Origin of the sequence: Bacillus sp. RC240 (assembly GCF_044907945.1) — a bacterium.
In the GTDB taxonomy this organism is placed as follows: domain Bacteria; phylum Bacillota; class Bacilli; order Bacillales; family Bacillaceae_G; genus Bacillus_A; species Bacillus_A mycoides.
The window spans coordinates 173,015-288,357 of record NZ_JBIYCT010000001.1; the positions used below are offsets into that span (position 1 = coordinate 173,015).

109 protein-coding genes, 4 pseudogenes and 1 riboswitch (2 of these 114 running past the window's edge) are annotated in these 115,343 nt (G+C 35.2%); of the genes and pseudogenes, 81 read left to right on the plus strand and 32 right to left on the minus strand.

What is annotated here, in order from left to right:
* Positions 1-3,795, plus strand: the 3' portion of a protein-coding gene (locus ABH955_RS00845; RefSeq protein ID WP_404490803.1) for a DUF7507 domain-containing protein. Its footprint begins 3,678 nt before the window's first position; the window shows 3,795 of its 7,473 coding nt (coding positions 3,679-7,473); the start codon falls outside the window, past its left edge; it ends in the stop codon at positions 3,793-3,795.
* Positions 3,796-3,842: 47 nt separating this feature from the next.
* Here the strand turns inward: ABH955_RS00845 and ABH955_RS00850 are convergent, their stop codons facing one another.
* A complete protein-coding gene (locus ABH955_RS00850; RefSeq protein WP_002185210.1) occupies positions 3,843-4,400 on the minus strand; it encodes a CatB-related O-acetyltransferase in 558 nt (185 codons plus the stop codon).
* Positions 4,401-4,539: 139 nt separating this feature from the next.
* Here ABH955_RS00850 and ABH955_RS00855 point away from each other — a divergent pair, with 139 nt between their 5' ends.
* The 3 genes from ABH955_RS00855 to ABH955_RS00865 all read left to right on the plus strand — a co-directional run bounded on the left by ABH955_RS00855 (position 4,540) and on the right by ABH955_RS00865 (position 5,980).
* Positions 4,540-4,881 carry an ASCH domain-containing protein gene (locus ABH955_RS00855; RefSeq protein WP_002128458.1) on the plus strand — a complete coding sequence of 114 codons (342 nt, stop codon included), beginning with the start codon at positions 4,540-4,542 and terminating at the stop codon, positions 4,879-4,881.
* Positions 4,878-5,273, plus strand: a complete 396-nt coding sequence (locus ABH955_RS00860) for an NUDIX hydrolase (RefSeq protein WP_404456616.1) — start codon at positions 4,878-4,880, stop codon at positions 5,271-5,273. The genes ABH955_RS00855 and ABH955_RS00860 overlap by 4 nt, the downstream gene beginning before the upstream one ends.
* Before the next feature lie 86 nt (positions 5,274-5,359).
* Positions 5,360-5,980 (plus strand): acetate uptake transporter, encoded by a 621-nt coding sequence (locus ABH955_RS00865; protein ID WP_000070943.1) that lies wholly within the window; start codon positions 5,360-5,362, stop codon positions 5,978-5,980.
* Between the two features lie 43 nt (positions 5,981-6,023).
* Here ABH955_RS00865 and ABH955_RS00870 read toward each other — a convergent pair whose 3' ends face one another.
* The gene (locus ABH955_RS00870) at positions 6,024-7,121 is read right to left on the minus strand and encodes a phosphodiester glycosidase family protein (protein ID WP_219303272.1); all 1,098 of its coding nucleotides are present in this window, start codon (positions 7,119-7,121) and stop codon (positions 6,024-6,026) included.
* Between the two features lie 315 nt (positions 7,122-7,436).
* On the opposite strand from ABH955_RS00870, the gene ABH955_RS00875 reads away from it, so the two are divergent.
* The 5 genes from ABH955_RS00875 (at position 7,437) to ABH955_RS00895 (ending at position 10,940) form a co-directional block, all read left to right on the plus strand.
* On the plus strand, positions 7,437-7,880 hold the full coding sequence (locus tag ABH955_RS00875) for a flavodoxin (protein ID WP_001062757.1): 444 nt from the start codon (positions 7,437-7,439) through the stop codon (positions 7,878-7,880).
* 16 nt (positions 7,881-7,896) lie between these two features.
* Positions 7,897-8,796 (plus strand): WD40/YVTN/BNR-like repeat-containing protein, encoded by a 900-nt coding sequence (locus ABH955_RS00880; protein WP_404456618.1) that lies wholly within the window; start codon positions 7,897-7,899, stop codon positions 8,794-8,796.
* Between the two features lie 218 nt (positions 8,797-9,014).
* Positions 9,015-9,215, plus strand: coding sequence for a cold shock-like protein CspB (gene cspB, locus ABH955_RS00885; RefSeq protein ID WP_001179147.1), 201 nt, complete (start codon positions 9,015-9,017; stop codon positions 9,213-9,215).
* Positions 9,216-9,405: 190 nt separating this feature from the next.
* Entirely contained in the window at positions 9,406-10,251 is an 846-nt protein-coding gene (locus tag ABH955_RS00890) for an exonuclease (protein WP_002167856.1), read from the plus strand.
* 341 nt (positions 10,252-10,592) lie between these two features.
* Entirely contained in the window at positions 10,593-10,940 is a 348-nt protein-coding gene (locus ABH955_RS00895; RefSeq protein WP_002087722.1) for a hypothetical protein, read from the plus strand.
* 289 nt (positions 10,941-11,229) lie between these two features.
* On the opposite strand, the gene ABH955_RS00900 is transcribed toward ABH955_RS00895, so the two are convergent.
* Together ABH955_RS00900 and ABH955_RS00905 are read right to left on the minus strand one after the other, a co-directional pair.
* The gene (locus ABH955_RS00900) at positions 11,230-12,321 is read right to left on the minus strand and encodes a DUF3900 domain-containing protein (RefSeq protein ID WP_002014380.1); all 1,092 of its coding nucleotides are present in this window, start codon (positions 12,319-12,321) and stop codon (positions 11,230-11,232) included.
* A 115-nt stretch (positions 12,322-12,436) separates the two neighbouring features.
* Positions 12,437-12,763 (minus strand): hypothetical protein, encoded by a 327-nt coding sequence (locus ABH955_RS00905; protein ID WP_404456621.1) that lies wholly within the window; start codon positions 12,761-12,763, stop codon positions 12,437-12,439.
* A 466-nt stretch (positions 12,764-13,229) separates the two neighbouring features.
* Here ABH955_RS00905 and ABH955_RS00910 point away from each other — a divergent pair, with 466 nt between their 5' ends.
* The 5 genes from ABH955_RS00910 to ABH955_RS00930 all read left to right on the plus strand — a co-directional run bounded on the left by ABH955_RS00910 (position 13,230) and on the right by ABH955_RS00930 (position 17,793).
* Complete coding sequence (locus ABH955_RS00910; protein ID WP_404456623.1) at positions 13,230-14,141, plus strand: VanW family protein; 912 nt, start codon at positions 13,230-13,232, stop codon at positions 14,139-14,141.
* A 237-nt stretch (positions 14,142-14,378) separates the two neighbouring features.
* A riboswitch (SAM riboswitch) is annotated at positions 14,379-14,485 on the plus strand.
* A 71-nt stretch (positions 14,486-14,556) separates the two neighbouring features.
* A complete protein-coding gene (locus tag ABH955_RS00915) occupies positions 14,557-15,225 on the plus strand; it encodes an amino acid ABC transporter permease (protein WP_002066492.1) in 669 nt (222 codons plus the stop codon).
* Positions 15,226-15,244: 19 nt separating this feature from the next.
* Positions 15,245-16,006: an amino acid ABC transporter ATP-binding protein gene (locus ABH955_RS00920; RefSeq protein ID WP_033708422.1), complete on the plus strand. Its 762-nt coding sequence runs from the start codon at positions 15,245-15,247 to the stop codon at positions 16,004-16,006.
* Between the two features lie 11 nt (positions 16,007-16,017).
* A complete protein-coding gene (locus tag ABH955_RS00925) occupies positions 16,018-16,809 on the plus strand; it encodes an amino acid ABC transporter substrate-binding protein (RefSeq protein WP_002066495.1) in 792 nt (263 codons plus the stop codon).
* Between the two features lie 75 nt (positions 16,810-16,884).
* Positions 16,885-17,793 carry a VOC family protein gene (locus tag ABH955_RS00930; protein WP_404490804.1) on the plus strand — a complete coding sequence of 303 codons (909 nt, stop codon included), beginning with the start codon at positions 16,885-16,887 and terminating at the stop codon, positions 17,791-17,793.
* A 200-nt stretch (positions 17,794-17,993) separates the two neighbouring features.
* Here the strand turns inward: ABH955_RS00930 and ABH955_RS00935 are convergent, their stop codons facing one another.
* Positions 17,994-18,512, minus strand: a complete 519-nt coding sequence (locus ABH955_RS00935; RefSeq protein ID WP_113936050.1) for a GNAT family N-acetyltransferase — start codon at positions 18,510-18,512, stop codon at positions 17,994-17,996.
* A 312-nt stretch (positions 18,513-18,824) separates the two neighbouring features.
* On the opposite strand from ABH955_RS00935, the gene ABH955_RS00940 reads away from it, so the two are divergent.
* Together ABH955_RS00940 and colA are read left to right on the plus strand one after the other, a co-directional pair.
* Entirely contained in the window at positions 18,825-19,502 is a 678-nt protein-coding gene (locus ABH955_RS00940; protein ID WP_113936049.1) for an MgtC/SapB family protein, read from the plus strand.
* A gap of 203 nt (positions 19,503-19,705) precedes the next feature.
* Positions 19,706-22,621, plus strand: coding sequence for a collagenase ColA (gene colA / locus ABH955_RS00945; protein ID WP_113936048.1), 2,916 nt, complete (start codon positions 19,706-19,708; stop codon positions 22,619-22,621).
* A gap of 35 nt (positions 22,622-22,656) precedes the next feature.
* On the opposite strand, the gene ABH955_RS00950 is transcribed toward colA, so the two are convergent.
* Positions 22,657-23,160 carry a GNAT family N-acetyltransferase gene (locus ABH955_RS00950; RefSeq protein ID WP_113936047.1) on the minus strand — a complete coding sequence of 168 codons (504 nt, stop codon included), beginning with the start codon at positions 23,158-23,160 and terminating at the stop codon, positions 22,657-22,659.
* Positions 23,161-23,412: 252 nt separating this feature from the next.
* On the opposite strand from ABH955_RS00950, the gene ABH955_RS00955 reads away from it, so the two are divergent.
* From ABH955_RS00955 to ABH955_RS00970, 4 genes are all read left to right on the plus strand, one after another.
* The gene (locus ABH955_RS00955) at positions 23,413-23,811 is read left to right on the plus strand and encodes a DUF2871 family protein (protein WP_002033617.1); all 399 of its coding nucleotides are present in this window, start codon (positions 23,413-23,415) and stop codon (positions 23,809-23,811) included.
* A gap of 138 nt (positions 23,812-23,949) precedes the next feature.
* The gene (locus ABH955_RS00960) at positions 23,950-25,341 is read left to right on the plus strand and encodes an FAD-binding oxidoreductase (protein WP_113936046.1); all 1,392 of its coding nucleotides are present in this window, start codon (positions 23,950-23,952) and stop codon (positions 25,339-25,341) included.
* 6 nt (positions 25,342-25,347) lie between these two features.
* The gene (locus ABH955_RS00965; protein ID WP_113936045.1) at positions 25,348-25,695 is read left to right on the plus strand and encodes a DUF4260 domain-containing protein; all 348 of its coding nucleotides are present in this window, start codon (positions 25,348-25,350) and stop codon (positions 25,693-25,695) included.
* 245 nt (positions 25,696-25,940) lie between these two features.
* Positions 25,941-26,546, plus strand: a complete 606-nt coding sequence (locus ABH955_RS00970) for an FMN-binding negative transcriptional regulator (protein WP_113936044.1) — start codon at positions 25,941-25,943, stop codon at positions 26,544-26,546.
* A gap of 346 nt (positions 26,547-26,892) precedes the next feature.
* Here ABH955_RS00970 and ABH955_RS00975 read toward each other — a convergent pair whose 3' ends face one another.
* The 5 genes from ABH955_RS00975 to ABH955_RS00995 form a co-directional block, all read right to left on the minus strand.
* Entirely contained in the window at positions 26,893-27,081 is a 189-nt protein-coding gene (locus tag ABH955_RS00975) for a Phr family secreted Rap phosphatase inhibitor (protein ID WP_002137631.1), read from the minus strand.
* Positions 27,078-28,172 carry a response regulator aspartate phosphatase gene (locus tag ABH955_RS00980; protein WP_404490805.1) on the minus strand — a complete coding sequence of 365 codons (1,095 nt, stop codon included), beginning with the start codon at positions 28,170-28,172 and terminating at the stop codon, positions 27,078-27,080. The genes ABH955_RS00975 and ABH955_RS00980 overlap by 4 nt, the downstream gene beginning before the upstream one ends.
* 278 nt (positions 28,173-28,450) lie before the next feature.
* Positions 28,451-29,917 (minus strand): protein adenylyltransferase SelO, encoded by a 1,467-nt coding sequence (locus ABH955_RS00985; protein WP_404490806.1) that lies wholly within the window; start codon positions 29,915-29,917, stop codon positions 28,451-28,453.
* Positions 29,918-30,094: 177 nt separating this feature from the next.
* Positions 30,095-31,093, minus strand: coding sequence for an NADP-dependent oxidoreductase (locus ABH955_RS00990; RefSeq protein ID WP_002167866.1), 999 nt, complete (start codon positions 31,091-31,093; stop codon positions 30,095-30,097).
* Between the two features lie 18 nt (positions 31,094-31,111).
* Positions 31,112-31,456, minus strand: coding sequence for an ArsR/SmtB family transcription factor (locus ABH955_RS00995; RefSeq protein ID WP_002167867.1), 345 nt, complete (start codon positions 31,454-31,456; stop codon positions 31,112-31,114).
* Between the two features lie 533 nt (positions 31,457-31,989).
* Here ABH955_RS00995 and ABH955_RS01000 point away from each other — a divergent pair.
* Positions 31,990-33,606, plus strand: a complete 1,617-nt coding sequence (locus ABH955_RS01000) for an FAD-dependent oxidoreductase (protein ID WP_404467699.1) — start codon at positions 31,990-31,992, stop codon at positions 33,604-33,606.
* A gap of 120 nt (positions 33,607-33,726) precedes the next feature.
* Here ABH955_RS01000 and ABH955_RS01005 read toward each other — a convergent pair whose 3' ends face one another.
* Entirely contained in the window at positions 33,727-34,239 is a 513-nt protein-coding gene (locus ABH955_RS01005; RefSeq protein ID WP_016127385.1) for a DUF3916 domain-containing protein, read from the minus strand.
* A complete protein-coding gene (locus ABH955_RS01010; protein ID WP_404490807.1) occupies positions 34,232-35,083 on the minus strand; it encodes a LysR family transcriptional regulator in 852 nt (283 codons plus the stop codon). Before ABH955_RS01010 ends, ABH955_RS01005 begins: the two co-directional genes overlap by 8 nt.
* Positions 35,084-35,180: 97 nt before the next feature.
* On the opposite strand from ABH955_RS01010, the pseudogene ABH955_RS01015 reads away from it, so the two are divergent.
* Positions 35,181-36,423: pseudogene (locus ABH955_RS01015) on the plus strand (MFS transporter).
* 94 nt (positions 36,424-36,517) lie between these two features.
* On the opposite strand, the gene ABH955_RS01020 reads toward ABH955_RS01015, so the two are convergent.
* Positions 36,518-36,745 carry a hypothetical protein gene (locus ABH955_RS01020; RefSeq protein WP_404456646.1) on the minus strand — a complete coding sequence of 76 codons (228 nt, stop codon included), beginning with the start codon at positions 36,743-36,745 and terminating at the stop codon, positions 36,518-36,520.
* Between the two features lie 261 nt (positions 36,746-37,006).
* Between ABH955_RS01020 and ABH955_RS01025 the strand changes: the two genes are divergently transcribed.
* The 8 genes from ABH955_RS01025 (at position 37,007) to ABH955_RS01060 (ending at position 46,330) form a co-directional block, all read left to right on the plus strand.
* Positions 37,007-38,134 (plus strand): serine hydrolase domain-containing protein, encoded by a 1,128-nt coding sequence (locus tag ABH955_RS01025; RefSeq protein ID WP_002128430.1) that lies wholly within the window; start codon positions 37,007-37,009, stop codon positions 38,132-38,134.
* Between the two features lie 285 nt (positions 38,135-38,419).
* A complete protein-coding gene (locus ABH955_RS01030) occupies positions 38,420-39,583 on the plus strand; it encodes an agmatine deiminase family protein (protein WP_002167874.1) in 1,164 nt (387 codons plus the stop codon).
* A 176-nt stretch (positions 39,584-39,759) separates the two neighbouring features.
* On the plus strand, positions 39,760-40,179 hold the full coding sequence (gene psiE, locus ABH955_RS01035) for a phosphate-starvation-inducible protein PsiE (RefSeq protein WP_404456650.1): 420 nt from the start codon (positions 39,760-39,762) through the stop codon (positions 40,177-40,179).
* Positions 40,180-40,357: 178 nt separating this feature from the next.
* Entirely contained in the window at positions 40,358-41,290 is a 933-nt protein-coding gene (locus ABH955_RS01040; protein WP_404456653.1) for a bestrophin family protein, read from the plus strand.
* A 229-nt stretch (positions 41,291-41,519) separates the two neighbouring features.
* Positions 41,520-42,497, plus strand: a complete 978-nt coding sequence (locus tag ABH955_RS01045; RefSeq protein WP_002128426.1) for an agmatine deiminase family protein — start codon at positions 41,520-41,522, stop codon at positions 42,495-42,497.
* 44 nt (positions 42,498-42,541) lie between these two features.
* Entirely contained in the window at positions 42,542-43,363 is an 822-nt protein-coding gene (locus ABH955_RS01050) for a MerR family transcriptional regulator (RefSeq protein WP_404456656.1), read from the plus strand.
* A gap of 81 nt (positions 43,364-43,444) precedes the next feature.
* Positions 43,445-45,187: an amidohydrolase gene (locus ABH955_RS01055; RefSeq protein WP_404456659.1), complete on the plus strand. Its 1,743-nt coding sequence runs from the start codon at positions 43,445-43,447 to the stop codon at positions 45,185-45,187.
* A 96-nt stretch (positions 45,188-45,283) separates the two neighbouring features.
* Positions 45,284-46,330 carry an agmatine deiminase family protein gene (locus ABH955_RS01060; RefSeq protein ID WP_404456662.1) on the plus strand — a complete coding sequence of 349 codons (1,047 nt, stop codon included), beginning with the start codon at positions 45,284-45,286 and terminating at the stop codon, positions 46,328-46,330.
* Between the two features lie 48 nt (positions 46,331-46,378).
* On the opposite strand, the gene pepF is transcribed toward ABH955_RS01060, so the two are convergent.
* A complete protein-coding gene (gene pepF, locus ABH955_RS01065) occupies positions 46,379-48,166 on the minus strand; it encodes an oligoendopeptidase F (protein WP_404490808.1) in 1,788 nt (595 codons plus the stop codon).
* Between the two features lie 118 nt (positions 48,167-48,284).
* The gene (locus ABH955_RS01070; RefSeq protein WP_404456669.1) at positions 48,285-49,076 is read right to left on the minus strand and encodes an arylamine N-acetyltransferase family protein; all 792 of its coding nucleotides are present in this window, start codon (positions 49,074-49,076) and stop codon (positions 48,285-48,287) included.
* A 213-nt stretch (positions 49,077-49,289) separates the two neighbouring features.
* Between ABH955_RS01070 and amyS the strand changes: the two genes are divergently transcribed.
* The 5 genes from amyS to ABH955_RS01095 all read left to right on the plus strand — a co-directional run bounded on the left by amyS (position 49,290) and on the right by ABH955_RS01095 (position 55,429).
* Positions 49,290-50,831, plus strand: coding sequence for an alpha-amylase (amyS, locus tag ABH955_RS01075; protein ID WP_404456672.1), 1,542 nt, complete (start codon positions 49,290-49,292; stop codon positions 50,829-50,831).
* Positions 50,832-51,363: 532 nt separating this feature from the next.
* Positions 51,364-53,265 (plus strand): endonuclease MutS2, encoded by a 1,902-nt coding sequence (locus ABH955_RS01080; RefSeq protein WP_404444161.1) that lies wholly within the window; start codon positions 51,364-51,366, stop codon positions 53,263-53,265.
* Between the two features lie 6 nt (positions 53,266-53,271).
* Positions 53,272-53,796 (plus strand): GNAT family N-acetyltransferase, encoded by a 525-nt coding sequence (locus ABH955_RS01085; protein WP_002137597.1) that lies wholly within the window; start codon positions 53,272-53,274, stop codon positions 53,794-53,796.
* A gap of 160 nt (positions 53,797-53,956) precedes the next feature.
* Complete coding sequence (locus tag ABH955_RS01090; RefSeq protein WP_404444165.1) at positions 53,957-54,667, plus strand: histidine phosphatase family protein; 711 nt, start codon at positions 53,957-53,959, stop codon at positions 54,665-54,667.
* A 309-nt stretch (positions 54,668-54,976) separates the two neighbouring features.
* Positions 54,977-55,429 (plus strand): hypothetical protein, encoded by a 453-nt coding sequence (locus ABH955_RS01095; RefSeq protein WP_404444168.1) that lies wholly within the window; start codon positions 54,977-54,979, stop codon positions 55,427-55,429.
* Between the two features lie 76 nt (positions 55,430-55,505).
* Here ABH955_RS01095 and ABH955_RS01100 read toward each other — a convergent pair whose 3' ends face one another.
* Positions 55,506-56,471 (minus strand): quinone oxidoreductase family protein, encoded by a 966-nt coding sequence (locus ABH955_RS01100; RefSeq protein ID WP_404490809.1) that lies wholly within the window; start codon positions 56,469-56,471, stop codon positions 55,506-55,508.
* A 123-nt stretch (positions 56,472-56,594) separates the two neighbouring features.
* Here ABH955_RS01100 and ABH955_RS01105 point away from each other — a divergent pair, with 123 nt between their 5' ends.
* Positions 56,595-57,488 (plus strand): LysR family transcriptional regulator, encoded by an 894-nt coding sequence (locus tag ABH955_RS01105; protein ID WP_404456681.1) that lies wholly within the window; start codon positions 56,595-56,597, stop codon positions 57,486-57,488.
* Between the two features lie 87 nt (positions 57,489-57,575).
* Here the strand turns inward: ABH955_RS01105 and ABH955_RS01110 are convergent, their stop codons facing one another.
* Complete coding sequence (locus ABH955_RS01110) at positions 57,576-58,109, minus strand: GNAT family N-acetyltransferase (RefSeq protein WP_404456684.1); 534 nt, start codon at positions 58,107-58,109, stop codon at positions 57,576-57,578.
* 573 nt (positions 58,110-58,682) lie between these two features.
* Between ABH955_RS01110 and ABH955_RS01115 the strand changes: the two genes are divergently transcribed.
* A complete protein-coding gene (locus ABH955_RS01115) occupies positions 58,683-59,444 on the plus strand; it encodes a CPBP family intramembrane glutamic endopeptidase (RefSeq protein ID WP_404490810.1) in 762 nt (253 codons plus the stop codon).
* 215 nt (positions 59,445-59,659) lie between these two features.
* Here ABH955_RS01115 and ABH955_RS01120 read toward each other — a convergent pair.
* Positions 59,660-60,147: pseudogene (locus tag ABH955_RS01120) on the minus strand (DinB family protein).
* A gap of 204 nt (positions 60,148-60,351) precedes the next feature.
* Between ABH955_RS01120 and ABH955_RS01125 the strand changes: the two are divergent.
* Both ABH955_RS01125 and ABH955_RS01130 read left to right on the plus strand, forming a co-directional pair.
* Positions 60,352-60,807, plus strand: coding sequence for a DinB family protein (locus tag ABH955_RS01125; protein ID WP_404444184.1), 456 nt, complete (start codon positions 60,352-60,354; stop codon positions 60,805-60,807).
* Between the two features lie 372 nt (positions 60,808-61,179).
* Positions 61,180-62,216: pseudogene (locus ABH955_RS01130) on the plus strand (DUF4003 domain-containing protein).
* A gap of 190 nt (positions 62,217-62,406) precedes the next feature.
* Here ABH955_RS01130 and ABH955_RS01135 read toward each other — a convergent pair.
* Positions 62,407-63,171 (minus strand): DUF817 domain-containing protein, encoded by a 765-nt coding sequence (locus ABH955_RS01135; protein ID WP_033708377.1) that lies wholly within the window; start codon positions 63,169-63,171, stop codon positions 62,407-62,409.
* A 276-nt stretch (positions 63,172-63,447) separates the two neighbouring features.
* Here ABH955_RS01135 and ABH955_RS01140 point away from each other — a divergent pair, with 276 nt between their 5' ends.
* The 5 genes from ABH955_RS01140 to ABH955_RS01160 all read left to right on the plus strand — a co-directional run bounded on the left by ABH955_RS01140 (position 63,448) and on the right by ABH955_RS01160 (position 67,837).
* Complete coding sequence (locus ABH955_RS01140) at positions 63,448-64,482, plus strand: FecCD family ABC transporter permease (RefSeq protein ID WP_404444188.1); 1,035 nt, start codon at positions 63,448-63,450, stop codon at positions 64,480-64,482.
* Entirely contained in the window at positions 64,483-65,499 is a 1,017-nt protein-coding gene (locus ABH955_RS01145; protein ID WP_404444191.1) for a FecCD family ABC transporter permease, read from the plus strand.
* Positions 65,500-65,520: 21 nt separating this feature from the next.
* Positions 65,521-66,429 carry an iron-hydroxamate ABC transporter substrate-binding protein gene (locus ABH955_RS01150; RefSeq protein ID WP_390187993.1) on the plus strand — a complete coding sequence of 303 codons (909 nt, stop codon included), beginning with the start codon at positions 65,521-65,523 and terminating at the stop codon, positions 66,427-66,429.
* 378 nt (positions 66,430-66,807) lie between these two features.
* The gene (locus ABH955_RS01155; RefSeq protein ID WP_404456692.1) at positions 66,808-67,359 is read left to right on the plus strand and encodes a GNAT family N-acetyltransferase; all 552 of its coding nucleotides are present in this window, start codon (positions 66,808-66,810) and stop codon (positions 67,357-67,359) included.
* A gap of 250 nt (positions 67,360-67,609) precedes the next feature.
* Positions 67,610-67,837, plus strand: coding sequence for a coiled-coil domain-containing protein (locus ABH955_RS01160; RefSeq protein ID WP_002033458.1), 228 nt, complete (start codon positions 67,610-67,612; stop codon positions 67,835-67,837).
* Between the two features lie 71 nt (positions 67,838-67,908).
* Here the strand turns inward: ABH955_RS01160 and ABH955_RS01165 are convergent, their stop codons facing one another.
* Positions 67,909-69,234 (minus strand): ArsB/NhaD family transporter, encoded by a 1,326-nt coding sequence (locus tag ABH955_RS01165; protein ID WP_002142598.1) that lies wholly within the window; start codon positions 69,232-69,234, stop codon positions 67,909-67,911.
* 251 nt (positions 69,235-69,485) lie between these two features.
* On the opposite strand from ABH955_RS01165, the gene ABH955_RS01170 reads away from it, so the two are divergent.
* A complete protein-coding gene (locus ABH955_RS01170; RefSeq protein WP_000407045.1) occupies positions 69,486-69,836 on the plus strand; it encodes a YojF family protein in 351 nt (116 codons plus the stop codon).
* 15 nt (positions 69,837-69,851) lie between these two features.
* Positions 69,852-70,514: a bacillithiol biosynthesis deacetylase BshB2 gene (gene bshB2, locus ABH955_RS01175; protein WP_404444204.1), complete on the plus strand. Its 663-nt coding sequence runs from the start codon at positions 69,852-69,854 to the stop codon at positions 70,512-70,514.
* A gap of 85 nt (positions 70,515-70,599) precedes the next feature.
* Here the strand turns inward: bshB2 and ABH955_RS01180 are convergent, their stop codons facing one another.
* Positions 70,600-71,832, minus strand: coding sequence for a MerR family transcriptional regulator (locus ABH955_RS01180; protein WP_404444207.1), 1,233 nt, complete (start codon positions 71,830-71,832; stop codon positions 70,600-70,602).
* A 188-nt stretch (positions 71,833-72,020) separates the two neighbouring features.
* Here ABH955_RS01180 and ABH955_RS01185 point away from each other — a divergent pair, with 188 nt between their 5' ends.
* The 10 genes from ABH955_RS01185 (at position 72,021) to ABH955_RS01230 (ending at position 85,975) form a co-directional block, all read left to right on the plus strand.
* A complete protein-coding gene (locus tag ABH955_RS01185) occupies positions 72,021-73,307 on the plus strand; it encodes an NAD(P)/FAD-dependent oxidoreductase (RefSeq protein WP_404444210.1) in 1,287 nt (428 codons plus the stop codon).
* Positions 73,308-73,320: 13 nt separating this feature from the next.
* Positions 73,321-74,793 carry an aldehyde dehydrogenase family protein gene (locus ABH955_RS01190; RefSeq protein WP_404456695.1) on the plus strand — a complete coding sequence of 491 codons (1,473 nt, stop codon included), beginning with the start codon at positions 73,321-73,323 and terminating at the stop codon, positions 74,791-74,793.
* A gap of 45 nt (positions 74,794-74,838) precedes the next feature.
* Positions 74,839-76,257 carry an MATE family efflux transporter gene (locus ABH955_RS01195; RefSeq protein ID WP_404444216.1) on the plus strand — a complete coding sequence of 473 codons (1,419 nt, stop codon included), beginning with the start codon at positions 74,839-74,841 and terminating at the stop codon, positions 76,255-76,257.
* Between the two features lie 44 nt (positions 76,258-76,301).
* Positions 76,302-76,583, plus strand: a complete 282-nt coding sequence (locus tag ABH955_RS01200) for a cupin domain-containing protein (protein ID WP_404444219.1) — start codon at positions 76,302-76,304, stop codon at positions 76,581-76,583.
* A gap of 185 nt (positions 76,584-76,768) precedes the next feature.
* Entirely contained in the window at positions 76,769-78,229 is a 1,461-nt protein-coding gene (locus ABH955_RS01205) for a CoA-acylating methylmalonate-semialdehyde dehydrogenase (RefSeq protein WP_404444222.1), read from the plus strand.
* Between the two features lie 30 nt (positions 78,230-78,259).
* Complete coding sequence (locus ABH955_RS01210) at positions 78,260-79,615, plus strand: aspartate aminotransferase family protein (RefSeq protein ID WP_404444225.1); 1,356 nt, start codon at positions 78,260-78,262, stop codon at positions 79,613-79,615.
* 107 nt (positions 79,616-79,722) lie between these two features.
* Entirely contained in the window at positions 79,723-81,342 is a 1,620-nt protein-coding gene (locus ABH955_RS01215; protein ID WP_404444228.1) for an amidohydrolase, read from the plus strand.
* Between the two features lie 357 nt (positions 81,343-81,699).
* Positions 81,700-82,899, plus strand: coding sequence for a multidrug effflux MFS transporter (locus ABH955_RS01220; RefSeq protein ID WP_404444231.1), 1,200 nt, complete (start codon positions 81,700-81,702; stop codon positions 82,897-82,899).
* Positions 82,900-83,013: 114 nt separating this feature from the next.
* Complete coding sequence (locus ABH955_RS01225) at positions 83,014-83,949, plus strand: GNAT family N-acetyltransferase (RefSeq protein WP_404444234.1); 936 nt, start codon at positions 83,014-83,016, stop codon at positions 83,947-83,949.
* A gap of 634 nt (positions 83,950-84,583) precedes the next feature.
* Positions 84,584-85,975, plus strand: coding sequence for an amino acid permease (locus ABH955_RS01230; protein WP_404444237.1), 1,392 nt, complete (start codon positions 84,584-84,586; stop codon positions 85,973-85,975).
* A gap of 47 nt (positions 85,976-86,022) precedes the next feature.
* Here ABH955_RS01230 and ABH955_RS01235 read toward each other — a convergent pair whose 3' ends face one another.
* Complete coding sequence (locus ABH955_RS01235; protein WP_404456698.1) at positions 86,023-87,042, minus strand: zinc-binding alcohol dehydrogenase family protein; 1,020 nt, start codon at positions 87,040-87,042, stop codon at positions 86,023-86,025.
* Positions 87,043-87,347: 305 nt separating this feature from the next.
* On the opposite strand from ABH955_RS01235, the gene ABH955_RS01240 reads away from it, so the two are divergent.
* From ABH955_RS01240 to aiiA, 4 genes are all read left to right on the plus strand, one after another.
* Positions 87,348-87,677, plus strand: a complete 330-nt coding sequence (locus ABH955_RS01240) for a PadR family transcriptional regulator (protein WP_002137567.1) — start codon at positions 87,348-87,350, stop codon at positions 87,675-87,677.
* Positions 87,664-88,227, plus strand: coding sequence for an HAAS signaling domain-containing protein (locus ABH955_RS01245; RefSeq protein WP_404444243.1), 564 nt, complete (start codon positions 87,664-87,666; stop codon positions 88,225-88,227). Before ABH955_RS01240 ends, ABH955_RS01245 begins: the two co-directional genes overlap by 14 nt.
* Positions 88,217-89,077, plus strand: coding sequence for a DUF4097 family beta strand repeat-containing protein (locus ABH955_RS01250; protein WP_404456701.1), 861 nt, complete (start codon positions 88,217-88,219; stop codon positions 89,075-89,077). Before ABH955_RS01245 ends, ABH955_RS01250 begins: the two co-directional genes overlap by 11 nt.
* Positions 89,078-89,327: 250 nt before the next feature.
* Positions 89,328-90,080, plus strand: a complete 753-nt coding sequence (gene aiiA / locus ABH955_RS01255; RefSeq protein WP_404444249.1) for a quorum-quenching N-acyl homoserine lactonase AiiA — start codon at positions 89,328-89,330, stop codon at positions 90,078-90,080.
* A gap of 41 nt (positions 90,081-90,121) precedes the next feature.
* Here aiiA and ABH955_RS01260 read toward each other — a convergent pair whose 3' ends face one another.
* From ABH955_RS01260 to ABH955_RS01270, 3 genes are all read right to left on the minus strand, one after another.
* Positions 90,122-90,616 (minus strand): hypothetical protein, encoded by a 495-nt coding sequence (locus ABH955_RS01260; protein WP_404444333.1) that lies wholly within the window; start codon positions 90,614-90,616, stop codon positions 90,122-90,124.
* A gap of 89 nt (positions 90,617-90,705) precedes the next feature.
* Positions 90,706-91,170, minus strand: coding sequence for a DMT family transporter (locus ABH955_RS01265; protein ID WP_404444252.1), 465 nt, complete (start codon positions 91,168-91,170; stop codon positions 90,706-90,708).
* A 13-nt stretch (positions 91,171-91,183) separates the two neighbouring features.
* Positions 91,184-91,630 carry a DMT family transporter gene (locus ABH955_RS01270; protein ID WP_404444255.1) on the minus strand — a complete coding sequence of 149 codons (447 nt, stop codon included), beginning with the start codon at positions 91,628-91,630 and terminating at the stop codon, positions 91,184-91,186.
* Between the two features lie 107 nt (positions 91,631-91,737).
* Between ABH955_RS01270 and yeiL the strand changes: the two genes are divergently transcribed.
* From yeiL to ABH955_RS01290, 4 genes are all read left to right on the plus strand, one after another.
* Entirely contained in the window at positions 91,738-92,430 is a 693-nt protein-coding gene (yeiL, locus tag ABH955_RS01275; RefSeq protein ID WP_404444258.1) for a transcriptional regulator YeiL, read from the plus strand.
* Positions 92,431-92,466: 36 nt separating this feature from the next.
* A complete protein-coding gene (locus tag ABH955_RS01280) occupies positions 92,467-93,198 on the plus strand; it encodes a metallophosphoesterase family protein (protein WP_404456704.1) in 732 nt (243 codons plus the stop codon).
* 137 nt (positions 93,199-93,335) lie between these two features.
* Positions 93,336-94,370, plus strand: a complete 1,035-nt coding sequence (locus ABH955_RS01285; RefSeq protein ID WP_404490811.1) for a flavin-containing monooxygenase — start codon at positions 93,336-93,338, stop codon at positions 94,368-94,370.
* Positions 94,371-94,814: 444 nt separating this feature from the next.
* A complete protein-coding gene (locus ABH955_RS01290; protein ID WP_002087603.1) occupies positions 94,815-95,063 on the plus strand; it encodes a hypothetical protein in 249 nt (82 codons plus the stop codon).
* Between the two features lie 48 nt (positions 95,064-95,111).
* Here the strand turns inward: ABH955_RS01290 and ABH955_RS01295 are convergent, their stop codons facing one another.
* Together ABH955_RS01295 and ABH955_RS01300 are read right to left on the minus strand one after the other, a co-directional pair.
* Entirely contained in the window at positions 95,112-96,149 is a 1,038-nt protein-coding gene (locus tag ABH955_RS01295; RefSeq protein WP_404490812.1) for a serine hydrolase domain-containing protein, read from the minus strand.
* A gap of 110 nt (positions 96,150-96,259) precedes the next feature.
* A complete protein-coding gene (locus ABH955_RS01300) occupies positions 96,260-96,454 on the minus strand; it encodes a hypothetical protein (protein WP_002087600.1) in 195 nt (64 codons plus the stop codon).
* Positions 96,455-96,636: 182 nt separating this feature from the next.
* Between ABH955_RS01300 and ABH955_RS01305 the strand changes: the two genes are divergently transcribed.
* Entirely contained in the window at positions 96,637-96,918 is a 282-nt protein-coding gene (locus ABH955_RS01305; RefSeq protein ID WP_404444270.1) for a hypothetical protein, read from the plus strand.
* A gap of 28 nt (positions 96,919-96,946) precedes the next feature.
* Here ABH955_RS01305 and ABH955_RS01310 read toward each other — a convergent pair whose 3' ends face one another.
* Complete coding sequence (locus tag ABH955_RS01310; protein ID WP_012261330.1) at positions 96,947-97,237, minus strand: DUF3784 domain-containing protein; 291 nt, start codon at positions 97,235-97,237, stop codon at positions 96,947-96,949.
* 122 nt (positions 97,238-97,359) lie between these two features.
* Here ABH955_RS01310 and ABH955_RS01315 point away from each other — a divergent pair, with 122 nt between their 5' ends.
* From ABH955_RS01315 to hcp, 3 genes are all read left to right on the plus strand, one after another.
* The gene (locus ABH955_RS01315; RefSeq protein ID WP_219303217.1) at positions 97,360-97,641 is read left to right on the plus strand and encodes a MazG nucleotide pyrophosphohydrolase domain-containing protein; all 282 of its coding nucleotides are present in this window, start codon (positions 97,360-97,362) and stop codon (positions 97,639-97,641) included.
* Positions 97,642-97,784: 143 nt separating this feature from the next.
* Positions 97,785-98,558: a BcII family subclass B1 metallo-beta-lactamase gene (gene bla2, locus ABH955_RS01320; RefSeq protein ID WP_404444273.1), complete on the plus strand. Its 774-nt coding sequence runs from the start codon at positions 97,785-97,787 to the stop codon at positions 98,556-98,558.
* Between the two features lie 679 nt (positions 98,559-99,237).
* A complete protein-coding gene (hcp, locus tag ABH955_RS01325) occupies positions 99,238-100,524 on the plus strand; it encodes a hydroxylamine reductase (RefSeq protein WP_404444276.1) in 1,287 nt (428 codons plus the stop codon).
* A gap of 290 nt (positions 100,525-100,814) precedes the next feature.
* Here the strand turns inward: hcp and ABH955_RS01330 are convergent, their stop codons facing one another.
* Entirely contained in the window at positions 100,815-101,261 is a 447-nt protein-coding gene (locus tag ABH955_RS01330) for an NUDIX hydrolase (protein ID WP_404444279.1), read from the minus strand.
* 969 nt (positions 101,262-102,230) lie between these two features.
* Between ABH955_RS01330 and ABH955_RS01335 the strand changes: the two genes are divergently transcribed.
* From ABH955_RS01335 to ABH955_RS01355, 5 genes are all read left to right on the plus strand, one after another.
* A complete protein-coding gene (locus tag ABH955_RS01335; RefSeq protein ID WP_002128372.1) occupies positions 102,231-102,551 on the plus strand; it encodes a PadR family transcriptional regulator in 321 nt (106 codons plus the stop codon).
* A gap of 75 nt (positions 102,552-102,626) precedes the next feature.
* On the plus strand, positions 102,627-102,968 hold the full coding sequence (locus ABH955_RS01340) for a DUF1048 domain-containing protein (protein WP_002014108.1): 342 nt from the start codon (positions 102,627-102,629) through the stop codon (positions 102,966-102,968).
* 168 nt (positions 102,969-103,136) lie between these two features.
* A complete protein-coding gene (locus tag ABH955_RS01345) occupies positions 103,137-103,898 on the plus strand; it encodes an ABC transporter ATP-binding protein (protein ID WP_404444283.1) in 762 nt (253 codons plus the stop codon).
* The gene (locus ABH955_RS01350) at positions 103,899-104,648 is read left to right on the plus strand and encodes an ABC transporter permease (RefSeq protein WP_404444286.1); all 750 of its coding nucleotides are present in this window, start codon (positions 103,899-103,901) and stop codon (positions 104,646-104,648) included.
* A gap of 1,156 nt (positions 104,649-105,804) precedes the next feature.
* Positions 105,805-107,124, plus strand: a complete 1,320-nt coding sequence (locus tag ABH955_RS01355; RefSeq protein WP_282914951.1) for an aromatic amino acid transport family protein — start codon at positions 105,805-105,807, stop codon at positions 107,122-107,124.
* Between the two features lie 294 nt (positions 107,125-107,418).
* Here the strand turns inward: ABH955_RS01355 and ABH955_RS01360 are convergent, their stop codons facing one another.
* On the minus strand, positions 107,419-108,381 hold the full coding sequence (locus ABH955_RS01360) for a helix-turn-helix transcriptional regulator (protein ID WP_215551947.1): 963 nt from the start codon (positions 108,379-108,381) through the stop codon (positions 107,419-107,421).
* Between the two features lie 110 nt (positions 108,382-108,491).
* Here ABH955_RS01360 and ABH955_RS01365 point away from each other — a divergent pair, with 110 nt between their 5' ends.
* The 6 genes from ABH955_RS01365 to ABH955_RS01390 all read left to right on the plus strand — a co-directional run bounded on the left by ABH955_RS01365 (position 108,492) and on the right by ABH955_RS01390 (position 112,161).
* Complete coding sequence (locus ABH955_RS01365; RefSeq protein ID WP_002033380.1) at positions 108,492-108,971, plus strand: GyrI-like domain-containing protein; 480 nt, start codon at positions 108,492-108,494, stop codon at positions 108,969-108,971.
* The gene (locus tag ABH955_RS01370) at positions 108,958-109,467 is read left to right on the plus strand and encodes a phage tail protein (protein ID WP_078178994.1); all 510 of its coding nucleotides are present in this window, start codon (positions 108,958-108,960) and stop codon (positions 109,465-109,467) included. Before ABH955_RS01365 ends, ABH955_RS01370 begins: the two co-directional genes overlap by 14 nt.
* Positions 109,468-109,632: 165 nt before the next feature.
* On the plus strand, positions 109,633-109,890 hold the full coding sequence (locus ABH955_RS01375) for a DUF3963 domain-containing protein (RefSeq protein WP_033709324.1): 258 nt from the start codon (positions 109,633-109,635) through the stop codon (positions 109,888-109,890).
* Between the two features lie 192 nt (positions 109,891-110,082).
* Positions 110,083-110,715 (plus strand): LysE family translocator, encoded by a 633-nt coding sequence (locus tag ABH955_RS01380; RefSeq protein ID WP_002066409.1) that lies wholly within the window; start codon positions 110,083-110,085, stop codon positions 110,713-110,715.
* 296 nt (positions 110,716-111,011) lie between these two features.
* Positions 111,012-111,611, plus strand: coding sequence for a TetR/AcrR family transcriptional regulator (locus ABH955_RS01385; RefSeq protein ID WP_404444291.1), 600 nt, complete (start codon positions 111,012-111,014; stop codon positions 111,609-111,611).
* A gap of 4 nt (positions 111,612-111,615) precedes the next feature.
* Positions 111,616-112,161 (plus strand): hypothetical protein, encoded by a 546-nt coding sequence (locus ABH955_RS01390; RefSeq protein WP_404444294.1) that lies wholly within the window; start codon positions 111,616-111,618, stop codon positions 112,159-112,161.
* A 268-nt stretch (positions 112,162-112,429) separates the two neighbouring features.
* On the opposite strand, the pseudogene ABH955_RS01395 reads toward ABH955_RS01390, so the two are convergent.
* Positions 112,430-112,968: pseudogene (locus ABH955_RS01395) on the minus strand (Tn3 family transposase); the annotation flags it as partial.
* Between the two features lie 947 nt (positions 112,969-113,915).
* Between ABH955_RS01395 and ABH955_RS01400 the strand changes: the two are divergent.
* A complete protein-coding gene (locus tag ABH955_RS01400; RefSeq protein WP_404444300.1) occupies positions 113,916-114,422 on the plus strand; it encodes a hypothetical protein in 507 nt (168 codons plus the stop codon).
* Between the two features lie 246 nt (positions 114,423-114,668).
* Positions 114,669-115,343: the 5' portion of a sensor histidine kinase gene (locus ABH955_RS01405; RefSeq protein ID WP_404444303.1), read on the plus strand. The gene runs 483 nt beyond the window's last position; the window shows 675 of its 1,158 coding nt (coding positions 1-675); the start codon lies at positions 114,669-114,671; its stop codon lies off the right edge, out of view.

Consider the following 115,343-nt stretch of genomic DNA (forward strand, 5'->3'; position numbering starts at 1 on the left):
GGAGGGAATATAAGAAATCAATCGAACGTTACTGCAAGCTTCCTTATAAATCCGGCAGGACCTCCTATAACGACTGCTACGAATAGTAATTTTGTAGTGACACAGGTAAATACGGCACAGTTAAATATACAAAAATCTTCATCTGTACAACAAGCAGCACTTGGAGAGACTTACACGTATTCTGTTGTCATTCGAAATAATGGCACAGTACTAGCGACGAATGTTTCTTTCATTGATCCGATTGCAACAGAAACAACATTTGTCGCAAATAGTGTAACGATAAATGGAACGCCTCAACCTGGCTTTGACCCAAATGTTGGTTTCCCGCTCCCTAATATCGCAGCTGGAACATCATTGACAGTAACGTTCCAAGTTACGGTAGTTGCACCGTCTACACGTGGAGCAGTACTAAACACAGCATCTGCTACAGCCACTTTTTTATTAAATCCTTTACAACCGCCTGTAACAACGACAAATTCAAGTAATACGACAGTAGTTACAATACCGTTACCTCCTCCTGGTGAAGTAACAGCAACAAAAACTGTAAATGTTGCTGCTGGAGCTGTTGGAGATGTATTAACGTATACCGTTCTAATAACGAATGTAGGAATTATACCTGTTACAGATGTACTCTTCCAAGATGTCATTCCAGAAGGAACAACATTTGTCGCAAATAGTGTAACGATAGGTGGAATACAGCAACTTGGTGTAAATCCTGGAATAGGATTTACAGTTACTCCGTCATTAAATGCTGGTGGAAGTATTACGGTAACATTCCAAGTGACGATTACAGAGATTCCAGATAATGAAGTCATATTAAACGATGCTGACGTTACATTTACTTCACAACCAAATCCGCAGGAACCACCGATTACGCAAACGATATTAACAAATTTAGTCGTTACGACGATTAATATAGCGTCTATTTTCCCATTAAAACTAGTAGATAAAGAGGCAGCAACGGTTGGAGAAATATTAACTTACGATGTACTAATTTTTAACTTTGGAACAGTGCCGGCAACAAATGTTCAATTTCTTGATTCTAGTACGAGTGGTGTAGCATTTGTTCCAGGAAGTGTGAGTATAAACGGAATACCAGAGCCTGGATTAGATCCGTTCATAGGCTTTACAGTTCCAGATATACCTGTAGGTGATTTTGTACTTGTCACATACCAAGAGATGGTAACGAGCATACCTCAAGGTGGAACAGTAGTTAACTTTGTGGATGTTACGGCTACATTTGCTGTAAGTGGAACAGAGCCGCCTATTACTGAAACAACGACAAGTAACACGACATTAACGAAAATAAATGAATCTGGTTTGAATGTTTTAAAATCAGTAAGTCAGCCGGTTGTTGCAGTAGGAGATACAATCACATATACAACAGTAGTTCAAAATACGGGAACAGTGACAGCGACGAATGTTCAATATAGTGATGTATTACCTTCCTCTATAACATTCATACCGAACAGTGTAACGATAGACGGTGTGTTACAACCTGGATTCAATCCTAATAATGGATTCCCGCTTCCAGATATAAATCCAGGTGAAAGTGTAGAAGTAACCTTCCAAGTAACCGTCGTCAGTGTGCCATCAAACGGAACGATTGCCAATACGGCTAACGTGACTGGAAGCTTTATATTAGTACCAGGAGAACCACCAGTTATAGTAAACCAACCAAGCAATACAACACTCACAACTGTAAATAGAGGACGATTTAATGTTATAAAACAGGTGAACAGGGCTGCGACTCTCGTTGGCGATGTATTAACGTATACAGTGCAAATAACGAATACGGGAACAGTAACAGCTAACAATGTTCAGTTTATTGATACGATTTCAGCAGGAGCGTCATTTGTCCCAAATAGTGTAACGGTAAATGGAACTCCGCAACCTGGTTTAAATCCGATTACTGGGTTTGGAATTGGCGATATACTTGTTGGCAATACGACTATAGTGACGTTCCAAGCGACAGTGACAAATATTCCATCTTCAGGAACGATAACGAATGTTGCAAATATAACAGGAAGTTTTACTTTAGTACCAGGAGAACCACCAGTTGTAGTAACAGAGCCGAGTAATACGACAATAACAAGGGTAAATAGAGGGCGATTCAATGTTATAAAAACTGTCAACAAACAGGCGACACGATTAGGAGATACGTTAACGTATAGTGTGCAAGTTACAAATACAGGAACGGTAACAGCGACAAATGTGCAATTTATTGACGTTCCATCACCTAGTTTAGAATTCGTTCCAGGGAGTGTACAGATAAATGGGATTCCGCAAGTAGGTTTAGATCCTTTTGTAGGCTTTTCATTACCGGATCTCCCAGTAGGAGATAGTGTACTCATAACGTTTGAAGTAACTGTAATCTCAATCCCGCCTTCTAATAGCATTATGAATTCGGCGAGTGTAACGGGTAGTTTTGAACTTATTCCAGGAGAACCACCGTTTACAATTACGAGTTCGAGTAATACGACAGTAACTCCAGTAAATAGAGGCAGTTTAGATATGCTAAAAGAAGTAGATCATCCAATTGTTGGAGTAGGAGAAACGGTAACGTATACTGTTCGTATATTAAATACTGGTACGGCTGATGCGATGAATGTTCAATTTATAGACGTGTTATCTCAGGAAGCTGATTTTGTCCCAAATAGTGTAACGATAAATGGAATACCACAGCCGGGGTTAAATCCACAGATTGGATTTACGATACCAGATATCCCAGTCGGTGAAACGGTGATTGTAACATATGAAGCTACGATTACAAGTTTTCCTGATGGTGGTACGGTAGTGAACGTTGCTGGGGCATTAGCAGAGTATATTTTAGTACCAGGAGAGCCACCAGTTACAGTGATGGACACAAGTAATACAGTTATTGTAACGGTAAATACTGCAATTTTATTTGTTGCAAAAGGAGCGGATTTTGAAGTAGCAATGGTAGGAGATGTTGTCACTTACGGAATTGCTGTTATAAATGATAGTACAGTTCCTGTGACGAATATTATTTTAACAGACATCATTGACCCAAATACGTTATTTATAAATGGCACGGTAACAGTAAATGATGTACCTTTTCCATTTGCCAATCCGAATACTGGTATCCCTTTAGGTAATTTTCAGCCAAATGATGCAGCGATTATTAATTTCCAAGTTGTAATAACAGGAGGGCAAATAAATAATTTAGTTACAAATACAGCTACAGCGAATGGGCTTGCAACTGTAAATCCTAATGAGCCGCCAGTAGTAGTTGAAGGCGATAGTAATACAGTTGTTATCCCGTTTATTCCTCAAAATGTTTCAACAACAGTCGTAAAAACGGCAGATCTTCAATCAGCAACGATAGGCGATGTTATTACGTTTACGACAGTTATTACGAATACGGGGGATACAGCGATACAAAATATTCGTTTTCAAGATATGTTAGATAGTAGTTTTCGATTTGTTCCTGGAAGTGTAACTGTTGATAATACGCCAGTGCCAAATGTAAGCCCAGTATTAGGGTTTCTTATAGGAAGTTTAAATCCAGGTGAAGCACGGACAGTTTCGTTCCAAGTAACAGTTCAGAGTGCACCAAGCGGTTCAGGAAATTATATTAATCAAGCGAGTATTCGCTTCGAACATCAAGTAGGCACAGTATTGCCACCTGTTACACAAATAATAGATAGTAACATAGTTGTCATTCCATTTGTTCCAACGATAGAACAAATTTGTGAAACAAACTTTAATTGTTTAGACAAAATTCCATTTCACTGTTCCCCGTGTAATCAGTTGCGAATAAATAAAAAATAAACACAAAAAGAGCATCCTGAAAGAATAGGATGCTCTTTTTGTTTAGATCAAGTAGCTTCTTCTTCGGGAGAAGTGAAAAATTCGTTGATTTTGTTGGAGAGTAGAAATGGAATAGCTCCTTTTATAACGGAAATGTCCCAGTCCCACCATGCAAGGTTTTCTAGTTTTTCAATGATTTCTTGCGGGAAACGATATCGAACTAGTTTGGCAGGATTACCAGCGACGATTGCATATGGAGGTACGTCTTTTGTAACAACACTCTTGGCCCCGATAATGGCCCCGTTACCAATTGTAACACCAGATAAAATGCAGGATTGATAACCAATCCATACATCATTGCCGACTACGATATCACCTTTTGAAGAAGGATGCCCAGTAATGTGTGCTCCTTCTTCGAAGAGGACATTAAATGGATAAGTTGTTATCCAATCAGCACGATGTTCACCGCCAAGTACGAAAACGACTTCTTCTCCTAATGAACAAAACTTACCTATTTTTAATTTTGTTTCATCATTCCAAGAAAAAATAATAGGGCCTACTTTACTGTAAGTATAATCACCGATATCATATTTATTATATTCAGGTTTTTGATTTAAATATAACATACCAATTTTAGCATCCTCTCTAAAGAAAGTAATGGATATGGAACATTATATGCAAGGTGAAGTAAGGCGAACTATGTTGTATGAAATAGTAATGTGCAAAAATGTTAGTAGGCAAGATGAATAAAAGGGAGTGAAATGTATGAGATACGAAATGGGATTATATAATAAACCTTTTCAGTCGATTCAATTAGGAAAAAAAGTATATGAAGTACGCTTATACGATAAAAAACGTCAACTTATAAAACAAGACGATGAAATTGTATTTACGAACCTTACGACAGCAGAAACGATGGCTGTAAAAGTAACGGAGATAAAACGATACGAAAGCTTTAAAGCAATGTACGAACAAATTGATAAAAAATTATTTGATTGTGAAGAACTTAGTATAAAAGAAATGTTAGAAAGTACATACGGAATATATACGAAAGAACAAGAAAAAGAATGGGGAACAGTTGCGATTGGTGTTGAGGTAATAAAGTGAGAAGAAACCGCGGTGTAGCTATAATTATACAAGGTGGTAAAATCGCTCTTATAAAACGTGTTCGAGAAGGTGAAATGTATTTTGTTTTTCCAGGCGGGGGAATTGAAGAAGGAGAAACACCTGAAGAAGCAACGAAGCGAGAGGTTTATGAAGAATTAGGGGTACATATACAAGTGGAGCATCTGATTGCAAAGGTGGAGTATAAAGGTACGGAGTATTATTATAATGCCCATATTATAGGTGGAGTTTTCGGAAGTGGTAAAGGCGAGGAGTTCGAGCTGAAAGATAGAGGGAGCTATATTCCTTTATGGATGCCGGTAAATGAGTTGCCAAATTTAAATGTAAAACCTTATGATATGGCCAAATGTGTATTTGATTATTATGGAATATAAGGTCTGACAACATACAAAAAAAACCATTGACATAGCCTTCTGATTTAAGTATTGTATTCGAGTATGTTTATAATCAGGAGGTTTATATGAGCAATCAAACTACTACACATCATGTGAAAATGACAACAGCAGATCCATCTGGAATTGGTCTATTTGGATTAGCGATGGTAACACTTGTAGCATCATCTCAAAAGTTAGGCTTAACAGATGGCGTTTCACTTGTATTACCATGGGCAATCTTTTTAGGAGGATTTGCACAAATCTTTGCATGCATTCACGATGCAAAGCATAACAATACGTTCGGTACAACAGCATTTGGTGCGTACGGCCTATTTTGGTTAGGTGTTGGAATGACTTGGTTAATTCAACTCGGAGTATTTGGCGAAAAATTAGCCCAAACTGCAGATTCAAAACAGCTTGGTGTAGCCTTTATCGGATACTTGATTTTCACGATCTTTATGACAATTGGTGCAATGGAAACACATAAAGTATTATTTATGATTTTCGTCCTTATTGATTTCTTATTTATTGGTCTTTCATTAAGTACTTTAGGTGTTATGCCGCACGCAATGCATAATTTAGCAGCGTATTCTGAACTATGTATTTCATTATTATCTTTCTATGGTTCAGCAGCAGCCGTGTTAAATACACACTTCGGAAAAGTTGTATTACCAGTTGGAAAACCATTTGGTATTTTTAAAAAGTAATAAAAAAGAACAGATGATTGTATAGTCATCTGTTCTTTTTTATTTATTTATTTATTGCTACAGCAGTAGATCCTGTCATTTCGGAAATCTTTTGAGAGCTTGCTGGGCTACCATCTATCGTTACATGAACTTGTTGCTTAGGGTTCGAGGTAACAACCCAGGCGTTTGGTAAATAGCGTGATTTATGAGATAAGGTTGAAGGGATGTTTAAAATGTCTCCCATTGCGTACAATGTTGCTGACGAGCCCCCGTCCATTGCCATTGCATTTATGGCCCCTTTTTCATAAAGAATATCTTGGCAGTCTCTTAAAGAAGCTCCGATACTATGAGGTTGTCTTCCATCAATGATGAAAAACATAATTGATCCATCTTTTTTCTGAGCCATAATACTTCGGGGACCATAGCCCCATCCGCCATCATTTGTAATCATTTTTTCGCCATTTACAATTAGTTGAGGCATAAAGCCAGCAGCGGAAACGACATTCTTATTTAACAGTTGATTAGCAGAAAACTCTCCTGAAACCATTTGTCCGTATTTTGTAAGTCCACTGACGAGAGTAGGGGTATTAATGTCTTGCGGTGTGTTTATAACTTTCCCGTTTTCAATAACAATACCGATGCCTGTTTTACCACCACCATGCCCCGTTTCATCCCAGAACCCACTAGCATTTACAGCAGCAAGTGCATGGTTTCGTTTTGCCATGACATATATTTTTTCTCCAACGTCTTTCCCTTCTGAACCTTGTTGTGTAACGAGCTTTACATTTAATGGATTACTAATAGTCATTAATTTACCTTCAAAAAAATGATCATTGTATTTTTTCTTTATCGTTTCAATCGAAACGTTTAATGGTGCATTTTTCTTTCGCTCTAATTCTTGTTTTGAAAGTTTAGTATTGGCAAAATCGCTGTTTTTCCATTTTGGATTTGTAATGGATTGAGAAATATCATTTAACTCGTTATCAGACAGTAATGTAATTTTTGCGTATTGCGGATGTTGAGACGTTAAAATACTTTCCGCTGCGATGACACGTAAATTATGGCCGTATGAAGTGCCAAATAGAATAATGGCACCCACTGTTAATAATAGTGCTGTCAAAAGGGATGATATTTTTAAAAGTCTAATAAAAAATTTTTTCATTAGAAAGACTCCTCTTTTTGTAAGATCGAAATTGTTTGTTACCTAAAAATAATGAAATGTGTAAATGGCCTTTCGCATTATATATGCAACATATTAAATGTGAAAGGATGTATATACAATAAGTTGAGAAACTAGATTTGGCAATAGATGAATATGAATGTTAATACTCAAAATGAAAAGGGAATAGTCAGATGTACCATTTCTTTTAACATAAATGAAAAGGATATAAATTGAATGAAAATAATAATTGAAATTGATTCTCATTATTAATATAATGAGAATGAGAATCAATTATTGTAAGAGGGGGATGCCAAAGTGGCGAAAATTTTAATAGCGTATGCAAGTATGTCAGGGAATACAGAGAGTATTGCTGACTTAATTAAAGTAAGTTTAGATGCCTTTGATCACGAAGTAGTATTGCAAGAGATGGAAGGTATGGATGCTGAAGAATTATTAGCTTATGATGGAATCATTTTAGGATCTTATACGTGGGGTGATGGTGAATTACCATTTGAAGCGGAAGATTTCCATGATGAGTTAGAAAATATAGATTTAACGGGTAAAAAAGTGGCTGTTTTTGGATCAGGTGATACGGCGTATGAGCTGTTTTGTGAAGCGGTAACGATATTTGAAGAACGTCTTGTAAAATGCGGGGCAGAACTTGTACAAGAAGGATTGAAAATTGAATTAGCTCCAGAAGATAAAGAAGACGTTGAAAAATGCAGTGATTTTGCAATTGCTTTTGCCGAGAAGTTCTAGGAACGGGAGTGTCAACGTGGAAACAATGTTAAGTGCAACTGCTATTACAAAGTTAAGAGATGGAAAGCTTTTGTTAGCTACTACATATAATGGTTTATTCATTGAAAAAGATGGAGAATGGAAACAGGCTTTAACTGGTTTCCGAAAACGAATTCGAGATTTACATAGTGAAGGTAACGTAGTTTACGGAGTAGGGGACGAAGGAGTTTTTATTCGTAGTATGAATGGTGGAGAAACGTGGACGATCCAGCGCTTTCCAACGAAAGCAACGAGCTGGAATGTATGTAGTAATGAGAATGGAACAGTAATTGCTCATGGAGATAAAACACTGTATCATTCTAATAATTTTGGTTCCACATGGGAGACTATTCAGCCATTTCTTAATTACGGTAGTGAGGCACCATCTATTCGATCATTATTTTTATATAAACATTACTTATTTATCGGTACGAAAATACATACTAAATATGGTGGTGTTTGGCTTTTTGATTTAGAGACACGTAAATTAAAAAGGATTAAAATAGCGATGAATCAGATGATTTCTGCGTTGACTATACATAATTCCTATTTAGTAGCGGCAAGTGGATCGTGCAAGGGAATTAGCGGAAATATTTCTTTTTGCAGAATAGATGAGAGTATCGAAAGTGATAAAATAGGTTGGCATACATGTCAAAGTGAACAAAAAGCGAGTAGTTATTTAGATTTAAGTGTGGATCAACATGTGTTATATACAACGTCAACGCAAAATAAGGCGGGAATTAGCACTGTTTGCCGTGTGCTTCTTGAAGAAGGAATTGTTACAGTATGTGATTCGGTTAAAGGGCATGGTTGGCGCATTGTTAATGAAAAAGAAGGCTATGTTGTAGCTGGATCAGGTGAATTAAAAGCGATGCAGTGGAAAAAAAAAGCTGTATAACTTTAAAAAAACTTTACTTTTATTATATTGGTATGATATAGTTACTTTAAACCATTTTACTTTTAATAATATAGAGATTTAAATGAGCTGTAACTTCCGAGGAGGATAGCAATGTTAAATCTCCTCTGGGGTTGCAGTTTTTTAATATATGATGTATTATTGTAAAGTGGTTGAAAATGAATATGTACATATAGGTACATTGTAGGAGGATTTTTTAAATGCAAAACGGTAAAGTAAAATGGTTTAACGCAGAAAAAGGTTTCGGTTTCATCGAGGTTGAAGGCGGAGAAGACGTATTCGTTCATTTCTCAGCTATCCAAGGCGACGGCTTCAAATCTTTAGAAGAAGGTCAAGAAGTTACTTTCGAAGTAGAACAAGGTAACCGTGGACCTCAAGCTACAAACGTAAACAAGAAGTAATTATGAAAAAAAGAAGGGCTTGCCCTTCTTTTTTTTTTGCGTTTTTATTGAATATCCTCCTATGTACATGTAATAATAAGACTGAATTTTTGATTTTTATGCGAAGTTTTTCATGCATAAAGTGCATTAATAAATAAATACTGAAAATAAAGTATGTGTGTGAAAAGGAATTTAGAAAGAGGTAAATAAATTGAAAAACGCTACACACTTCATTGTGTTTGATATTGAAAGGAATTTTAGGCCGTATAAATCAGAAGATCCGTCAGAAATAGTTGATATTGGAGCTGTAAAAATAGATGTGAGTACAATGAAGGTTATTGGAGAATTTTCAGAGTTAGTAAAACCAAGTGCCCCATTAACTCGTCATACAACAAAATTAACTGGAATTACAAAGAAAGATTTAATAGGTGTAGGGAATTTCCCTCAAATTATAGAGAAATTTATTCAGTTCATCGGAGAAGATTCAATATTTGTTTCATGGGGAAAAGAAGATTACCGTTTTCTATCTCAAGATTGTACATTATACGGTGTAGAATGCCCATGTATGGAAAAAGAGAGTAGATTTGATGTGCAAAAATTTGTTTTTCAGGCGTATGAAGAATTATTTGAGCATACACCAAGTTTACAATTAGCAGTGGATCAGCTCGGCTTAACGTGGGAAGGGAAGCAGCACCGGGCTTTAGCAGATGCTGAGAATACAGCAAATATCTTTCTGAAAGTATATGGCGAGAGAGATATTAACAAGCGATACAAGAGACATGGTGAGCTTGAACTTGTAAAGAACGGAAAACTAACAGAAAAAGCGAAAAAAAGGATGCGGAAATGGGTGTTTAAAGAACTGAGAAAAAATACAGAGCGTCCTTTTGTATGGAGTGCATTTGAAAGTAGTGACACGTGGGAAGGTATAACGGAAAGATATTATATAAGTGAATCAGCAGTAGAACTTCTGAAAAAACACTTTCCTACTGCGGTGAGAAAAGCGGAGCGGCAGCTTAGGTATTTGGCTGAGATGGAGAAAGTAGTAGAAGAAAGTTAGTAATAAAATTTATTTTATTCATATGTACAACTAGACTTCAGGATTAAGTTGCTGAAGTTTAGTTGGAAAATTCACGGCTTGTCCTGTATTGTTAATGGAATATTTTGTTGTTTTTAGTACGGATATACATAGAAAAGAGTGTAGTTTAATGGAAGCAATCTTTAACATTTTAACCGTTTTAGTTTTTTTGATAATATTTACCACACTATTTGCACTAATTACACTTCCTTTCATAGCAAAGAAGAAGAATTGGAAAAAGCTTAATATATCTTTAGCTCGTGGTGTATTAAAGATTAAAATCGAAGAGTAAGGTAAGAGTCTTATATAAGGGAGGTGTGATAGTGATAGACTTGGAAATCAAAGATGTCACCGTACAGATGGAATTAAATGGTGTCTTTTGGAATGAGGATGGAATTGCTGAAATGATGGTGACTACAAAAGCGGAGCATTCTCTTATTCTTCGTCTAGTAGTTGACTTAGAAAGTAAAACGATTCGTGCGATGAATGCCGAGATAGTGGGTGGGTTCTGTCCTCTATGTAAACAGAAAAGGAACGAATGTAGTGAACTTAATGACGTGCAAAATAAAATGGATATTTTAGAAGAAGCCTACGATTGGGTGAGAGAGCATCCGGAATATCGTTTTCAATTATCTTTTTACGAGTACAATAAATTTGAGGTAGTAAAGTGAAATTTTCATTTTAACAACATACATAATGACTAAAAGGAAAAACACCAAAAACTTATAGAAGGACTTGGTCAACTAGAAATATTGAAGTAGATGTCTCTCATGGAAATATGCTTGATTCTACAAGAAATGTCATCTTGGAGCAAAAATATTTTTTAAAAATAAGCATATTTGTTATAAAGAAGAAAAACCGATTCTTAGTAGAATCGGTTTTTAATATAAATGTCAACTATGTCCCAAATAAAAGAGCGCTTGTTAATAGAGCTCAGTAAAAATAGGTATATGGAAGCATTTATTCAATCCCATTCGGATCATAAGAATACTGCTGTTTATTCTCAATCCGCTCAATTACGTCTTGTAATTCATCCGGCTTCAAAAACTCAATTGGAGAGAAGCCTTTCTCAAACGTAAGTGTATCAGCCTCAATCATTAATACATATCGGTCGTTTACCTTTGCAATATGTATTAGGTCTCCGAAATCAGCAAGCAAAGCCTTCACAGAGATATGATCTGCTTTTAGCTTTAATTCCACTTCAGGGGCGTGCTCGACGATTTGAGCAGTAGCTTCCATTACTTCTTCGGTTGAAAATTGTTCCATAATTTCGCGTTTCGGACTGGCAGCCCATACTTCCATCGCTTGGTCGAATTGTTCGCGTTCTTCAGTACCTTCTTCAAATACATCTTCAATTTGGTCGTATACCATGTCCATTACTTGTGTTTTCATAATTTCAGGCATAGAGCGTTCGTATTCGACGAATTTTAAGAAGTCTTCAAAGTAGCGGGCGTGTGATGCTTGGTGTATTTTTAGTTCGCCAGGCTCCACCATACCTTCTTCAGGCATGTATGGGTACTGAATAGATTTCATATTCTTTGTTGTGATGGCCATTTCAACGTTACGAATAAGTGTTGATTCATCAGAAATGGAAGCAACCTTTGGTTCGAAGTCACATTTCATTACGAATACGAATGGATCATCAAAGTATTTGCGTAGTTTTGCTTGAGCGATTAAAAACACACCACCACGTACAGCGCTTGTGTCAAGGTATGTATAAACGAGAGGTTCGCTCATATCTTTGAAGTTTTCTTTTGTTTCTGCAAAGCGAATACGATTAAATAAGTTGTAATGAGGGTTTGAATCGAGTTCATGCCCTTCTTCTACAATAAAGCGACCGATCTTCGTTGGGGCTTGTTCTGTTTTTGCGTGACGTTCTACTTTTCGCTTTGAAATTTTTAATAATTCACCATTCAAAAATTCTTTTAAAGAGCTATCTTCATACTCTTCAGCGTCTAATGTTTGAAAATGTTTATAGCGCTTATCAACTGCTTCACCTTTTCCTTCTACTTGTACTACATAAAAGGAAAGAAAATTTATTTCAAAATCCATATTTATCACCTTGTTTCATTTCATTAACTCTTATCAGTATAGAGATGGAAAAAACTTTCGTCAATTTATATAAGGAAGGGGGAGTCCCTTCCTTATATATTTGTTATTTTCGAAATTAAAATCCGTCTTCTAATGCTGAAAATGGAATGTTTAGCCTGTTTTCTACTGTACGTAAACGCTGATTTAAGCGATTTAATCTACGTGTATGACGCTCAACTGTGTTTTCTAGTTGACGTACTCTTTGCTCGAGATCATTTACTCGTCTTTCTAATTGACGGTTTCCAGTGCCAGGGAAAGAGATTGGAAGTTGAAATTGGCGATTTGGATCATATGGATCAATTTGCTCTGTTTGATCTATATATTGTTGGTATTGTGCCTGTAAATCATACTGAGGTTGGTAACCATATTGGTTATATGAATCATAAGGGTTGTAGGGATACATAAAAAAATCCTCCATTTCTTTATAATAGGTTAAATTCACCATAATGTATGTGCAAAAGCGGAGTAGTGGCACGGCAAATACCTATATACACTGAAGCGAATGATTGTTTTTACCTATAAAATCTCGGTTTAAGTTGTTTAATAATGATCACATATGAAAAATCGGTATTACGGTTTCTAAAGCATGCAGGTGAATAAAGAGGTGAAATGAAAGGGTTTTACATTTGTATTTTATCTGTTAAATGGTATATACTGGATGGGGATAAGTTACATAAAAGTTACAATCTTATCAAACTCGAAAATTTATATAAATATGTATAGACATTTACAAAAGAAAAGAGTAATTTTAATAGAGTAAAAAACAACTTGTAACATTTTCTAAATATATTGTAAAATGATTGTAACAAAAGATACATAAAAATGAAATAATACATAAGAAATAATGTTGGGGAAAAGGAGAGAGTATATTGTTCCGAAAAATAAAGGGTATATTAGTAGGGGTGCTATGTGTAGCTGTAGTAAGTGGTTGTGGCACAAAAGTAAGTGATGTGGCATTAGTAAGTGATTTTGGTGGGAACGTTGTAGAGGCTAAGGCTGATGTACAGGATTCAATTAGCTTAGTGGATGCGCGTACTGGTACTGAGGTGAAAAAAATAGACTTATCGAGCTTAGGTTATTTTGAAGATGAGGCGAAATTCAAAAAATCGGTAACGAAGGTTGCAGGTGAAGTTGGGAAAAGCGTTGACAAAAAGATGGTTCCTTCACGTATAGCTCCTGATGGATCATGGCAAGAAGGAAAGCCTTCTTTTGAATTAATGGAAAAAGAATTAGTAGATAAATTATTAAACGTTGGTATGTGGGATTCTTCATATCAGTTACCTATCGTTGAGAAAAAGCCTACCGCAACATTAAGTGATGCGCAAGGAAGTGGCACGGTAATTGGTAGATATGAAACGAATTTAGGTGGATCAGCAGGTGGCCGTATTGAGAATATTCGTTTGTCGGCAGCGAGCATAAATGGAGTTGTATTAGCAAAAGGAGACAGTTTCTCTTTCAATGCATTAATCGGTGATACAACGCCAGATAAAGGATATCAATTAGGTAAAGAAATTGTAGATGGTAAATTAGTAGATGGTTATGGTGGTGGCGTTTGTCAAACATCATCAACGCTATACAATGCAGCAGATCAAGCTGGTTTGAAAATGGTAGAGAGAACTACACATTCTAAAACAGTAGGTTATGTCCCTCAGGGAAGAGATGCTACAATTGCTTATCCATATTTAGACTTAGTATTTGAAAATACGAATGATGCTCCTGTTAAGCTTTATATGGGCATTCAAGGCGGAAAGTTAGTTGCTGAAGTACATAAGATGAAATAAATATGTAGTTAAAGGATAATAAAGTAAAATATTTATAGTTTCTATAATTGAAGCCATCTCTTCTGAATTTCAGAGGAGATGGCTTTTGTGTACAGTTTATTAAGAATAGTAAATTGATGTATTACTAGTATGTTTGAACAAGGGTTGAGTTTAATTCTTAGTTTTCCTATTGACATTGTTTAATTTTAACTGTATTCTTCATAATAACAACTAAATAAATGGAAAAATTTATTGGTTTTCTTATCAAGAGAGATGGAGGGACTGGCCCGGTGAAATCTCAGCAACAGGCTAAAAAAGCACTGTGCTAATTCCAGCAAACGTATGAGGCGTTTGGAAGATGGGGGGAAATGGATTAACATTCAACTCTTCTTATATGTGTAAGAAGAGTTTTTTTGTTTAGAGAGGGGGGGAGAAAATGAAATTTGATGTAGCGTATTTTTTAGAAAGTTTTCCGCAATTATTTAAGTATGTATACATAACTTTAGGGATTACTGTAGTTTCCATGATTATTTCTTTCTTTATAGGGATTGGCTTGGCGATCATTACAAAAAACAAAACGAAATTTTTATATCCAATTGCAAGGGTGTATATCTCTTTCTTTAGAGGGACACCGTTATTAGTTCAATTGTTTGTGTTATATTTCGGATTGCCACAAATATCTCCGGCTTTTACAGTACTTACAGCTATGCAAGCAACTTTAATTGGCCTCAGTTTAAATAATGCTGCTTATTTGTCAGAAATCATTCGAGGTTCATTAAATGCTGTGGAATCAGGGCAAATGGATGCTTGTTTATCAGTTGGAATGACAAAAGCACAAGCGATGCGACAAATTATCTTTCCGCAGGCTATTCGTGTAGCAGTGCCGTCACTTGGAAATAATTTTGTTGGATTGTTAAAAGAATCTTCGTTATCTTTTGCACTTGGAGTGGCTGAAATATTGGCACAAGCGAAAATGCTGGCGGCACAATCGTATCGTTATATGGAAAGCTATTTAGCGGTAGCGATTGTGTATTGGATTATTACAATCGTAATCAGCTGGGGACAGAAAAGGTTGGAGAAGAAACTTGATGCACCGTATTTATAAGAGAAATGAGGTGATATATGTGATTGAGTTGAAAAATTTGTATAAATCTTACAAACATAATGAAGTGCTGAAAGGAATCTCACTTACTGTAAAAAAAGGGGAAGTGGTAGTAATTATTGGACCTTCTGGTTCAGGGAAATCGACATTACTACGATGTTTAAATTTATTAGAACAACCGGATGATGGCAGTATTAGAATTGAAGATTTAGAGATTCATACGAAGAAACTTTATCAAAAAGAAATCATAAAATTACGTCAAAAAACAGCTATGGTTTTTCAAAACTATAATTTATTTAAAAATAAAACAGCATTGCAAAATATTACAACAGCATTAACGGTTGTACAGAAAAAAAGTGAAGAAGAGGCAAATGGAATAGCGAGAGAAATATTAAAACAAGTAGGCTTAGCTGATAAAGAAGATTTTTATCCGGCAATGTTATCAGGTGGACAACAGCAAAGGGTAGGGATTGCTAGGGCAATGGCTTTAAATCCAGCTGTATTATTGTTTGATGAACCGACTTCAGCACTTGATCCAGAATTAGTTAATGAGGTATTGCAAGTTATTAAAGACTTGGCAAGACAACATATAACGATGGTTATTGTTACACATGAAATGAATTTTGCAAAAGAGGTGGCTGATCGCGTTATTTTTATGGCTGATGGAATTATCGTAGAGCAGGGAACGCCAGAAGAGATTTTTCGAAACCCACAAAATGAACGTACGAAAAAGTTTTTACGGCAATTAAATGCATCTGAAGAAGGAAATCATTTCGTTATTTAGGAGGAAGAGTTATGAGAAAATCGTCATTATTACTAACATTAGCATTAACACTATCAGTTGGAGCTTTGTCTGCATGTGGTTCTAATGCAGCAAGTAAAAAGACAGATGAAAAAGTAGTGAAAGTTGGGACTTCTGCAGGTCGTAGCCCATTTATATTTAAAGAAGGTGAGAAAGTAAAAGGTTTTGATGCTGAAATTATTGAAGCGGCTGCTAAAAAAGCTGGATATAAAGTAGAATGGAATGTTTCTGATTTTGAAGGATTATTCGGTTTATTAGATTCTGGTCGTATTGATACGATTGCAAATGAATTATCCGTTTCTCCGGAAAGAAAAAAGAAATATGACTTTTCGATTCCGTATGTGTATTCAGGTTCTGTTTTTGCGGTGAAGAAAAATAATAATACAATTAAATCGCTAGAGGATCTAAAAGGAAAGACTGTAGGTGTTGGACTTGGTACAGCAGGAGAGCAAGAGTTAAAAGCTTTAAATAAAAATAATGCTTTTACGATTAAAACGTACTCAGAGGACCCAACGGCGGAATTGAACGAAGTAGGATTCGGACGCGTCGATGCTTATTATAATGATAAAGTTCAAGTGGAAACAACAATAACAAAGGCGAAACTAGATAATGTCAAAGTTGGATTTGGCCCACTTGAATGGGGAGAGATTGCATTTCCATTTGCAAAAAAGAGTGAAAAGTTAGAAGATATAAATAAGGCGTTAAAAGAATTAGAGCAAGATGGAACATTAAGTGACATATCGAAAAAATGGCTAAAAGTTGATGCTACAAAAAAACAAAATTAAGGTGTATTCGTTGAATGGGCCTATTGCCTATCAACTTACATAAAAAACTAAAGGGAACTGGAGAGGAAGTTATTCATGGTACAAATTCATCCGAAAACACGTATTGGTCATGTTGCATTTAAAGTAAAAGATCTAGAGCGTCAAATTGCCTTCTATGAAAATGTAGTAGGATTAGAAGTAATTAAACAAGAGGAGAACAAAGCACACTTAGCTGGAAAGGGTGGTAAGAATACGTTACTTGTTCTTGAGCAGTTGGAAGATGCAGCGCTACAAGAACCGCGTACGACGGGTATATATCACGTTGCCTTTTTAGTTCCGACTCGTGAAGCTTTTGCTTCGGCACTATTTGGTGTTATCCGCAATAAAAAGGTAATTGATAGTCCGGCTGAGCAAGAAGGGCGTTATACATATTCAAATGAAATTTTACCAATTTCAAGGTTTAATAGCGCAAGTGATCATACGTATAGTGAGGCATTTTATTTACAAGACTTAGAGGGTAATGGTATCGAAATATATGCAGACCGTCCGCGTGATCAGTGGGGAGAAGGGCCAGGAGGAAGTACGCCACTTGATTTAAAAGAACTAGCAGTGCTCGTTGATTATGAGTTTGATGGCTTACCAGCCGAAACGGTGGTTGGACACGTACATTTACGAATAGCTGATGTGGAGAAGTCACATGAGTTTTATGTAGATACAGTAGGTTTTGAAGTACAACAGCGTGAAGATGATTGCTTATTCATTTCGGCAGGAGGCTATCATCACCATATTGGTGCAAATACGTGGAACGGGGTAAATAATCCACATCCACCAGCACATGCAACGGGACTAAAAGTGTATACGATAGTACTACAGCATAAAGAAGCGTTAGATGAAGTGAAAGAAAGATTAATAGAAAAACAACATGAAATAAATGAAACTACACTTGGATTTACTGTAGTAGATCCAAGTGGTATTACAGTGCAGTTTGAAATAGAAGCAGTATAAAGTGAAACTTTAATTAGTGGGGGTTTTGTTCATCCCCCACTGATTATTAGCCTTCACCAATCGGGTGTTTATGAGCAGTTAATCTCCCACCTAACTTCTTTGTTCCAGCTGAATTTTGAGTTGGGAGTTGTACTGCCCGTTAACGCGGGATAAAACAAGCCAGAAAGTGTTTAATCACTTTCTGGCTTGTTTTTGATTATTTAGAGCTCAATCCAATACCTTCTCACAACATTCCCATCTTCTTCAGTGTAATCTTCATCCCGGAGACCGCCGTTATGTAAAATCGTTTTCTCAGAAGCCGTATTCACTTCGTCACAAACGACAAGTGCTTTCGTGATGTTTAATTCTTTCGTTTTTTCTAATGATAACTCTAGTAACTTTGTAGCATAACCTTTTCTTCTTTCAGAAGGGCGAATACCATAACCGATATGGCCTCCAGCATTAAATAGATGATCAGTTAAACTATGACGTATATTAACAACTCCTACAATTTTATTTTCATCTGTCACGAGCCAATAAGTAGAATCTGGTACCCAAGTTTCAGGAATATTTATTCCGTTATGTGCGTCGTGTAATTCTTGAATCATTGTCGTGAAATTAGAAGGATTTTTTGAAATAACCCATGGAATCATCGCTTCACCGCTATCTTTCCATTCGTTATAAAAATCTAAGTATTCTTCTTGTAAATCGGTAGTAGGTGTAAGTAAAGAGATGTTCATTGTTAGTAAGCTCCTTTTATTTATGTTTTTTTCACAAAAATTATGATATGAAATGAAAGCGTTTCCTGACTTTCTCAACCTCATTTCACGCAACTCATATGCCATTTTTAACTGAAAATAAGTTAGACGTTGAACTTTAAAGGTTTTTTGTATGAGAAGTAGGATGTTTTATTTATGTTAATATTTAAAATATTAACATAAAATCACTGGGATATTAAATGTATTTTAATAAAATGCTTTTATATCGATGGGTAGATGCATGTGATAATTTTTGTTTTATCTCTCTATAATGAATAAAAGGGGGAAGTGCTTGTGAGCTTACATATTGATTTTATTATACGAATCGGTGTTGCTGGTTTGTTAGGGGCGATAATCGGTATTGAAAGGGAAATTCGCTCAAAAGAAGCTGGATTAAAAACACATTTCCTAGTAGCCGTAGGGAGTGCTTTAATAATGGTCGTTTCGAAATATGCTTTTTCGGATATTGTGTTTGAAGAACATATGGCTCTTGATCCGAGCCGGATTGCAGCGCAAGTTGTTAGTGGAGTTGGATTTTTAGGTGCAGGTACAATCATTATTCAAAAGCAGGCAGTGAAAGGATTAACGACAGCGGCTGGTTTATGGGCTACAGCAGGAATAGGGTTAGCAATTGGAGCAGGTATGTATGTTGTAGGGATTGGAGCGATGATTCTCGTTTTGATTGGTTTAGAGATTGTAAGCCGTATTTTTAAGGTGCAATTTTTATTTCCGCAAAATATAACAGTGCAAATGTGTATAAATAAACACGAAGCGGTACAACAAATAGTAGAGACGCTACGAGTGAAAGGTATTCCAATACTTTCATATGAAGTGGAAGCTTTACAGCAAGATACAGAAATAGTTTATAAGGTAGGAATGCAATTGAAAAATATATCGTCAGAAGAAAAGAATGCATTTATTCAGCATATACAAGCATTACCGGAAATTACGTTTATAAAGTTAAAATCATAGTGTTGAAATAGAGGATAAATGTAGCAGGAATTTCGCTATTATCTATCCTTTTTTGACATAAATCACATGTGAAGTCAAGTGTTAATTTCACTTTGGATGGATACATGTGTGAACGTTCCCTTCTTTTTTCTCAATACAGAATAAATAGTCAGAATAGTAAAATAATGGAGCGGGACACTAAAAAATGTAAGGTAGGGGAGAGCATGAAAGGCTATTCAAAAAAAGTTTTAGTAGGGGTAAGTTTTGCTAGTTTAATGTTAGGGAGTTTTCAAGGAAGCATATTGGCGGAAGATACTAAGGGAGAGCAAGTTTCATATCGAAATGTGCTAAAAATGGAGCCGGTTGGTGTACAACTGCCCGTGGAAGAATTAGCTCATTCATCGAAAGTATTAGAAAGCAAGTCTTTTGAGAAAAGGCTACAATTTGCTGATTTATCGCAAAGACCACCGGAAGTAAAAAAGGAAAGTAAGCAATTAGCTGTAGCGAAAACTTATACAATTGCTGAATTAAATCAATTAAGCAATCAACAATTAGTAGATTTACTTGTAACAATCGATTGGGAGCAAATTACGGGGCTATTTCAGTTTAATAAGGACAGTCTTGCATTCTATCAAAATGATAGTAGGATGCAGGCAATTATTGATAAATTGAAGCAGCAAGGACAAGCTTATACGAAGGATGATTCAAAAGGGGTTGAGACATTAGTAGAGGTATTGCGCTCTGGATTTTATTTAGGTTTTTATAATGCAGAATTAAGTAAACTTAATGAGCGGAGCTATCATGACAAGTGCTTGCCGGCGTTAAAAACGATTGCGAACAATCCAAATTTCAAGCTCGGTACATTGGAACAAAATAGAGTTGTATCATCATACGGAAAATTAATAGGAAATGCTTCGAGTGATGTGGAAACGGTAACATCGGCTGCAAAGATTTTTAAGCAATATAATGATGATTTTTCTACATTGGTAGATAATCTTTCAGCTGGAAATGCGATTTACGATATTATGCAAGGTGTCGATTATGATATTCAATCGTATTTGTACGATACGAGAAAAGTACCGAAAGATACAGTATGGTACCAAAAAATAGATAGTTATATTAATGAGTTAAGTAGATTTGCGTTAATGGGAACGATTACAGAGAAAAACGGATGGCTTATTAATAATGGCATTTATTATACAGGGAGACTCGGCACATTCCATAGTACAGGGACGAAAGGATTACAAGTTGTAACAGATGCGATGAAAATCTATCCTTATTTAGGTGAGCAATATTTCGTAGCAGCTGAGCAAATTACGACGAATTATGGCGGGAAAGATGCAAACGGTAACGTTGTTAATTTAGATCAAATACGAGAAGATGGGAAGAAAAAGTATTTGCCGAAAACGTATACGTTTGATGATGGTGCAATTGTTTTAAAAGCCGGAGATAAAGTGACTGAGGAGAAAGTTAAACGTTTATATTGGGCAGCAAAAGAAGTGAAGGCACAATTCCATCGTACGGTTGAAAGTGACCAACCGTTAGAAAAAGGAAATCCAGATGATGTATTAACGATGGTTATTTATAATAGCCCAGCTGAATACCAATTTAACCGTCAATTGTACGGATATGAAACGAATAACGGCGGTCTTTATATAGAAGGAACAGGTACGTTCTTTACTTATGAACGTACGCCACAAGAAAGTATTTATAGTTTAGAAGAATTGTTCCGACATGAGTTCACGCATTATTTACAAGGTAGATATGAAGTGCCAGGACTTTGGGGGCAAGGTAAGATGTATGAGAATGAGAGATTATCTTGGTTTGAAGAAGGGAATGCTGAGTTTTTTGCAGGTGCAACGAGAACGGACAACGTCGTTCCAAGAAAGAGTATTATAGGAGGACTATCTTCGAATCCAGCAGAACGTTATACGGCAGAGCGAACGTTAAATGCAAAGTATGGAACGTGGGATTTCTATAATTATTCCTTTGCTTTACAATCGTATATGTACAATAAGAGATACGATATGTTTGATAAAGTTCATGATCTTATTAGGAAAAATGATGTAACAGCATATGATGCATATCGCTCTGCTTTAAGTAAAGATGCGAATTTAAATAAAGAGTATCAAGACTATATGCAAATGTTAGTAGACAACCGTGAGAAATATAATGTTCCGTTAGTGTCAGATGATTATTTAGCAACTCATGCACCGAAACCAGTTTCAGATATTGCCGCAGAAATTACAGCGGAAGCAAAATTAAGTAATGTATCAGTAAAGAAAAATAAATCACAATTCTTTAATACATTTACACTGCAAGGAACATATACAGGAACTTCTGCAAAAGGAGAATATGAAGACTGGAAAACAATTACGCAAAACGTTAATGATACGTTAAAACGTTTAAGTGCAAAAGAATGGACAGGCTATAAAACAGTAACAGCTTACTTCGTGAATTACCGTGTAAATGCATCAGGGCAATTTGAATATGATGTTGTGTTCCACGGTATTAATACAGAAGAAGGTGCTGTGAATAAAGCGCCGGTCGCGGTTATAAATGGTCCGTATAGCGGACATACGAATGAAGCAATCTCGTTTAAAAGCGATGGATCAAAAGATGAAGATGGGAAAATTGCTTCTTATAACTGGGAGTTCGGTGATGGTGCGGTAAGTAATGAGCAAAATCCAACTCACGTATATACAAAAGAAGGAACGTATACGGCGAAATTAACAGTAACAGACGATAAAGGATTAACTAATACTGCTACAACAAGTGTAACGGTTCAAAAGAAAGAAGATAACAGTGTAGAAAAGGAGCCAAATAATTCATTCCAAACGGCAAATAAACTGCAGTTAAATCAAGTTTTACGTGCTAGTTTAGGAAACGGTGATACGAGTGATTACTTTGAAATAAATATAGAAACTGCGAAAAACCTTCAAATTAATGTAACGAAGGAAAATAATATCGGAGTAAACTGGGTTCTTTATTCAGAAGCAGATTTAAATAATTATGTTACGTATGCACAGCAACAAGGAAATAAATTAGTAGGTAGTTACTATACGTATCCAGGGAAGTACTATTTACATGTATACCAGTATGGTGGTGGAACAGGGAATTATACGGTAGAAGTGAAGTGAAAAAAAGGGTCGCCATTCATGGTGATCCTTTTTTGTTATGCGTTATACCCGAATAATTTTAGATCTTCTCCTGAGTCTGAAATTATTTTTTCGAATCGCAATCCTACTTTTTCTAACAGCGTACCTGAAGCAGCATTATCTATAGAAGTAATTGCTACAATTCGTTTCATTCTTAGCTTCTGTACACCGTATTCTATTACAGCAGAAGCTGATTCATAGCCGTATCCTTTCGAACGGAATTTTTCTAAAAAGGCAAAGCCGATATCAACATCTTCTAATGAATCTCTTTTAATAAGGCCGCACATACCAATTGGTGTGAGATTTTCTTTTTGTTCAACTAAGTAAAGACCAAAGCCCATTTTATTATACATATCGACGGGTCCATTTAAGATGTATTTTTTTGCATCTTTTAAGTTTTTAATACCTTTATCACCAATAAATTGAATCCATGCAGGATCATTTACTAATTCAAGAATAAACGGAGCATCTTTTACATCGAGCCAGCGAAGAGTGAGTCTTTCAGTTTCAAGAACTATCAATCTATTGCACCACCTTTAATAGTTATAACAATTAGTATGGATTGCGAAATACAAAAATGCAACATATTTTAATAGAGCCCTGCTTGTTCACATAAAGTTCGTTTGTTTTGTATAAAAGGATATTTTATAATTAGAATTGATTGTAAAGAGTGAGATACTTATACAATGACTCCTAGGTAACTAGGAGTCATTGTATAAGTATCATTATTACTAAATATGACGCACTACACATTCTACTTAAGGAGGTACATAATGAAGAAATTATATAATGCATCGTTTACTTATTTGATTATCGGTTTATTGTCAGGAATATTTGCTAGGGAGTATGGAAAATATAAAGGGATTTTAGGATCTACTTTATTAAATCTTTTGCATACGCATACGTTAGTACTTGGCTTTTTCTTCTTTTTAATTGCTTTAGGATTAGCGAAAGTATTCGCGTTTCATGAAGTGAAAGGATTTAATAACTGGTTTATTTTACATAATATCGCATTAACTTTAATGTTAGGTTCGCTAGCAGCGAGAGGACTTCTTCAACTAAATGGAGCGGACTTTAAAGGGTTAACTTATATTGTAGGGTTCTCTCATTCTATGATGGCATTTACTTTAGTTTGGTTTATGATTCTGTTGAAGAAATCGTCTAAAATATAGTTTTATAAAAAAGAACTTGTAGGGAATACTGCAAGTTCTTTTTTATATATAAAATTATAGGAATCTCACTATTCTGATTATTTTGTATAAAAATGGTATAATTAATGTGGCGTAAATAATATAAAAGGAGAGTACGTAATGGAAATAACAATTGAACGTTTAGTAAATGAATTAAAGGATGTACTTCCTGAAGAGCAAGTAGTGGTTAATAAGACAGTAAGAGAGTTACATAGTAAAGATGAATCTTACCATACTAGTAGTTTACCTGATGTAGTTGTTTTTCCAAAAACGATGGAAGAGGTTAGAGCAATAATGAAAGTAGCGAGTGAGCATAAAAAACCTGTCATTCCATTTGGAGTAGGTTCTAGTTTAGAAGGTCATATAATTCCTTATGAAAAGGGGATTACAGTTGATTTTTCATTAATGAACAAAATACTTGAAATAAGAGAGAAAGATTTTCTTGTGAAAGTACAACCAGGAGTGACTCGTTCTCAGCTCAATAAAGAATTGAAAAAGTACGGTTTGTTTTTTAGTGTAGATCCAGGTGCAGATGCAACGTTAGGAGGCATGGCTGCTACGAATGCGAGCGGAACGACAGCGGTTAAGTATGGCGTAATGCGTGATCAAGTTCGTGATTTAGAAGTGGTGCTTGCTGATGGGCAAGTGATACATACTGGCAATTTAGCGGCGAAGTCATCATCAGGTTATCATTTAAATGGTATTTTCGTAGGATCAGAGGGTACGCTTGGATGCTTTACAGAGCTAACATTAAAAGTATACGGCATACCAGAACATGTTATGGCTGCGAGAGCATCGTTTCCAACTATAAATGATGCAGTAGAAGCTGTTATTAATATACTACAAGCTGGTATTCCAATTGCGAGAATAGAACTTGTTGATGAATTATCTATGAAACAAGTAAATCATTACAATGAAACAAATTACAGAGAAGAACCAACACTGTTTTTAGAGTTTCACGGAAATGAAGCAGGGCTAACGCAAGATATCGAGTTTACGAAGGAAATTGTTTTTGATCATAAATGTAAAGAAGTTGCTTTTGAAACTGAAACTGCGGCAAGAAATAAATTATGGGATGCAAGACATAACTTAGCTTATTCTTACGTTCATAGTTACCCTGGCAAAAAGCTAATGAGTACAGATGTATGTGTGCCAATTTCAGAGTTAGCTGGCGCGATTCAAAATGCGAAAGAGACGTTAGATAAGGTGGGCCTTGTTGGTGGTATTCTTGGCCATGTAGGAGACGGGAATTTTCACGTGCTCTTAATGATTGATCCAAATGATAAAGATGAAGTGAAAAAAGCGGATGAAATAAATGAAAGTATTGTACTGTATGCTCTTAAGCGTGGCGGAACTTGTACAGGAGAGCATGGCGTTGGAATAGGAAAGCAGAAGTATCAAGAAGAAGAACATGGTGCGGCATTATTGGTAATGGAGAAAATAAAGAAAGCTCTTGATCCGCAAAATATTTTAAATCCGAATAAAATTTTCAAGCTAACAGATAAGGAATGATGAATTTTGGAGAAACGAATTATACACTTTGAAGGATTGGTCGTCTTATTAGCTGCGATTTATATATATGCATTATGTGGATTTAGTTGGTTATTATTTATCGTATTACTTTTTGCACCTGATTTAGCAATGGTGGCGTACGCTATTAACAAACGTGTTGGTGCACAAATTTATAATCTATTTCACACATATATCATATCAATATTACTTGTTTTAATAGGGGTCTATGTAAAGATGGATACAATTTTAATGGTTGGTTTAATATGGACAGCACATATTGGAATGGATCGAATGCTTGGGTATGGATTGAAGTATGAAACTGATTTTAAGGATACGCATATTCAGAGGTTATAGCTTAGGTAAAACGGAATTCATTGAATATGTATTAGAAAAAGCTATGAAGGATCGTTGAATAGAAGAGTTTGTATCAATACGAAAATAGACTAAGGTGGCAGAAATCATATAATGCCACCTATTATTTTTGAAGAAGAGGTTTTACTATATGAACTGACCTTATAAAACAATTACAATCTGCCCCTGCCAAATAATAAATCTCGTAAATATAATGGGAAATAAGAAGATAAGAAAAGAGGGAGCTTATGTACATACCAAAACATTTCACTATAAAAGATGAAGAGACGAAGTACGAAATGATTGAACAAAATAGCTTTGCAACTTTATTTTCTCAACATAACGGGGAACCATATGCAACGCACTTACCGTTGTTATTAAATAGGGAGACTCTAACTTTACATGGCCATTTCGCACGTCCGAATGAACAGTGGAAAGATATTGAGAATCAAGAAGTATTAGCAATATTCCAAGGACCACACAGTTACATATCGCCGTCGTGGTATGAAACAAACAAAGCTGTACCAACGTGGAACTATGTTGCAGTACATGTATATGGAGAGTTAGAAGTTGTTGAGGATGAACAGGAATTATTAAATTCTCTTCAAGATTTAGTACATAAATATGAAGACCCACAGAGTACCTACTCGCTAAATGAAGTAGATTCGAATTATATGGCAGGATTAAGTAAAGGGATAGTTGGGTTCAAAGTAAAGATAAATAAAATAGAAGGAAAGGCGAAGTTAAGTCAAAATCATTCTGTGGAGAGGCGGAATTTAGTTATTGAAAAACTTGAGAAAGTTGGTAGTGAGGGGAGTAGAGAGATTGCGGAGTTGATGAAAGGAACAAAATAAGTTCTGTGAAATGAAGGTAATTTACTAATTTTGTAGAAAATATATTTTTACTTAAAAGAAAATGCCTCCGTAGCTCTAGAAGGGAAGAGCGCCGGAAAACATGTCGCACCGGGTCGCAAGGCGAAGGTTTCAGAAGCACCGAAAAGCAAATAAGCTGAGACAGGCGGAATTCCTGTCGGTGAAATTCCGTAGGGAAGCGTGTTCCCCTCAGCCTATGCTTACGAAAGGAGTGCGGGTTCGAATCCCGTCGGAGGCATATGGAAAGCCCTGTATGAAGAAATATTCGATTACATTAACTAAATAAGTGCATTTAAAAAAGACCTTCTTAATGGAAGGTCTTTCGTTTTTAAAGCGCTTTTACAGCTGTTGTTGAGTTGTAGTCTTTACTTACGTCAACAGATTGAACAAAGTCAGGTCTTTGTGGTGCAGGAAGATCAGCATGACCCGCTTGGTATGTAATTGAACTATGAATACCAGTAGCTAAAATACCGAAAACAGATAGTCCTAAAAAAACAGAGCCAATTTTTTTAATCATTTCAATGCCCCTTTCTCAAATGTTTTTTCTTTTGCCTGTAACGCCTTATGAAAATATTCGCTTGCCTTAATGTGGTTATTTTCACCATAAAATTTAACAGCTAATTTTTCTGAGTATTCTTGAGTGTAGTTATATAATAATTCTTTGTCGAAATACGTAATTCCTTTAAGAATAATTGTTTCTAATTCTTCAGAAGGAACATTATTATTTATTTCGTTTAGAATTTTAAAATGATATATATATTCTTCATTATTTAATTCCATACAAATTTTTAATCCTTTTTGGATTAACCCCTCAGCAATACTTGTTTCATCTAGTTTAGAGTGTTCTCTTGCTTGTAAGAAGAGAGCTTTGAAATGTGTAGGCCTCTTTTCAGTTACTTCTGATAGGTGACGTATTGCGAGTGTGGAGAGGTTTTGACTGGCATATAACCAACCCAAATTATTACGTACACTTAAAATTAATTCTTTTTCATCGGATTTTTGTAAAAGGTGTATTGCTGAATTATATTGCTCTTCTGCTTGTTCATATTGTTTTAAATATACAAATGAGGCACCTAATGTATTTTTACATAATCCAACTTTAACTTCGTAGCCAGCTTGTTTATTGAAAATCTCTTTAGCCTTTGTCGCATATTCAATAGATTCAATTGGTTGGTAAAAGTGATAATGGAAAATAGCCATTCGATAATAAAATTCAGCCTGCTCTAGATTATCAGTGTTATTTACTAATAATAATTTAGCCTGTTCATAATGCTCGCTAGCTAAGTTATAGTCTGTGGTTAAAGTTGCATAAATGCCTTTAAAGAAATGATAGTAGTAAGACAGTGGGTGATTAGATGAGATTACGTAAGAATCTATTTTATCAAAACTATCTTTTGAAATGCTTAAATTATCTGCTAAAACTTTAAATCGAAAGTCTAGTAATGAATGATATAATGCTAAGTTTTCATCTTCTTCAAAGTTTAGTTCCTTTTCCTCAATTTCATGCTTTAAATTCGTTGCCTGTGAAACATCTTGCTTTAGCATAGCTAAATACCAATCATTAAATAATTTCGTAATTTGTTCATTACCTTGTAGTTGAACGTTCATGAAATCCCCTCACTTTTTGAATATTCTTATAAAATATAGTATCAAAAATAACAATATTTAGAAATGATGTTTTATATTTCTCAACATTTATTTAGTAGATTTACTATTAAACAAATTGGAATAAAGATAGTTTTGATATTTAGTTTAAGGAAGGAGGGAGTGGAATTTAGTAAGGATAGCTAAAGGGTGCTTCAGTCCGCTTTTTTGAAAGGGAAATGTATAAAAAGGTGCGTTCACACAATTTGTATGAACACACCTTTTAAAAAAGTATTACACAATCACGTCCCGCAAAAAGTACGATAAGGACGATTAGACGGCACAGGAGGCGTGCAGTAATCCGCTTGTTCTTGAGAATATTCATAAGGATTTGCTAAAGCTTGAAGAAGTTTCTCCATTACGCTATAGTCTCCATCTTTAACAGCTGCTTCTAGTGCTTCTTCTACTCTGTGGTTCCTGGGGATGATTACTGGGTTGTTATTTTTCATCAACTTGTAGGCATCATCTTGTGATTCTTTTTGTCTTTCTAACCGAGATTGCCATAGCTCGTACCATTCTTTAAATTCAGGACTTTCAAATAAAGGTGCATTTTCTAATGTATTGTCAGTTAATGCACGGAATGTATTTGTATAATCTGCTTTATATTTTTCCATCGCTTTTAAAAGTTTCTCAATAAGTGATTGATCATGTTCTTCATTGCTAAATAGTCCTAATTTCTTCTTCATTCCGAGGAACCAATTGTTTTCGTACTGCACGCTGAACTTTGAAATTTCATCTTGTGCAATCTTTAGTGCTTCTTCTTCATCTTCGTGTAGAATCGGCATTAAAGATTCAGCTAATCGTGCAAGGTCCCATGCAGCCATATATGGTTGATTTCCGTATGCATAACGGCCTTGTGTGTCAATAGAGCTAAATACTGTTTCTTGATTATAACTATCCATAAAGGCACACGGACCGTAATCAATCGTTTCACCGCTAATCGTTATATTGTCAGTGTTCATTACGCCGTGAATGAAGCCAACGAGTTGCCATTTTGCGATAAGGCTTGCTTGTCTCTTAATGACTTCTTGTAGTAGTGCGACATATGGATTTTCAGTAGATTCAACTTCTGGATAATGTCTTTTTATCGTATAATCAGCTAAAGCTTTGAAATCTTCGATTGAGCCTCGAGCTGCGGCGTATTGGAATGTTCCAACGCGTATATGACTGCTTGCAACTCTAGTTAAAATAGCTCCAGGTAACTTCGTTTCGCGATAGATTGGTTCGCCAGTTGAGACTACTGCTAAACTGCGAGTAGTTGGAATATCAAGCGCGTACATCGCTTCACTAATAATATACTCACGTAGCATCGGACCGAGTGCAGCGCGGCCATCACCACGGCGCGAATATGGAGTTGGACCGGAACCTTTCAATTGAATATCAAACCGTTCGCCTGAAGGAGTAATTTGTTCCCCAATTAAAAGGGCACGACCATCTCCTAACATGTTGAAATGACCAAATTGGTGCCCAGCATACGCCTGAGCTAGTGGATGAGCTCCTTCTGGGATTGCGTTACCAGCTAAAATGGCAACTTCGGTTTCTTTTTTTAATTCCTCAGGAGTAAAGCCAAGAGATATTGCTAAAGAATTATTTAGTTTAATTAACTCCGGTGAGTGTACAGGAGTTGGGGGGATTTCTGTATAAAATGATTGTGGTAAAGTCGTATAACTATTATCTAAATTCCAACCTGCTTCATTATTTTTAGTCATTTTATCTCCTCCTTGTTTATTTTTTTATTATGTATTTGTACGTATGTATTCTTTGTAAAATTAGCTAAAAGTATAATATGATATTTCCCCTTGAAATCTATTGTAAGGACTTCATTGCACTATGTCTATTTAACAGCAAATAATAAAACTCCATTTTAAAAAAATGGAGTTTTATTATTATTTGATTTTTACAATTATCTTTCCTTTTGCTCTTCCAGACTCTGAATATTCCATTGCTTTTTGAGTATCTTCAAAAGGGAAAATGCGATCGATTATAGGTTTGATTTGTCCAGATTCAATATACTTTGCAATTATACGTAATTGATCTCCGCTTGGTTTCATAAACAAAAACGAATATTGAGCATTATGCTTTTTTTCAAGTGCAGTAAGTTTTTTGCTTGCTAATGAAAATAAGAGTGTTTTGAAAAATCCTGAACCAAATTCTTTACCGAAGCGAGCATTCGGCATTCCTGAAACGGAAACAATGTTCCCTTCGCTTTTTATAATATCGAATGATTTTTCAAGTGTTGTACCGCCAAGTGTATCAAATACCGCATCATAATTTTTCAGTATATCTTCAAACTTTTCTTTTTTGTAATTAATAATTTCATCTGCGCCAAGAGACTTTACTAAATTTTCACCAGCTTCACTAGCAGTTGTTGCAACAGTGGCACCCATTATTTTTGCTAACTGAATTGCGAAAGTACCAACACCGCCGGATCCAGCGTGAATCAAAATCTTTTGTCCTTTTTGTAATTGCATGATGTCATGTAATGCTTGATATGATGTTAAGCCAACGAGTGGAATCGACGCCGCTTCCTCAAAAGTTAAATTTTTCGGTTTTAAGGCTATATCATCTTCATGAATGGCTATATATTCCGCAAAAGTACCGATCTTATCTTTTCTTGGACGTGCATATATTTCATCACCAACTTTAAATTGAGTCACCTTTGTTCCGACTTTTATAATGACACCAGAAAAGTCATTACCAAGAATAAGGGGCATTTTATATTTAAGTAACAACTTCACTTTTCCATCGCGTATTTTAAAATCAATTGGGTTAATGCTAGCTGCATGAATTTCTGCGAGCACCTCATACTGATTTATTTCAGGGGTGGGCATCTCAGTCATACGCATTGGAACTTTCCCGTACTTATCAATCACCATTGCTCTCATTTCTTATACCTCCAAAGTTCAATAAAAGTTTTGCAGTAGCTTCTCAATATCTAATACAAGATTTTTTAATAATCCTAATTTTGTACGTATGTCAATATAATAAAAGTTCTTTGTACCTTCTTTACGCATTAAAATAATACCAGCTTCTCGTAAAATCTTAAGGTGATGTGATACTGCTGGTCGAGAAAGGTGTGTTTGTTTAGTGATTTCGCCAACACGTAATCCAGTTTGACATTCTGTTTTCATTAGAACTAATAAAATAGCTTGACGTGTTTCGTCACCAATTGCCAGTAATACTTTTTGACAATTAATAAAATCTTCTTTAATAACATTTAATTGTTCTTGTTTATTCATTTCAATCACTATACCTCCAATAATTAGTCGAAAGGTTTAAGATGATGAACCATTACATCGATACGGTAATGCTACATGAATGTTGTATGAGCTGCAATATTGAGAAAGAAAATCGAGATGAATCCATTTTTACGTATTGAAAATTATGGAGTAGTTATTATAGGGAATAGAAAATAATGGAGTTGAAAGGTAGAAAATGATTTAACAATACGATGTCTGCCGAGGATAAAGGGTAGCCATTTAACAATAAAATAAGCGGTCGTAACCTTGTATAATTTACAAGGTTACGACCGCTTATAATGTTTTTATTATTTTTGATGTCTATATCAGAGAATAGTTCAAAGTAAAGTAGGGCCTTCTTTTTTATCCTTTCATACACACAAAAATTAAGTGACTTGTAGATGTATGAAAGGATAAAAGTAATTTGGGACGTAATCTATCTATATGATAATTCAAAATGAAATATAAGTCTATATTTTTGTTGGTTTTTTGATTATATTTATGTCACTGAGCTCAGAAGAATATATGTGGAGGGAAAATGTATGGAATCGAAACATGTACCAGTTTTAATTGTTGGAGGGGGATTATCAGGATTATCGTCTGCATTATTTCTTGCGAAACATAACATTGATTATGTACTTATTGAAAGGCATCCGTCTACTGCGATTCATCCGAAAGCGGGTGGAATTACATTTCGCACAATGGAATTATTCCGAGAACTGGGTCTAGAAAAAGGAATTAGATTAGCTGGTAAAGCATTAGAGAATTGTCACGGGAGAATTGCAGTTCAAACAATAGCTGAGGTAAAGCATGAAGAGTTGGAACAAATAAGGGCGGCGCAGTATGAAAATAACGGAAATTTATTTCGTAAAGTGGAAGAGATTAGCCCATCAAAACAAACTGCTTGTTATCAAATTACTTTAGAGGAGATGATGTTACAAGAAGCACAGAGATTAGGCGGGAAGCTATCTTTTTATCATGAACTAGTTTCTTATGAGCAAAATGGAAACGGAGTAATAGCAACGATTCGAAATCGTAAAACGAAAGAAGAGAGCATGATTCATTGTGATTATGTAATTGCAGCAGATGGAGCGAAAAGTAAAATACGTGAACAGTTAGGTATTTTAACCGAGGGCCGTGGTACAATCGTTGGTTATTATATGAACATATATTTTGAAGCGGATTTGAGTGAATTTATTAAAGGAGACGCATTCGGTTTTACTATGATACTTCATCCAGAAGTAATTGGTGCGCTTATTCCAGTCGATAACGAAAGTAAATGGATTTATCATGTAGCTTATGATCCAGTAAAAGGGGAGCGACCAGAGGATTTCTCTATAGAACGCTGTAAACAAATTATTCAAACTGCAATTGGAAGTACGGATATTAAGCCAGAAATAGTAAGTGTTTTGCCGTGGGAAGCGAGTGAAAGTACAGCGGTAAAATTTCAGGACAATCGCATCTTTTTAGTTGGTGACTCGGCGCATATTATGCCGCCAACAGGAGGATTCGGTTCAAATACAGGAATACAAGATGCACATAATTTAGCTTGGAAATTAGCGGCTGTTATAAAAGGGAAAGCAAATCCAAAATTGTTAGAAACGTATCATGACGAGAGATATCCTGTTGCAAAATTAACGACGGACCATGCGAGTAGTATATTATTTCGTGCTGCGAATAGAGAGGAAGGTAATTTGAGTAATATGGATAGTTTAGCTGTCACTGCTGGTTATCAGTATTGCTCAGAAGCAATTATAGACGAATGTAACACACCGCATAGAATGAATATAGTTGATTTGAACGGACGCCCGGGAACGCGTGCGCCACATTTTTGGGGAACTTATGAAGGAAAAGAAGTTTCTATACTTGATCTATTTGGTAGCAACTTTGTGTTACTTACTGGAGCAGAGCCTAGTACTTGGACTGAAGCTGCAAATGTTGTTTCATCTGGATTAGGAGTAAAGATAAAAGTATATCAGGTAGGTTTAACTGGTGATTTTATCGATCAAGGTAACTTTTTTAGAAAACTATACGGGATAGAAAATGGAGGAGCGGTAGTAATAAGACCAGATGGATTTATTGGATGGCGTACGGAAAATGAGGTATTAAAGCCGAACGTATTACTTGAAGAAGTAATGAACAATTTATTGTGTAATTAAATAAGAAGCACCGCTTGTATTTCACAAGCGGTGCTTTATAACAATCCACTTTCAACTTACAAAATAAAAATATTGTAAGTTGAAAGTGGATATATTCGAAAAATCGTTGATATTATTTGATTATGATAACTCTCCTATAAACAAAAGTTCTCCTTCATCATAAAATCCATCTTCATCATGGATTATCTCTTGGAAATGCAATGTTTGGATGCTGTTAGAAATTGATATTTTCCATTCATGCCCGAAGTCGGAAGCATTGGAGAGGGGAATCCATTTTTGAAATTCGTTATCTCTATTGAAAAAATTTTGAAAGTAGTCATCGTTTTTAAATATGATGATTTGTGAGTTCCATAAGCTTGCTATTTTGATCATAACAACGACTCGATATGTATTTGTATCGTTCGGTTTCATTGTCATTAATTGATTCGCTTGATTTAACAGGGCTTGAATGCACAATCGCTTTACTTTCCTAGGTGTTGTACTAGAATCGATAAAAGCTTGAGAGCCTGGTAAAGGCATATGCCAGTATTCATCGTTATAGAAAGTAGACGGAAATGCTTTAGTAGAGTCTTCAATTCTTTTTATAAGAGTTTGTGTTCTTCGTTTCATACCACGTATTTTCTGTTCACGCATTGTTGATCATCTCCATAAATTTTTGCAAGGCAGCTGAGTGAAAAATGTCTTTTCGAGTAATAAAGGTAGTAGGAACCTTTTTAAAGTGATTTGGTAATGTATTTAAAGATACACCATGTTCATAATCTGGAATAATGGATTTCATCATAATAGCCGCGCCCATACCTGATTTTACACATGCAAGTATTGCTTCAATTGTTCCGAACTCTAGTATTCTTTTAGGTGAAACCCCTTCTTCTTGAAGCCAGTTTTCTAATAGTTTTCTGTAATAACATCCTTGACTAAAAGCGAGTAAATTCAGTTCTCCTATTGTTTTAAAGGAAGATAGAGGAGTCTTACTAATGAGAACGAGTTCTTCTTCTCGAAATAAAAGGGTATGAAGTTCAACATGCTGAATATTTCCAGCGATGAATGCTCCATCCAGTTGACGGTCTAAGACGAGTTGAGTTAACCATTCGGTCGTATTTGTTTCTAAAATAAATTCGACTTCTGGATACTTTTCATAATAGGTCGTTAATATAGGTGTGAGACGAACGGCTGTTGTAGATTCTGTGCACCCGATTTTTAATGTGCCTTTCGGATGGGTTCTGCTACTTTGAACAGCTTTAATGGATTGATCCATTAAGTGGATGATTTGTTTTGCATATGTTAATAAAATTTCTCCGTTAGAAGTTAAAGTAACACCTTTTCCGTTTCGATAAAATAGTGGTACGCCTAATTCGTTTTCTAGTTGTTTTATACGCATCGTTACACCTGATTGTACATAGTTTAAGTTTTTAGCGGCATGAGATATATTTCCTTCTCTCGCAACTTCAAAAAAAACCGTTAAATCTTTAATGTCCATTTATTATCACCCCGAAAAAGGTATCAATTTTTTTGATGGATTCTATTAATAACACTTATTTTACATGATATCAGAACCTTCATACAATGAAAGGTATATGGGGGAGATAACGTTGATAAGTGAAGAAAAAATTGAAAAGTACAGTAGTTCTAATAAATGGATCATGTTAACTTTGGCAACGGTAGCACAGGCAAGTGCAACACTTATAACATATGGAGTAGGGGTACTCGCTTTATTTTGGAAACAGAAATATGCACTTTCGAATATGCAGGTTGGGTTGTTAATAAGTGCTGTAAATATTGGTCCGTTGTTTTGTATGCTTTTTGCCGGAAGGTTACTTGATCGATATAATGAAAGAATATTAATTGGAGCGAGTGCCGTATTACTTGGCGGGGCGCTTTTACTTGCTCATATGGCAAGGGGATTTATTGGGTTATTATTTGTCCTTTTTTTAATAGGGACTTTTTATAGCGTATCCCAGCCAGGGGGAAGTAAAGTAATCTTGAAATGGTTTCCGAAAGAGATTCGCGGATTAGCTATGGGAATACGGCAAGCTGGTATACCTATTGGAGGGGCGTTAGCAGGAGTAATAATCCCTTTGCTTACAATTAAATTTAGTTTAGCTTATACGATAAATGTTATTGCAACTATATGTATAGTAGGCGGGTTATTGTTTTTCATATTTTATAAGGAATCGTACGTACGAGAACACACGAGCCAAGAAAATGTAAGTATTTCTTTTTGGATGCAGTTAAAAAAAGGTAATATGTAAAAAAGAGCTGTATCCAATTTTTATTACAGGTATTTGCATGATTTCTTTACAAATGATATTAGTCGGACATTTTATAAAATTTTTAGTCATTGAAAAATCGATAACACCTATTGTAGCAGGGAAAGTATTTTCAGTTATGCTATTTGCAGGAATGATTGGGCGAATTATATTAGCTACAATAAGTGATACATATTACAAAGGTGATCGTCGTACACCTTTATTAATAACTGTATGTATTTCTTGTTGCTTAATTTTAGTTGTTGTAATGAGTATAAACACAATGACACTTGAGGTATTGTTTGTGATGAGCGGACTGCTAGGGTTCTTTGCGATCGGTTGGTTTAGTCTTTTTATGGTTGAAGTTGCTGAGTCTGCAAGTGAGGAATCGGTAGGGATGACAGTGAGTTTTGCGCTTACACTTAATCAAATTGCTATTATCTTTGCACCTGCTTTGTTGGGTTATATAGTAGATGGAAAAGGCTACACATATGCATGGATGGGGATAGCTGCATTACTAAGCGTTTCAGTAGTGAGTTTATGTAAAAGTAAACGAATATTAAAAATGTAAATCTTTTATGAATAAAATCTAAAGAAATGTCGTGAGAGTGACATTTCTTTTTTTATATGCTGTATAATCAATTTAGAAATGAGATTCGTTTTCATTAACGCTCATTTCCTCTTTTGAAATTACCTGTAATTTTAGCCATAATAAGCTGTTTTTCTTTTTCGTTACTTGCCCGATTTATTTTGTTTAAAAATTTTTCAGCATCATTTCCTTTTAAAATTACAATCTTTTTTTCGTAATATTCAATTAAAACTATATTGTTTTTTGTTACTCGATAATGAAACATCATATCATCTAAACGATTGCGCTTATCGGTCTTTTTCAAATTAACGCCTCCATTCTTGTTAATGTGTAACGAATGTTACATAAAAAATTAAAATTAAAGTTGGATGTATCCGATTGTAAGGTGGAAATTTTGTAAAAAAGAACTACAATAGAGAGTAGTTAAAATTTGAACGTTAGAAAAAGGAATCTAGTTTACTATGAGGAATAATAGAGTAGATAGATTATAAGATATTTAAAAACTAAAAGATATAGAATAGAATGGAAAAGTATAAAGTGAAACTAGATAAAAGAGGGTTCCCATATGTTTAAGAAATGGTTAATCGCTTTCTTTGTTTTTGCTATTTTTTGTGGGAGTGTCGCTGCACTCATACATGCAAATAAAGAAAAGAAATACAGTTTGAAGGCATTTTCAAATTTTGAGGATAAAGTTGGAAATGTTCAACCGAAAGTTGATGCGAATCAGCAAAAACGTTATGATATTGCAGCAACGAAACTCGATCAATATTTAAAAGATAAAGGATTTAACGGGACGGTTCTCGTAACGGATAAAAATAATGTGGTTTTACGAAAAGGCTACGGGTATGCGAATGTAAAAGATAAAGTTTTAACAACGCCAAGAACAAAATATCGCATCGGTTCCATAACGAAAACAGTAGTTGCAATATCTATATTACAGCTAAGAGAAAAAGGGAAATTGAATATTGAAGACAATGTAAATAAGTATATTCCATCGTTTCCAGCAGATAAAAACATTACGTTACGAAATTTGTTAACACATACGTCCGGGTTACCAGATCAGGGACAAGGTAGTGTTGATGCGGCATCACGTTTAAAGTTAGTAACGTGGATTGGAGCGCAAAAGTTGCAATTTCCTGCAGGGACAGGATGGAAATATACAGATTATAATTATATGGTACTTGCGTATATTGTAGAAAAGATATCGAATAAACCGCTTGCTGAATATGTGAAAGAAAACATTTTTACTCCTGTTGAAATGAATGAATCTGGTATGGGTGCAACTCTCCCTGAAGATATTTTCTTAGCAGAAGGTTACACGAAAAAAGATAATGAGTTAATAGCTACACCCCGCTTAAAAATGAACTGGCTGTATGGTTGTGGTGAAATGTATACGACCGTTGAAGATATGAAAAGATTAGATGAGGCTATTATGGATGGAAAGCTGATTTCTAAACAAAGCTTATCAGATATGTTTACAGTATCACCTGCGAGAAAATATGGATTTAGCTTCTATATTTACCCAGATTATTATCATAACCATGGTGTATTAGCTGGCTGGAACACTTTTAATAATTTTAACTGGGATAAAAGAACGTTTGTAATATTATTCTCTAACGTACAAAATGGTATGAATGATACATTTAATCAAGAGTTTAGGAAATTAGCGAATGATTTAATAGAAGGAAAATAATTATTTGAAAATCGGTATTGATATAAAATTATCAATACCGATTTTTTTATTTAGTGAACAAGCATGTATGAGAGGGGATTAGTATTAGAATAAATTTATGAAGGAAGTTAAATGATATGGATGTTAAATATAGGAAGTGTATTTTGTGAATGTCATCTATTTGTATTGAAATTATGTGATTATCATGCGGAAGAATAATTGGTAATTTTTACATTGATGAAAAAGCTTGAGCTTCACACTATGTTAAGCCTTACAGTATTGTAGACATGAACAGGAGGTTGAAAAATGAAAAAAATAGTAAAGTTTTGTTTAATAGCTACATTATCTACAACGATTATTAGTGGATGTTCTTTTGAAGGGAATAATGAAAATGCCAAAGGGAAAGAGAAAGAGGATAAAAAAGTAGAGGTACAGAAAAACGCTGGAAAATATACGATGCCGGATGAAAAAGATAAACATGAAGGTACATGGCTACAATGGCCTCATGAATACACATATGGTCAAGAGTATAAACAAGAAGTTGAACCTATTTGGATTAAGATGGCAAGTGCTTTAACTGAGGGTGAAAAAGTCCACATTGTTGCATATGATGAGGAAGAGAAAGAGCGAATCAATAAGCTTTTAATAGATAAGGGGCTGAATATGGATAAAGTTGATTTCTTTATCGCTCCTACTGATGATGTGTGGGCAAGAGATAGTGGACCGATTTTTGTTTATGACAATAATAAAAATCTAAAAATATTAGATCCAGCATTTAATGGTTGGGGAAAGAAAACTCCATATAAAAATGATGCCCGTATACGTGAGAATGTTAGTAAACAATTAGGGATTGAAAGAATTGATTGGGGGAAATTTGTCCTTGAAGGTGGCGCAATTGAATTAGACAGCAATGGGACTGCTTTATTAACTCGAAGCGCAGTAACGAATAAAAATAGAAATCCTGATTTATCAGAAGCGGAAATTGAAAAATATATAAGTGACCTTGGGGTGACAAACTTTATTTGGTTAGATGGAGTGCCTAATTTAGATATTACTGATTTTCATATTGATGGATTTGCTAAATTCCATGATAAATCTACAATCGTAACGATGGCAGAAGATGACTTGGCTGAATGGGGCTTGTCAAACAAAGATATGGATAAATTGTTAGATGCAAAAAATGCTTCAGGACAGAAATATAAGTACGAATACTTACCGCTTAGTAAAGATAAAGTTACTTTAGAAGGTGGAAAAACTCTAGATTATAAGGGGTCGTATATCAATTATTATGTTGGGAATACAGTTGTATTGGTTCCTAACTATAATGATCCAAATGACAAAATCGCAAACGATACGATTCAGAAATTATACCCGGATCGTAAAGTAGTGGGAATTGATGTGAGAGAGCTTTATAAAAATGGCGGAATGATCCATTGTGTGACACAGCAACAACCGATTCAATTGAAGTAATCGATTATAGTTTCGTTATGTTGCTTTATAGACAAAATAGGTGAAATGCTATCTTTACTTATTTTGTCTTGTTTTAACATCTGTAACAAGAACGGAATGTATAATTTTAATGTAACGATAATTGAATAAAAGTATATTGTCATTATTGGTTTATATGGAAAAGGAGAAAAATGTTTGTGGTAAAGAATTTTAAAAAAGTATTTTCGTTTTTCCCTATCGTTCTACAGTACATTATAAATGTAGCTTTGATCTGTTTGGGAATTGTTTTAAGTGTGTTTCTTATGAAAGAAGTCATTCAATTTATACAAGAACTTAAATTAAATAGTGAGGAATCTAGTTATCATTTAATTGATAGCATTGTCGTATTTTTTTTATATTTTGAATTCATCGTAATGATTATAAAGTATTTTCAAATGAACTTTCATTTTCCATTACATTATTTTATATATATAGGTATTACGGCTATTGTTCGTCTAATTATTATAGACCATGATAGTCCAATGGATTCATTGATATATGCTTGCGCGATTCTTGTATTAATTAGTGCTTTAGTCATTGCAAATTCTAAAATAATGCGTCGTGATTTAGAAGAGTGAACGTTTGTTGTTTAAATCAAAAAAGATGTTTTATCTTTTGGTAAAAAGGAGTAACAGTATTGAAAGAAATAATCTTAACCAGTTTTATAATAATAGGGTTTATGATTCTGCTATTTAATTGTATACTTTCATAATTTAAAAGAATAAAAGGTTAATAAGGAAAGAGGTTTTTGTAAATATGGTTCATTACAATAATCAAAATAGTTTACATCAAATATTTACATTAAAGGGAACAGTTATAAGAGATATTTTCCCGCAAATTTTATTATATATATGTATTTCAACGATAGTAACTGTGATTAATTATTATTATGTAGAAATAAAAATTAATCAAACTCCTTGGGTAATTGTTGGAGGAGCTTTAGGTCTACTGTTAGTTTTTCGTACTAACACTGCCTATGATAGGTATTGGGAAGGTAGAAAGTTATTTGGCACGGTTGGTGCTTGTACTAGAAATTTGGCAGTTAGTTTTTTATGTTATTGGGAGTCTGAAGGGAAAAAGACGGATCAGGAAAAATTAAAATTTTTACATTTGTTAATTGCTTTTCCAAAGATAGCGAAAGGACATTTGAGAGACGAAAAAGATTTATCCGAAATAAAAGCATTGTTTGATATTTGTTCTGAGAAGGAAAAAGAAATGTTGACTGAGTCTATTCATTTACCGATTAGTATAGTTTTTATGTTAAAAACTATACTATCAAAAGGTTTGAAAACGGGTCAAATTCACCCAAATGCAATAATTAATATGGAAGCTGATTTGAATACTCTGCTTACGGCTGTGGGTGGATGTGATCGGATCAAAACAACGCCTATTCCTTTTGCATATTTTGCTCATATTAAAATTTTACTGCTCATATTTTGCGGGACTTTATCGATTGGTCTTGTTGATAGTCTTGGATGGTTTACAGTACTTGCAACTACGTTCATAAGTTTTGCATTTATAGGGATTGAAGCAATAGGGGTTGAAATTGAGGATCCATTTGGTCAGGATCCAAACGATCTTCCGCTAGAAGGGATTTGCATAGGGGTAGAAACACATTTAGTGAATTTATATAATCAAAACGCCCTGTTAGAAGTAATGGATTTGAATCTTGATAAAAAAATCATCTAATCCGTCATTGTGTACGGCGATTAAAATTTAAAAATCTTGTCAAGAGTCAGTTTATGGCTTAACGACGGCTTTATATTTTTTATATAAATATATAATATTTCTCCGTGCTATAATCCATTCATGAAATGTGCACGTTTCAAAAATTGTAATGAAAAGAGAAATGAATTGGGGAATAGTTAGCTTATTGAAAACAGTTATTCAATCATTATTAAAAAGCGAGGTAAGTAATATGGAACAAAAACATAGTGGCATTATTTTTACTGCAATACCAGATGAATCGAATGAATATTATCGACCATTTTATGAAGACATTATTTATTTTAATGAATACTTAAATGAAAATAAAGCATTTACCGATCAACTTATATCTTTATCTGTTGAAGAGCAAGACTTTCATACAAACTTTTTTGAGTATGATGATATTTGGCTAAGAGATGTTGCACCAGTTGTAACAAATCATCTAGTTAAATTCAAATATCAACCAAATTACTTACCGAAAGATCAAGGACGATATTTAGATCAACAATTTAATAAATGGTTGAAAAAAAACGACTTTGAATATGTGACATCTCCATTGATATTAGACGGTGGAAATCTTATTTGGAATAAAAAAGATACCGTTATATTAACGGAACGCATATTTGATGATAATTATGATTGGACGGAAGAAGAAATTATAGAGCAACTGGAATGGGATTTAGATGTGAGTCGGGTTATTATTATTCCTGCTGAAGAGGGAGATGTACTTGCACACGCAGACGGGATGGTTAAATTTATTGATGAACATACAATGTTTATTAGTGATTTTTTAGGGGATCATGAATTTAGATATAAGGTTCAAGAGATTATTCAAGAGCAAATGCCAGAGGCTGAATTTATAGTTGTTCCTTCGTCATATACAGAGAAGGGTCAATACGATGAAGAGATAGCGTCAGCAAAAGGTTTATATATAAATATGTTAGAAACATGTGATACGCTTTACGTTCCTAAGTTTGGATTAGCTAAAGATGAGGAAGTTTTACGATATATTCAACAGCATACTGAGAAACAAGTTATTCAAAGTCATGTAGGAGAAATATCGACAATGGGAGGCGCGATGAATTGTTTAACGTGGTATTGTCCTAGTCATTTGTTACCTTCAAAAATGAAAAGGCTGAACGATCAGAATGAAGGTTCTTCAATCAGAAAAATATTTGATTGGTTTTAATAAATAAGCTTATATATAAGAAAATGTATTCAAGGGGTATTTATATGTATACAATTACTGAGTTTTCGCGGATTTGTAAAATGAGTACACGAATGTTAAGGCATTATGATAAAGAGGATATATTAAAACCAGCATATGTGAATCCGGTAAATGGATATAGATATTATGAGCAAGGGCAGCTTGAAATAGCGCTGAAAATTAAAAAGCTAAGGGAGTATAAGTTTCCTTTACCGAAAATCAAAATAATTCTTCAATCATCAGATCAAGATTCATTTATTAAACATATGCAATCACAAATTATAGAGTTGTCTCATGAGGTGAAACAAAATTTACAGGTTATTTCAGAAATGAATGAAATGGTAAATATGAATTATGCTTTAAATACTGCTTGTCATAGAAATTACGATATATTTATTGGAATGAGAAATGAAATAACAGTAATTGCTCAAAGACTGCAAATAAATATAGATGATATGGATGATTATTTTTATGACTTATATGAAAAAGTACAAAAGCATAACTTACAAATGGTCGGTTCGCCCTCTACGGTCTTTTATGATGAAGAGTATATTCCAAATGAAAGTGATGTTGAATTAAGGATTCCGGTCATGCATGGGAACAATAAAGATGTAGTACAAGAATATGAAATAAAAAAATTAAATCCACATCAAATCGTTACTACTATGCATTATGGAAGTTATGACTATATAGGCTACGCTTATATTGCGTTAGAAAAATGGATTGAAAGAAATGGTTATGTAATAGATGGTTCACCATATGAGGTCTACATAAAGGGACCTGAATGTGATTGTTTAGTAGAAGAGTATGTCACACAAATTTGTTTTTTAGTTATGAAAATAGACTGAGAATAAGGATTGACATTAACATTATGTCAATCCTTATTCTATTTATGTAAGTAATTCATCATAATAAAAAGGAGAAAGAATATGAAAAGAACAATCATGATTATTTGTCTGATTCTAAGTATGACATGGTTTTCAGCGTGTACTCCTGGAGTAGGAGAAGGTGAGAATGGTAGCTTCGTTCTACCAAATCAGTTGCCAAAAAATGTAGTGTTTAAAAATGGTACAATCTATACTTCAAATGACAAGCAAGACATTGTAGAGGCTGTAGCCGTTAAAGAAGGGAAAATTACATTTGTTGGTTCAAACAAAGATGTAGAAGGATTTATAAATGAAGATACGAAAGTGGTGGATTTACAAGGGCGTTTTATTCTTCCTGGTTTTGTGGACAATCACAATCATATATTTGAGGCGAAATCACCAGCAGCAGGGAATTGTAGTGTTTCACCGGATGCTGCGCTGCAAGAACAACGCTCGTATTTAAAGGCTTGTAAAAAAGATGTGAAAGATGGTGAATGGATAAGCGGAACAGGATTTAGTTTGGAAGAGCTGTTAAAAGATATGGACGAAAAATCAGAACAACAAACGCCATTACAAGTTCTTGATGAGCTATTTCCTAATAACCCTGTATTAATTATGGAAAGAACCTCTCATTCTGTATGGGTTAACTCAAAGGCATTGGAATCAGCAGGAATAAATAAAGAGACGAAAGATCCGCAAGGCGGAAGAATCATTCGGGATCCAGAGACAGGAGAACCTTTTGGAATTCTGTATGATACAGCTGGGGATATCGTGATGGAAAAAGCATGGAATTCTCAGCCTAATCTCTTTGAAAAAAATTATGAAGGTTTGTTAGACGGTTTAGATGAGGTTGCGAAGAATGGCATTACTACAGTCGGAGATGGACGTCTCTATTGGAAACGAGGCTGGTTAGATGTTTGGAACAAAGTTAATGATGAGAAAAAGTTAACATCGCGAGTAGTACTTCGTCCGTGGGTATATCCGAACTTAAATGAAGCAGAACAAATTGAGTATTTCAAAAAAATTAAGCGTGATGATGTATCATCTCGAATGCTTATTAATCAAGTGAAAATGTATAGTGATGGAATTAGTATTAACAGCACAGCTAAAATACTAGAAAAATATAAATTTGAGTGGTTTAAGGGAACACCGTATGGCTTGAACTATATTCCAGAAGAAAAAATGAAATGGTGGTTGACGGAACTGAATAAACTTGGTTACGGTGCACTCATTCATACGATTGGGGATGGCGGGGTAAGAGAGAGTTTAAATGCAATTGAAGCAGCGAAAAAAGAAGGGGCAAATCAGCCGTATACGCTCACACATGTTGAGATGGTAGAAGATAGTGATATAAAACGTTTTGCTAAGTTAGGTATTAGCGCTGATTTTCAAGTAGGCCATGATTTTGCGGAAGATCCTAAACAAAGCTGGGCAAGTACGTATTTTACAGATCAACAGATGAAACGAATTATGCCGTTAGGGCGAATTTGGAAAACAGGAGCAAACGTATCACTTAGTAGTGATTGGGATGTAAATGAACTAGATCCACTTGTGACGATTTCGAATGCACTAAGTATTGATGAAAAGGGCTTGTCTGATGTATACGCAGCTATTGATGCATATACAATTAAGCCCGCCAAAGCATTAGGTCTTGGTAATATTACTGGTTCAATTGAAGTAGGTAAATCAGCCGATATGGTATTACTAAATGAAGATATTACTAAAATGAGTGCCGATAAGATTCCGAATGCGAAAGTTTTAGTGACGGTTTTACAAGGAGAAGTAGTGTATCACAAGGGAAAATAAAGAATCAGTTTATGAAGTAGTTAATATATTTCTGTTGACCTTAACACGATGTCAAAGTTTAGACTGAACTTACATTCGAAGAAGGGGTGAACACGTATGAGAAATATAGAAAATAGTTTGTTTTATATGCCTGCTGAGTGGGAAAATCATGAGGGAACATGGCTCCAATGGCCTCATGATAAAGCTCATAGAGGTGAAGGTTACAGATCTAAGCTAGATGATATTTGGGTAACGATGGCAAAGGAGCTTCATTACGGAGAGATTGTGCATATTGTTGTATATGATGAAGAAGAAAAAGTACATGTACAATCGAAGTTAATTGAAGCGAAAGTGGATATGGATAAAATTGATTTCTTAGTTCAAGAGACGGATGACGTGTGGATAAGAGATAATGGACCGATCTTTGTAAAAGATAAGGAAGGCAATCTCTGTTTAACACACTGGGTATTTAATGGTTGGGGGGATAAATATCCGTATGAAAATGATGCTGTTATTCCGGAAAAAATAAGTGAAATGTATAGCATTCCAAAAGTTAAATCTAGTGTCTGTATAGAAGGTGGAGGAATAGAGATAAATGGAAATGGCACCTTAATGGCGGCAAAAACTTCTATTATAAATGAAAATCGAAATCCTACACTAAATCAGGAAGAGATTGAAATAGAGTTAACGAAGTATTTGGGAGTAACGAATTTTATATGGATAACTGGTATTCGCGGAGAGGATAATTATGATGAAGATACAGATTACCATATTGATGGGGCAGCGCGTTTTGTAAATGAAAATACAATTCTTTATGAATATGATCCTTTCGGGGAAAGCGAATCATACCTTTTGGAGGCGTACGAAAAGCATTATCAAGAATTGAGACAAGCAAGAAATATAGATAGAAAGCCATTTCAGCTCATACCAGTACCGGTGACAAGAAAAGTGGTAAAAGAAGCAGACTGTAAGGGCTCATATTTGAACTTTTATATTGGAAATGAAGTTGTATTAGTTCCTATATATGGCGATGAACATGACAAGTTAGGGCTTCAAATCATTGAAGGGCAGTTTCCAGGAAAAAGAATTGTCGGTGTTTATGTAAATGAACTGTATGCGTATGGTGGTATGATTCATTGTGTGACGCAGCAACATTTAGCATAAAGTAACCGAAATGAAAAAAGCATGCAGAGTATATACTCTGCATGCTTTTTATAATGCTGAAAACTCTTCAACAAGTTGGGTGAATCGATTTAATGCACTTTCAATCGGTTCTGGTGTAGTTAAATCAACGCCAGCTTTTTTTAGTAGGTTTAATGGATAGTCAGAACTTCCGCCTTTAAGGAATTCAATATAGTTTTTCTGAGCATTTGGATCACCGCTTAATAATTTATCGGCGATTTGAATGGCAGAAGCGAATCCAGTTGCGTATTTGTATACGTAAAATGGACGGTAGAAATGAGGGATTCTAGACCAGCCATATTTTACTTCTTCGTCAAATACGAGGGAGTCGCCATTATATTCTCTAAATAAGTTTTCGTAAATTTCGCTAAAGACTTGGGCGTTTAATGGTTTACCTTGTTCGGCCATTTCATGTGTGATTTTTTCAAATTCTGCAAACATGATTTGTGTAAAGAAAGTACCTTTAAAGCTATCGATAAAGTAGTTAATTAAATGATTACGTACGTTCGTTTCTTTTGCTTCTTTTAATAAATAATGAATTAATAACACTTCATTTACTGTAGAAGCGACTTCTGCAACAAAAATGGAATAGTGTGCAGAAATTCTCGGTTGGTATCCGTGTGAGTAATGCGTATGCATACCGTGCCCGCATTCATGAGTAAGGGTGAAAAGGCTATTTAAATCATCATGATGGTTTAAAAGAATGAAAGGATGAACACCGTATACACCAAAGTTATAAGCTCCAGAACGTTTTCCTGGTGTTTCTCTCACGTCTATATAGCGTTTATCTTTAAAGTTTTTTAATGTTTCGATATATTCTTTACCTAAAGGAGCTAGTGACGCGATCATTATATCAAACGCTTCATCGTATGGAATGTCTTGTTTTACACCTTTTACTAAATCAACACTCAAGTCGTATTGTCGTAGTTCATCTACATTTAATTTTTCTTTTCTAAGTTCATTATACGTATGTAATGATTGAATGTTTTTTTTCGTTGTCTCAATTAAATTTTCATATACTTCTTTCGGAACCATGTCGCCAAATAATGATTTTTCTAAAGCTGATGGATATTTTCGTAGCTTTGAGACAGTAACATTATTTTTAATAGCTGCGGACAAAGTAGAAGCGATAGAATTCTTTAATTGAACGTATGGTTTGTAATAAGCTTTATAGGCTTCTTCACGTTTCTCACGATTCTCATCTTCTATTAGCTTTGAATACATTCCACGTGTTAAGTTTACTTTTTCTCCATCATCAGTAGTCACTTCACCAAAAATTATATCTGCATTATTTAACATGCCAAATGTATGCTGCGGGGAGGAGAGTGCTTCACTCATTTGTGATAAAATCTCTTCTTGGTCTTTATTCAAAACGTGTTTTTTATAACGGTATAGCTCAAATAAGTCTTCTTTATAATAGTGTAAGCCTTCTGTTTCTTCTATGTAAGAATGTAATGTGTTTTCATCTACACTAAGTAAGAATGGGGAAAAGAAAGATTTAGCCGCACTTACTTTCACGTGTAATTGTGATACTTTATCGACAAGGGATTGAGCGTCAGTATCGCGTGTATCAAGATCAGATTGTAATCGTGCATAAGCGAACATTAAAGATATTATGCTAGATATTTCTTCACTCTTTGTTAAATAAGCTAATAAACTATTGCCGTCGTGAATATTTCCATTAAACTTGTGTAATTCATTCGTTAATACTTCAATTTTATGAAAATCGCTTTCCAAATCTTCAATTGTATGATAAATATCCGTTAAATCCCATTTTTCTTTATCAGCTACTTGTAGTCGATCTTTAAGTTCTGTCATAATCATTTCCTTTCTAAATATGTAGTTATATTCCTATATAACTATGAAATACAACAAATTGCAAAAAATCCCTGCTGGAAAATAAAAAGCCTTGCCGGAAATGGCGAGGCTTTAAAAGTTATAATGTAATGCCGAACGTTGAATGAAGGAGGTTTGTATATTGCTCTTTTGTAATTGTTTTTTTTGTTTTATTTCTATTTTTCGTTACTGTAAGGCTATCTTTTGTTAATGATGCGTGCCCGTCATGAGTAAGTTTTACAACAAGAGGTACTTTGTTAAATGGTGAACCTTCATGTTCAACAATAATTTTTTGTGCTGCATTTACTTTCGTTTCATCCACTTCTTCCAAGTAAAATGCATAACCTACTGTCCAATCATCAGTAGAAGATTGATCTAGAAACTCATTGCTTTTACGCATTTCTAAAATATAATTACCTTTTTCAGTCGTTTCTTTACGAATACGATAGTCGCCTGTTACAGAATGAACGATCTCACCTGAGAAAGGAACAGGGGAAAGGGGTAAATATGATCCGAAACCTACTTCAATTAAGTAAAGTTCATTATGATGTTGTAAAACAGTTGCGATATGCCCTGAATCTACAGCCCATATAGAATTTGCAGCGTTATAAACTGTTCCTGAAACGAGATGGACATCGAATTTAGAGTCTTTAAGGAAGTAATACATAGTAGGATTGAGTTCATAACAAAGGCCGCCACGGTTGTTTATTAAAATTTTTTCTTTTAGATTTTCTTTTGATATTTCTTTAAAGTTGTTTTCGAGAATATTTAAGTTTTCAAAAGGGACAGATTGTGACATTGCGTACATAATGTTAGGTAAATCTTCAAATGAAACTGTTTCTTTTTCTTCTATATTTAATCGTGCGAAAAATTGTTTTTGAAAGTTTGTCATGAAAATCCCTCCGTTATGATTTTATAGGTAAATTGTAAACAATCTTGAATAAGATGTGAAATTTAAACTATGTGGGGGTACTTGTGGAATATGTGAAGTTACGTGAAAAATAATGTGAGAGATTAAAAGATTACTACTTTACTAACTGTAGAACGAATATTATAATAATTTTAATAAATTATGCAAACGTTTTCTTGAAGGGATGGTGTAAATATGTTGAAAAGGATTATGGTAGTCTGTTTATTGTTTACTTTACTTTTCCCTAATATATATGAGGGGAATAAGGCGGAAGCAGCAACGATAAACAATGGAACATTAATGCAGTATTTTGAGTGGTACGCTCCGAATGATGGGAATCATTGGAATCGTTTGCGTTCTGATGCTGGAAATTTAGCTCATAAAGGAATTACATCTGTATGGATACCACCTGCATATAAAGGGACTTCACAAAATGATGTAGGATATGGAGCGTATGATTTATATGATTTGGGGGAATTCAATCAAAAAGGAACGGTGCGGACGAAATATGGGACAAAAGTACAGTTGAAATCTGCAATTGAAGCTTTACATAAGCAAAACATCGATGTATACGGTGATGTAGTTATGAATCATAAAGGTGGAGCAGATTATACTGAAACTGTCACAGCTGTTGAGGTAGACCGTAACAATCGAAATATTGAAGTGTCAGGTGATTATGAAATTAATGCATGGACGGGGTTTAACTTTCCAGGGCGCGGAGATTCTTATTCTAATTTCAAATGGAAATGGTATCATTTTGACGGAACGGATTGGGATGAAGGAAGGAAATTAAATCGAATTTATAAATTTAGGGGTATAGGTAAAGCATGGGATTGGGAAGTGTCTAGCGAGAATGGGAATTATGATTATTTGATGTATGCAGATCTTGATTTTGATCATCCTGATGTTGCGAATGAGATGAAAAATTGGGGGACGTGGTATGCGAATGAATTAAATTTAGATGGTTTTCGTTTAGATGCTGTTAAACATATTGATCATGAATATTTACGCGATTGGGTAAATCATGTCAGACAGCAAACGGGGAAAGAAATGTTTACAGTAGCTGAATATTGGCAAAATGATATCCAGACTTTAAATAATTATTTGGCGAAAGTCAATTATAATCAATCTGTATTTGATGCACCGCTTCATTACAATTTTCATTATGCTTCAAAAGGAAATGGGAATTATGATATGAGAACTATTTTAAATGGAACAGTAATGCAAAATCACCCTGCACTCGCAGTTACTCTCGTTGAGAATCATGATTCTCAACCTGGACAGTCATTGGAATCTGTAGTAAGTCCGTGGTTTAAACCGTTGGCATATGCATTTATTTTAACACGTGCAGAGGGCTATCCTTCAGTTTTCTATGGTGATTACTATGGGACAAGCGGAAATAGTAGTTATGAAATTCCAGCGTTAAAAGATAAAATTGATCCAATTTTGACGGCACGAAAAAACTTTGCATATGGTACGCAGCGTGATTATTTAGACCATCCAGATGTGATTGGCTGGACAAGAGAAGGCGATGGTGTACATGCTAATTCTGGTTTAGCGACATTACTCTCGGACGGACCAGGAGGATCAAAGTGGATGGATGTTGGAAAGAATAACGCTGGGGAAGTATGGTACGATATTACGGGTAATCAAACAAATACTGTAACAATTAATAAAGATGGATGGGGGCAGTTCCATGTAAATGGAGGCTCGGTTTCCATATATGTTCAGCAGTAAATTGGTGATGAAAAGAAGAGGTAGACTGAAATATAAGTTCTCCTCTTCTTTTTTACATTCTGCATAGTTATTAAAGTATGACACCTTTACTTCTTATAAAACATATAGTATGATGATTTCAATAAATTAGATTTCAATGAACATAAAATATAAATTAATGAGAGGTGCTTTTTGTGAGTGCGGTAGGTACTAAATAGGAAAAATTTAATGAAATAAATCGGATAAGACCAGGGGATTTTTATGTACATCATACCCCTAATTTTGTCATGGATTTATTTCGAAACCTATGAAGATACCTACAATACTTTATAAAGCGTGTAATAAGGGGATTGCCATCTGTTTTTTTATGGCTTATTTCCTCATATGTTATTACACTTGCCTTGTAAATGTAAAAGCTGCGGTATCCCCGCAGCTTTTTTGTATATGTTTTTGATGTATAAAAATGGTAATTGAATAATGTAGAATTCATTGGAATCTAATGAGTAGGTATCTTCATTGATGATAGAAATCAATCATAGTGAGGAGAAACAAAATGAATACGATGACTTTTGAAAAGTTACAATATAACGAATTAATGGAAATAGTGAAATCATATTGTATAAGTGGATTAGGTAAGGAATTATTAAATAAATTAGAGCCGAGTACGAGTATAAAAGTAGTGAGAAATCGCTTAAATGAAACGACAGAAGCACGAGCTATAGTAGATGCAGAAGGACATGTTCCTTTCTTCGGAATTTCCAATATCGCTAGTACAATTCAAAAATTAGAAAAAGGGATGATTTTAGATCCAGCAGAGTTAGTGAGCGTTTCAGACTTTTTACGTGGATGTAGAAAGATTAAAAAATTTATGTTAGATAAAGAATTCTTTGCGCCAGTATTAGCTTCTTATGCAAATTCAATGACTGAATTTAAAAGTATTGAAGAGGAAATTAACTTTTCAATTAAAGGAAATGGCATTGATGCAGCTGCTAGTAAAGAGTTAAAACGAATTCGAAATAACATTGATTCTGTAGATGGAAAAATAAAAGAACGTTTAACGAAATTTTTAAATAGTAGTGCAAATAAGAAATATATTCAGGAATTCTTTATTAGTAAGAAGGACGATAGGTATACGATTCCAATTAAATCTTCTTATAAAAATCAAGTTGCGGGAAGTATAGTTGAAGCATCTGCAAAAGGTTCTACTGTATTTATAGAACCACATACGGTTACAAAATTAAATGCGGAACTCGCAAGTTTGAAAGCAGAAGAAGCGATGGAAGAGTATCAAATTTTAGCGACATTATCAGGAATGGTATTAGAAAACATTTATCATATAAAAATTAATATGGAACTAATTAGCCAATATGATATGGTATTTGCGAAAGCGAAATTTAGTAAATCAATCGATGGAATAGAGCCGAAGTTAAATGATCATGGCCACATTCATTTAGTAAATTGTAAGCATCCGCTTTTAAGTGGGAAAGTAGTACCGTTAAACTTTGAAATCGGTCAAGAATACCGTAGTTTAATTATTACAGGACCGAATGCAGGCGGAAAAACAATTGTGCTAAAAACAATAGGATTGTTAACATTAGCGACGATGTCAGGTTTGCACATCGCTGGAGATAAAGAAACGGAAATTGCTATTTTTGACAACGTATTTGTAGATATTGGTGATAATCAAAGTATTGAAAATGCACTAAGTACATTCTCATCGCATATGAAAAATCTATCCGAGATTATGAGGATGTCAAATAATAATACATTACTACTATTTGACGAAATAGGAAGCGGTACAGAACCGAATGAAGGTGCGGCGCTTGCGATATCTATTTTAGAAGAATTTTACCTTGCGGGATGTATTACAATTGCGAGTACGCATTACGGTGAAATTAAGCGTTTTTCAGAAATGCATGGTGATTTTATGAACGCAGCAATGCAATTTAATAGTGAAACACTAGAGCCACTTTATAAATTAGTGATCGGTAAATCAGGTGAAAGTAATGCACTTTGGATTGCGAATAAAATGAATGTGAGAGACCATGTACTGCAAAGAGCGAAAGAGTATATGGCAAATAAAGAATACGCTCTAGAAAAAGTGAATGAAAGTAAAATTAGAAAACCAAAATTCGTGCAAGAAAAAAGAGAAAATGACTATGAATATAAAATCGGTGACCGTGTGAATTTATTGGATCATGATGATTTTGGTATCATCTATAAGGAAAGAGATAATTTCTATAATGTCGTTGTATATTATAACGGTGAATTCGTTGAAGTGAATGTAAAACGTATTACTTTAGAGGTAGCGGCGAAAGAATTATACCCAGAAGGATATGATTTAAATACACTATTTGTCGATTATAAAGAAAGAAAAATGCAGCACGATATGGAGCGCGGATCGAAAAAAGCGCTTCGTAAAATTGAAAAAGAAATAAGAAAGAATAGAGGATAATATAGAATGGTAACGATTAGACAAGAACAACAAAATGATTGTAGTAAAACTGAAGAAGTTGTAAAACAAGCATTTTCAAATGAAGAATTTAGTGATAAAAAGGAACATGAACTTGTAAAACGTATTAGAGAATGTGACGCGTTTATTCCTGAATTATCAATCGTTGCAGTAGATGAGGAAATAGTCGGGCATATTATGTTATCAAAAATTAAGATAGAACAAGACGGAACTTCTGTAGAATCATTAGCACTTGCACCAGTATCCGTTGCTAGGGGCCATCAGAAAAAAGGAATTGGCGGAAAACTTATCGTAGCTGCTTTAGAAAAAGCGAAAGAACTAGGATATGAATCTGTTGTGGTATTAGGACATCCAGAGTACTATCCGAAATTTGGATTTAAAAAAGCAAGTGATTGGAATATAAAAGCACCATTTGAAGTGCCAGATGAAGTGTTTATGGTGATGGAGTTAAGAGAGAATGCTCTTCAAGGTGTAGAAGGAGTTGTACAATATTCGAGTGCTTTTGCTGAGTAGGAGAATCGATTAAGAAATGTAATCATAAAAGATGCTATCTTTTTGTAGGAATATACAGAAAGATAGCTTTTTTTATTAAGCAGATCTACTTACGTATATTTTGCTCAATGAATAATTGAGATGGTAAAATTGATATAGAAATGTAAAGGGAGAGAATATGATGAAGAATCGAGAAACAGATAGCAATGAGAATGTAGTTACGTTATATGTTACAAGACATGGTAAAACAATATTAAATACGAATCATCGCGCGCAAGGTTGGGCAGACTCTCCGTTAGTAGAAAAAGGTGTGGAAGTTGCCTCTAATTTGGGAACGGGATTAAAAGATATTCATTTTGCGAATGCGTATAGTAGTGATAGCGGTCGAGCGATTGAAACTGCTAATTTAGTATTAAAATATAGTGAGCAATCAAAATTGAAACTTGAGAAAAGAAAAGATTTACGAGAATTAAATTTTGGTATTTTTGAAGGTGAAAAACTTGAAAATATGTGGGATGTGGTTGGGAAAGCTGCGGGCGTTGCATCTCCAGAAGAACTCATGAAGTTTTCTATTCAAGAAGTGATTAATCTTATTAGAGCAGCAGACCCTACGAAACAGGCGGAAGATTGGGAATTATTTTCTACTCGGATAAAAACAGAGATTGATAAAATTAGTGAAGAAGCTGCTAAAAATGGAGGTGGCAACGTTTTAGTTGTCGTTCATGGGCTTTTGATTACTGCCTTAATAGAAATGTTAGACAGTGCCAAAACAAAACTTGGAGTGGAAAATGCAAGTGTGACGAAGATTGTATATCAAGATGGGAAGTACACAGTCGAATCAGTTGGGGATATGAGTTATGTTGAAAAAGGAAAAGAAAGTGTGGAAATATAATTAAATCTCAAATAGAAATAAGAAAAAGAAGCTAGAAAGATCTTAACGAGATCTCTTTAGGGTGAGTTTTACTCAACATAACAAATAAGATCGTATGCCTTTTCGCATAAGCGGAAGGGTCTTTTTTTATTGATTTAAATCATATTTCGTTGATTTTGTACCAAAAACAGTACCACTTTCAACATAAAGTCAGAGTGCACAATGATTTATGTTACAGTTGATTAGAATAGGTGTATAAAATCTTGTTTGAGCAGTAATGTAAAGAGACTCGCAACTGTTTCAGATAGATTTTCAAAATGGGGGGGAATAATGGATTTTCAAGATTTGATGGAATTTAAAGGATATATATATTTAAACAAATTGATTGAACCTGAAGGGAATTCACTGAGGGTACTTATTGATAGGTGCAAAGTTAACAAAACTAAGGGACTCATGAAAATTACAGGTGAGGTGGAAATAGAAGCATCATCCATTGATGTTGATAACAATCTGCCAATTGTGCAATTGGATTTTGAAACGTATGTTGCTTACTCCATTACTAATGAATCGTTTACTGTAATGGATGATTACGAAATTTCAGAAGGTAGAATTTTTAGGATTTACTCAAAATCAAGATATTTGGATTTCATTAAAACAGGAACAATTGCTGAATTTATATTTCCTGAAGAGCAGTTCGTTCACTATCAAATTCCTTGTTTGAACCATATAATCGACATTATTTCATATGATGAGCCGAAAATTACTGGAATAAAAAGAAACTAATAAAATTCCATAATAAAAGAGCATCGGAATCGATGCTCTTTTATATGCTTATCTTTTCTTTTTTTAAGTGGAACGATTACGGGATTAATAAAATCTTCCCAGTACTTTTACGGCTCTCTAATAATTCATGCGCAAGAGCACCATCTTGTAAAGCGAATGTAGTTGGACTCGCGATATTTAATTCTCCTGCAGTGATCCAATCAAATAATTGAGTAGAGCGCTGCTTGCGTTCTTCATACGTAGTAAGAACGTTCCAAAGGTCTCCGCCAGTTAAAGTTTTTGAAGTATCCATAAGCATACGTGGATCTACAGGTGCGGGATTACCGCCAGCCATTCCATAGAATACAACGGTACCACCAACTTTAGTAGCTTTAAAACTTTCTTCTAAAGTAGAACCTACTGATTCATACACAACATTTACTCCGGTACCATTAGTTATTTCAAGTACTTTCGTATGCCATGCTTCAGTATATAAAAATACGTGATTAGCACCAGCTAACGTAGCTACTTGTGCTTTTCCTTTTGATGATGTAAGACCGATTACTGTTCCGCCCAGTAGTTTAATCATTTGAACGAGAAGTTGACCAACGCCACCAGCTGCGGCATGTACTAAAGCTATATCACCTTGTTTTATTTGATAGCTATCTTTCGTTAAATAATGTGCTGTTAGACCTTGCAATAAGACAGAAGCGGCTGTTTCAAAAGAAATAGAATCTGGAAGTGTAATTGCTTTTTCAGATGGAACGGCAACTAATTCTGCATTTGAGAATGGAACGTCAGCAAATGCAATGTGGTCTCCGGGATTGATAGTAGTAACGTTAGCTCCTACTTTTTCAACAATACCAGCGCCTTCATAACCTAATATATAAGGCGGGTTACCAGCGAGATGATAATCGCCGCGGCGTCTATAAATATCAGCGAAATTTAAACCGATTGCTTGCATGCGAACAAGAATTTCATTTGGATTTATAATTGGATCAGGTATTTCTTTATATTGTAGTACATCAGCATTTCCGAACTGTTCGAAACAAAGTGCTTTCATATGGAATACCTCCATTTATATTGTTTGTAGATGTTCTTTATCATACAATACAACTATCAATAGAAAAAGAAGATTATTTCGATGGAATCAATCGGTAATATCGATTGAAAAGAGGGATGATAAATGGAGATAAAACAATTAATTACATTTAAAGTGGCTGCAGAAAGCTTAAATTTTACACAAACTGCGAAGAAATTGAATTTTGCTCAGTCGAGCGTGACAGCGCAAATTAAAACGTTAGAGGCTGAGCTCGGTACGCCGTTATTTGAGAGATTAGGAAAACGTCTTTTCTTAACTGAAGCAGGAAAGAAGTTTCAACTATATGCCGATAAGATGATTGCGCTTAGTAACGAAGCAAAAATGGCTGTGAAAGATGATGAGGAAATAGCGGGTACGTTAATAATCGGTGCACAAGAAAGTCAATGTACATATAGGCTTCCATCTATATTAAAGAAATTTAAAGCACAATTTCCTCAAATAAAACTTATATTTAAACCTGCGCATTCCAATAAAGATGCGAAAGAGCAATTGATGGAGGGGAAAGTAGATCTTGTATTTATTTTGGACGAATGTAAAACAGAGGATGTTTTACATGTGGAGCCACTTATGAAAGAAGAATTAAAAGTAGTAGCTGCTCCTACGCATCGTTTACTTGAACAACCTTCCGTTTCTACAAAAGATTTAGAAAGCGAAACACTTTTACTAACAGAACTAGGTTGCTCGTATCGGACTTTATTTGAAGAGCTATTTCGCGCAGAAGATGTATACCCAGCAAATAAGATCGAATTTGTTAGTGTTGAGGCAATTAAACAATGTGTCATTGCCGATTTAGGTATAGCAATTTTGCCAGCAATAGTAGTAGAAAAAGATATACGAGAGGGAACGATAAAGGAATTAGTCTTAAAGAATACAATCACTCCGATCTATACGCAAATCGCTTGGCATAAAGATAAATGGATGACATCGCCGTTACAGCAATTTATTGAGGTAACGAGGGAGTCTTTTGCAAGGAATTAAGTGGAGAAATATTTGTTTTATATGTAAGAAAAAATGGCACTTTTGTATAGAGAGAACCGATACTTGGATGAAACAAGTATCGGTTCTTTATAGCATATTTTTATAATCATTTTTAAGTATTGCCATAATAATTTCATCCGAGTACGTATCATTATAAAATAAGGATTGAGGTAAGGTTCCTTCTTTTACAAACCCAACCTTTTCATAAGCTCTAATTCCACGTAAATTATGGCTAAATACTTCTAACTGTAAACGATTGAATGTGAGTTGTTCAAAAACAAATCTTAAAACTATTTTCATAGCTTCAGTTCCGTAGCCTTTCCCTGTTAATGAAATAGAAAGCATAGATATTCTGAATCCAGCTCTTTGGTTCTCCTCATCGATATCTAAAATCGATAACTCTCCAATCATTTCGTCAGTGCTGTTTAAACAAATAGCGAAATCATAGCGATTTGAATCATTATTTATATTATCTATATGTGCTTTAATTTGCTCCAATGAAAAAGTAGGCTTGGTTCCAGTCATATATCTTATTTCTTCATCCATTGTACTTTCTAATATAATGGGCACATCTAGCTCACAAAGGGGCCTTAAATAAATTCTTTCACTCTCTAATCTCATTATAAATTTCTCCTTAAGGTTGGTGATAGAGTATATAAATATTTTTGATATACATTGAAGAAGAGTTTTATTTTGTGTATTGTTTGAAAAGTAGGTATCTTACTTTGATGTTACATGAATTTTATAATGGTATGGTATACCTAAAACAAATAATAAAAGTTTTATACACAAAAAAATGTATCAACAAGTTTTTTGATAATACTATTATTATTGCTTTTCATTCCACTTTTAAATGAACATGAATTTTTTATAAATATTTTTAGTGGAAAATAAGCCTTTCCCACTAATTTGCACCGTAGTTAAACAAGACTTAAATAACGTTATTGTCACTTTACAAGAGCATGTTTTGATTGGTTCTCAAAACATGCTCCTTCTTTTTGTTTGTTTATCCCGTATTAACGGATAGTGAGACTCCAACTTCGAACCTTGACCGAAGCAAAGTAGGTAGGAGTCGGCCTATCCAGAAAAGCCTGATAGAGTAGGGAGGTTCCTTTAATGTTTTGGAATAATTTAGCATAAGTGATTTTCATATCTCTAAATTTATGCTCTAATTAAAATAAAGGAGGCAAGTAAATGGGGAATGAGATTAAACGATATGTAATACGCACTTTTATATTTACATGGATACTATGGGGGCTATTAATTAGCTTAATAAAATTAAACATTACGACATTTGGTACACCGTTAGCGATGATATTATTTGTTTTCGGAGGGATCATGCCATCAATCATTGCAATTAGTTTAAAGAAAAAATATGGATCAAAAGAAGAGTTCAGAGTGTTTATTAAAAATATTGTTAATCCTAGGCATTACTTTGTATGGTATGTTCTAATCGTTGTTCTAGCTTTTATTAGCTGTTATCTTCCAACGATATTTGGTGGAGCAACGATGCAAAAACCATTATACGTGGCATTACTTAGTTTTCCAATAATGATTATTGGTGGCGGTCTTGAAGAAATCGGATGGAGAGGGTTCTTACAACCTGCCCTTCAGAAAAGGTTTTCGGCATTTTTTAGTACGGTTATTGTGAGCGTTATATGGGCTATTTGGCACTGGCCGTTATGGTTTATTCCAGGTACGAATCAAACTCAAAGGGATTTTATAGCCTTTATAATTACGACAATTGCTGTATCTTTCTTATTAACTACAATTATTAACACAACTAAAAGTATTTTTATGTGTCTAATTTTTCATGCGCTTCTTAATTCTTTTTGGACTGTGTACGTGCCAAATGATAAAGTGTTACCAGCATTTCCAACTTTTATTTTCGGAATTTTCGTATTTATCGTGTATAAAGTCATAATAAAAAGAAAGAACCTCTTATTGATTAGGTAACTGAAATAATAAAAGGAAACATATTAATATATTTTTTATGGATATGAAACTAATTAATAAGAACACGACACAAACATAATTAAAATATAATACAAGTTTGTGCCGCAAAAAAATTTGCAAAACTATAAACAACATCAAAAAGAATGAAGAGCCTTTCAATATACATAAACAATGCTAAGGACAGTTATAGTAATTCATTTGTTAGAACAATTGAATTAACTAAGGTCTGTGTCAGGAGGAGTATATCCAAGGTGACGAGTCATTGATACAATTTGGCCTTTATGATGAAATTCATGTGTTTCCGCATGGGTTAAAAGCCATAGCGGAGTTGTGCTCCAAGGTTCTTTTTGCCATTTCACTTCATTTGCTATATTTTGAGCCAACGGTCATTGTATGCATCTAAAAATCGTTGTACAGTTTCATCTACTAACTTAAATCTAGCACGAACTGTTTCGACATCTGCATGCTCAATTTCGTAGTCGCTAGCAAATGAAAAATCTGCTCGTTTTTGTTTAAATGCGAATGATCCAAGCCAGTATCGATAGCAATCGGCTACATGAATATGTGTTTTTATAATGCTGCGACTTCCGAAGTTAGGAACCGTACTGTGCAATTTTTCTTGTGGGATTTCTTCCAAAAATGTAAATAGATTTTCCCTTGTAGAACTAATAAGATTATATTGTTGTTTTAAAACATCTAACATGTAATTACACTCCTCTTTTGTTTACTGTAATATTTGTGCAGTAAGTATTTCTATATTTATGAGGAGTGGTCCTTTTTTATTGTTTTCAGTAAGCATATTAGATGTGTTTTTTAATTGTTTCTGATAGATTAAACAAGGTGAAACTTTAATAAGTAGAACATTCTTAGCTCATAATAAATTGTACATAAAAAAGGGGACGATAAAATGAATAGAATAATTGGTTTAAAACAATTTGAAATAACGCGTGGGGCATTACTTGAATTTATGGAGACGCTTGATGATAAAACTGCGGATACGCAGCCGGAGGGCTTTAACAATACAATTCGCTGGCATATCGGTCACGTGTTAACGGCAGCAGAAACTTTCATGTTTGGAAGAGAATTTAAACAATTACCAACTGAATATCCAGGTATGTTCGGGTATGGATCAAGACCATCTAAATGGAAAACAGAAGGACCATCATTAGAAGTGCTAACGGTTCAATTAAAAGAACAAGCGAAGCGCATTCAAGAAATTCCAGCAGAAGCATTTGAAAATAAACTTCCAGAGCCATTTTTAGGGTTGGAAACAGTTGGAGAGCTTTACGGTATGATGTTGTATCATGAAGCAGATCATATTGGGCAAATGAAGGCGATGGAACGAATTATTAAGGCTTTTTAGTTTTTGGTAAAGTTTAATTGCATATAAAAAACGAAATCACAGATGTTTTGTCAAAATTGAGGTGTAAGTAATTACAACCTTATTTTTCACAATACAGGTGTAATGTTAAATAATATATAGACAAAAAAGGGTAGATAATTTATTATCTATCCTTTTTTGTTGTTGAACTTCTTGAAGGATTAAGGATTATGAACGCTAATCATCGTGATGCTGATGAAGAAGGAAAGAAAACCAACCAATTAGGATAAAGAAACATCCTAAGTTTTATGGTAGTTATTATTTTTTTTGTATTACTTAATAGAAAAATATTGAAAATAATACAGAAGAAAGTATAAGGTTGCAAAATCTGTATGAAATAGGGTATTCCTAAATATGGAATATACGTATAATAAAAGAGAGGAACTAGAAAATGGGGGAATACTATGATTACATTGGAACAAAAGTTGGAGCAATACACACATACATATGCACAGTTAAAGGGAGAACTAAAATGGAAAACAAGTGATTCTCGAACAGGTATGATGATTGCTGCTATGTATGCAGGTAGTGATAAACTGTTTGATCTCGGACGTTTTTTAGAAATTAGTAGTTATATTAAGAATCAGGTAGGGATGTTTTCATACTTAAAGTCTTATCATCGCTTTGTGGTGGCCGCAACATTAGATATTCACTTTACAGATTACAAGGAAGCTTTTCGGAGGTTTTTAGATTTATATGAACAATTGGTCGCTGGTGGCTTTAGCCGGAGTATATTTACTTATCTCGCAGCAGCTGTGCTTTTAACAGAAGAAAATGAACAGCATGGCACGCACATTCAGCGTTCGATGCAAGTATATAAACGGATGAAAGAGGATCATCTTTTTCTTACAGGTACAAATGATTATCCACTCGCGGTTTTATTAGCAGGACAATCAGAGAATGTAGAAACACTTATGGACCGGGTAGAACGTCTTTATCAGAAACTAGCGAAAGCTGGTTTGCGTAAAGGGAATGATCTTCAGTTTTTAAGTCATATCCTCTCACTAAAGAAGGATGTCCGTGAAGAAATGTTAGTTGCAACATGTACAAACATATGGAATTTGTTAAAACAAGAAAAGGTAAAAGTGAAACAGATGCATTATCCAGCTATCGGGCTACTAGCGTTACTTGAGGATGGAGAAAAAGAGATTCATTCTATTAAAGCGTTGATTGAAAAATTGCAAGGGGAGAAATTTTTCCGTTGGCATACAGATACGAATATTCTTATTGCTATTCAACTGTTCGTAAGTCAGAAAGGTGAGGAAAGTAAAGCTACCAACGCAGGTTTACAAACAATGATAGAAGTCCTCATACAAGCACAACAAGCAGCTATGATAGCAACGATTGCCGCTTCATCTGCAGCAACCTCTTCTGCTAGTACTAGTTCATAATGTGTAACTGCTTATGCGCTTGTAAATTATGATGAACCTATAACCTCTTTGATGAGAACGGTTTAAAAAATATTAATAAAAAAGGCCCATCACTCTCTAATGAGTGATGGGCTAACTGTTTTTACAGAGTGGATTTTTTTATTGGGTAAGGAAGATAAGTTGTTATTTTAATGTTTTTACATAATTAGCATTATCTTTTTGACTGCTTAAAATGTTTGAGTTGTGTAACAATCATAATGCTAATAACAACGAGTAAAAACCATGAGCTAATTTTGCTTAAGTGAACGAGGCTCCATGTTTCCCGTTGATTTGGATATTGCCATGCTCCGAAGAAGGTAGCGATGTTTTCTGCAATCCAAATAAAGAATCCGATAAGGAAAAATGAGAGTACGAGCGGCATTTTATATGTAACGCCTCGTAATGAAAATTCCACAAATGTGCGAAAGAAAACAATGAATAAAATTAAAGTTAATACCCATCTAAAGTCATATAGAAAATGATGTGTAAAAAAATTAAAGTAAATCATTGCTCCTAGAGGTATTGCAAAAATAGCTTTCGGCCAATGATGCATTTGTAAATGCAATCTTCTCCACGCTTGGCATATGTAACTTGCGACACTCGCATACATAAAACCGCTGTAAAGCGGAACTCCGAAAACTTTTGAATACGCCTCTTCAGGATAACTCCATGAACCGAAATGTACTTTATATATTTCTAGTAAAAGGCCGATGAGGTGGAAGACAGTAATTACTTTTAGTTCGTCTTTCGTTTCAAGACCAGTCTTGTACATAATCCACTGCATAAGAAGACATACGATGAGTATGAAATCATATCGGTACAGCCCTGGAATCGAAATGATTTTTGAAAGAGCAAGTGTTAAAAAAATAACGACAGGGAACAAACAGGATAATGCTTGTTCATAAGTAAAATAGAGTAGTTGTTTTACATAAAACATGTTTTCACCTTCAGGGTTTTTATTTGAAAAATCAAAATAATAACTTAGTATATTACAAATTTGAAAATAAAACAGTACGTCATTTTGCATGTATTTGGAAGTTTTAGAAGGGAATTGTAATAAGTATTTTGATAGTTTAACAAAGTAAAAAAATAGTTTGCTATTTAAAAAAAGTGGGGATATAATATCTAAATGAAAATGATAATTATTATCAATAATGATTATAAATAAAAAATAATTATAAAAAAGAACTGAATATAAAGGATGAAATGAAACATGTTACATAAGTCTACTGTACATGCTGGCAATAATCGCTGGATACATATTAAGTTCGTATGTTTCATGAGCTTAACAATTTTATGTTTAATCGGATCTATATTTTTAGCTATTGCATTCGGGGCAAAGGATATTCATTTGCAAACGGTGTGGGCAGCGGTTTTTGATTATAATCCGAAATTAACACAGCATCAAATTATTTATGAATTAAGGCTCCCAAGGGTAATTGGCGCAGCAGTTGTAGGAGCTGCTTTTGCAGTCGCTGGAGCTGTTATGCAAGGGGTAACACGAAATCCTTTAGCTGATGCAGGTGTACTCGGAATAAATGCAGGTGCGATGTTTGTAGTAGCACTTAGTTTTGCTTTTTTCCCGCATATGCCGTATTCCTATTTAATGATTGTCTCCTTTATTGGAGCAGTTTTAAGTACAGTACTCATTTTTATTATTGGATCAGCAACATCAGGCGGTTTAACGCCGATGAGGTTAACGATTGCAGGGGCAGTTATGGCCGCGCTTTTACATTCGTTAAGTTCAGGTGTCGCGATTTATTATGACTTAAGCCAAGATTTAGCATTTTGGTATGCTGGTGGTGTTGCGGGGGTTAAGTGGGAACACTTGAAATTTTTAGTGCCTATTATTCTCGTAACAATTGTTTTTGCGACAACGTTAGGGAGATCTATTTCACTCATATCGATGGGTGATGATGTTGCTACGAATTTAGGAGTAAAAACGAACCGAACGAGAATGCTTGGGATGATTATAGTAGTCATTCTTGCAGGTGTGTCTGTTTCAGCTGTTGGTTCCATTGGATTTGTAGGACTTGTCATTCCGCACATTGCTAGAAAATTAGTAGGTGTTAATTATCGGCTTATTATTCCTATGTCAGCATTATTAGGAGCTATGTTATTAGTTTTAGCTGATTTAGGAGCAAGAACAGTAAATCCTCCTAAAGAACTTGCGATAGGAATTATGGTAGCTCTTGTTGGAGTTCCGTTCTTCCTTTATATAGCACGTAAAGTTGGGAGGGAGTTATAAGTGAAGGATCTTTTTAGCACGGATAAAAAGAGAGCTATTACTGTAACTACAATTTTTGGATGTTTGAGTATCGCTGTAATTTTGATTAGCTTAAATACGGGGACGCTGAGCATTGCACCACTCAAAGTAATTCAAACGCTTTTTGGTTATGGTGATTTTGAGAGTGCGACAGTCCTGTACGATTATCGTATGCCAAGAATAATTATTACAATGTTAGCAGGTATTGGCCTTGGGGTTTCCGGTGCGATTTTGCAAGGGCTATCTCGTAATGCGCTCGCAGATCCTGGTATTCTCGGATTACATTCGGGTGCATCTTTCGGGCTTATTGTATTCGTTACTCTCTTTCATTCTATTAACGAGAGTGCATCGATTTTAATACCGTTATTTACATTTGGCGGAGGAGTGTTAGCTGCATTTCTTATTGTTTTGCTTGCGAGTGATCGGTCAAAAGGTTTACTTCCCATTAGACTTATTCTTGTTGGTATTGCAGTTTCAGCTGGTTTTAGTGCACTTTCGTTATTTTTCTCGCTCAAGTTAAATGATGAGACGTATACATTCGCTTCTAGATGGTTAGTTGGTAATGTGTGGGGAAGAGACTGGATTCATGTGCTAGCATTATTACCGTGGATTTTGATACTAACCCCGTATGCATGGCTGAAATCTAAAACATTAAATGCATTGTCACTAGGTGATAGTGTAGCAGCAGGACTTGGTGTTTCTGTTCAAAAAGAACGTTTACTGCTTTTAGCTACAGCGGTAGGATTGTCTTGTGCAAGTGTATCGATGGCAGGGGGAATTGGCTTTATCGGCTTAGTTTCTCCGCATATCGCAAGAAAGTTAGTAGGTAGTACATATCAACATTTCCTTCCGTTAGCTGGCATTATTGGAATGATTATTTTAGTACTCGCAGATACGATAGGGCGCTCTTTATTTGAGCCAAATTCTATTCCAGCGGGTGTAGTAGTAGCTGCTTTAGGAGCGCCGTATTTTCTTTATTTACTTACAAAAACAAAATAAATACTTCAAAGAGGAGAACATATGAAAAAGAAACTTTCCATTTTATTTAGCATTATGTGTATTTTAGTATTAGCAGCATGTGGTCAATCGAAACCTAATGAAGAGGCAACTAAAAAAACGGAAAAAAGTAATGACCCAAAAATTGCTTCAATGTCTATTCACTTAACAAATGATTTACTTGCATTAGGAATTACACCAGTAGGTTCTGTTATTGGTGGAGATTTAAAAGATTTCTTACCACACGCAAAAGAGCAGTTGAAAGATACGAAGAAACTGGGTGTTGTAACAGATCCAAATATGGAGGCATTACTTCAATTAAAGCCAACTGACATTTATGTTGATGAAAAATATGCTGGCAAAGATTTAGCGAAATACGAAAAAATTGCAACAACACATTCTTTCAATTTAGATGAAGGTACGTGGAGAGATCATTTAAAAGAAGTAGGTAAACTTGTAAACCGTGAGAAGGAAGCGGATAAATATATTCAAGACTATGAAGAACAATCAAAACGAGTGAAAAGTTTAATAGATAAAGAGCTAGGTAATAACGAAAAAGTAATGGCAATTCGCGTGACTGCAAAAGAATTGCGTGTCTTTAGTACGAAAAGACCGATGGGACCAATTTTATTCCAAGACTTAGGATTACAACCTGCAAATGGTGTAGAGAAAATTGATGGAAACCGTCCTTTCGAAGTCATTTCACAAGAAGTATTACCTGACTTTGATGCAGATGCGATTTTCGTTGTTGTAAACAGAGATGATAAGGCAAAAGCTGCATTTAAACAATTACAAGAAACACCAATTTGGAAAGACTTAAAAGCTGTTAAAGGTAAGCACGTATACATTATCAATGACCAACCATGGCTTGACTATTCTGCTTTAGGCAACAAAATGGCAATGGATGAAGCGGAGAAAATGTTTACGAAATAATACAGTTTTACTATTAGGAAAGGCCCTCTAAATTTGGAGGGCCTTTTTATTGTTGTTATTGTTAGAATAAATGAAAAATTATACAATGAAGTTAATTCAATGCAAGGGAGATGTGCCAATGTCAGCGCTTATTGTAAGTATCCCGTTAAAAAAACAGTTTATGGAACAAGGGGATAAAGTGAAACTTTAATCAGTGGGGGTTTTGTTCATCCCCCAGTGATTATTAGCCTTCACCAATCGGGCGTTTACGGGCAGTTGATCTCCCACCTAACTTCTTCGCTCCAGCTGAATTTTGAGGTGGGAGTCTTACTGCCCGTTAATGCGGGATAAATAGGCTAAAATAATTATCCCCGCTATTTAAAAAAGGGGGAGTTTGAAATGACGATGAATCTTTTTCAAAATAAAACTATTAAATTATCAGCTATTAGAGAAGCAGATGCTGAAGTAATGGCTATGTGGCAAGAGGATAGTGAGTATTTAAGAAATGTAGATACAGACTTAGCGTTCCCGCAATCGTTACAAGAAATAGCAAGTGATGGACTATTAAAGGGACGGAGATCGAATAGTGTTTCTTTCATGTTAAGGACAGTTCAAGATGAGCGCTTAATTGGTTTTGTGGCGATTCATGGCATAGAGTGGAATAACAGAACAGGTCTATTAGCAATTGGTATAGGAGATGCAAATGATAGAGGGAAGCGATATGGGAAAGAAGCGATACATATTATTCTAAAGTATGCTTTCTATGAAATGAATCTACACCGCATCGGCCTCGATGTTATTTCGTATAATAAAGCTGCCATTGCGTTGTATAAAAAGATGGGTTTTCAGATGGAAGGGTGTATGAGAGAAGCGGTTCAAAGGGATGGGAAGTGTTTTGATCGTATGATCATGGGGATATTGCGTGATGAATGGATAGAGCTACAAGATTAAAAGTACATTCCATATTATATATGTAGTATGCAGGAGATATAACGGTAATTGGCGAAATTTTACAGTGAACTGATTGAATTTATCCCGCATTAACGGGCAGTAAAATTCCCACCTCAAAATTCAGGTGGAGCGAAGAAGTTAGGTGTGAGATCAACTGCCCGTAAACGCCCGATTGGTTCAACTAATAATCAGTGGGGGATGAACAAAATCCCCACTGATTAAAGTTTCACTTTATAAGGAGTTATGCGAGATGAACTTAGAAAAAAGTAAGCCAGTAAACGAAGAGGTCGCTGAATTAAAAGAACTAATTAAAGAACTACACGGAAGTGTACATCAACTTCAAAGTGAAGTGCAACAACTAAGGCACGAAAGACCAGTTGTTGAAGTGAGAAAAGGTGTTCAACTATCACCAACAATCATCGGACAAATTGGTGGTATGATTTTAGGTGGATTAGCAATTATAGGTATATTTTGGTGATGAAAAAAGGTTTGTAGCATAGTGCTGCAAACCTTTTTTATTTGACGACATAATTTCATGCAATACAACTTCTACATTAAATAACGTAAATAAATGTAAGCATGTGATAACAATAGCGCAATGATCGTTAAGGGGAAACCGATTTTTAAGAAGTCCATATAAGAGAACCCATGTCCTTCACGTTTTGCAATACCAGCAACGACTACGTTTGCTGATGCTCCAATTAATGTTCCGTTGCCTCCTAGGCAAGCTCCAAGTGATAACGCCCACCATAGTACTTCAATTTGCGGAGAATCGACAGATAGTCCGAGTCCTGTAGCTAAATCTTGAATAAGTGGAATCATCGTTGCGACAAATGGGATGTTATCAATTGTCGCAGATGCGATGCCAGATACCCATAAGATAAGTATAGCAGCGAAACCGATATCGCCATTTGTTACGTCGAGTACTTCTTTTGCGAGTGAAGAAATAAGTCCGATATCAATTAATCCGCCAACGAGAACGAATAGTCCAGCGAAGAAGAAAATTGTTACCCATTCAACGTGGGCAAATACATCTTCAATATCATGTTCTTTCACACCGATTAACATAAGAAGTGTAGCACCTGTCATCGCAATAACGGCAGCGTCTACATGAATAATAGAATGAAGTACAAAGCCTAAAATAGTTAGTCCTAAAATCGTAATGGATTTTAAAAGGAGGCTCTGATCTTTAATATAATCTTTTTCATTTAATGCCATTAGCTTTTCGATTTGCTCAGGCGTTGTTTTTAGTTTGTTACGATACATGAAGTAAATAATGCCAAGTGTAACGATAGAAATAATGATTACGATTGGAGCTAAGTTTAATAAGAAGGCATTAAAGTCTAAATGCTTATTAGCTGATCCAATCATAATGTTCGGCGGGTCACCAATTAATGTTGCTGTTCCGCCTATATTTGAAAATAATACTTCTGAAATTAAATAAGGAACAGGGTTTACTTTTAAAATACGTGTAATGGATAGTGTAACAGGTACGATTAATAATACGGTTGTTACGTTGTCCAAAAATGCAGAACCGACAGCGGTTAATAGGGATAGTAATAATAAAATGCGGATTGGTTTTCCGCCAGCTGTTTTTGCTGCTTTAATGGCTACAAATTCAAATACGCCTGATTGACTCGTAATATGTACGAGAATCATCATCCCAATTAAAAGGGTGATTGTTTCCCATTGAATATGTGATGTGAAAGCAGTATGTAAATCTACAATTCCAAAAATAATCATAATAGCAGCACCGAATAGTGCGATTACAGCACGATTCAATTTCTCAGAAATAATAAAACCGTATGTGACTAAAAATACGGCAATCGCAAAATAATATTGCCAATTTGCTACTTCATGTGCTGAATGTTCCAAACATGTCACCTTCTTTAAAGTATGTATTCAATTGTAAAAATGCATCCCTCTGCGTAATTTATATTGTAGCAAATTCAAAAAAGAAAGAAAACTATTTAACAAAGTGAAGGAAAAAATATCAATTCTACATATGATATAAAAAAATATAGAAACACAGTGCAAATTATTAGGAAAAGTGAGCGTTGTCCTCTAATATAGAGATAGCAATTTACATTATTTTTGCGTAAAATGGTTTAAAGAGGTGAATTCCGATGGAAATAGTAAAAGATAGTTCTCTTATTCAAAATGAAATTGAACGTTTTGTAAATAAAGATGTATATATTCATTTAGAAACGACAAACGGAGCGTATGCATCACACATAAATGAAAAGATGATGACAGTTGGAGCATTCATTCGAAATGCAATTATCCGTTTTGAGCGCGGGAAAATAACTGGAACAAACCCATACCGAGTTGGTCTAAAAATGGATCATGGCTGGGTATATGCTGAAGGTATTACGCATTGGGAAGTAGATGATCAAGAGCGTTTATTATTAGCTGGACATGATAATCTAGGCCGACTAGCAGTTGCGCTTGAGTTAAGCTTAACGCCATTTAAGTAAGAAGGAGGGAAACTTATGGAGAGACATGTACTTGTTGTATTTCCGCATCCAGATGATGAAGCATTTGCTGCGGGAGGAACAATTCGCTTATTAACAGATCAAGGAGTACCTGTAACGTATGCATGTGGTACTCTTGGACAAATGGGACGTAACATGGGGAAAAATGTATTCGCTAACCGTGAAACGATTCCAAATATCCGTGAAAAAGAATTAAAAGATGCATGTGAAGCGATGGGAATTCAAGATTTAAGAAAGCTTGGTTTCCATGATAAAACGTTAGAGTTTGAAGATGTTGATTTCGTTGCAGACAAAATTGAAGCAATCATTCAAGAAGTAAATCCATCTCGAATTATTACATTTTATCCTGAGCATGGCGTACATCCAGACCATAATGCATTTGGCCGTGCTGTCGTTCGCGCTGTATCACGTATGCCGAAAGAAGAACGTCCAGTCATTCATGCGGTTGCAATTACGAAAAATCGCGAAGCTGTACTAGGGGAGCCGGATGTTGTAAATAATATTAGTGAAGTATTTGAACATAAATTAGCTGCACTAGGTGCGCATCGTTCACAAACAGAAGCAATGCTTGAAGAAACGCATGCAAAAATAAAAAACAAAGATGCAGCAACATTAAAATGGCTGCAACTTGAACAATTTTGGACTTATAAATGGGAGTAGGCTAGAAGGATACCTTCTAGTAGCTCTTACATAGAAAAAGCGCCGTCACTTGTGATGGCGCTTTTTTGGGGTGAAGTGTGGTGTGCTATTTTTTCGTACTAGCCAAATACATGAGCATGTGGAATTTTTCGTCTCTTACATGATAATCGAAATAAGGTCCTGGATCTGTACAGTAACCAATATTTTCATTTTGAATGATTTGAAATCCGTTAACTGATAAATTTTCTTCTAAGTATTTTGGATATAAAATATGTTCGTGAGAATTTGGATATAAGGCTGAAATGTTTTTCAGGGATTTGGCCGATCTATCATAATACGAGTATCCGCCGACAATTGTTGAACTGTTATGTAAATAGTTTTTTAGAACGTGAATGGGGAACTGCGGATTGAGCAGTGAAAAATCAGTTACTGTAAAACTATCCACAAAAACATCGATGCTAAGCGGTTTCAATGGCAGATTTAAATCGGAATTCAAAATATAAAGGACGCGTGGCTTCGGATTCATACGCTCAATTCTGTTTCTAACTTTCTTGAGCATCGCAAGCGAATAGCCACTGAATACATAGGACGCGCTAGTTTCAAGAACATCAATATATTTCGGTAGTGACACAAAAGCGTCAACGTTTGTTTCCACGATTAATTTGTTTTTCAAATCTATATTTTGTAGAACTTTTTGAAATCGAAAATTACTTTTTTCAAATAAGTTAATCATTTTGGGATTAATCTCTTTAATCGTTTCTTTATCGTAAAAATAAGATGGATAAGGAGACGTCTCGTACAAGTTCGCGGTAATAATAATACCATCATCGATAGTTGCCTCGTATCCACAGGTACAAGTTAAACTCCCCGTGTGAATGTAGACTTTTTTGATCGTTACATCTTTCATTTCAAGTGGAATGCGGCACTTCGGACAATAGAGCAGATTTACAAAGTCAAGCGGGATTCCTGTAATATTCTCTTCTTTTGTTGAAGGTGAGCTTGTTTGAACCGCTTTTTCAATCAATTGGATAGCTTTTGATATATCTTCTTTTTTCTTAGTCAGCTCATTCTTTTTATCATTGAGCAAATTGTTGTAGTAGTCGATATCCTCATGATCCGAGAAGTTTGTGACACGCCGATACGATAAAATTCGTTGGATTTCTATCAATGAAAAATGAAATTTTTTCAGCTCAGTAATAAAAGCCATGTCGTCTAAACACAATTGGTTCATTTGATACTGGGTGTTTTTTTTGTCTGGTATTAATAATCCTAGTTCAATGTAATAACGTACGGTATCAGTTGTAACATGGAAAAGCTTCGCAAATGTACCAATTTTCATAGATGTCCCCTCCAATAAAAAAAGTGGTGTTACTCCACTTTTTTCGCAAAAATGAATGCAAAAACCTCTCAAATGGCTATTGACTTGGAGGAAGCTCCAAGTCATATGATAATCATAATAAGTTTGAATATTTAGAATATTTTTGACTGTATTGTAACATACATGTCACGAAAGGAGAAGGATTAGCTATGGATAAGATGGATCGAATGGATACTCTCTCATTGTGGACAGCGACTGCAAACAGATATGACAAAGGAAAACCTCTTGAAGGAAATGAAGAGGCGGATGTTGTCATTATTGGCGCAGGTTTCACAGGTCTTTCTTCTGCATATCATTTGCAAAAATTAGGGAAGAGTGTCATCGTCCTTGAGCAGGAAACAATTGGGTATGGCGCAAGCGGTCGCAACGGTGGGATGGTATTGCCGGGCTATAAGTCAACGATGCAGGAGCTTGCCAAGAAGTATGGTGCCGAAGAGGCGAGGCAGCTTAACGATCTTTCTCTGCTTAGTGTTGAATTAGTTAAAAACATTATCGACGAGCATCAAATCAACTGTAACTTCAGAAAGACAGGTCACATTGTGGCGGCTTACAAAGCCAAGCATTTTGAAGGGTTGAAACTTGAAAGTGAATACTTAAACAAAAATTTTGGATATGAATGTAGCGTGCTTAATCGAAGTCAGTTGCATCAAGAAATTGATTCCCCGCAATATTATGGTTGCTTAGTCGATGACTCGAGTTACTCGTTCCAACCACTGAACTATGCAATTGGTTTGGGAGAAGCAGCTAAATCAATCGGTGCAAAAATCTTTGAGCATTCGAAAGCACTATCTATTGAGTACGGCCGAAATAGTGTGAAAGTTATTACAGAAAAAGGTACTGTTACAGCGAAAGACATTATTGTGGCTACAGATGGTTACTCCGGAAAAATTATGGCTGAATTGAATAAAGGCGTACTGCCAATTTCGGCACGTATTATTGGTACTGAACAGCTTCCAGAATCACTGGTGAATGCCGTCATTCCTAAAGATCGCATGGTTTTTGATACAAGCAGTTTCCTTTACTATTTCAGGCGTACACCAGATAATCGGATCATATTTGGCGGTGGCGATATTCGTCCGAACTTAGGTGATGCTGTTTATCAAAATGTTTACGATGCTATGGTTAAAATAATGCCAAAACTAGAAGGAAGCAAGATTGATTACAGGTGGGGTGGATTTATCGGGGTTACAATTGATACGTTCCCAGTTATCGGTAGATCCAAAGAAGGCGCATATTTCGCAACGGGTTATACGGGCCATGGCGCGTCTCTCTCGACATTGTTTGGTAAGTTATTGGCACAATGGATTGTTACGGGGAGTGCAGGTGGATACCGATTTGAAAAGGAACGCCTCAAATCATTCCCATTCTATAATCAGAAAACGATGCTGGTCAATATAGCACATATTGGTTTCAAACTGGTAGATATTATCGCGTAAAGGAGAAGTGTTTATGAAAATTAACATGTTCATTGACGGGAAATGGGTAGAAGCATTATCGGGTGCTAGACGAAATATTATCAATCCAGCAACCGGAGAGGTTATCGCAACGTCAGCTCATGGATCGGCAGACGATGCGAAGATAGCAATCAAGGCGGCTCGTAAAGCGTTTGACAGCGGGATCTGGTCGGATTTATCGGCTGATGAAAGAGCTGACTATCTATATAAGATTGCAGACCGTCTTGAAGAGAAGACAGCTGAAATTGCCCGTTTGGAAACTGCAAATAACGGTAAGGTTATCCGTGCAACAACCCATGTAGATATTCCTGTATCGATTCAATGTTTCCGCTATTATGCTGACTTGATCAAAGGCATGAAAAAGGAATCTTACACTCGTGCTGATTCTTCGGAAACAATTATTATTCATGAACCGATTGGTGTTTGTGGACTTATTGTACCTTGGAACTTTCCGCTTATGTTAGCTGTTTGGCAAATTGCTCCTGCACTTGCCGCAGGGAATACAATTGTAATTAAGCCTGCTGACGTCACTCCTGTAAGCGTATTCAAATTATTTGAAATTATCGAAGAGGTTGGACTTCCGGACGGAGTGGCAAACTTGGTATTGGGACCTGGCTCAAAGGTTGGAAATGAGCTTGCAGAGAGCCATGATGTTGACAAAGTTGCCTTTACTGGTGGAACAAAAACAGGTCAAAGTATTATGCGCGCAGCTGCGGGCAATATGAAAAAAATCACACTTGAACTAGGTGGTAAATCTCCACTTATTGTGTTCGACGATGTGGACTTTGAAACCGCAGTCGATAATGCGATGTTTGGCATTTTCCACAATGCTGGGCAAGTTTGTTCAGCTGCATCCCGTTTGCTTGTACAAGAGACTATTTACGATAAGTTTGTTGAAAGATTGGCCGAGCGTGCGAACAAAATTGTAGTTGGCAACGGGGAAAGTGAGAACATTGAAATGGGAGCCCTCACAAACGAGTCTCATATGAATGAAGTTTTACATTATATTCAGAGAGGGATCGAAGAAGGTGCAAAATTAGTTTGTGGTGGTAAGCGCTTAACAGAAAATGGGCTTGATCGAGGATTTTTCATTGCACCAACAATCTTTGCTGATGTAAATGAGAATATGTGTATTGTTAAGGAAGAGATTTTTGGTCCAGTCCTTGTTGTACAGAAATTTAAAGATGAGGAAGATGCCATCCGAAAAGCGAATGATTCCATTTATGGATTAGCCGGTGCTGTATTTACGGAAGATATGGACCGAGCAAAACGTGTCATTAGTAAATTACGTGCGGGAATTACTTGGATTAATAGTTATCATCTCGCTTATGTTGAAGGCCCTTGGGGAGGGTATAAGCAAAGTGGCATCGGCAGAGCGTTAGGTACTGTTGGACTGGAGCACTTTATGGAAACGAAGCAAATCAATATCCACCAGCATGCAAATCCGGTAGGGTGGTATGCGAATTAATTGAGCAAAACGTGCTATATAAATTATTTATAAGGGGATATGCTCATGAAAATAGTGGACAACGGTCCGTCATCAAAAATAGAGCAACCAGAGGTAATGAATAAGCCGGTGGATGATTCAGTGCTAGGAACCAAAAGTATTCCGTTACTATATTTACGGTTTGCTTTGGCGGGAATTATGGCTAACGTAATTCTAGGAGTTGTATCGGTTGTTGATGGCTATTTCGTCAGTGGCTTTCAGGAGCTGGAAGTCGAAGGGATCGGAATTGGATTTACGGTCATGGTTATTACCCGTATGATTGGTGTTCTTTTAGGTGTGGGAGCAGGAGCGGTCATTTCACTTCGACTTGGAAAAGGGAAGTTAGAGGAAGCTAGAAGTATTATGGGACAAACTTTATGGTTTACGCTGTTCCTTTCCACTTTGTTAGCTATACTTGGATTGCTCTTTGAAAATGATATTATGATTTTATTCGGAGCAAGTGATGAAGCGCTTCCATATGCGGTGCAATATAGCCGACTGCTATGGATTTCGTTGCCATTAACGATATTGGCCGTTGTATTAAGTATTTTAGCTAATATCGATGAAAAACCTATATTATCAATGAACAGTTGGTTAGTCGCAGCGGTGGTTGCTGGGACTATGGAATGGATTATGGTAGTGAAGTATGACATGGGGATGATGGGTTCTTCATGGGCTAATACGATTTCGCAATCGATTCCTGCTCTCCTAATCTTTTATTTCTGGTTTGGTAAAACAAAACTTAAGCCGAAAATGAAAGATATGATGATTAATCTCAAGAAGATTGTTGAAGTGGTTTGGACGGGCTTTGCATCTTTCTCGAGTCAGTTCATGATGTTTATTGCAATTATTTTCACCAACAACTTACTGCAAAGCTACGGTGGCGGTCTACACGTTGCAGCTTTCACGATTCAAAACGGGTACATTACAAATCTCCTCGCCTTAGCAGCGCTCGGTGGGATGACAGGGCTTCAACCGATTATTAGTTATAATTACGGTGCGGGCAACCTTGATCGTGTGAAACAAGCGATTAAGATGGGACTCATTTTTACAGTTTCCTTCTTTGTGATCGTGACAGCCATACTAATCATTTTTGCAGATCCAATTGTGTCATTTTTTTCCGGTGGTAATCCTGAATTACAGAAACTGGGTATTTGGACGACAGTTATATTCAATTGTTTGTTTACGCTTAGTGCAGTTAGTTTGCTTATCTCTGGTTATTTTGAATCACAAGAAAGAAACTGGTCCGCAACGTTTATTAGTGTAAGCAAAATATTGTTGTTCATGTTACCGTTTCTATTTATTTTCCCGAAATACTGGGGTGTAGAAGGTGTATGGTACGCTGCTCCTGCTGCAGAAATTCCAGGTGTTCTCATTGCCATATACTTTATGAAAAAAGAGTTTAAACGTTTAAAAAATACAAATGTTAAGGCAGTAGATTTATAGAATTATTCCTTCAAAATTACGAATACGAAAGAGAGAGGATCATCATGTTTTTTGCGAAAAAACTTACAGCAGAAGAAGCAGAGCAACTAGGTGCCAACACATGGGAACCGTGGGTAGGCGAACCGAATAAAGGAACGTGGCATGTAGAAGAGCAGGAAGTTTTCTATGTGACAGATGGTGAAGTGTTTATTACTGTTGATGGGGAAAAGTATCATATTACAAAGGACTGGATCGTTTCCTTGGCTAAGGACCTTGTTTGTGAATGGGATTGCCCAGTATTTCTGAAAAAGAATTATAAGATGAACCATGAGATCCATCTGAAATAATGTGAGCTGGGGAGTAGACAAATGCTGAGCAGATGACTGCTCCTGTGTATTCAATGGATAAGATTAAGATTAGTAATGTTGAAGAAATGTATGCCAATAAGTTTACATACCGTCAAATGAATGCGCTTTCTTTTGCGAGTGTAATAAATACATAGGACGGTTATCTTAAAATAGGAGGCTTCACCATGGTAGTAATGAAAAATGTACAAACGTTGAAAAATTATATTGGCGGACAATGGATAGAATCCACAAGTAAGCAAGTTGAAGATGTACCAAATCCAGCAACAGGAGAGATTATTGCTCGTGTGCCTCTTTCGACTAAAGAAGATTTAGATAGAGCTGTAGCAACTGCGAAAGAAGCATTCAAAACATGGAGAAAGATCGCTGTACCTCGGCGTGCACGGATTCTATTTCGCTATCAACAGCTATTGATTGAAAACTGGGAAGAGTTAGCTAAACTCGTAACCTTGGAAAACGGAAAAAGTTATAAGGAAGCATACGGTGAAGTGCAGCGGGGGATTGAATGTGTTGAATTTGCCGCAGGCGCACCCACTTTAATGATGGGAGAGCAACTTCCCGATATTGCTACTGGTGTTGAATCAGGGATGTATCGTTACCCGATCGGAGTAATCGCAGGAATAACGCCATTTAACTTTCCGATGATGGTACCATGCTGGATGTTTCCACTCGCGATTGCATGCGGGAATACGTTTGTATTAAAACCATCTGAAAGAACACCGCTATTGGCTAATCGCATAGCTGAACTGTTTAAAGAAGCAGGTCTTCCAGATGGAGTACTAAATATTGTGCATGGTGCACATGACGTCGTTAACGGCATTCTTGACAATGAGGATGTGAAAGCTGTATCTTTCGTTGGCTCTCAACCTGTGGCTGAGTATATATATAAAACAGCAGCAGCTAACGGTAAACGTGTACAAGCTCTTGCAGGGGCAAAAAATCATTCGATCGTATTAAAAGATGCGGACCTTAGTTCTACAGTGAAAGAAATTACAAGTGCTGCCTTCGGTTTAGCTGGTGAACGATGCATGGCAGCGGCTGTTGTTGTTGTGGAAGAAGACGTTGCAGATGAGCTCGTTAAGAGACTGCTTCAAGAGGCTAATGCAATTACGATTGGTAATGGTCTGGAAGAAGGTATTTTCCTTGGTCCCGTTATTCGTGAAGGACATAAAGAGCGGACACTCGGATACATTCAATCCGGTGTAGAGCAGGGAGCGACACTTATTCGTGATGGACGTGAAGACGATGTAGCAAACAGCCAAGGTTATTTTGTTGGCCCAACGATTTTTGACAATGTGACACAGGAAATGAAAATCTGGCAAGATGAAATCTTCGCACCGGTTCTTTCTATTGTACGCGTAAAAGACTTGATGGAAGCGATTCATGTTGCTAATGCATCACCATTCGCAAATGGTGCATGTCTGTACACAAATAGCGCGAAAGCTATTCGTGAATTCCGTGAAGAAATTGATGCAGGTATGCTTGGGGTTAATCTTGGAGTTCCTGCTCCAATGGCATTCTTCCCGTTCTCAGGTTATAAGAAATCTTTCTATGGTGATCTCCATGCAAATGGAAAAGATGGCGTAGAATTCTATACTCGCAAGAAAATGCTTACGACTCGTTATTGAAAGCGTGATGTAAAACCATAAAAAGATAGAATGGAGCTGGTAATTGTGCAAGCGACAGAGAAAACACAAAGTTTGAAAAAAACAGATGAAAAATACCTTTGGCATGCAATGAGAGGAGCAGCCCCTAGTCCAACGAATTTAATTATCACAAAAGCAGAAGGGGCATGGGTGACGGATATTGATGGAAACCGTTATTTAGACGGTATGTCTGGTCTTTGGTGTGTGAATGTTGGATACGGCCGAAAAGAGCTTGCAAGAGCGGCGTTTGAACAGCTTGAAGAAATGCCATATTTCCCTCTGACACAAAGTCATGTTCCTGCTATTAAATTAGCAGAAAAATTGAATGAATGGCTTGATGATGAATACGTCATTTTCTTTTCTAACAGTGGATCGGAAGCGAATGAAACAGCATTTAAAATTGCTCGTCAATATCATCAACAAAAAGGTGATCATGGACGCTATAAGTTTATTTCCCGCTACCGTGCCTATCACGGTAACACAATGGGGGCTCTTGCAGCAACAGGGCAAGCACAGCGAAAGTATAAATATGAACCACTCGGGCAAGGATTCCTGCATGTAGCACCGCCGGATACGTATCGAAATCTAGATGATGTTCATACACTGGCAAGTGCTAATGAAATCGATCGTGTCATGACATGGGAGTTAAGCCAAACAGTAGCCGGTGTGATTATGGAGCCAATTATTACAGGGGGCGGAATTTTAATGCCTCCTGATGGATATATGGAAAAAGTAAAAGAAATTTGCGAGAAGCACGGTGCGTTGCTCATTTGTGATGAAGTTATATGTGGATTTGGACGAACAGGGAAGCCATTTGGATTTATGAATTATGGCGTCAAACCAGATATCATTACAATGGCAAAAGGTATTACAAGTGGGTATCTTCCTTTGTCAGCAACAGCAGTTAGACGAGAGGTTTATGAGGCATTCGTAGGTAGTGATGATTATGATCGCTTCCGCCATGTAAATACGTTCGGAGGAAATCCTGCTGCTTGCGCTTTAGCTTTGAAGAATTTAGAAATTATGGAGAATGAGAAACTCATTGAACGTTCCAAAGAATTGGGTGAACGACTGTTATATGAGCTAGAGGATGTAAAAGAGCATCCAAACGTAGGTGATGTTCGCGGAAAGGGTCTTCTTTTAGGCATTGAACTAGTGGAAGATAAGCAAACGAAAGAACCGGCTTCCATTGAAAAGATGAACAAAGTCATCAATGCTTGTAAAGAAAAAGGTCTAATTATTGGTAAAAATGGTGATACTGTTGCAGGTTACAATAATATTTTACAGCTTGCACCTCCATTAAGCATCACAGAGGAAGACTTTACTTTTATCGTTAAAACAATGAAAGAATGTTTAGCTCAACTTTAATTAATTATTGATAAATCTTGTTAAAAAGCGGATGAGCCTATTAGGAGATATAACTTTAAATACTGAATGAATTACTCAAAAAGAGTAATTCCGAAAGGGTTGAGTTTATGAAAGCTGATGTTGTATTGATAAATGGAGAAGTTATTACAGTAGACCAAAAGAATGCAGTAGTCGAAGCTGTAGCAATAAAAGATAATCATATCGTAGTTGTTGGCTCAAATCAGGAGGTTAAGAGTTTTATAGGAGAAAATACGGATGTAATTGACCTGCAAGGGAAAACGCTTCTTCCTGGATTCATTGATTCCCATCTTCACATCATTTCTCATGGACTAAATCAGTTGGCTGTCAGTTGTAAAGCTGAACATATTGATTCTATCGATGCTTTGTTAGATGATCTGAAAAAGAAGGCCTTAGAAACGCCAAAAGGTGAATGGATACGTGCTTGGGGCTTTAATGAAACCGCTGTGAAGGAAAAGCGTTATCCAACAATTACTGAGTTGGATGAAATTTCAGTTGAACACCCTATTATTATAACTCGTACTTGTCACCACATAAGCGTGGTGAACAGTAAAGCATTAGAAATTGCGCAAATTAACGAGAACACACCGGATACGAATGGGGGAGTTATTGAAAAGAATCAGGCAGGAAGGCTTACAGGAAAGTTAATTGAAGCAGCAAATATGAGTATGAGCGAGGTTGCAAGTTATACAGAAAGTGAAATGATGAAGGCTGTGAAAATTGCATCAGATCATTTCGTTGCAGCTGGCATAACAAGTATACATGACGCAGGTGGAGATGGACCGGAGAGTTTTCGTTTACTACAACGAGCTGTGAAGAGTAGGGATATTCGTGTCCGAATATATGCAATGATATGTCAAATAAATAACTCCCATGAATTTGTTAATAAAATGGTCGAAGCTGGTGTGGTAACTGGTACCGGAGATGAGAGATTCAAAGTTGGACCAGCTAAATTGTTTACAGATGGAAGTAGCACTGGGCCTACAATTGCAACCCGTAAGTCGTACTCGAGTGACCCTACCAATTATGGCATTCTTTATTATAGTGAGGAAGAAATTTATCGGGTTTTAGGTGAATCGCATAAAAAAGGTTATCAAATCACTGTACATGCACAAGGCGATAAAGCTATTGAAATGTATTTAAATTGTGTAGAAAGGGCGCTAGAAGAATCACCAAGAAAAAATCACCGTCATCGAATCGAGCACGCGGGAATTTCTTCACCAGATTTACAAGAGAGAATGAAAAAACTTGAGATGATTCCAATTCCAAATCCTCCATTTCCATATGAATTCGGAGAGATATATGTAGAACACTATGGTGATCGTGTGAATCACATGTACGCTGCTCGTGATTTTATTGATCGTGGCATCATTGCAGCAGGTGGCTCGGACGCACCAGTTACTGACTATAATCCTTTATTAGGAATTCATGTTGCTGTCAATAGAAAAACTAAGTCTGGAATGGAGGTTGGTGCTAATCAATCTATAAGCGTAATGGAAGCTATTAAACTATACACATGGAATGGTGCTTATGCGAGTTTTGAGGAAGAGATAAAAGGAAGCATAGAGGCCGGAAAGTTGGCGGATTTAGTTATATTAAATGACAGCATTTTAAGTGTCGATCCAAATCAAATTAAAGATTTAAAGGTAGAAACAACAATTATTGATGGTGAAATTATCTATCAAAAAGAACAATCAGTGAAAATGTAGCAATAAAAAAACGCCCCTTCAATTGTGAGAATGATTTTAACAATTGAAGGGGCGTTTCAGTTGTTTAGTTGCGCTTTTCAAATCGTATTAATTTTCCAAGAGAATTGAAAGGACATTCGTGTACTAACAAATATTAAGATTATGAACACTAGAAAACGAACACAACCTATCATATAATTGAAAGACTATATTTTAAAATCAATGTTAATATTACCCTCCTATAAGTATTAACATGCGTAATTGAGGTGTTTTCTTTGTTGTTTTATGATCGAATTTCTATAATGGCCCCTCCTGTTCCATAGCTAAGGAAAGTCTATTCATTTCTGAGATTTTCAAAGTTATAGGAGGGTATTAAAAGTGAAAAAAGTCTCAGTACCATCACTTTGGTTAATGATTATTCTTGTGGCATTTCCGCAAATTAGTGAAACAATTTACACACCGTCTTTACCGGATATTTCAAAGGCGTTGCACGTAAGTAATAATGAGGTACAGTTAACGCTTAGTGTTTATTTTGCTGGATTTGCTTTAGGTGTATTTTTTATTGGATGGTTATCAGATATAATTGGTCGTCGCCCAGCAATGTTATTTGGAATTGTAGTATATGGCGCTGGAAGTTTCTTATGCTATATTGCCAATTCTATTGAATTTTTATTGTTTAGTCGTTTTATTCAAGCATTTGGAGCAAGTGCTGGTTCAGTTGTGACACAAACGATTCTTCGTGAAAGTGTAGAGGGGCATAAACGTCATGTTATGTTTGCTCAAATTTCGGCAGTCATTGCTTTTACACCAGCGGTAGGGCCGTTAATTGGTGGCTTTCTTGATCAAATGTTTGGGTTTAAAATGGTGTTTTTAAGTTTAGTAGTTATGAGTGTTGGGATCTTGCTGTATACGTTTGTTTCTCTTCCGGAAACAAAAACGGGCGCAGTAACGGATAAAATAAATGTTTTCTCAGTGTTAAAAAGATTAATTGCAAATCCGAAAGTAGTAACATATGGGTTATTAATTGGAGGAGCAAATGGTGTTTTATTTAGCTATTATGCAGAAGCGCCGTTTATCTTTATTGAATACTTTCAGTTATCACCTAGTATGTACGGGTTTTTAGGAATTGTTGTTGCTTCCGCTTCTATTATTGGGGCGAAAGTTTCAAAACGATTACTTACTACTTACAAACCAGAGGAAATTATATATATCGGTTGTCTTGTAATGACAGGGGGAGCTATCCTTTTAACTGTTATTACTTCAGTTGGATCAAATCCCAACATAATATATATGATTGGATTTTTAGTAGCTATGTTTATATTGCTATTAGGAATTGGGGTAGTGTTACCGAATTGTCTTAGCTTAGCTTTAGTAGATTTTCAGGACGTCATTGGTACAGCAGGAGCATTGTTTAGCTTAGGGTACTATATAATAGTGACGGTGACAATTTGGAGAATGAGCCAGCTGCATACAGGTTCATTAATGGTGATGCCTCTGTATTTTCTTGTTATTGTAGTTATCATGTTAGTGTTTACTAAGGTGTTTATTGTGGGTAAACGAGTTGAAAAAGCAGGTTAATTATGTAATAGGAAAAGAGTCTCATTGGAAAATGAGACTCTTTTTTATTCTTTGTTAACTAATTATTCGAATAGTGTTAAAATTTAATTAACTTAAAAAAGAAGAAGGTACAATATGAACGGTCTAAAGGTTAAAGCAACTTCACAAGAAGATTTACAACAAATTTTAAAACTATGTACGACTTATGATCAAGCCATTTACGGTGAAATTGATACAACGGTAGAAGATATTACTAATTCATGGAAAGGGATTGATGTTAGTAAAAGTTCTTGCTCTGTTATGAATGAAGAAGAAATAATTGCTTATGGAATTCTGACAGGAAATGAAAGGCAGTTCCCATCTGCCGTATTTGTAAATCCTAATTGTATCAATCAAGGGATTGAACAAGTAATATGGTCAAAGCTTGAAGAACGTGCTAAGGAGCTTGTTGGTAATTCATCATGCCTACAGGGTGCGATTGTAACACAAGCAAATAATTACTATGAGGAAAAAGTATTAGAAGAAGCTGGTTTTATTCCAACTCGTATTTGGTGGGGAATGGGGATTGAATTGAAGGGGAACGTTTCAACACCAATATGGCCAAATGGTGTTACTGTGCGACATTACATATCTGGTGTGGATGATGAGGGATTACATCGAGCTTTTAATGAAGCCTTTGCGGACCACTGGAATTCGCAGCCTTCTACGTTAGAAGAGTTTTTGCAACGTACTGAAAGAGATGGGTTTCATCCTACATTATGGTCACTAGCAATGTTTGAGGGTGACGTAATTGGTTTTATCTTTAGTAAAAAGGGTACTGACAATAAAGCTGAAATTACTCACTTAGGTGTAAGGCGCTCTAAGCGGAAAGAAGGATTAGGATTAGCGCTGTTACAGTATGCATTTGGTCAATTTTACGAAGAGGGGATTTCAAAAGTTCATCTAAATGTAGATTCTGAAAATATTACAGGCGCACCTCGTGTATACGAAGCAGCTGGAATGGAAGTACAGAGTAAATTTGTTCGCTTTGATAAGGAAGTTTTGTTGGAAAATAAAGAAGAAGTCCAGTGATGAATTGCTGGGCTTCTTTGCTTTTGTACTATTAAGGATCACTTTTCAGAAATGAGAATTGATTGATTAAGCATGGAAGAATGCATTTGGTATGCAAAGGTAGGTAATTTTACTAATATATTAAATCCTTTGGTGGGTGTGTGCGCAGAACGAATAGAAAAGGTGAAAGTAAGATTTTAGATGATGATAGAAATAGAAAAGAATTTCATTTAAATGGTGGAAAAGTGTATTATAAACAATACACATTAATGTGTATGTGATAAATAACCGAGGTGGATATTTTCTCCTCGGTTATTTATATTGTAATAATATTAATACTAGAATCATATTGAATAGATGTATTTTATTGTTAATTTAGTTAAAAATTAATCAAACTAATATATAATAATTTACTGAAAAAATAATTGAACTTTTCAGATAAATGAATTAATATGAAGTAAGCAATTTTAAGTTTTATAGAAAATAGGAAGATGAGAGGTTTTGGGGATTTTATAAGAGGCAGAATAAGATTTTAGGATAGCTTTAAAGTTAGTCTAAAATGACGTTTGTTTCATCATTTTCAAGCCAAAGAGGAATTAGGGGAAAACATCTTACTTTAAATGTGGCTATGAATCATCTAAGAGGGGGAAATGAAGTGGCAAACAAAGAATTGAAACGAGGTTTAGAAGCACGTCATATTCAAATGATTGCTTTAGGCGGAACAATTGGTGTTGGTTTGTTTATGGGGTCAGCCAGCACGATTAAATGGACAGGTCCGTCAGTAATGCTTGCTTATGCAATTGCAGGTATTTTTATCTTCTTCATTATGCGTGCCATGGGAGAAATGTTGTATATGGAGCCAAGCACAGGTTCATTTGCGACATTTGGCCACAAGTATATTCATCCGCTAGCTGGTTATATGACAGCCTGGAGTAACTGGTTCCAGTGGGTTATCGTTGGGATGTCAGAGATTATCGCAGTTGGGGCATATATGAAATATTGGTTCCCGGATTTACCAGCTTGGATACCTGGTATTATCGCAATGGTTATTCTTGGTGCTGCTAACTTAATTTCGGTTAAGTCATTTGGTGAATTTGAATTTTGGTTTGCAATGATTAAAATCGTTACGATTTTATTAATGATTATTGCCGGATTCGGTCTCATTTTCTTCGGAATTGGGAACGGAGGAGAAGCAATTGGTATATCTAATCTATGGAAAAATGGTGGTTTCTTCACAGGTGGTTTTTCAGGATTTTTCTTTGCGCTATCACTTGTAGTTGGGGCATATCAAGGTGTGGAATTAATCGGGATTACTGCTGGTGAAGCGAAAGATCCGAAGAAGACACTTACAAGAGCAATTCAAAGTACAATTTGGCGTATTCTAATTTTCTATATTGGTGCTATTTTCGTAATTGTAACTGTTTATCCTTGGGATCAATTAAGTTCAATTGGTAGCCCGTTCGTAGCGACTTTTGCGAAGGTCGGTATTACGGCAGCTGCTGGACTTATTAACTTCGTTGTTATTACAGCCGCAATGTCTGGTTGTAACAGTGGTATTTATAGTGCTGGACGTATGCTTTATACATTAGGTGTAAATGGACAAGCACCGAAATATTTTGCAAAAATTTCTAAAAATGGTGTACCTTTATTCGGTACAGTTGGCGTAATTATCGGTTTAGCGGTGGGTGTTGTTTTAAGCTACATTGCACCGAAAAACTTATTCGTATATGTATATAGTGCAAGTGTACTTCCTGGTATGGTACCATGGTTTGTCATTTTAATTAGTCAAATCCGTTTTAGAAAAGAAAAGGGAGCAGAGATGAAAGATCATCCATTCAAAATGCCATTTGCTCCTGTTACAAACTATTTAACAATTGCCTTTTTAATTATGGTATTAATCGGAATGTGGTTTAACGATGATACTCGTATTTCACTAATTGTAGGTATTGTTTTCTTAGCTATCGTAACAATTAGTTTCTATGCTTTCGGAATAGGGAAGCGTGTTCCGTTAGACGTTCAAAATGATCAAGAGATTTCAAGTAAATAAAGGTAATAAAAAAGTCCGATTTCTTATTTAGAAATCGGACTTTTTTATTAAAATTTTTCTAATACAATCTTCCCAATTGTACGTCCACCCTCAAGTAATGCATGTGCCTTTCTAAGGTTTTCTGCATTAATCGGTGTTAACGTATCGTTTAAAGTTGTATGAAGGATACCTTCATCTAATAATTCGCTCACTTTGTTTAATAATTCGTGCTGCGTAATCATATCACCCGTTTCATACATCGCTTTTGTAAACATAAACTCCCAAACGAGTGTGGCACTTTTACTTTTTAAAACCCCCATCTCAAGAGGATGCTCATTTTCTACAATAGAGCAAATTTTCCCTTGTGGTTTAATGAGGTCACACATTGCATGCCAATGTTGATCTGTATTGTTTAAGCAGAAGATATAATCTACATCTTTTAGCCCAAACTCTAATATTTGATCTTTTAAAGGTTGGTGATGATTAACGATATAATCGGCACCGAATTTTTCAACCCAGTGTATGGTTTCGTTGCGGGATGCGGTTGCGATTACGTTTAGTCCAGCCCATTTAGCTAACTGAATAGCAATCGAGCCAACACCACCAGCTCCGCCGATAATTAAAATATTTTTAAATGAGTTCGTATCTTTTTTATTATAATCAATGCCTAAACGTTCGAATAAACCTTCCCATGCGGTAATGGCTGTTAAAGGAAGTGCTGCAGCTTCAGCATCACTCAACGTTTTTGGTTTTTTACCAACGACTCTTTCATCAACTAGATGGTATTCACTGTATGTACCTTGTCTCGTAATGCTTCCAGCGTAAAACACTTCATCGCCTTCTTTAAATAATGTACAACCTTCGCCAGTTTGCATAACAACACCACTAGCATCCCAGCCAAGTATTTTCGCTGCATCTTCTTTTTTATCCTTCGGGGATCGGACTTTTGTATCAACTGGATTAACGGAAATTGCGTTAATTTTAACGAGTATATCTCTTCCTGTGGCAACAGGTCTTTCAACTTCAATATCAATTAAACTGTTTTCTTCTTCAATAGGTAAGTATTCATGTAAACCAATTGCTTTCATTTGTATTCCCTCCATTAAAGTAAGAGTTTTTCTCTTTTATTATAGTAGGTAAAGTGTCATTATGTAAAAAAGTTGAGTCCTTTCCATTTTGTTAAAGGCTTGTTTCAGCCTAATTTAGAACTTTGTAACTGGAGAGGAGCCATCGTTTTGATTTTATAGGCGTCGGATGAAAGGTATACTTATTTTTCCAGTGTACCTTGCAATGAACAATACCGAGTGTTATATTATAGATGTAGTTACTTATTATAAAACAGTACTAAACAATAAACAGTAGTAGATGCCAATTAGAATAGGGTGAATGAACATTGAATGTACAATTTAAAAAAGGAGTTTTAGAACTCTGTGTTCTTGTCTTACTTGATAAGCAAGACCGTTATGGGTATGAATTAGTTCGAAGTATTTCCAATCAAATTGAAATATCAGAAGGGTCTGTTTATCCGCTACTTCGTAGATTAACTAAAGAAGAATATTTTACAACGTATTTACAGGAGTCTTCAGAAGGGCCTTCAAGGAAGTATTATAAACTGACGGATAAAGGTAGAACGTATTTGTATCAACTTTTGGAGGAATGGAATGAGTTTTCACAAGGTGTCAATCAATTAATAAAAGAAGGTGTACGTAATGACGAAAAATAAATTTTTACAACAATTAAATGCATCTCTAAAAAGATTATCTGAAAAAGAGCGTGCAGATATTTTAAAAGATTATGAAGAACATTTTACTTTCGGATTAGAGGAAGGGAAAAGTGAAGAAGAAATTGTAGCCTCATTAGGTTCTCCAGCTCAAATCGCCAAAGAGTTATTAGCAGATTATCATATTGAGAAAGTAACAGCAAGTACAACAACAGGAAATGTTTTTCGGGCAATTTGGGCAGTAATTGGATTAGGTTTTTTCAATTTGTTAATCGTGCTTGGACCTGCAATTACATTAGCGGCATTGATTTTTTCAGGATGGGTTCTAGGAATCTCATTTTTAGGTTCACCATTACTTGTTCTAGTTGATACTATTATACATCCAAATACATTCTTGCTATTTAATCTTTTCGTTTCTTTAGCACTTTGTGGACTTGGATATTTCATTGTAATTGCTATGTTATTTTTAACGAAGCTAGCAAAGAATGGATTTGTTCGTTATTTAAAGTTTAATATAGCACTAGTAAAAGGTGGTTTGAAGCATGATAAATAAAAAGAGTCTTTCAATCATTGCAGGTATTATTTTCATTATTGGTATTATAGGAAGTCTACTCACTTTTCGTTCAATTGCTGCAGTACCAATTTCAGAAGAAAAGGTCATTAACAATAATAATGTGTCAAGCGTCATTATCGATACGAATAATGTTCGTGTTAACATCAATCCTACAACAGATAGTAACATGAAAGTAAAATTAGATGGCGAAGTTAATCCTAACGTAAAAAGAACATTAGCTACGGATGAGAAAGATTCGACGCTTCTTATTTCATACAAAGAAAAACAACAGAGATGGTTTAACTTCGACATTTCCGAAGTATTGGCGCCATTAACATTAAATGTTTATTTGCCTGAAAAGCAATATGATTCATTAAAAGTTTCCAATAATAATGGCTATGTTTCTGCCAAAAAACTAAACGTAACACATTTTAATATCAATACAAGCAATGGGCGTGTTGAATTAAGAGAGATCAATTCGCAAAAAGTTATTGCGGAAGCAAACAATGGAATTATGGACTTTAAAGATATAATGGCGCAAAATATTCATGTGAAATCGAATAATGGACGAATAATGCTAGATCATGTTGAAGGTGAAATAGAGGGGCAATCTAAGAATGGAAGTCTTACTCTTAAAACAAATGAACTTGATCGAAATCTCAATTTTACGACTCACAATGGCAAGATTAATATTGAAACTGAAAAAGAACCAACTAATGTTCAATTTAATGTCTCTGTCGACAATGGAAAAGCGAATATCCTGAATAAATATAATGGAAATGCCGTTATTGGGAAGGGAGAAAATCAAATTAAATTAAACACACATAACGGAAGTATTACAGTGAAATAAAATAGTATATTATCTTTTATAATCCTTGCTCGCCGCATATAAGAGCCTGTAAATGAATAATAAACAAGAAAAATAGCCGACTCCTTTTCTCGACATGTAGGTAGTCGGTTATTTTATGCCCAAAATTCGTTGTGAACAATTGAAAAGATAATAGCTGAAACAATGAAAAGTGAGAAGGAATTTATTTCTAACAAGAGGAATTCTTTACTGTATTGTTTTATTCAAAACTAAATGTAAAGGTGGATACATAATGACAGTAAAGAAGCTTTATTTCGTCCCAGCAGGTCGTTGTATGTTAGATCATTCTTCTGTTAATAGTACGCTCACACCAGGAAATTTATTGAATTTACCTGTATGGTGCTATTTGTTGGAGACAGAAGAGGGGCCTATTTTAGTAGATACAGGTATGCCAGAAAGTGCGGTTAATAACGAAGGTCTTTTTAACGGTACATTTGTTGAAGGCCAGATTTTACCGAAAATGACGGAAGAAGATAGAATCGTGAATATTTTAAAACGCGTTGGATATGAGCCGGACGACCTTCTTTATATTATTAGCTCTCATTTGCATTTTGATCATGCGGGAGGAAATGGCGCTTTTACAAATACACCAATCATTGTGCAGCGTGCTGAATATGAGGCGGCGCAGCATAGGGAAGAATATTTGAAAGAGTGTATATTGCCGCATTTGAACTATAAAATCGTTGAAGGCGATTATGAAGTCGTACCAGGAGTTCAATTATTGTCTACACCGGGCCATACTCCAGGGCATCAGTCGCTATTAATTGAGACTGAAAAATCCGGTCCTGTGTTATTAACGATTGATGCATCTTATACGAAAGAAAATTTTGAAGATGAAGTGCCGTTCGCTGGATTTGATTCGGAATTAGCTTTATCTTCAATTAAACGTTTAAAAGAAGTTGTGATGAAAGAGAACCCCATTGTTTTCTTTGGTCATGATATGGAGCAGGAAAAGAGCTGTAAAGTGTTTCCAGAATATATATAAGTAGAAAAAGTCATGGGCCTATTAGCTCATGACTTTTTCTATTAAATAACCTTTTTAAATAAGTTATATACTTTTTTCGAATTACCTTCATTTAATTGATAATAAGTAAGATCTACGTCATCAGGAGAGTTTTGCTGGGCAATCATGACTTCACTACTGTTGTTATCTACTATCCAAATTAAATATTGTTTATAAGTTCCATCTTGGAAAGTAATCCACATGTTACAATCTACTAAATCAGAACCTTCTTCATCTAGCGTTAAATCGCCTTTTTTTGCTGTATCCATACTGTTAATGAATGTTTTTAATTCATCTGTTTTTGTAAGGAAGATAGATTTTTTTGTTTTAATTGACTCTACATGTATATCTTTTATTTCCTGTTTTCCTAAAAAGACAGGAGGTGCATTTGGGTCTCTTTGAGTTGAAATAATAGTAGCTTTCTTCTTTGGTTTGCTTGCTGTATAGAAATCTTGAATAGATTTTCCAGAGTTTAAAAACCATATGATTCCAAAAAAAATGAATGCGCTACCTAGCAGTAAAATGACTTTTTTAATAGGATATTCTCCTCTCTATTACTTCATGTGAAGAGCTTTTCTATTAATATATGATAGGTAAGCGTAAAGTATTATAGTTGAACGTGATTATGCTTCACGGTTTTTATAGGACGATCAACGAGTAAATTGTAAGTAAGCCCAATTAATACGAAAATACCACCGATAATTTTGCCGATTGAGAGTTCGTTTGACAGGAAGAAATCAATGATAGCCCCCGCAAATAATTGTCCGATAAAGATGAGTAATGTTAAATAAAATGCAGATATTTTAGGAGTAATATAGTTTGATAATGGAATGACGATAACGCCTACTAATCCGCCTAAGTATACAGCGATAGGAATGGATTGCAACGTATGAATTGGAATATAAAATGAATCTGAACTGAAAATTAAAAATAGCGCGGAGAAAAATAATCCAGTAATATAATTGAAAAATGTACCTTCCCAATTGCCAATTTCCTTTGCTAAATTCGCGTTAATAATTCTAGCGACAACGATAGAAACACCAGTTAAAATAGCGATACAAATATATAACATTTTCTTGCCTCCATTAATAAATTGTCATGACTATAATTCCAGAAGAAATGAACAATAATCCAATTAGTTTTTTCTTTTCAAACTTTGCAACTTTCATTCCTAATAAACCGAAATGATCAATAATAATAGAAGCAATGGATTGACCGAGTAGGCTTAATGCAATGGTAATAGAAGCACCAAGAGCGGAGAAGCTTATATTGCTAAAAAGTACTGTGAAAACTCCAATGGCTCCGGCACTATATAAATAAAGTGGAATACCTTTATCAAAATGGATTTTATTTTTGTTAATGATTAAAACGAAAATGACTGCTATTAAACCGACAAGATGAATGATAACACTCGCTGTATAATTGCCAGTCGACTCAGATAAAATCCCATTCAATGGGAGCATAATGGCAATAAGCATACCAATAAAGACAGAAAGAAAGTTATACAATGTAATATCCCCTTTATATTTCATGTTTGTAATGACTGTATCATGCTGAAATTGTGTATTACTATGACATATGTCATAGTGGAAGAAGAAAATTTTGATTACAATGGGAGTAGTTGTAAAGGTGGGGGACTATGAAGAAAGTATGTAATTCTAATAAATTAGCAGAGTATATGAAACAAAATAATATTGATTCATTTTTTAGTAGTGATATGAGACCATATATGGAACTTATATTTTTTAAAAAGAATGAGTTCATTTGCAGAGAAAACGAAGAGATAGACTATTTATATTTTTTTGTTGAAGGAAAAGCGAAAGCGTTTAATACGTTAAGTAACGGGAAATCCGTATTATTATGTTTTTATGATAGTTTGCAGTTACTAGGAGATGTTGAGTTAATCCATTCTCAAAAGATTGCTTCAAACGTACAAGTCATGGCAGATTCTTATTGTGTTGGTTTGCCTTTAGGGAAAGTGAGAAACCAATTATTTCATGATGCGAAATTTTTAAGATGTATTTGCGGTTCTTTAGCCCATAAATTAAATCGTCTTTCAAAAAATAGTACAATTAATTTACTATATCCACTTGAAAATAGACTCGCGAGTTACATATTAGCAGCAGGAGAACGCGCTGTTCAGCACGGGAATCGAATTGTATTTAGTGGGAATTTAACGGAAACAGCTGAATTGTTAGGAACGAGTTATCGGCATTTATTACGTACATTGAATACCTTTTGTGATAAAGAGATAATCAAGAAAAGTAATGGTTGTTTTGAAGTTGTGAATGTAGAAGTTTTGAGGGAATTGGCTGCGGATGTTTATAAATAGGAGAGATATAAATAATATATTAAAGTGGGGATTTAGATGAAAATAGCGATAATTTCAGATATTCATGGGAATAGTCACGCTTTAAAATCGGTATTAAAAGATATTACACGTCGTAAGGTCGAAATGATAATAAATTTAGGTGATAGTGTGTATGGGCCGTTAGATCCTTTAGGGGCAATTGAAATATTAATGAGTAACGAGATGATACATATTAAGGGTAATTGTGATCGCATGCTTTGGGAACCTATACAAGAGCAGTCTGCTACACTAACTTTTGTCCAAAATCAATTAACAAAAAATCATATAGATTGGTTAAAACAACATCCTTCCCAATTTATTGTAGACGATATTTTATTTTGTCATGGTACGCCAACTTCAGATGAGGTGTATTTATTAGAAGAGATGGACGAGAATGGTGCAGTATTAAAGAGTGAAAAAAATATAATGGATCAACTCCAAAATATAGAACAAAAAATAATAGTATGTGGTCATACGCATATTCCTAGAGTTGTTTATTTAGCGAACGGAAAAATCATTATAAATCCAGGGAGTGTAGGACTTCCTGCATACAAAGATGAATTACCCGTTTTGCATAAAATGGAGTCAGGAACTCCGCACGCAAAATATGTAGTGATAGAAAAAAATTTGGGAGAATGGATAATTGAACAAATTTCAGTTCCTTATAATTGGGAAGAAGCAGCTGGGTTAGCTGTTCAACAGGAAAGGCAGGACTGGGCACAAGCGCTAAAGACTGGAAAGGTAGAATGAAGAGGAGTTTTACTTTATAGTAAACTCCTCTTTTTATTTTATGTAGATGTTGAATTATAGAAAAATAAAATGTTATGGTTATGGAAACATATGAATGTGTGAACATGTATTCATATATAAGAGGAGGAGGGATTAGAGTGAAAGACCTAATTATTATTGGAGCTGGTCAAGCTGGATTAACAATAGGATACTACTTGAAGCAGGGAGGATATAGTTTCTTATTACTTGAGGCGGGAAACCGAATTGGCGATTCTTGGAGAGACCGCTATGATTCTTTGCAGCTCTTCACACCAAGGGAATATAGTAGTTTACCAGGTATGATATTAAAAGGAGAAGGGAGTGGATTTCCATGTAAAGATGAAATTGCAATTTATTTAGAAGAATATGCAAGGTATTTTCAATTGCCGGTACAATTACAGACTCAAGTTTTAAAAATAAGAAAAGAGAAAGAAATATTTGAATTACACACTCCTACAGAAATTTTACAATCGAAAAAAGTTATTATCGCATCAGGTGGTTTTCAGCAACCATTCATCCCCTCATTTTCACAACATCTTTCATCACATATTTTTCAAATACATTCATCACAATATAAATCACCATTACAAATTTCTAAGGGGAAAGTACTAGTAGTAGGTGGCGGGAATTCAGGAATGCAAATCGCAGTAGAACTTGCAAAAACTCATGAAGTAAAAATGTCTATCAGTCATCCATTAACATTTTTACCGTTACATCTTTTTAGAAAAAGCATTTTTAATTGGTTAGAAAAATTAGGTTTATTGTATGCTGAAATAAATACCAAGAGGGGAAAATGGTTTCAGAAGCGAAAGGATCCCATTTTTGGTTTTGAAGGTAAGGAACTTATTCGTAGTGGAGCAATAAAACTACAGGGAAAAGTGGTAAGTGCATCAGGAAATAATATTATGTTTCAGAATGGTGGCACGTATAGTGCACAAAGTATTATATGGTCAACTGGTTTTGTTCAAGATTATAAATGGATTGAAATAGAAAAGGCAGTGAATATGAATGGATTTCCTAATCATACAAAGGGAATGAGTCCAGTAAGAGGATTGTATTATATTGGACTGCCGTGGCAATCTCAAAGGGGTTCTGCGCTTATTTGTGGTGTAGGAAAGGATGCGGTGTATTTGCTTTCTGAAATCAAAAAATAGATCAGTAGCAACAGCTACTGATCATCCATATGTACATGAATTAGGAGAGGTCAAACATTTCAAACGTTTATTAGCTTTAGTATAATAGATTTTCATGAAATAAAAAACTGAAAATTATATTTTTTTGTTGAGAAAGTTTTTTGTATCGAAATATATAAAAAAACGGGGATTTCTATTGAAAGAAAATATGATATTTATCCCGCATTAACGGGCAGTAAGATCCCCCACCTCAAAATTCGGCACATGCGAGGAAGTTAGGTGAGAGATCAACTGCCCGTAAAAGCTCGATTGGTGAGGGCTAATAATCAGAGGGACAAAAGTCCCTCTGATTAAAGTTTCACTTTATATTTTAGTAAAGTATGATATAGTCTATATAAGATTGATTTCCTTAAAATATCTTTTTTGTATAGTAATTACATTCACAGTTGGGAAGGGGAACAGATTGTGAAGTTTGATGATCAACGTCTACTAGGAATACGATTAGGTTCTGTACTCATAACAGAAGAAAATCAATATTTAGTAATTAAGAAGAAAGATCATTATGCACTATTAAACATACATAATTTAGAATGCACACATGTCGAAGTGCAGTTAGAACATATTGAAGAACTGCTGCATGAAGATTTCCAAGAAAGTATAACGGAAATTATCGCACCAGAACATATTAAAATTGTGGTGAAAAATGTTATATAAAGAAAGAAGCTGGGAGAATCAGCTTCTTTCTTTGTTTTACTTCGTTAATTATAAGGATAACAATTTTAAAATCTCACCAATAATCCCATCCTTTTGATGAACACCTAAATCCGAGTTCGTCATAATAACAGCGCTATTACCTCGGTATGGATTACATACCATCATACATTGAAATCCAACACCCCAGCCAAGTGAATGAATTTGTAAGTCTTCATTAGAATACTCTAGAAAAACACCTAACCCAGTCCATTTGGTGCATCCTTGAGGAGAAATCATATCTTGTACAGTTTTTTGAGAAAGTTTCAGTTTGCTATTTCCCTGTAAGGACTGAATGATCTCAATAATTAAAGTTGATAAGTCAGTTGGTGTTGTCCAAACGCCTGAAGCTGCTGCGAATGGATAAAATGGATACTTCTCATTTGTTACAGTTCCATCTTTATTATGCCCGCAAGCAAAAGCATCGGTTTTATCTATGTCTTCGGGAGAGAAGAGTGTACTATTTTTCATTTGTAGTGGCTGAAAAATAAATTCTTCAAGTAAAAGGTTGAACGATTTCCCAGTAATATCTTCAAGTAGTTGTTCGATAATACAAAAATTTGCGTCAGAGTAGTGGAATTGGCTTTCTGGTGCATAAGTTACTTCTATAGGTACTGGGCAATATAATGTTTTACCAGCAAGGAGCTCATCCATTTTAGGTAGTTCTTGTGCAAGTGTATAATGTTCAAAACTATTGGGAGGATCAATGATTCCAGATTGGTGACTTAATAAGTTTCGCAGCGTTACTTTTTTCTGTGAAGTAAATAGATTGGTAGGGATGTTCCAAGATGTGAGTCTATCATTTACGTCTTCATCTAAATGTACGATTCCTTGATCTGATAACGTTAGTACAAGCATTGAAGTGATGAATTTGCTAATAGAACAAGAATTGAATATGGAATTCGTAGTGACAGTTCTAGTTGTTCCAGATTCAAGTGTTCCGAAAGCAGTAGCTTCATCAAGTTTACCGTCACGTATAACGGCAAAGCTTAACCCTGCAACAGAATATTGGTTCATTTTCTCATAGATATTGTTACTTTTTAAGTTCATAGTGACTCCTTTCTTTTAAAGACAGAATATTAATTTTATTATACAGTAGTAAATAGAGAGAAAAGGAAAACACTTCATCTTTTATCGATGAAGTGTTTTCTTAGTTTAAGTTAATTCGAAGTAAATGCTTTAAAAAATTTATCTCTGTACATGTACATAAGCCATGAGGCTGTTATAAAGGAAATAAAGATTTGTTTGTTTTTAATTGGCGCATTGAAAACAAGCCAGCCAACGATATCAAATAACAAATGTAGTGCAATTGAAAGAACTACAAATTGTAGTAACGTCTTAAAAAATCTTTTCATAAAGTGTCCCCCTAAAATAAAAGGTTTTATCCCGCATTAACGGGCAGTAAAACTCCCACTGATTAAAGTTTCACTTTATCAATAGTGTTGTATATTACTATTATACATTGAATGTGTCCTGTGGTAAAATTTACATAAGTTACTTAAATAAAACATATGAAAGCTAGTGAGGAGGAATAGTCATGGAATTTTGGATGATCATACCAATAGCGGTCTTTGGGCTTATTTATATCGTTGAAAAATTAAATAAAATCGAAAAGAAAACGGATGCGTGTTTAAAGCGGATGGAAGATAGATTACAGCTAATTACGAAAGAAATGGGAATTATAGATAGAGAACCCGAAATTAATAAAGAGTTGCGGCAGCTTATGGAAGAAGGAAAAACAGTTACGGCAGTTAAGAGAGTAAGAGAAGCATTTGGTTTTTCAATACTAGAAGCGAAGCAATATGTTGATAAGTTATAAAAAGGTCATCCATTTGGGTGATCTTTTTTCACTGCACCATACGTGTATTTACATAAGCAGCTATTATAACGTGGCCAATTATAATGATAGGAAATACGATTTTTGCATTAGGGGTAGTGAAGACACTACCAATTGTGGCGATAACACCAGCGGTTAAATTATAAAGACCAACTATCTTCGATAACTTAACTTTATCTGACACACGGCGTTCATTGAATCCTGATAAGAGCCAAGTGTATTGTTTTACTCCGATGAAATAAGCTAATGCAAATGAAATGATTGCTAGTATGAATAATGATGGAGAAGCGAAGAGAGTCATTGAGAACACCTCCGTTAATGGACTATAAATAAATTATAGTATGAATGTTATAATTTAACAAAATACATTTTTGATTTTAAGTTTATTAAAAATGAGATATTTACGATGAAGGGAGATTACATATGAATATTTCGGAATTCCAGCAATATGTATCGAGTTTCAGTAAAGAAAAAGGATTTCAAGATACAACAATTGAAGAGCGTACGATGTATGCGATGGCGGAATTAGGTGAATTAGCGGAAGTTATATTAAGGCGTGATAAAATACAAGATTCGAAAAGAGAGATTGGTTTAGAAATGTTTGATGTAATTTGGAATGTATGTGATTTAGCAAACAAGTTAGAAATTGATTTAGAGAAGGCATTCGAAGAAAAAATGATGATTAATAAAAAACGTGAATGGTAAAAGGAAAGTTAAAAAGCGCACAAAATTTTGTGCGCTTTTTATTAATGGTATGAAAAATATGTAAAAAAAGATGGAACAAACATTTGAGATGAACTGTCTAATATAGGTAATAACTATTTAGTTTGAAAGAAAGGGTGGAGAAAATGAAAAAGAATACATTATTAAAATTAGGGGTATGTGTTAGTTTGCTAGGAACAACTCAATTTGTTAGCACAATTTCTTCTGTGAAAGCGGAACAAAAGCTAGAGCAAAAAGTAATAAAGAATGAGACAGGAACTATTTCAATTTCTCAGTTAAATAAAAATGTATGGGCTCATACTGAGCTAGGTTATTTTAATGGAGTAGCAGTTCCTTCGAGTGGTCTAGTTCTTACTACTTCTAATGGGTTAGTACTTGTCGATTCTTCTTGGGATGATAAGTTAACGAAGGAACTAATAGAGATGGTAGAAAAGAAATTTAAGAAGCGCGTAACGGATGTTATTATTACACATGCGCATGCTGATCGAATTGGCGGAATTAAAACGTTGAAAGAAAGAGGCATTAAAGCGCATAGTACAGCATTAACTGCGGAACTAGCAAAGAAAAATGGATATGAAGAGCCACTTGGAGACTTACAAACAATTACGAATATGAAGTTTGGAAATATAAAAGTAGAAACGTTCTATCCAGGGAAAGGGCATACAGAAGATAATATTGTCGTATGGTTACCGCAATACAACATTTTAGCTGGAGGCTGTTTAGTGAAATCTGCGGAAGCTAAAGATTTAGGGAATGTTGCTGATGCATATGTAAATGAATGGTCCACATCGATTGAGAATGTGTTGAACCGATATGGAAATATGAACTTAGTAGTGCCTGGTCATGGAGAAGTAGGGGACAGAGGATTACTTTTACATACATTGGATTTGTTGAAATAAGAAACTGTGGGAATATAAAAGCGAGGAGAAATAATTTTCTCCTCGCTTTCTTCTAACTATATTTAAATGCGAAGCTATCAATTATGCCTGCATAAGTTACTGAGATTTTAATTCCAAGTATACAAATACCAGTACCGTCATAATTGCTATAACAACGTAAGTAACATCAAGCATTATAAGTGTCTTTAAAGTTTCAGTCATCCTAATTCACCCCTGGTATGAAAATGTAACATAATCTCTTATCAATCAGTTAAGAGATTATAAAGATAACGATGTACATGAAATTTCTTAAGTAGTTTCTATATAAATATATCATATAAATAATGTAAAAAATGTTAAGATGGTGTAAATGTATTGTAAATAAAGAGGTTTCCTATAAAATCTTTAATCAAAAAATTGATAGTTCTTCAAAATGAAAAAACGCTATTCTTTCTGTTGAATGATAGAAAGAATAGCGTTTTTGTATGCTTATTAGTTGCTAATAGTTCTCTAAATCAATCATCTAGCTATTTGAAAGTATTAACAAAGGTGTCCGTTTTTTAGCGCCAATAAAAATATTATGTCAACAATATGAACTGTCACAAATTTATATATATTATTGTGATTCATATCACATCCTTTTTTCCTAATGGGTATTATGCTTGATTTGTAAGGAATGATTGGGAGAGGGTGGGATGATATGTTTTGTTATCAATGTGAACAAACGCCAACAGGTGGATGTAAAGTGATGGGGGTTTGCGGTAAGAATGAAACCATTGCAAGTTTACAAGATACGATTGTGTTTGGATTAAAAGGAATTGCTGCTTATCGTACTCATGCTGCTCAGCTAGGGTATACAGATGCATTTGTAGATGCTACAACTCAAGAAGCGCTATATATGACATTAACAAATTCTAACTTTAATGAACAAGAACATATTGATATGGCTATGAAAGTAGGGAAATCGGCTTTACGAGTAATGGAGTTATTAGATGAGGCACATACGAATCACTTTGGTGTTCCGGAGCCTGTTCAAATTACGCAGAACCATGTAGAAGGTAAGGCAATTGTAGTTACTGGTCATAATTTATTTGCATTAGAAGAGTTATTAAAGCAAACAGAAGGAAAAGAAATTAATATTTATACTCATTCTGAAATGCTACCAGCACACGGATATCCACAACTGAAAAAATATAAACATTTAAAAGGAAACATCGGTAAGGCATGGTATGATCAACGACGCCTTTTCGAAAAATTTACAGGTGCCATATTAGCTACAACGAACTGTGTTATGCCAATTAAAGGATCATACTCTGATCGATTCTTTTTATATGATATTGCAGGCTTAGAGGGCGTACAAAAAATTGAAAATGATGATTTTGCACCATTGATTCAAAAAGCGCTTGAACTTCCCGAAGTACATATGGAGTCGGATGAGCAGTTAGTAACAGGGTTTCATCATAATACAGTATTATCATTAGCTCCAGAAATTATTGAGGCAGTAAAGGAAGGGAAAATAAAGCGTTTCTTTGTCATCGCAGGTTGTGATGCACCAGGAAAAGGCGGGGAATACTATCGTGAATTAGCAACGTCGCTTCCGCCAGAAACGGTTATTTTGACAACTTCTTGCGGGAAATTCCGCTTTAATGATGTGAATTATGGGGTTGTACCTGGTACGGAGATTCCGCGTTATATTGACTTAGGGCAATGTAATAACTCAATTTCTACAGTGAAAATAGCGGAAGCTTTAGCAGATGCTTTTCAATGTGAAGTAAATGAATTGCCAGTAAGTATTGTCTTATCATGGTTTGAACAAAAAGCGGTTGCTATTTTACTTGGGCTATTTAGTCTTGGAATTCAAGATATTCGCATTGGTCCAAAGGCGCCTGAATTTATTTCACCTGGTGTGCTTGATGTATTACAAGAGACATTTGGTTTAAAATTGATTACAACTGCAGCAGAAGATATGAATATGATGTTATCGTAACAAAAAGGGTGTCCTATATGTAGAGTTGGCTTTATAAAAAATTTGTATGTATTCGAAAACTTATGTATTAGATTCGCAGGTGCGTTAGTAGAAGATGTGGCTTTAAAATAAAGTTTGATCAAATTAATGAGAATGCCACTGATAAAAGACAAATAGAAAGAGCATGTTTTGAAAAAAGATTAATCAAAACATGCTCTTATTTCATCTAATTGCTCAAATGTTTTATAAAAAAGTTTGATCGTTTCAATGAGCCTTCCTCAACTAAAGCACCCGTTAATTCAATAACCATCTCACATAATTTTTTTCAATAACCTTACCATAAATGGTGTCTTTAATGTCTCTTTTATTAGTGAATTTTTGTGTTTCATAAAATTACTGATCTGTTTTCGTCTATTTGGAACCATTAACAAAGGTAATCTACTAGGATTAAACCACCCAATTTTTGCAGTTTCAGGCCCATTATTTATTGGTTCCCCCCCTAGTAATTTCCCTGAAAATATATGTTGCATATCATCGTATTGAGGTTGGTGATATTCTCCTATTTTACGCTCAATAGCAATTATATAGCCCGTTTCTTCTTTAGTTTCTCTTATAGCACACTTATCTAACTGTTCATTTTCTTCTAGTCTTCCCCCAGGCAAATCCCAGATAGGATAATCATTTCGTTTAACTAACAATATTTTGCCTTCATTATTATCAACAATAGTAAAGCACCCTGTGGTTTTTGTAGTATTCATTATAAATATGATCTCCTTAACTTACGCAATTGCCAATCAACTTATATTTCTCTTTGTCTAATAAATTTTCCTTCTTACTGAATTAAATGGACCTTTAGTTGAGTAATTTTATTGCTACTCAACATTTCCTTAATCCGCCTTTCAATTCAGATCTTCTTTTCATTTTTTATTATAAAAACACCCATTTAGATAAACAGATCCAAAGGGGCAAAACGGTACGACTTTATTTCAAAACCACAGAAGAACACAAAACGAATCTTTCTTATTAATAAAGGGAATCTGCAACATCCATCAACTTCAAAATTTTATCCCGCTATTTGCGGGCAGTAAAACTCCCACCTCAAAATTCAGCTGGAGCAAAGAAGTTAGGGGGGAGCCCTGCTGCCCGTAAACGCCCCACTGATTAAAGTTTCACTTTATAAAGAATTTGTATGTATTCGCAAGCTTATGTATTAGATGCACAGGTGCATTAGTAGAAGAACAAAAAAATGATCCGTCTTCTTAATAAAGAGAGCTAGCCACATTCATTAACTTCGGAATATTATAACGCCCCAAAACAAAAATGTGGAATTTTTGTTTTGGGGTATTTCCTTTTCTTAGCTGGATAGGTATGTGGTGAGATTTCTTAAGAAGAAAATAGGCAGTATCCAATAGATAATAGCGGATTTAAGAAAAAATTTAAAAATCGAGTTGACATTCTATCTACATAGTCATACAATGTAGTGGTAATGAGTAATACTGAATAGCGTAGTTTTTAAAAATATATTCAGTATCCAATAGGCAAAAGCGGATTTAAGAAAAAATTTAAAAATCGAGTTGACATTACATCTACTTAGTCATACAATGTAGTTGTAATAAGTAATACTGAATAGTGAGGTTTCTCAAAAGCTATTCAGTAAAAATTAGCCTTAGTACTCTGTGATACTGAATATAAGTCAGACAGAATAGGGGGTAAAGGAGGATCAGAATATGGAAAATTTAACTGAAATGTTGAAAGGTTCGCTGGAAGGATGTGTTCTGGAAATCATTAGCCGCCGTGAAACTTATGGCTATGAGATTACCCGCCACCTGAATGAGCTTGGGTTTACTGAAGTCGTGGAAGGAACGGTCTATACCATCCTTGTGCGATTAGAGAAGAAAAAACTTGTGAATATTGAAAAGAAACCGTCAGACATGGGGCCGCCTCGCAAGTTTTATTCACTAAATGAGGATGGCCGTCAGGAGCTTGAATTGTTTTGGAGAAAATGGGATTTTGTATCATCAAAAATTAACGTCTTGAAGTCAAACTAGCCTCATAAGATTAAATATTCGGCCGATATTTTGGGAGTTTCTTGTTCTGCTTTATAAAAAAGGAGGAAAAATAATATGTTGGAAATGTTCAAAAAATTAATTGGTGATAAAAAAGAGTACAAAATGATGATGGCACGTGTTGGAGCTCTGCCAGAGGACTATCAGTTTGTGTTTAAGAAAATTCAAAACTACATGTGGAATTTCTCAGCTGGTAACGGGATGGATATGCTACACATACAGTATGAACTAATCGATTTGTTTGAAGCCGGTGCGGCGGAAGGCAGACAAGTGCTAGAAATCACTGGGGAGGACGTGGCATCCTTTGCTGACGAACTAGTGGCAAACGCTAAAACTTATGTTTCCAAGTATCGTGAAGATTTGAATGAAAGTATCATGAAGCAATTGAGAAAAAAATAAATGCAACAGGTAATACCGACTGATTAGCTGGTTACAAATGTGAATTGACGCCATTGCTATTCAGTTATATTTTTAAATCAGTACTAAGTAATACAGATTATCAGTAATACTAAATAGAGGGTGTAGGCAGTCTATCTTTACAAAACATTTTTTAAGGAGGAAAAAAGCATGACCAATACAGCGATTTCTGTAAAAGGATTAAAAAAATCCTTTAAAGATAAAGAAGTGTTAAAAGGGGTAGATTTTGAAGTGCAGCGTGGCGAAATTTTCGCATTGCTGGGCTCAAATGGAGCGGGCAAGACGACGATAGTCAATATCCTCTCGACGCTGATGAAGCAAGATGGCGGCGAAGTAGGTATTTGTGGTTTTGACGTTCAGCGTCAACCGGATCATGTTCGTCAAAGTATCAGTCTGACAGGGCAGTTTGCAGCTTTAGACGGTATGCTCACGGGGAGAGAAAACTTGATAATGATTGCCAATTTGCGTGGAGTTTCTATTCCTGCTCAAGTCGCTGATAATTTGCTTGCAAGATTCAGCCTGACTGATGCAGCCAACCAGAGGGCAGACCAGTACTCAGGTGGGATGAAGCGCCGGCTTGATATCGCCATGAGCTTGATTGGGACGCCAGCAGTCATTTTTCTCGATGAACCGACGACAGGGCTTGACCCCGAAGCGCGGATTGAAGTGTGGGATACCGTCAAGGAACTTGCCGGCGGCGGCACAACCATCTTGCTCACGACCCAGTACCTCGAGGAAGCCGAACAACTGGCGGACCGTATCGCTATCTTGCATGGCGGAAAAATTATTAAGACTGGTACTCTTACAGAACTTAAAGAGATGTTCCCGCCAACAAAAGTGGAGTATATCGAGAAGCAGCCGACATTGGAAGAAATTTTCCTTGCGATTATTGGCAAAAAGGAGGAGATGTAAATGAAGAGCAAAACAGGGGTATTATTAGGGCGCTTAATGCGCAACATCATGCGCAGTCCAGATACAATTATTACGGTAGCGATTACGCCGATTATGATGATGCTGTTGTTTGTCTACGTATTTGGCGGCGCCATAAAGACAGGAACGGATAACTACGTCAATTATTTATTGCCGGGAATCTTGCTGATGGCTATCGCATCCGGTGTCGCTTACACTTCCGTACGGTTGTTTACGGATGTAAAGAGCGGGCTGATGGCACGTTTCATTACTATGCCTATCAAGCGTTCGTCGGTATTATGGGCTCACGTATTAACATCACTTGTTGCTAATGTGCTTACTATCGTGGTGGTTATTCTTGTTGCGCTCTTAATGGGCTTCCGTTCCAGTGCTAATATTCTGGATTGGCTCGCGGTAGCTGGAATACTCGGGATGTTTACGCTGGCGCTGACATGGTTGGCTATCATTCCTGGGTTGACAGCGAAGTCTATGGAAGGGGCGACAGCCTACTCGTACCCACTAATTTTTCTGCCCTTTATTAGTTCGGCCTTTGTTCCTACCGAAACTATGCCAGAAATTGTTCGTGCGTTCGCTGAAAACCAGCCTGTGACTTCAATCGTGAATGCGATTCGTGCCCTCTTATATGAAGGGACTGTTGGCAACGATATTTGGATTGCACTTGCTTGGTGTGTGGGCATTATGGTTATCGCTTACTTCTTCGCCGGCAAAGCATTTAAACGTCAGTTAGGGTAACACCACCAGTTCGGTGCACAATGGCAACTAAACCTTCTGGAATAATATATATATGGGAAAATGGATTTAAATCACATTAATCTTAGTTATTGCTATAATTGTTAGTATTCTTACTGGTTATGCAGTTGGTACGTAAGTAGGCTCAGACGTTGAGAAAAAGCAGACTGAGAGAGTTAAAAGGGAAGAGATAATATTTTGACCTCAATTCTAATTGCCATATAATAAATGCAATTTTTATACATGAAAAGCCCACCTATTTCCGTAGGTGGGCTATATCTTTACTACACAATTCGAAAGTATACTCTCTTTTTCTAAATATGTAATTATGCATATTTAGAAAAAACTACACTTAATAAATATTACATATAGTAAATGGAAACTTATGGTGTAATTCTTTTAATAGGCTCAACATGATAACCATTATATAAGGTGCGTAGGCTCCTTTGGAAAAGTTCTTCTTTTCTGAAAAATGAATATTAATTCGTTATATGTAATAAAAATTCATGAGAATAATTTTATGTTTTCTAAATTTATTCCTTTACATCAATGTGTATTATTTATTACAACAGCTTCATGTCAAAGATAAGATGTGAAAGCAAAGGGAAATATAAGTATCTTTATAACGAGTTCCTAATATAATCAATGTGTTAATGAAAGGAACTCTGTATTATGTTTACTTTTCTATTAACTAATACAGCTTCAAAAAATAGACACAATTGCTACATACCAATTGTAATTTATTATCTATTCATAATTCTGTTTATTCTGTCTTTCTAAAAATAAAAAAATATTAGACTCGCAAATATAAACGTTATAATGAGGGCGTCGAGAGGTAACCGATTACCTACGAAGAAAATATCAAACATTTTAAAATTGGACAGACTGAAACGATTACTTACAGAAAGGTGTGTGACCAGAAGGGGAATTTCTTCAAAATAGTTTAGCAGCAGCGGACATCGTATTAGCTGGTGTAAACAATATCATCAATGGTAAGTATAGGGTTGGAGGATAAATGCCTCGCACATTAAGAGAGACAGCTTTAGGTGGAATCGTTTACAATATGGCGCATCTAGTAAGCGGTTCATTTTTTAAGAATGGTCTATATTCTTAAGCCTAAAAAGAGACGTAAGAATAGGATACAAGGGGGATTTATTATATGAATGGGAATACTGCAAAAAAAATAGAATTTCAAGCTGAAAACACTGCAGTGAAAAATGAGAAATATCCAGATCCTAAAAAGTGGCATAAACAAGATACTACCTGGGCATTGAGCCTTTTTGGAACAGCAATTGGAGCAGGAGTACTCTTTTTACCGATTAATGCAGGTTCAGGTGGTTTATTATCATTACTGTTAATTACGATACTTGCATTTCCTGTTATGTATTACTCACATAGGGCACTTGCTAAAATGATATACGCTTCCAATTCTGCTGATGAGGGGATTACAGGCACAATAAGAGAGTATTTTGGCAATAAGGCAAGTATAATTTTTAACATAGTATATTTCGTCTCAATTTATACGATCGTACTGATGTATTCGGTTGCACTTACAAATACTGCAAGTAGTTTTATCGTGCATCAATTGCACATGCCGGAGCCTCCAAGGGCCATTTTATCACTTGTATTAGTACTCGGTCTTATCGCTATACTAAATTTCGGTCAAGATATCACTGTAAAGATAATGAGCATGCTAGTATATCCTTTCATAGCTTCTTTACTGTTTATCTCAATATCTTTAATTCCACAGTGGAATACGTCAATGCTTAGTTTCTCAAGTGCGTCTACTGCTTCAACAGGAACAGGGTATTTTGGAGTGATATTGATGATACTACCAATCATCGTATTCTCGTTCAATCATTCTCCTATGATTTCGTCATTCGTTATGAAACAGAGAGCTACGTATGGAATAGAAGCTACTGATGCCAAGTGTGCTCAAATACAAAAAGTTTGCTATATCATGACATTCGCTGTTGTTATGTTCTTTGTTTGGAGCAGTACTTTAAGTTTGACTCCAGATGATCTTAAGATGGCAAAAGAACAGAACTTGTCAATCCTATCATATCTTGCTAATGAGCTTAATTCGCCTGTAATCACTATTGCAGCTCCTATCATTGCTTTTGTGGCTATTACAAAGTCTTTCCTTGGCCATTATGTAGGAGCGTATGAGGTAATGCGTGACATGATTATGAAGTCCGGTAAAAAACGCGGGAAAGATATAGGAGAAAAAACAGTTCAGACAATGATTCTTACTTTTGTCGTATTAACATGCTGGTATGTTGCTTATGCAAATCCAAGTATTCTTGGAATCATTGATGCTCTTAGCGGTCCATTAGTTGCTGCGATCTTATGTCTATTACCAATGTATGCGATTCGTAAAGTACCAGTACTGGCTAAATACAGAGGGAAAATGAGCAATGTGTTTGTCATTGTTGTAGGTATACTTACTGTCCTAGCAAGTATTAAGTCATTATTCTAATTCGCTATTGTTAGTTCAAGTGCTAAAATAGTGGGATATGAAAAAAGAATGAAAGAGATTATGGATAAGATACGTCCATATTCGAATTTTAAACAAGCTGTTTTATGAGGGTTAAACTCTAATATAAAAAGACATGAACAAAGATTAGTTCATGTCTTTTTTTTGTGTTGGCGTTATTCTTAGAAGAGCGTTTCAAGTAGCGGTAGCGAATAAAATGTTTTTACTAGGTATTTAAATAGAGGTAACTGGCATCTAGTCAAACTCAATATTATTTTGGGTTTAACTGGCCACTGCTTATGGGCAGTATAAACATAATCTCTCTTTTAAACCTTCTAACACTTCTTCAGGAACTTCCCTGATTTTGATATCTTTACCTAGGAAAAGTAGCCAATTTGTTATTTCTATCAATTCATCGAGATTGTTAACATTGATAAAAGTTTTTAGAATGGCTGTGGATTGGTAAGGATTTGTATAGGAAATAGAAATTTTTATAGGATGATATTTTTTGAACTGGGTAATCGCTTTTGGACCAAGTTCAAGTACAAGGTTGATTGCTTCGTCCCTCTTACTTAGTTTTTCTGAAATTTTTTTCTTACTTAATCTGTTTTTCGGCGTATAGGTTTCGACATTAATGAGATGATCAACGAGAAACATCTTCTTTTTTTCTTCTTTTATGTCAAAGCCTTCAATTATCCAATGGCTTTTTTCTTGATAAAGGTGCAGTAGATAAATTGGATAAAACTTGGTTTCCTCCTCTTCTTTTACTGTAATCAATAAATGGCTATCTAAAAGAAGGGTTTGGATGAGTTTTTCTAACATAGGATGGGGGAGGTCAGAAAGCTCAAGTAGGTCAGGATTATGAGGGTTAGTCCCTTCAAAAAGCAAGATTTGATTTAAAAGAACAAGGTCATCCTGCTGGATTTCTGAGATGAGTCCTAGTAGTTTTTCGGCTAAAGACTGACGACTCTTTAGATAGGGAAGTTGTTGATTTCTTGTGGCCATAAAGGCAATAAAAAGAGCTTTGACCTCATTATCAGTAAAGCGAACAACGGGCAAGATAGAGTTATGCATGACAAAATATCCTCCATCCCTGCCAACTTCAGCGACGAGCGGCATCCCCATGGCTTCAATTTCTCTAATGTCTCTAATAGCTGTCGATCGTGAGATGTTAAATTCTCGTATGATTTCAGAAATTGTAAAGTGGGAGCGGTTGTTAATATAGCGCATGATCGTATTAATCCGTTCAACTTTTTTCATGTTGGTCTCCTAAACAGTATCATTTTTTGACATGATTTAAAGATATTATAAACTCATCAAGTGAAAAGATAAATCGTTTGATCAATTTAAAAGTGAGGAAGGTTTTAAATATGAAAAATTATACAATAGAAGAAAAAGATAGCTTTATCGTGTTAGGTATTGGAACTGAACTTAAGAGCCACTATACAGACTTTGCGGGCATAAACAAGGAAAAGGCAGACTTTTGGCTGGCTGTCGAACAAGATGGAAGGTTGGACACTTTAAAAGCTTTAGCTACAAATGATTACATTTTTTCGGTGAGTGAAGCGGTGAATAACAAGATGATGTATTACGCTGGTGTCATGACAGAGGCAACGATACAAGAAGAATCTAGAGTTATCCAGTTTCCGAGGGGAGAATACCTAGTAGTTAAAGGGGAAGGCGATACAGCTGAGGAGCTAAGTAATAAGCTTACTGGTATTGCATTTGGTCAAGCATTAGCAGAAGTAAAAGATTTTTCCTATGTTGGTGGGCCAAATACAACAGTTGAGATGGGGCAGCGAAACGGCTTAGTATTTGGTGAAATATGGATTCCAGTTGTTAGGAAGTAAAGTGTTAAAAGGAGAGATGGAATTGTCCAATATAGTTGATTTTAAAAACGTAACTACAGCTGGCATGGAGTCTTCACCTGTAGCAGAAGCACTTGCTGGTTTACGTGCCCATGAAGCACGTTACTTTATGAATAAATACAAGCATGAATTTACGGTTGTACCAGCTAGTGAAAGCGAGAAGACTCTTGATTATGTGAACCGCATTTTGAAAGAAGAACGTGATATTGAGTTTGCGGCAAAACCTTTAGAAACATCGTGTTTTCAAGTGGAAAATATTAAATTTGCCTATGTTTTCTATGAGGATGGTCTTGCAGTCAACGTCATGTATACGTTGGATAACCCAAAGAAGCGGGCCGTTGGATTTAAGCTTTCTGAGGGAATGGAGATACCAACGGAGTTAGTAGAGAAGTTTAAGTTTGCTAGACAGAAGTCTAAACTTGCTGGAACAATTCGAGGTTCGTTTTTTGTAATAAAAGGAGAATATAGTGTAAGTTGAAGAATCATTCATTTGTTATATTGAGTTATTTTTTAAAAGGCGCGATTAAGGCTAACAATCTTAAATTGTTAGCCTTTTTTTACATAAGTATAATATTCATAGTCTGCTACACACTATGTTCAGATAAAATAAAACGAAAGGAAATTACTGTAGGGTGGTGGTGGCGTGAGCAAAAAAAGGCTATTTGAGTTATTCTTAGTAACTTTTGCTTTACTATTCCTTCATGTAAGCACATTTACTAATGAAAAATTGAATGATAAATTTGGTAACTTTACCTTCTTTGTTGTATTTCTCATGTTTTATATCAACGTTGCATTTATAAAGCGGTATTTTGATGATATACAAAAGTGGATTAGAAATATCACATTTCTTCTTGCCCTGTTAGTAGTAACTTTAATATCACTATGGATAGGTTACTTTTAAAGCCTTGTGATCAAGAAAGTCCCCCAGTTTAAAAAAATGGAGGACTTTTCATAGTCTTCTAAATACAGTGAACCCCGATAATAATAGGCTATGTTAACCTTATATGAATAGGCATACATTAATCTTTTTTCTCCTCAATCATGATAAAATGGACGATAAGAAATTTATGTAAGATAAAGGTGTGGAAGATTCATGGTCAGTTTTAGCACTTTGCTAGCTTTTGCAATTGTTTCACTTAGTATGGTTTGTTCACCTGGGCCTAACATGATTTATCTCATTTCTCGCTCGATTACGCAGGGGCGTATGGCAGGATTCATTTCTCTTTTGGGTATCATGCTTGGCTTCATAATTTATATAATCGCAACAATGTTCGGACTTACAGCCCTTTTCCTAGCTGTTCCGTCTCTCTATGAAGCAGTTAAGTGGGCAGGTGCTGCTTACTTACTCTGGCTCGCATGGAATTCGATTAAGCCCGGTGCTACATCTATTATGGAACCTCGTACTATTGCTATTGAGCCGCCACGGAAATTATTTTTAATGGGACTTATGACGAATCTGCTGAATCCTAAGATTGCTATTTTGTATGTGTCACTTCTACCTCAATTTGAAGATCCTGAGAAAGGATCGTTGCTTCTACAAGGTGCAGTTCTGGGCTTTACACAAATAACGGTTAGCTTTATAGTCAACCTCCTAATTGTATTTACAGCAAGTAGAGTTGCCAAATGGTTTGGCACACGCCCAACGTGGCTGCGAGTGCAACGTTGGCTTATGGCAAGCGTCTTGACAGGTCTTGCTGTACGTCTTGCTTTTGAACGTCGACAGTAAGAGTCTTCTTGGGGAAAGTTACTATCTTTTTGGAACGATTGTAGGGGGAATAAGAATGATATTAAAAATAAAGCCAGCTACTGTATGTTCTTACTTTTACCTAACGTTTTTTCAAAAATGCTAGTAGATGCTGTTTCTTTTTTTAGGGGATACGGTAGGAATACCGTATTTTTTATTATAGGGGAATTTTGTTTTGTTAGCTTGAGAGCAATGTGAAACCTAAAATAATATGATCATATTATTTTAGGTACTTTTTTTATAATATGATCGTATTATAAAAAGGGAGGAGGATATGAGTGCCTAAAATTGTTGATCAAATACAAAGGAAGAATCAGATAGCCACTGCTACTTGGCGTGTAATATTAGAAAAAGGTATTGATAAAGCTTCTATACAGCAAATCGCTGACGAGGCAAACATTTCGGTTGGACTTGTTCAGCATCATTTTTCGTCTAAAAATGAATTAATTCATTATGCAATGAATTTAGTATTGAATCGAATGGAAGAACGGGCAAACAATCGTACAAGTGAATTTAAGGGAACGAAAGAAGAAGCACTTAGAAGATTAATGAAATTTATTATTCCTTCTAATAAAGAAGAAATGTTGGAAGGGAAGGTTTGGATTACATTTCTGGGTATATCCTTTAGTTCTCCAGAACTTATTGAACTTCGGAAGAAAATGGATGACCATACGAGGTATCTTATGGGAATAATTCTAGATTTAATGAGGGATCTAGGATACGTCACACCAGGTCACAATAGAGAATTTGAATTAGAGATACTGTACGGATTTATTGATGGGCTAGTAATTCATGTCCTTCAAACACCAGAATCATATCCAGAAGAAAAAGTAAATCAACTTATTGAGTATTATTTAAAAGAAAAAAAGAGGGATTAATCGCATGAATAAAGTTTTCATTATTATTCTTGTAGTCGTTATTGTATTGATTATTAGGCAGCTTATCCCGAAGAAAGTAGATAGCTTCGATCTTCTTGGTATACCAATCATGGCTATAATCAGAACTTATATGGGTCTTCCAAATAGATTGGACTATATTATTACAATTGAATTAATTAGCTTGCTTATATTAGGAGCGATAGTTGGTTATTGGCAAGCTAAGAGGGTGAAAGTTTTTCATCATAATAATCAATTATGTAGTGTTGGAGGCTATACGTATATTATCGGATGGATTATTATGCTTTTGGGCAGGATTGTTATTTTATTGTTGTTCAATCTCAACTCGCTCGTATTGACATTTCAAGCGGGACAGGAACAGTTTACGAGTGAAATAATTAAAGTTCTTTCTCATGCTGGAGATTGGTTAATATGGTCTACTATTCTTGCATCTTCCATCATGTATACCGTTACCTTATATAAAGATCACCCGGATATCAAGAAATTAATACATGATCGTTTTAAAGAAATAAAACAACGAATAAAATATTAATTTAACTAATTGTTGTTATATGGGCTATTGCCACATGCCCATCAACTTAAGAAAATAAATCAGCCCCAAAACGAAAAAATGAGCTTTTTTATTACAAATTAGCACAAAATCTCGTTCTGGGGATAGCTGTATTTTCTTAGCTTAATAGCGATGTGACTCTACCCCTATTAGGGGGTCCTGACGTCAAAACGTGGATATTATACGCTAAGACATTTTTTGAGAAAAAAGACCCTGATTTCCTTACGCTAAGCAGGAAATCAGGGTCTTTTTATGTTCTTAAAGGACGGAACGAATGATAATTGCTGACAGTAAAGTTGTACTCACCTAGAAAATTAATATGCTCCCAACCAAGAGGTGAGATATGAGGAAGCAACTCTTCTCGATGTTTTCCAATCTTTTTCATATGTTCAATAGCTTGAGATAGATACACAGTATTCCAGATACTGATTGCATTGATAATTAGATTTAATGCACTGGCGCGCTGTAATTGGTCTTGTAGTGCCCGTTCTCGAAGTTCACCGTGTTTCCCGAAAAAAATTGCGCGTGCTAATGCATTCATAGCTTCTCCTTTATTCACCCCCTTTGAATCCGCCGGCGTAAAGTTTCGCTAGAAATATAGTCTAGGATAAACAGTGTTTTTTCAATGCGTCCCATCTCTCTTAGTGCTGTTGCAAGACTGTTTTGCCGGGAGTAAGAGCCCATTTTGCTCATGACAAGGGAAGCTGATGATGTTCCTTCGCGAATGGAATGTGCGAATCGAAGGACATTGTCATAATTATCTCGAATGACTTTTGTAGGGGTTCGACCGAGGTACATGTAATTTCGGGTCATATCCTGTATTTTATTTCCAATAACCATATTTTATTATAACAAAAAGGTTTGAAATCAATAATGTTATGAATTATTTTTGATACAGTATTTTGTTACAACCAGTTCAACAGTTAGGAAGTTTCGTATTTTTAAATACAAAACGTAACAAAAATGAACGTTTATGTTACAAATATCTCCGAAAAATAACATCTAGGAAAAAATGTATCGCTACGACCTATTTTTACACCTATCTCGGCCGAATCCCACTATGATTTCACTTATTGATAAAGAAAAAATCAATGATGCTAAAAAAGATGTTACATCGAGGGTTACGAACTACAAAAAACAAATATCCTAAATTATACTGTTTATTTTCCTATCAAAATCATTTATATTTTGACCAAATAAATTTTAAAAAATTTCTCGAAAAAACAGCCATTCACTTTTTCAAAAATGAAAATAATAATAAACAATTATCCATATTTTATATTGACTTAGCGACCTGTTATCAAAAGGAAAATCAATTCGAAAAAGCTTGTTTATATTACCAAAAAGGCATCTCTTGTATAAGGATAGTCAAAAGTTTAAATATCATCTCATAAAAATGTTTAGTTACAATTTTAATAAGAAAACATATTCAAAACTCCTATTTTTTACATAGCAAATAACATTTTTCCATGTGCTGTTGTTGTATCTACCGTAATAATAATTGGCTTTTGGTTAAAATATTTCGGTTGATGAAGATATGTTGCTGTCCCATATATCCAGTTATATATATTCAAGTGACTTTTTTCACAAAAGAATCATAAAAAACTCTATCTATAGATAGAGGGTATTCAAAAAAAATCATCTTTCAGATAGATGTTCTAAAATAGTAGGGATGTTACAATCCTCCAGTAAGTAAGCAAATAAACAATAAATTTATACTTTATGGGGGTTTTAATTTGAATACTCAAGCTTGGATAATGATTGGTGCATTTTTAACAATTGTATTATTAACACAAATCGGAAGAAAAGTATTTACAACCACAAAGGCTGTATTGCCATTTATTCTTTGTGGTATAAGTGTTTATTTATTCGTCGAGGAAATACCTACCTCAGGTTCAAATATGACCGCACTCATAATCATGACAGTGGTCGGCATGATCATGGGAGGGCTAATGCTTTTTACAGTGAAAGTAGAATATGGTTCTGACAATAAAGCGTACGTAACTGCTGGCATTCCTTATTTATGTTTATGGATTGTTGGACTTGGATGGCGAGTCGTATTAGCTTATGTAGCGACAGACTGGTATCCACAACAATTTATAGATTTCATGGTATCGAATCACTTGGATTTTAATGTTATAGCCCCTGCTTTCGTATTTTTTACAATTGCGATGGTAGTTATTCGTACTATTGGAATTGTGATTAGGATACAAAGATATAGAAAAAAATCTAAAGCAAATTAAAGAAATAGGTTAAGAAAAACAACTTCTTTTGCATAATGAAGTAGGTAAAACAAACACACTATACTAACTACTTCATTATTCTTTTAATTTCAGATTTTAGATGATATGTATTAAAGGAATTTAACTCAACTATGAACTATTATAATTGGGAGTTGTAAATTTCCAACCTTTAAATCAAGAAATGGATATTCATCTATAGCCAAAAAATATAGAGACTAAACAGTAAGGTTGGGAGGGAATAAGTACATGGAAAAAGTATTTTTAAAAATGATTGATAGTCATGCAGGAAATGCGATAGGAATCATCTTAATATGCGTATTTTTTTATCAAGGTTTCGCACCTCATGGTACCTTTGCAATATGGGTTTGTAGCGTTTTTGTAACAATTTATCTATGGATGTTGTATTCACCAAAATCTTGGTGGAATGCAAGGAAGTACGCTTTATTTACGAGTATATTAATAAGCATATCATGTGTATTATATTTTTCTCATCCGAATTTTCCAAATTATGCGTTATGGCCACTCATAGTTTTTCTTGCCGCTGCAGAACCAAAGTGGACACGAGTAACGACAATTTTAGCTGCTATAACGGGGATAGTTATTATTCTATTTATACATGCGAATACGTTTCCTTATCAAGAAACATTAATTATTATCGGCCTCTATGTCTCGATCCGAAGCACATCCAAGCTAAGAGACGCATATCAAAAAAATCAAAAACAACTAAAAGAATTAGACGAAGCACATGCTGAACTACAAGAAACAACGGTATTTTCTATGCGATATGCAGCTTTTACGGAAAGAACAAAATTAGCAAGAGAGATTCATGATGGACTTGGACATCAAATGACCTCACTTATTATTCAATTACAGGTCCTTAAGATTATCTTAAGGAAAAATCCTGCTGATGCCCAAGATCAT

What these genes read in the sequence shown, in the direction of transcription:
- ABH955_RS00850 (WP_002185210.1), bottom strand. Translation starts at nt 4,400, where the DNA reads ATGTTATATTTAAATCAAAAACCTGAATATAATAAATATGATATCGGT.
- ABH955_RS00855 (WP_002128458.1), top strand. Translation starts at nt 4,540, where the DNA reads ATGAGATACGAAATGGGATTATATAATAAACCTTTTCAGTCGATTCAA.
- ABH955_RS00865 (WP_000070943.1), top strand. Translation starts at nt 5,360, where the DNA reads ATGAGCAATCAAACTACTACACATCATGTGAAAATGACAACAGCAGAT.
- ABH955_RS00870 (WP_219303272.1), bottom strand. Translation starts at nt 7,121, where the DNA reads ATGAAAAAATTTTTTATTAGACTTTTAAAAATATCATCCCTTTTGACA.
- cspB (WP_001179147.1), top strand. Translation starts at nt 9,015, where the DNA reads ATGCAAAACGGTAAAGTAAAATGGTTTAACGCAGAAAAAGGTTTCGGT.
- ABH955_RS00900 (WP_002014380.1), bottom strand. Translation starts at nt 12,321, where the DNA reads ATGGATTTTGAAATAAATTTTCTTTCCTTTTATGTAGTACAAGTAGAA.
- ABH955_RS00905 (WP_404456621.1), bottom strand. Translation starts at nt 12,763, where the DNA reads ATGTATCCCTACAACCCTTATGATTCATATAACCAATATGGTTACCAA.
- ABH955_RS00915 (WP_002066492.1), top strand. Translation starts at nt 14,557, where the DNA reads ATGAAATTTGATGTAGCGTATTTTTTAGAAAGTTTTCCGCAATTATTT.
- ABH955_RS00925 (WP_002066495.1), top strand. Translation starts at nt 16,018, where the DNA reads ATGAGAAAATCGTCATTATTACTAACATTAGCATTAACACTATCAGTT.
- ABH955_RS00930 (WP_404490804.1), top strand. Translation starts at nt 16,885, where the DNA reads ATGGTACAAATTCATCCGAAAACACGTATTGGTCATGTTGCATTTAAA.
- ABH955_RS00935 (WP_113936050.1), bottom strand. Translation starts at nt 18,512, where the DNA reads ATGAACATCTCTTTACTTACACCTACTACCGATTTACAAGAAGAATAC.
- colA (WP_113936048.1), top strand. Translation starts at nt 19,706, where the DNA reads ATGAAAGGCTATTCAAAAAAAGTTTTAGTAGGGGTAAGTTTTGCTAGT.
- ABH955_RS00955 (WP_002033617.1), top strand. Translation starts at nt 23,413, where the DNA reads ATGAAGAAATTATATAATGCATCGTTTACTTATTTGATTATCGGTTTA.
- ABH955_RS00960 (WP_113936046.1), top strand. Translation starts at nt 23,950, where the DNA reads ATGGAAATAACAATTGAACGTTTAGTAAATGAATTAAAGGATGTACTT.
- ABH955_RS00970 (WP_113936044.1), top strand. Translation starts at nt 25,941, where the DNA reads ATGTACATACCAAAACATTTCACTATAAAAGATGAAGAGACGAAGTAC.
- ABH955_RS00975 (WP_002137631.1), bottom strand. Translation starts at nt 27,081, where the DNA reads ATGATTAAAAAAATTGGCTCTGTTTTTTTAGGACTATCTGTTTTCGGT.
- ABH955_RS00980 (WP_404490805.1), bottom strand. Translation starts at nt 28,172, where the DNA reads ATGAACGTTCAACTACAAGGTAATGAACAAATTACGAAATTATTTAAT.
- ABH955_RS00985 (WP_404490806.1), bottom strand. Translation starts at nt 29,917, where the DNA reads ATGACTAAAAATAATGAAGCAGGTTGGAATTTAGATAATAGTTATACG.
- ABH955_RS00990 (WP_002167866.1), bottom strand. Translation starts at nt 31,093, where the DNA reads ATGAGAGCAATGGTGATTGATAAGTACGGGAAAGTTCCAATGCGTATG.
- ABH955_RS01000 (WP_404467699.1), top strand. Translation starts at nt 31,990, where the DNA reads ATGGAATCGAAACATGTACCAGTTTTAATTGTTGGAGGGGGATTATCA.
- ABH955_RS01005 (WP_016127385.1), bottom strand. Translation starts at nt 34,239, where the DNA reads ATGCGTGAACAGAAAATACGTGGTATGAAACGAAGAACACAAACTCTT.
- ABH955_RS01010 (WP_404490807.1), bottom strand. Translation starts at nt 35,083, where the DNA reads ATGGACATTAAAGATTTAACGGTTTTTTTTGAAGTTGCGAGAGAAGGA.
- ABH955_RS01025 (WP_002128430.1), top strand. Translation starts at nt 37,007, where the DNA reads ATGTTTAAGAAATGGTTAATCGCTTTCTTTGTTTTTGCTATTTTTTGT.
- ABH955_RS01030 (WP_002167874.1), top strand. Translation starts at nt 38,420, where the DNA reads ATGAAAAAAATAGTAAAGTTTTGTTTAATAGCTACATTATCTACAACG.
- ABH955_RS01040 (WP_404456653.1), top strand. Translation starts at nt 40,358, where the DNA reads ATGGTTCATTACAATAATCAAAATAGTTTACATCAAATATTTACATTA.
- ABH955_RS01045 (WP_002128426.1), top strand. Translation starts at nt 41,520, where the DNA reads ATGGAACAAAAACATAGTGGCATTATTTTTACTGCAATACCAGATGAA.
- ABH955_RS01050 (WP_404456656.1), top strand. Translation starts at nt 42,542, where the DNA reads ATGTATACAATTACTGAGTTTTCGCGGATTTGTAAAATGAGTACACGA.
- ABH955_RS01055 (WP_404456659.1), top strand. Translation starts at nt 43,445, where the DNA reads ATGAAAAGAACAATCATGATTATTTGTCTGATTCTAAGTATGACATGG.
- ABH955_RS01060 (WP_404456662.1), top strand. Translation starts at nt 45,284, where the DNA reads ATGAGAAATATAGAAAATAGTTTGTTTTATATGCCTGCTGAGTGGGAA.
- pepF (WP_404490808.1), bottom strand. Translation starts at nt 48,166, where the DNA reads ATGACAGAACTTAAAGATCGACTACAAGTAGCTGATAAAGAAAAATGG.
- ABH955_RS01070 (WP_404456669.1), bottom strand. Translation starts at nt 49,076, where the DNA reads ATGACAAACTTTCAAAAACAATTTTTCGCACGATTAAATATAGAAGAA.
- amyS (WP_404456672.1), top strand. Translation starts at nt 49,290, where the DNA reads ATGTTGAAAAGGATTATGGTAGTCTGTTTATTGTTTACTTTACTTTTC.
- ABH955_RS01080 (WP_404444161.1), top strand. Translation starts at nt 51,364, where the DNA reads ATGAATACGATGACTTTTGAAAAGTTACAATATAACGAATTAATGGAA.
- ABH955_RS01085 (WP_002137597.1), top strand. Translation starts at nt 53,272, where the DNA reads ATGGTAACGATTAGACAAGAACAACAAAATGATTGTAGTAAAACTGAA.
- ABH955_RS01090 (WP_404444165.1), top strand. Translation starts at nt 53,957, where the DNA reads ATGAAGAATCGAGAAACAGATAGCAATGAGAATGTAGTTACGTTATAT.
- ABH955_RS01095 (WP_404444168.1), top strand. Translation starts at nt 54,977, where the DNA reads ATGGATTTTCAAGATTTGATGGAATTTAAAGGATATATATATTTAAAC.
- ABH955_RS01100 (WP_404490809.1), bottom strand. Translation starts at nt 56,471, where the DNA reads ATGAAAGCACTTTGTTTCGAACAGTTCGGAAATGCTGATGTACTACAA.
- ABH955_RS01105 (WP_404456681.1), top strand. Translation starts at nt 56,595, where the DNA reads ATGGAGATAAAACAATTAATTACATTTAAAGTGGCTGCAGAAAGCTTA.
- ABH955_RS01110 (WP_404456684.1), bottom strand. Translation starts at nt 58,109, where the DNA reads ATGAGATTAGAGAGTGAAAGAATTTATTTAAGGCCCCTTTGTGAGCTA.
- ABH955_RS01115 (WP_404490810.1), top strand. Translation starts at nt 58,683, where the DNA reads ATGGGGAATGAGATTAAACGATATGTAATACGCACTTTTATATTTACA.
- ABH955_RS01125 (WP_404444184.1), top strand. Translation starts at nt 60,352, where the DNA reads ATGAATAGAATAATTGGTTTAAAACAATTTGAAATAACGCGTGGGGCA.
- ABH955_RS01135 (WP_033708377.1), bottom strand. Translation starts at nt 63,171, where the DNA reads ATGTTTTATGTAAAACAACTACTCTATTTTACTTATGAACAAGCATTA.
- ABH955_RS01140 (WP_404444188.1), top strand. Translation starts at nt 63,448, where the DNA reads ATGTTACATAAGTCTACTGTACATGCTGGCAATAATCGCTGGATACAT.
- ABH955_RS01150 (WP_390187993.1), top strand. Translation starts at nt 65,521, where the DNA reads ATGAAAAAGAAACTTTCCATTTTATTTAGCATTATGTGTATTTTAGTA.
- ABH955_RS01155 (WP_404456692.1), top strand. Translation starts at nt 66,808, where the DNA reads ATGACGATGAATCTTTTTCAAAATAAAACTATTAAATTATCAGCTATT.
- ABH955_RS01160 (WP_002033458.1), top strand. Translation starts at nt 67,610, where the DNA reads ATGAACTTAGAAAAAAGTAAGCCAGTAAACGAAGAGGTCGCTGAATTA.
- ABH955_RS01170 (WP_000407045.1), top strand. Translation starts at nt 69,486, where the DNA reads ATGGAAATAGTAAAAGATAGTTCTCTTATTCAAAATGAAATTGAACGT.
- bshB2 (WP_404444204.1), top strand. Translation starts at nt 69,852, where the DNA reads ATGGAGAGACATGTACTTGTTGTATTTCCGCATCCAGATGATGAAGCA.
- ABH955_RS01180 (WP_404444207.1), bottom strand. Translation starts at nt 71,832, where the DNA reads ATGAAAATTGGTACATTTGCGAAGCTTTTCCATGTTACAACTGATACC.
- ABH955_RS01185 (WP_404444210.1), top strand. Translation starts at nt 72,021, where the DNA reads ATGGATAAGATGGATCGAATGGATACTCTCTCATTGTGGACAGCGACT.
- ABH955_RS01190 (WP_404456695.1), top strand. Translation starts at nt 73,321, where the DNA reads ATGAAAATTAACATGTTCATTGACGGGAAATGGGTAGAAGCATTATCG.
- ABH955_RS01195 (WP_404444216.1), top strand. Translation starts at nt 74,839, where the DNA reads ATGAAAATAGTGGACAACGGTCCGTCATCAAAAATAGAGCAACCAGAG.
- ABH955_RS01200 (WP_404444219.1), top strand. Translation starts at nt 76,302, where the DNA reads ATGTTTTTTGCGAAAAAACTTACAGCAGAAGAAGCAGAGCAACTAGGT.
- ABH955_RS01205 (WP_404444222.1), top strand. Translation starts at nt 76,769, where the DNA reads ATGGTAGTAATGAAAAATGTACAAACGTTGAAAAATTATATTGGCGGA.
- ABH955_RS01210 (WP_404444225.1), top strand. Translation starts at nt 78,260, where the DNA reads ATGGAGCTGGTAATTGTGCAAGCGACAGAGAAAACACAAAGTTTGAAA.
- ABH955_RS01215 (WP_404444228.1), top strand. Translation starts at nt 79,723, where the DNA reads ATGAAAGCTGATGTTGTATTGATAAATGGAGAAGTTATTACAGTAGAC.
- ABH955_RS01225 (WP_404444234.1), top strand. Translation starts at nt 83,014, where the DNA reads ATGAACGGTCTAAAGGTTAAAGCAACTTCACAAGAAGATTTACAACAA.
- ABH955_RS01235 (WP_404456698.1), bottom strand. Translation starts at nt 87,042, where the DNA reads ATGAAAGCAATTGGTTTACATGAATACTTACCTATTGAAGAAGAAAAC.
- ABH955_RS01245 (WP_404444243.1), top strand. Translation starts at nt 87,664, where the DNA reads ATGACGAAAAATAAATTTTTACAACAATTAAATGCATCTCTAAAAAGA.
- ABH955_RS01250 (WP_404456701.1), top strand. Translation starts at nt 88,217, where the DNA reads ATGATAAATAAAAAGAGTCTTTCAATCATTGCAGGTATTATTTTCATT.
- aiiA (WP_404444249.1), top strand. Translation starts at nt 89,328, where the DNA reads ATGACAGTAAAGAAGCTTTATTTCGTCCCAGCAGGTCGTTGTATGTTA.
- ABH955_RS01265 (WP_404444252.1), bottom strand. Translation starts at nt 91,170, where the DNA reads ATGTTATATATTTGTATCGCTATTTTAACTGGTGTTTCTATCGTTGTC.
- ABH955_RS01270 (WP_404444255.1), bottom strand. Translation starts at nt 91,630, where the DNA reads ATGAAATATAAAGGGGATATTACATTGTATAACTTTCTTTCTGTCTTT.
- yeiL (WP_404444258.1), top strand. Translation starts at nt 91,738, where the DNA reads ATGAAGAAAGTATGTAATTCTAATAAATTAGCAGAGTATATGAAACAA.
- ABH955_RS01280 (WP_404456704.1), top strand. Translation starts at nt 92,467, where the DNA reads ATGAAAATAGCGATAATTTCAGATATTCATGGGAATAGTCACGCTTTA.
- ABH955_RS01295 (WP_404490812.1), bottom strand. Translation starts at nt 96,149, where the DNA reads ATGAACTTAAAAAGTAACAATATCTATGAGAAAATGAACCAATATTCT.
- ABH955_RS01300 (WP_002087600.1), bottom strand. Translation starts at nt 96,454, where the DNA reads ATGAAAAGATTTTTTAAGACGTTACTACAATTTGTAGTTCTTTCAATT.
- ABH955_RS01305 (WP_404444270.1), top strand. Translation starts at nt 96,637, where the DNA reads ATGGAATTTTGGATGATCATACCAATAGCGGTCTTTGGGCTTATTTAT.
- ABH955_RS01310 (WP_012261330.1), bottom strand. Translation starts at nt 97,237, where the DNA reads ATGACTCTCTTCGCTTCTCCATCATTATTCATACTAGCAATCATTTCA.
- ABH955_RS01315 (WP_219303217.1), top strand. Translation starts at nt 97,360, where the DNA reads ATGAATATTTCGGAATTCCAGCAATATGTATCGAGTTTCAGTAAAGAA.
- bla2 (WP_404444273.1), top strand. Translation starts at nt 97,785, where the DNA reads ATGAAAAAGAATACATTATTAAAATTAGGGGTATGTGTTAGTTTGCTA.
- hcp (WP_404444276.1), top strand. Translation starts at nt 99,238, where the DNA reads ATGTTTTGTTATCAATGTGAACAAACGCCAACAGGTGGATGTAAAGTG.
- ABH955_RS01330 (WP_404444279.1), bottom strand. Translation starts at nt 101,261, where the DNA reads ATGAATACTACAAAAACCACAGGGTGCTTTACTATTGTTGATAATAAT.
- ABH955_RS01335 (WP_002128372.1), top strand. Translation starts at nt 102,231, where the DNA reads ATGGAAAATTTAACTGAAATGTTGAAAGGTTCGCTGGAAGGATGTGTT.
- ABH955_RS01340 (WP_002014108.1), top strand. Translation starts at nt 102,627, where the DNA reads ATGTTGGAAATGTTCAAAAAATTAATTGGTGATAAAAAAGAGTACAAA.
- ABH955_RS01345 (WP_404444283.1), top strand. Translation starts at nt 103,137, where the DNA reads ATGACCAATACAGCGATTTCTGTAAAAGGATTAAAAAAATCCTTTAAA.
- ABH955_RS01350 (WP_404444286.1), top strand. Translation starts at nt 103,899, where the DNA reads ATGAAGAGCAAAACAGGGGTATTATTAGGGCGCTTAATGCGCAACATC.
- ABH955_RS01355 (WP_282914951.1), top strand. Translation starts at nt 105,805, where the DNA reads ATGAATGGGAATACTGCAAAAAAAATAGAATTTCAAGCTGAAAACACT.
- ABH955_RS01360 (WP_215551947.1), bottom strand. Translation starts at nt 108,381, where the DNA reads ATGAAAAAAGTTGAACGGATTAATACGATCATGCGCTATATTAACAAC.
- ABH955_RS01365 (WP_002033380.1), top strand. Translation starts at nt 108,492, where the DNA reads ATGAAAAATTATACAATAGAAGAAAAAGATAGCTTTATCGTGTTAGGT.
- ABH955_RS01380 (WP_002066409.1), top strand. Translation starts at nt 110,083, where the DNA reads ATGGTCAGTTTTAGCACTTTGCTAGCTTTTGCAATTGTTTCACTTAGT.
- ABH955_RS01390 (WP_404444294.1), top strand. Translation starts at nt 111,616, where the DNA reads ATGAATAAAGTTTTCATTATTATTCTTGTAGTCGTTATTGTATTGATT.